General features: G+C 54.1%; 103 protein-coding genes, 1 tRNA gene and 1 pseudogene. 45 read left to right on the top strand and 60 right to left on the bottom strand.

The features are described from left to right. Nucleotides 1-765: 765 nt before the first annotated feature. A complete protein-coding gene (crtC, locus tag ACTF5M_RS02545) occupies nt 766-1,653 on the top strand; it encodes a carotenoid 1,2-hydratase (RefSeq protein ID WP_438959533.1) in 888 nt (295 codons plus the stop codon). Nucleotides 1,654-1,664: 11 nt separating this feature from the next. On the opposite strand, the gene tspO is transcribed toward crtC, so the two are convergent. From tspO to ACTF5M_RS02530, 3 genes are read right to left on the bottom strand one after another with little or no spacing between them, the layout of a single operon-like run. Continuing rightward, entirely contained in the window at nt 1,665-2,132 is a 468-nt protein-coding gene (gene tspO / locus ACTF5M_RS02540; protein WP_438959527.1) for a tryptophan-rich sensory protein TspO, read from the bottom strand. A gap of 30 nt (nt 2,133-2,162) precedes the next feature. Beyond that, the gene (gene crtB, locus ACTF5M_RS02535; RefSeq protein ID WP_438959526.1) at nt 2,163-3,188 is read right to left on the bottom strand and encodes a 15-cis-phytoene synthase; all 1,026 of its coding nucleotides are present in this window, start codon (nt 3,186-3,188) and stop codon (nt 2,163-2,165) included. Further along, entirely contained in the window at nt 3,185-4,750 is a 1,566-nt protein-coding gene (locus ACTF5M_RS02530; RefSeq protein WP_438959525.1) for a phytoene desaturase, read from the bottom strand. The genes crtB and ACTF5M_RS02530 overlap by 4 nt, the downstream gene beginning before the upstream one ends. 85 nt (nt 4,751-4,835) lie before the next feature. On the opposite strand from ACTF5M_RS02530, the gene crtA reads away from it, so the two are divergent. Genes crtA through bchO form a run of 4 tightly spaced genes read left to right on the top strand, consistent with a single transcriptional unit; the run spans nt 4,836 to nt 9,103 of the window. After that, nucleotides 4,836-5,546, top strand: coding sequence for a spheroidene monooxygenase (gene crtA / locus ACTF5M_RS02525; protein ID WP_438959524.1), 711 nt, complete (start codon nt 4,836-4,838; stop codon nt 5,544-5,546). Beyond that, nucleotides 5,543-6,568, top strand: a complete 1,026-nt coding sequence (bchI, locus tag ACTF5M_RS02520) for a magnesium chelatase ATPase subunit I (RefSeq protein ID WP_438959523.1) — start codon at nt 5,543-5,545, stop codon at nt 6,566-6,568. The genes crtA and bchI overlap by 4 nt, the downstream gene beginning before the upstream one ends. Further along, on the top strand, nt 6,565-8,214 hold the full coding sequence (locus ACTF5M_RS02515; protein WP_438959522.1) for a magnesium chelatase subunit D: 1,650 nt from the start codon (nt 6,565-6,567) through the stop codon (nt 8,212-8,214). The genes bchI and ACTF5M_RS02515 overlap by 4 nt, the downstream gene beginning before the upstream one ends. Nucleotides 8,215-8,218: 4 nt before the next feature. Next, nucleotides 8,219-9,103 carry an alpha/beta fold hydrolase BchO gene (gene bchO, locus ACTF5M_RS02510; RefSeq protein WP_438959521.1) on the top strand — a complete coding sequence of 295 codons (885 nt, stop codon included), beginning with the start codon at nt 8,219-8,221 and terminating at the stop codon, nt 9,101-9,103. On the opposite strand, the gene ACTF5M_RS02505 is transcribed toward bchO, so the two are convergent. Together ACTF5M_RS02505 and ACTF5M_RS02500 are read right to left on the bottom strand one after the other, a co-directional pair. Continuing rightward, on the bottom strand, nt 9,100-10,191 hold the full coding sequence (locus ACTF5M_RS02505; protein WP_438959520.1) for a ParB N-terminal domain-containing protein: 1,092 nt from the start codon (nt 10,189-10,191) through the stop codon (nt 9,100-9,102). The two genes, bchO and ACTF5M_RS02505, sit on opposite strands and share 4 nt — an antisense overlap. A gap of 4 nt (nt 10,192-10,195) precedes the next feature. Further along, complete coding sequence (locus ACTF5M_RS02500; protein ID WP_438959519.1) at nt 10,196-11,494, bottom strand: AAA family ATPase; 1,299 nt, start codon at nt 11,492-11,494, stop codon at nt 10,196-10,198. Between the two features lie 566 nt (nt 11,495-12,060). Here ACTF5M_RS02500 and ACTF5M_RS02495 point away from each other — a divergent pair. Further along, nucleotides 12,061-12,741, top strand: a complete 681-nt coding sequence (locus ACTF5M_RS02495) for a hypothetical protein (protein ID WP_438959518.1) — start codon at nt 12,061-12,063, stop codon at nt 12,739-12,741. 96 nt (nt 12,742-12,837) lie between these two features. Here the strand turns inward: ACTF5M_RS02495 and ACTF5M_RS02490 are convergent, their stop codons facing one another. From ACTF5M_RS02490 to bchF, 15 genes are all read right to left on the bottom strand, one after another. Continuing rightward, complete coding sequence (locus tag ACTF5M_RS02490) at nt 12,838-13,272, bottom strand: c-type cytochrome (protein ID WP_438959517.1); 435 nt, start codon at nt 13,270-13,272, stop codon at nt 12,838-12,840. A 75-nt stretch (nt 13,273-13,347) separates the two neighbouring features. Continuing rightward, nucleotides 13,348-14,562 (bottom strand): 5-aminolevulinate synthase, encoded by a 1,215-nt coding sequence (gene hemA / locus ACTF5M_RS02485; protein ID WP_048599925.1) that lies wholly within the window; start codon nt 14,560-14,562, stop codon nt 13,348-13,350. Next, nucleotides 14,559-15,359 carry a putative photosynthetic complex assembly protein PuhE gene (gene puhE / locus ACTF5M_RS02480; RefSeq protein ID WP_438959516.1) on the bottom strand — a complete coding sequence of 267 codons (801 nt, stop codon included), beginning with the start codon at nt 15,357-15,359 and terminating at the stop codon, nt 14,559-14,561. The genes hemA and puhE overlap by 4 nt, the downstream gene beginning before the upstream one ends. Next, complete coding sequence (gene acsF / locus ACTF5M_RS02475; protein ID WP_438959532.1) at nt 15,359-16,408, bottom strand: magnesium-protoporphyrin IX monomethyl ester (oxidative) cyclase; 1,050 nt, start codon at nt 16,406-16,408, stop codon at nt 15,359-15,361. The genes puhE and acsF overlap by 1 nt, the downstream gene beginning before the upstream one ends. A 68-nt stretch (nt 16,409-16,476) precedes the next feature. Next, nucleotides 16,477-16,773, bottom strand: coding sequence for a hypothetical protein (locus tag ACTF5M_RS02470; protein ID WP_438959515.1), 297 nt, complete (start codon nt 16,771-16,773; stop codon nt 16,477-16,479). 13 nt (nt 16,774-16,786) lie between these two features. Further along, entirely contained in the window at nt 16,787-17,257 is a 471-nt protein-coding gene (gene puhC / locus ACTF5M_RS02465) for a photosynthetic complex assembly protein PuhC (RefSeq protein WP_438959514.1), read from the bottom strand. Nucleotides 17,258-17,263: 6 nt separating this feature from the next. After that, nucleotides 17,264-17,893, bottom strand: coding sequence for a photosynthetic complex putative assembly protein PuhB (gene puhB / locus ACTF5M_RS02460; RefSeq protein ID WP_438959513.1), 630 nt, complete (start codon nt 17,891-17,893; stop codon nt 17,264-17,266). Between the two features lie 14 nt (nt 17,894-17,907). Next, a complete protein-coding gene (gene puhA / locus ACTF5M_RS02455; RefSeq protein WP_341246327.1) occupies nt 17,908-18,678 on the bottom strand; it encodes a photosynthetic reaction center subunit H in 771 nt (256 codons plus the stop codon). An 18-nt stretch (nt 18,679-18,696) separates the two neighbouring features. Beyond that, nucleotides 18,697-20,106 carry a PucC family protein gene (locus ACTF5M_RS02450; protein WP_438959512.1) on the bottom strand — a complete coding sequence of 470 codons (1,410 nt, stop codon included), beginning with the start codon at nt 20,104-20,106 and terminating at the stop codon, nt 18,697-18,699. Continuing rightward, on the bottom strand, nt 20,103-20,768 hold the full coding sequence (gene bchM, locus ACTF5M_RS02445) for a magnesium protoporphyrin IX methyltransferase (RefSeq protein ID WP_438959511.1): 666 nt from the start codon (nt 20,766-20,768) through the stop codon (nt 20,103-20,105). The genes ACTF5M_RS02450 and bchM overlap by 4 nt, the downstream gene beginning before the upstream one ends. 3 nt (nt 20,769-20,771) lie before the next feature. Beyond that, nucleotides 20,772-21,668 (bottom strand): ferredoxin:protochlorophyllide reductase (ATP-dependent) iron-sulfur ATP-binding protein, encoded by an 897-nt coding sequence (bchL, locus tag ACTF5M_RS02440; RefSeq protein WP_048599933.1) that lies wholly within the window; start codon nt 21,666-21,668, stop codon nt 20,772-20,774. 21 nt (nt 21,669-21,689) lie between these two features. After that, nucleotides 21,690-25,229: a magnesium chelatase subunit H gene (locus ACTF5M_RS02435; RefSeq protein WP_438959510.1), complete on the bottom strand. Its 3,540-nt coding sequence runs from the start codon at nt 25,227-25,229 to the stop codon at nt 21,690-21,692. Further along, nucleotides 25,219-26,754 carry a ferredoxin:protochlorophyllide reductase (ATP-dependent) subunit B gene (gene bchB / locus ACTF5M_RS02430; protein WP_438959509.1) on the bottom strand — a complete coding sequence of 512 codons (1,536 nt, stop codon included), beginning with the start codon at nt 26,752-26,754 and terminating at the stop codon, nt 25,219-25,221. Before bchB ends, ACTF5M_RS02435 begins: the two co-directional genes overlap by 11 nt. Then, on the bottom strand, nt 26,751-28,019 hold the full coding sequence (locus tag ACTF5M_RS02425; protein WP_438959508.1) for a ferredoxin:protochlorophyllide reductase (ATP-dependent) subunit N: 1,269 nt from the start codon (nt 28,017-28,019) through the stop codon (nt 26,751-26,753). The genes bchB and ACTF5M_RS02425 overlap by 4 nt, the downstream gene beginning before the upstream one ends. After that, nucleotides 28,016-28,516 carry a 2-vinyl bacteriochlorophyllide hydratase gene (gene bchF / locus ACTF5M_RS02420; protein ID WP_438959507.1) on the bottom strand — a complete coding sequence of 167 codons (501 nt, stop codon included), beginning with the start codon at nt 28,514-28,516 and terminating at the stop codon, nt 28,016-28,018. The genes ACTF5M_RS02425 and bchF overlap by 4 nt, the downstream gene beginning before the upstream one ends. 283 nt (nt 28,517-28,799) lie before the next feature. On the opposite strand from bchF, the gene ACTF5M_RS02415 reads away from it, so the two are divergent. From ACTF5M_RS02415 to idi, 6 genes are read left to right on the top strand one after another with little or no spacing between them, the layout of a single operon-like run. Further along, nucleotides 28,800-29,588, top strand: coding sequence for a cobalamin B12-binding domain-containing protein (locus ACTF5M_RS02415; RefSeq protein ID WP_438959506.1), 789 nt, complete (start codon nt 28,800-28,802; stop codon nt 29,586-29,588). A 32-nt stretch (nt 29,589-29,620) separates the two neighbouring features. Continuing rightward, nucleotides 29,621-31,036, top strand: a complete 1,416-nt coding sequence (gene ppsR, locus ACTF5M_RS02410) for a transcriptional regulator PpsR (RefSeq protein WP_438959505.1) — start codon at nt 29,621-29,623, stop codon at nt 31,034-31,036. Between the two features lie 54 nt (nt 31,037-31,090). After that, complete coding sequence (gene chlG / locus ACTF5M_RS02405) at nt 31,091-31,993, top strand: chlorophyll synthase ChlG (protein WP_438959504.1); 903 nt, start codon at nt 31,091-31,093, stop codon at nt 31,991-31,993. Further along, nucleotides 31,990-33,270 (top strand): BCD family MFS transporter, encoded by a 1,281-nt coding sequence (locus ACTF5M_RS02400; RefSeq protein ID WP_438959503.1) that lies wholly within the window; start codon nt 31,990-31,992, stop codon nt 33,268-33,270. Before chlG ends, ACTF5M_RS02400 begins: the two co-directional genes overlap by 4 nt. Before the next feature lie 3 nt (nt 33,271-33,273). After that, on the top strand, nt 33,274-34,449 hold the full coding sequence (locus ACTF5M_RS02395; protein WP_438959502.1) for a geranylgeranyl diphosphate reductase: 1,176 nt from the start codon (nt 33,274-33,276) through the stop codon (nt 34,447-34,449). A gap of 25 nt (nt 34,450-34,474) precedes the next feature. Beyond that, a complete protein-coding gene (idi, locus tag ACTF5M_RS02390) occupies nt 34,475-34,990 on the top strand; it encodes an isopentenyl-diphosphate Delta-isomerase (protein WP_438959531.1) in 516 nt (171 codons plus the stop codon). Between the two features lie 76 nt (nt 34,991-35,066). Here idi and ACTF5M_RS02385 read toward each other — a convergent pair whose 3' ends face one another. The 7 genes from ACTF5M_RS02385 to ACTF5M_RS02355 form a co-directional block, all read right to left on the bottom strand. Further along, nucleotides 35,067-36,557 carry a mannitol dehydrogenase family protein gene (locus ACTF5M_RS02385; protein WP_438959501.1) on the bottom strand — a complete coding sequence of 497 codons (1,491 nt, stop codon included), beginning with the start codon at nt 36,555-36,557 and terminating at the stop codon, nt 35,067-35,069. Next, nucleotides 36,545-37,315 (bottom strand): L-iditol 2-dehydrogenase, encoded by a 771-nt coding sequence (locus tag ACTF5M_RS02380; RefSeq protein WP_438959500.1) that lies wholly within the window; start codon nt 37,313-37,315, stop codon nt 36,545-36,547. Before ACTF5M_RS02380 ends, ACTF5M_RS02385 begins: the two co-directional genes overlap by 13 nt. Next, complete coding sequence (locus tag ACTF5M_RS02375) at nt 37,315-38,319, bottom strand: ABC transporter ATP-binding protein (RefSeq protein WP_438959499.1); 1,005 nt, start codon at nt 38,317-38,319, stop codon at nt 37,315-37,317. The genes ACTF5M_RS02380 and ACTF5M_RS02375 overlap by 1 nt, the downstream gene beginning before the upstream one ends. A gap of 21 nt (nt 38,320-38,340) precedes the next feature. Then, nucleotides 38,341-39,174 carry a carbohydrate ABC transporter permease gene (locus ACTF5M_RS02370; RefSeq protein WP_438959498.1) on the bottom strand — a complete coding sequence of 278 codons (834 nt, stop codon included), beginning with the start codon at nt 39,172-39,174 and terminating at the stop codon, nt 38,341-38,343. A gap of 5 nt (nt 39,175-39,179) precedes the next feature. After that, entirely contained in the window at nt 39,180-40,118 is a 939-nt protein-coding gene (locus ACTF5M_RS02365; RefSeq protein ID WP_334067598.1) for a carbohydrate ABC transporter permease, read from the bottom strand. A gap of 170 nt (nt 40,119-40,288) precedes the next feature. Continuing rightward, on the bottom strand, nt 40,289-41,581 hold the full coding sequence (locus ACTF5M_RS02360) for an ABC transporter substrate-binding protein (protein ID WP_438959497.1): 1,293 nt from the start codon (nt 41,579-41,581) through the stop codon (nt 40,289-40,291). Between the two features lie 114 nt (nt 41,582-41,695). Beyond that, a complete protein-coding gene (locus ACTF5M_RS02355; protein ID WP_438959496.1) occupies nt 41,696-42,727 on the bottom strand; it encodes a LacI family DNA-binding transcriptional regulator in 1,032 nt (343 codons plus the stop codon). A 269-nt stretch (nt 42,728-42,996) separates the two neighbouring features. Between ACTF5M_RS02355 and ACTF5M_RS02350 the strand changes: the two genes are divergently transcribed. Next, the gene (locus tag ACTF5M_RS02350) at nt 42,997-44,640 is read left to right on the top strand and encodes a sulfatase-like hydrolase/transferase (RefSeq protein WP_438959495.1); all 1,644 of its coding nucleotides are present in this window, start codon (nt 42,997-42,999) and stop codon (nt 44,638-44,640) included. Here ACTF5M_RS02350 and ACTF5M_RS02345 read toward each other — a convergent pair. From ACTF5M_RS02345 to ACTF5M_RS02320, 6 genes are all read right to left on the bottom strand, one after another. Then, on the bottom strand, nt 44,637-47,072 hold the full coding sequence (locus ACTF5M_RS02345) for a GcvT family protein (RefSeq protein WP_438959494.1): 2,436 nt from the start codon (nt 47,070-47,072) through the stop codon (nt 44,637-44,639). The genes ACTF5M_RS02350 and ACTF5M_RS02345 overlap by 4 nt on opposite strands. 367 nt (nt 47,073-47,439) lie before the next feature. Then, nucleotides 47,440-48,501 (bottom strand): YeeE/YedE family protein, encoded by a 1,062-nt coding sequence (locus ACTF5M_RS02340; protein ID WP_438959493.1) that lies wholly within the window; start codon nt 48,499-48,501, stop codon nt 47,440-47,442. 65 nt (nt 48,502-48,566) lie between these two features. Continuing rightward, on the bottom strand, nt 48,567-49,490 hold the full coding sequence (locus tag ACTF5M_RS02335) for a sulfurtransferase (RefSeq protein WP_438959492.1): 924 nt from the start codon (nt 49,488-49,490) through the stop codon (nt 48,567-48,569). Nucleotides 49,491-49,715: 225 nt separating this feature from the next. After that, nucleotides 49,716-50,648 carry a pirin family protein gene (locus ACTF5M_RS02330; RefSeq protein ID WP_438959491.1) on the bottom strand — a complete coding sequence of 311 codons (933 nt, stop codon included), beginning with the start codon at nt 50,646-50,648 and terminating at the stop codon, nt 49,716-49,718. A 110-nt stretch (nt 50,649-50,758) separates the two neighbouring features. After that, a complete protein-coding gene (locus ACTF5M_RS02325) occupies nt 50,759-51,769 on the bottom strand; it encodes a cytochrome d ubiquinol oxidase subunit II (protein ID WP_438959490.1) in 1,011 nt (336 codons plus the stop codon). Nucleotides 51,770-51,771: 2 nt separating this feature from the next. Beyond that, on the bottom strand, nt 51,772-53,163 hold the full coding sequence (locus ACTF5M_RS02320; protein ID WP_438959530.1) for a cytochrome ubiquinol oxidase subunit I: 1,392 nt from the start codon (nt 53,161-53,163) through the stop codon (nt 51,772-51,774). A 201-nt stretch (nt 53,164-53,364) separates the two neighbouring features. Between ACTF5M_RS02320 and yghX the strand changes: the two genes are divergently transcribed. Both yghX and ACTF5M_RS02310 read left to right on the top strand, forming a co-directional pair. After that, complete coding sequence (yghX, locus tag ACTF5M_RS02315) at nt 53,365-54,279, top strand: YghX family hydrolase (RefSeq protein WP_438959489.1); 915 nt, start codon at nt 53,365-53,367, stop codon at nt 54,277-54,279. Between the two features lie 13 nt (nt 54,280-54,292). Then, nucleotides 54,293-55,051, top strand: a complete 759-nt coding sequence (locus tag ACTF5M_RS02310) for an MBL fold metallo-hydrolase (RefSeq protein ID WP_438959488.1) — start codon at nt 54,293-54,295, stop codon at nt 55,049-55,051. 286 nt (nt 55,052-55,337) lie between these two features. Here ACTF5M_RS02310 and ACTF5M_RS02305 read toward each other — a convergent pair whose 3' ends face one another. From ACTF5M_RS02305 to ACTF5M_RS02295, 3 genes are read right to left on the bottom strand one after another with little or no spacing between them, the layout of a single operon-like run. Further along, nucleotides 55,338-56,387: a YeeE/YedE family protein gene (locus tag ACTF5M_RS02305; RefSeq protein WP_438959487.1), complete on the bottom strand. Its 1,050-nt coding sequence runs from the start codon at nt 56,385-56,387 to the stop codon at nt 55,338-55,340. A 42-nt stretch (nt 56,388-56,429) separates the two neighbouring features. Beyond that, a complete protein-coding gene (locus ACTF5M_RS02300) occupies nt 56,430-56,813 on the bottom strand; it encodes an ArsR/SmtB family transcription factor (protein WP_438959486.1) in 384 nt (127 codons plus the stop codon). Between the two features lie 5 nt (nt 56,814-56,818). Then, nucleotides 56,819-57,181 (bottom strand): hypothetical protein, encoded by a 363-nt coding sequence (locus ACTF5M_RS02295; protein WP_438959485.1) that lies wholly within the window; start codon nt 57,179-57,181, stop codon nt 56,819-56,821. A 50-nt stretch (nt 57,182-57,231) separates the two neighbouring features. On the opposite strand from ACTF5M_RS02295, the gene ACTF5M_RS02290 reads away from it, so the two are divergent. After that, on the top strand, nt 57,232-58,005 hold the full coding sequence (locus ACTF5M_RS02290) for a cytochrome c biogenesis CcdA family protein (RefSeq protein ID WP_438959484.1): 774 nt from the start codon (nt 57,232-57,234) through the stop codon (nt 58,003-58,005). Between the two features lie 254 nt (nt 58,006-58,259). On the opposite strand, the gene ACTF5M_RS02285 is transcribed toward ACTF5M_RS02290, so the two are convergent. Beyond that, a complete protein-coding gene (locus ACTF5M_RS02285) occupies nt 58,260-58,454 on the bottom strand; it encodes a hypothetical protein (RefSeq protein ID WP_438959483.1) in 195 nt (64 codons plus the stop codon). Between the two features lie 84 nt (nt 58,455-58,538). On the opposite strand from ACTF5M_RS02285, the gene soxY reads away from it, so the two are divergent. The 11 genes from soxY to ACTF5M_RS02230 all read left to right on the top strand — a co-directional run bounded on the left by soxY (nt 58,539) and on the right by ACTF5M_RS02230 (nt 68,940). After that, nucleotides 58,539-58,976, top strand: coding sequence for a thiosulfate oxidation carrier protein SoxY (gene soxY, locus ACTF5M_RS02280; RefSeq protein ID WP_438959482.1), 438 nt, complete (start codon nt 58,539-58,541; stop codon nt 58,974-58,976). 62 nt (nt 58,977-59,038) lie between these two features. Then, nucleotides 59,039-59,368 carry a thiosulfate oxidation carrier complex protein SoxZ gene (gene soxZ, locus ACTF5M_RS02275; protein WP_438959481.1) on the top strand — a complete coding sequence of 110 codons (330 nt, stop codon included), beginning with the start codon at nt 59,039-59,041 and terminating at the stop codon, nt 59,366-59,368. A gap of 231 nt (nt 59,369-59,599) precedes the next feature. Then, entirely contained in the window at nt 59,600-61,297 is a 1,698-nt protein-coding gene (soxB, locus tag ACTF5M_RS02270) for a thiosulfohydrolase SoxB (RefSeq protein WP_438959480.1), read from the top strand. A gap of 24 nt (nt 61,298-61,321) precedes the next feature. Beyond that, nucleotides 61,322-62,584, top strand: a complete 1,263-nt coding sequence (soxC, locus tag ACTF5M_RS02265; RefSeq protein WP_438959479.1) for a sulfite dehydrogenase — start codon at nt 61,322-61,324, stop codon at nt 62,582-62,584. Next, nucleotides 62,568-63,890, top strand: coding sequence for a c-type cytochrome (locus tag ACTF5M_RS02260; protein WP_438959478.1), 1,323 nt, complete (start codon nt 62,568-62,570; stop codon nt 63,888-63,890). Before soxC ends, ACTF5M_RS02260 begins: the two co-directional genes overlap by 17 nt. A 2-nt stretch (nt 63,891-63,892) precedes the next feature. Then, entirely contained in the window at nt 63,893-64,579 is a 687-nt protein-coding gene (locus ACTF5M_RS02255; RefSeq protein ID WP_438959477.1) for a c-type cytochrome, read from the top strand. Nucleotides 64,580-64,602: 23 nt separating this feature from the next. After that, the gene (locus ACTF5M_RS02250) at nt 64,603-65,868 is read left to right on the top strand and encodes an FCSD flavin-binding domain-containing protein (protein WP_438959476.1); all 1,266 of its coding nucleotides are present in this window, start codon (nt 64,603-64,605) and stop codon (nt 65,866-65,868) included. 140 nt (nt 65,869-66,008) lie between these two features. Then, nucleotides 66,009-66,602 carry a rhodanese-like domain-containing protein gene (locus tag ACTF5M_RS02245; protein ID WP_438959475.1) on the top strand — a complete coding sequence of 198 codons (594 nt, stop codon included), beginning with the start codon at nt 66,009-66,011 and terminating at the stop codon, nt 66,600-66,602. Between the two features lie 491 nt (nt 66,603-67,093). Continuing rightward, a complete protein-coding gene (locus ACTF5M_RS02240) occupies nt 67,094-67,525 on the top strand; it encodes a YeeE/YedE family protein (protein WP_391482894.1) in 432 nt (143 codons plus the stop codon). Nucleotides 67,526-67,528: 3 nt separating this feature from the next. Further along, a complete protein-coding gene (locus ACTF5M_RS02235; RefSeq protein ID WP_438959474.1) occupies nt 67,529-67,960 on the top strand; it encodes a DUF6691 family protein in 432 nt (143 codons plus the stop codon). Between the two features lie 98 nt (nt 67,961-68,058). Then, a complete protein-coding gene (locus ACTF5M_RS02230) occupies nt 68,059-68,940 on the top strand; it encodes an MBL fold metallo-hydrolase (protein WP_438959473.1) in 882 nt (293 codons plus the stop codon). A 275-nt stretch (nt 68,941-69,215) separates the two neighbouring features. Here ACTF5M_RS02230 and ACTF5M_RS02225 read toward each other — a convergent pair whose 3' ends face one another. From ACTF5M_RS02225 to ACTF5M_RS02190, 8 genes and pseudogenes are all read right to left on the bottom strand, one after another. Beyond that, nucleotides 69,216-70,184: an ABC transporter substrate-binding protein gene (locus ACTF5M_RS02225; protein ID WP_438959472.1), complete on the bottom strand. Its 969-nt coding sequence runs from the start codon at nt 70,182-70,184 to the stop codon at nt 69,216-69,218. A 190-nt stretch (nt 70,185-70,374) separates the two neighbouring features. Further along, the gene (locus ACTF5M_RS02220) at nt 70,375-70,650 is read right to left on the bottom strand and encodes a hypothetical protein (protein WP_438959471.1); all 276 of its coding nucleotides are present in this window, start codon (nt 70,648-70,650) and stop codon (nt 70,375-70,377) included. A gap of 591 nt (nt 70,651-71,241) precedes the next feature. Beyond that, nucleotides 71,242-72,141: pseudogene (gene gmd / locus ACTF5M_RS02215) on the bottom strand (GDP-mannose 4,6-dehydratase); the annotation flags it as partial. A gap of 228 nt (nt 72,142-72,369) precedes the next feature. Continuing rightward, entirely contained in the window at nt 72,370-73,869 is a 1,500-nt protein-coding gene (locus ACTF5M_RS02210; RefSeq protein ID WP_438959470.1) for a CoA-acylating methylmalonate-semialdehyde dehydrogenase, read from the bottom strand. A gap of 168 nt (nt 73,870-74,037) precedes the next feature. Beyond that, nucleotides 74,038-75,924: an acyl-CoA synthetase gene (locus ACTF5M_RS02205; protein ID WP_438959469.1), complete on the bottom strand. Its 1,887-nt coding sequence runs from the start codon at nt 75,922-75,924 to the stop codon at nt 74,038-74,040. A gap of 119 nt (nt 75,925-76,043) precedes the next feature. After that, nucleotides 76,044-77,843: an ABC transporter transmembrane domain-containing protein gene (locus ACTF5M_RS02200; protein ID WP_438959468.1), complete on the bottom strand. Its 1,800-nt coding sequence runs from the start codon at nt 77,841-77,843 to the stop codon at nt 76,044-76,046. A 110-nt stretch (nt 77,844-77,953) separates the two neighbouring features. Further along, nucleotides 77,954-78,027: transfer RNA gene (locus ACTF5M_RS02195), tRNA-Gly, on the bottom strand. A gap of 359 nt (nt 78,028-78,386) precedes the next feature. Then, nucleotides 78,387-79,964 (bottom strand): bifunctional metallophosphatase/5'-nucleotidase, encoded by a 1,578-nt coding sequence (locus tag ACTF5M_RS02190; RefSeq protein ID WP_438959467.1) that lies wholly within the window; start codon nt 79,962-79,964, stop codon nt 78,387-78,389. Between the two features lie 143 nt (nt 79,965-80,107). On the opposite strand from ACTF5M_RS02190, the gene ACTF5M_RS02185 reads away from it, so the two are divergent. Beyond that, on the top strand, nt 80,108-80,446 hold the full coding sequence (locus ACTF5M_RS02185; RefSeq protein WP_438959466.1) for a DUF952 domain-containing protein: 339 nt from the start codon (nt 80,108-80,110) through the stop codon (nt 80,444-80,446). After that, entirely contained in the window at nt 80,443-81,495 is a 1,053-nt protein-coding gene (locus ACTF5M_RS02180) for a quinone-dependent dihydroorotate dehydrogenase (protein ID WP_438959465.1), read from the top strand. Before ACTF5M_RS02185 ends, ACTF5M_RS02180 begins: the two co-directional genes overlap by 4 nt. Here the strand turns inward: ACTF5M_RS02180 and ACTF5M_RS02175 are convergent, their stop codons facing one another. Genes ACTF5M_RS02175 through ACTF5M_RS02165 form a run of 3 tightly spaced genes read right to left on the bottom strand, consistent with a single transcriptional unit; the run spans nt 81,496 to nt 83,845 of the window. After that, nucleotides 81,496-82,854, bottom strand: coding sequence for an MATE family efflux transporter (locus ACTF5M_RS02175; RefSeq protein WP_438959464.1), 1,359 nt, complete (start codon nt 82,852-82,854; stop codon nt 81,496-81,498). It lies immediately after the preceding gene. Continuing rightward, entirely contained in the window at nt 82,851-83,408 is a 558-nt protein-coding gene (locus ACTF5M_RS02170; RefSeq protein WP_438959463.1) for a PaaI family thioesterase, read from the bottom strand. The genes ACTF5M_RS02175 and ACTF5M_RS02170 overlap by 4 nt, the downstream gene beginning before the upstream one ends. Continuing rightward, nucleotides 83,405-83,845, bottom strand: coding sequence for a PaaI family thioesterase (locus tag ACTF5M_RS02165; RefSeq protein ID WP_438959462.1), 441 nt, complete (start codon nt 83,843-83,845; stop codon nt 83,405-83,407). Before ACTF5M_RS02165 ends, ACTF5M_RS02170 begins: the two co-directional genes overlap by 4 nt. Nucleotides 83,846-84,074: 229 nt before the next feature. Here ACTF5M_RS02165 and ACTF5M_RS02160 point away from each other — a divergent pair, with 229 nt between their 5' ends. The 5 genes from ACTF5M_RS02160 to ACTF5M_RS02140 all read left to right on the top strand — a co-directional run bounded on the left by ACTF5M_RS02160 (nt 84,075) and on the right by ACTF5M_RS02140 (nt 90,582). After that, the gene (locus ACTF5M_RS02160) at nt 84,075-84,416 is read left to right on the top strand and encodes a MerR family DNA-binding protein (RefSeq protein ID WP_438959529.1); all 342 of its coding nucleotides are present in this window, start codon (nt 84,075-84,077) and stop codon (nt 84,414-84,416) included. A 266-nt stretch (nt 84,417-84,682) separates the two neighbouring features. Continuing rightward, a complete protein-coding gene (locus tag ACTF5M_RS02155) occupies nt 84,683-85,066 on the top strand; it encodes a MerR family transcriptional regulator (protein WP_438959528.1) in 384 nt (127 codons plus the stop codon). Nucleotides 85,067-85,093: 27 nt separating this feature from the next. Continuing rightward, nucleotides 85,094-86,872 (top strand): acyl-CoA dehydrogenase C-terminal domain-containing protein, encoded by a 1,779-nt coding sequence (locus tag ACTF5M_RS02150; protein ID WP_438959461.1) that lies wholly within the window; start codon nt 85,094-85,096, stop codon nt 86,870-86,872. 299 nt (nt 86,873-87,171) lie between these two features. Beyond that, nucleotides 87,172-88,383 carry an acetyl-CoA C-acetyltransferase gene (locus tag ACTF5M_RS02145; RefSeq protein WP_438959460.1) on the top strand — a complete coding sequence of 404 codons (1,212 nt, stop codon included), beginning with the start codon at nt 87,172-87,174 and terminating at the stop codon, nt 88,381-88,383. A gap of 12 nt (nt 88,384-88,395) precedes the next feature. Next, nucleotides 88,396-90,582, top strand: coding sequence for a 3-hydroxyacyl-CoA dehydrogenase NAD-binding domain-containing protein (locus tag ACTF5M_RS02140; RefSeq protein WP_438959459.1), 2,187 nt, complete (start codon nt 88,396-88,398; stop codon nt 90,580-90,582). 322 nt (nt 90,583-90,904) lie between these two features. Here ACTF5M_RS02140 and ACTF5M_RS02135 read toward each other — a convergent pair whose 3' ends face one another. Continuing rightward, nucleotides 90,905-91,537 carry a sulfotransferase family 2 domain-containing protein gene (locus tag ACTF5M_RS02135; protein WP_438959458.1) on the bottom strand — a complete coding sequence of 211 codons (633 nt, stop codon included), beginning with the start codon at nt 91,535-91,537 and terminating at the stop codon, nt 90,905-90,907. Continuing rightward, nucleotides 91,534-92,487, bottom strand: a complete 954-nt coding sequence (locus ACTF5M_RS02130) for a DMT family transporter (RefSeq protein ID WP_438959457.1) — start codon at nt 92,485-92,487, stop codon at nt 91,534-91,536. Before ACTF5M_RS02130 ends, ACTF5M_RS02135 begins: the two co-directional genes overlap by 4 nt. 110 nt (nt 92,488-92,597) lie before the next feature. Here ACTF5M_RS02130 and ACTF5M_RS02125 point away from each other — a divergent pair, with 110 nt between their 5' ends. Then, nucleotides 92,598-94,220: an AMP-binding protein gene (locus ACTF5M_RS02125; RefSeq protein WP_438959456.1), complete on the top strand. Its 1,623-nt coding sequence runs from the start codon at nt 92,598-92,600 to the stop codon at nt 94,218-94,220. Between the two features lie 70 nt (nt 94,221-94,290). Beyond that, a complete protein-coding gene (locus ACTF5M_RS02120) occupies nt 94,291-95,322 on the top strand; it encodes a hypothetical protein (RefSeq protein WP_438959455.1) in 1,032 nt (343 codons plus the stop codon). A 1-nt stretch (nt 95,323) separates the two neighbouring features. On the opposite strand, the gene ACTF5M_RS02115 is transcribed toward ACTF5M_RS02120, so the two are convergent. The 6 genes from ACTF5M_RS02115 to ACTF5M_RS02090 all read right to left on the bottom strand — a co-directional run bounded on the left by ACTF5M_RS02115 (nt 95,324) and on the right by ACTF5M_RS02090 (nt 100,511). Then, complete coding sequence (locus ACTF5M_RS02115; protein ID WP_438959454.1) at nt 95,324-95,929, bottom strand: SPOR domain-containing protein; 606 nt, start codon at nt 95,927-95,929, stop codon at nt 95,324-95,326. Nucleotides 95,930-95,990: 61 nt separating this feature from the next. Then, nucleotides 95,991-96,623 (bottom strand): uracil phosphoribosyltransferase, encoded by a 633-nt coding sequence (upp, locus tag ACTF5M_RS02110; RefSeq protein ID WP_438959453.1) that lies wholly within the window; start codon nt 96,621-96,623, stop codon nt 95,991-95,993. Next, on the bottom strand, nt 96,620-97,594 hold the full coding sequence (locus tag ACTF5M_RS02105; RefSeq protein WP_438959452.1) for an adenosine deaminase: 975 nt from the start codon (nt 97,592-97,594) through the stop codon (nt 96,620-96,622). Before ACTF5M_RS02105 ends, upp begins: the two co-directional genes overlap by 4 nt. Continuing rightward, nucleotides 97,591-98,793, bottom strand: coding sequence for a phosphopentomutase (locus ACTF5M_RS02100; RefSeq protein ID WP_438959451.1), 1,203 nt, complete (start codon nt 98,791-98,793; stop codon nt 97,591-97,593). The genes ACTF5M_RS02105 and ACTF5M_RS02100 overlap by 4 nt, the downstream gene beginning before the upstream one ends. 3 nt (nt 98,794-98,796) lie before the next feature. Next, on the bottom strand, nt 98,797-100,116 hold the full coding sequence (locus tag ACTF5M_RS02095) for a thymidine phosphorylase (RefSeq protein ID WP_438959450.1): 1,320 nt from the start codon (nt 100,114-100,116) through the stop codon (nt 98,797-98,799). Continuing rightward, complete coding sequence (locus ACTF5M_RS02090) at nt 100,113-100,511, bottom strand: cytidine deaminase (protein ID WP_423804840.1); 399 nt, start codon at nt 100,509-100,511, stop codon at nt 100,113-100,115. Before ACTF5M_RS02090 ends, ACTF5M_RS02095 begins: the two co-directional genes overlap by 4 nt. Nucleotides 100,512-100,687: 176 nt before the next feature. On the opposite strand from ACTF5M_RS02090, the gene ACTF5M_RS02085 reads away from it, so the two are divergent. The 3 genes from ACTF5M_RS02085 (at nt 100,688) to ACTF5M_RS02075 (ending at nt 105,587) form a co-directional block, all read left to right on the top strand. After that, complete coding sequence (locus tag ACTF5M_RS02085) at nt 100,688-102,973, top strand: NADP-dependent malic enzyme (RefSeq protein WP_438959449.1); 2,286 nt, start codon at nt 100,688-100,690, stop codon at nt 102,971-102,973. A gap of 196 nt (nt 102,974-103,169) precedes the next feature. After that, nucleotides 103,170-105,059, top strand: coding sequence for a propionyl-CoA synthetase (locus ACTF5M_RS02080; protein WP_438959448.1), 1,890 nt, complete (start codon nt 103,170-103,172; stop codon nt 105,057-105,059). Nucleotides 105,060-105,089: 30 nt separating this feature from the next. Beyond that, nucleotides 105,090-105,587, top strand: a complete 498-nt coding sequence (locus ACTF5M_RS02075; protein ID WP_438959447.1) for a CIA30 family protein — start codon at nt 105,090-105,092, stop codon at nt 105,585-105,587. Nucleotides 105,588-105,595: 8 nt separating this feature from the next. Here ACTF5M_RS02075 and ACTF5M_RS02070 read toward each other — a convergent pair whose 3' ends face one another. Beyond that, entirely contained in the window at nt 105,596-106,159 is a 564-nt protein-coding gene (locus ACTF5M_RS02070) for a hypothetical protein (RefSeq protein ID WP_438959446.1), read from the bottom strand. Then, nucleotides 106,156-106,923, bottom strand: a complete 768-nt coding sequence (locus tag ACTF5M_RS02065; protein WP_438959445.1) for an NAD kinase — start codon at nt 106,921-106,923, stop codon at nt 106,156-106,158. The genes ACTF5M_RS02070 and ACTF5M_RS02065 overlap by 4 nt, the downstream gene beginning before the upstream one ends. A gap of 198 nt (nt 106,924-107,121) precedes the next feature. On the opposite strand from ACTF5M_RS02065, the gene glyA reads away from it, so the two are divergent. Beyond that, nucleotides 107,122-108,417, top strand: a complete 1,296-nt coding sequence (gene glyA, locus ACTF5M_RS02060) for a serine hydroxymethyltransferase (protein WP_438959444.1) — start codon at nt 107,122-107,124, stop codon at nt 108,415-108,417. A gap of 25 nt (nt 108,418-108,442) precedes the next feature. On the opposite strand, the gene ACTF5M_RS02055 is transcribed toward glyA, so the two are convergent. Beyond that, a complete protein-coding gene (locus ACTF5M_RS02055; protein WP_438959443.1) occupies nt 108,443-108,814 on the bottom strand; it encodes a hypothetical protein in 372 nt (123 codons plus the stop codon). A 16-nt stretch (nt 108,815-108,830) separates the two neighbouring features. Between ACTF5M_RS02055 and ACTF5M_RS02050 the strand changes: the two genes are divergently transcribed. Further along, nucleotides 108,831-109,571 carry an alpha/beta fold hydrolase gene (locus ACTF5M_RS02050; protein WP_438959442.1) on the top strand — a complete coding sequence of 247 codons (741 nt, stop codon included), beginning with the start codon at nt 108,831-108,833 and terminating at the stop codon, nt 109,569-109,571. Nucleotides 109,572-109,599: 28 nt separating this feature from the next. On the opposite strand, the gene ACTF5M_RS02045 is transcribed toward ACTF5M_RS02050, so the two are convergent. Beyond that, the gene (locus ACTF5M_RS02045) at nt 109,600-110,760 is read right to left on the bottom strand and encodes a DUF4147 domain-containing protein (RefSeq protein WP_438959441.1); all 1,161 of its coding nucleotides are present in this window, start codon (nt 110,758-110,760) and stop codon (nt 109,600-109,602) included. 356 nt (nt 110,761-111,116) lie between these two features. Here ACTF5M_RS02045 and ACTF5M_RS02040 point away from each other — a divergent pair, with 356 nt between their 5' ends. The 4 genes from ACTF5M_RS02040 (at nt 111,117) to ACTF5M_RS02025 (ending at nt 115,120) form a co-directional block, all read left to right on the top strand. Further along, entirely contained in the window at nt 111,117-111,296 is a 180-nt protein-coding gene (locus tag ACTF5M_RS02040) for a hypothetical protein (RefSeq protein ID WP_438959440.1), read from the top strand. A gap of 71 nt (nt 111,297-111,367) precedes the next feature. Then, entirely contained in the window at nt 111,368-111,994 is a 627-nt protein-coding gene (locus ACTF5M_RS02035; RefSeq protein ID WP_438959439.1) for a nucleoside/nucleotide kinase family protein, read from the top strand. A gap of 156 nt (nt 111,995-112,150) precedes the next feature. Then, nucleotides 112,151-114,340, top strand: coding sequence for an NADP-dependent isocitrate dehydrogenase (locus ACTF5M_RS02030; RefSeq protein WP_438959438.1), 2,190 nt, complete (start codon nt 112,151-112,153; stop codon nt 114,338-114,340). Nucleotides 114,341-114,544: 204 nt separating this feature from the next. After that, a complete protein-coding gene (locus ACTF5M_RS02025) occupies nt 114,545-115,120 on the top strand; it encodes a hypothetical protein (protein WP_438959437.1) in 576 nt (191 codons plus the stop codon). Nucleotides 115,121-115,343: the final 223 nt, after the last annotated feature.

Raw genomic sequence — 115,343 nt, 5'->3', positions numbered from 1 at the left:
AAACGTCCAAAACGGCAGTATCTGCGGACTAACCACGGACGACGGCACACACTACGACGCTGCCCGCGTTTTGTTCAACGGGGACCCAAAAGCGCTGCAAGACGGGTTGTTGGGCAAATCCAGCCGCACAGCCGTCCCCAATGAGCACGTCCAAACACGCAGCCTATCCGCACATGTCCACACATTTGCGGCCCAACCAACCGGACCTGACCTCAGCCATCACACCGTCTTTTTTGGAGATGACCCAAAAACAGAGTTTGGACCCATCCGGTCAAGCAATCTGCCCCAAGACCCCACCCTTTACATCTGCGCCCAAGACCGAGCCGGCGGCGCGCAGCCCAGTGGGTTGGAGCGCTTCGAAATTATCATGAACGCCCCGCCCACAACTAACACCACAGCGAGCCAACGGGAAATTACGCAATGTCAGACACTAGTTTTCAACACATTGGCCCGCTTCGGGCTCACCTTCACCCCAAAACCGACACCCCAAAGCCTGACGCCACCGGCAACATTCAACCGACTATTCCCCGCAAGCCACGGTTCCCTTTACGGGCAGAGCCCACATGGGCTGATGGCATCGTTCGCTCGGCCGACGGCACGCAGCCCATTGAACGGCCTGTATCTGGTGGGTGGGGGGACGCATCCGGGAGCGGGCATCCCGATGGCAACCCTGTCCGCACAGCACGCGGCCGAGGCGATATTGACGGACCTTGCTTCGACATCGACGTCCCGCCCAACGGCTATGCATGGTGGTACATCGACGGGATCAGCCACTGCGGCACCCGCGCCATCAGCATCATCGGCTTCATAGGCTCTGTCTTTTCACCTTGGTATCGCTGGTCAGGTCGCAAATCCCCGCGCAACCACTGCTGTATCAACGTGGCCACTTACGGGCCGGGCGGACGTTTCACCATGACCGATCGGGGTGAAAGCGCCCTGCGCACAAGTCAAAATATCTTTGAAGTTGGCCCCTCCAAAATGACATGGATGGGCGATAAACTGGTGATCAATATCAATGAAATGGGCGCACCGCCAATGGTTGGCCCTGTGCGCGGCAAAGTCACCCTCACGCCAAAATTTGTAACAAACCTTGAGGTACCGCTTACTCCGTCGGGGACCCATGTTTGGCGCCCGTTTGCACCATCTGCAGATATTGATGTGCAGCTTGAAGCAGATGGCTGGCAGTGGGATGGGCACGGCTATTTTGATGCTAACTTCGGGACCGCTGCGCTTGAGGACGACTTCAGTTATTGGACATGGGGCCGCTATCCGCACTCCAAAGGATCCGTGTGTTTTTACGACGCAGACCGCCGCGACGGCAGCACATTAGACGTCGGCTTACTATTTCAAAACGATGGTGAAGTGCAGCTTTTGAACTCTCCCCCCAAAGTTGCAATGAAACGCTCGCTTTGGCAGGTCCGCCGCGAAACGCGGGCTGATGCAGGATACAAACCGGTTCAAGTCAAAGGTATGCTGGATGCACCATTCTACTCACGCTCTGCGGTAAAGACGCAATTTGCGGGTGAGGAAGTTGTGGGCGTTCACGAGGCACTTGACCTCAACCGCTTCCGCTCAAAAATTGTCAAACCGATGCTGGCCTGTCGCGTGCCACGCCGCGCAAAATGGCGCTTTGACACACCACCAGCAGAATAAACCGAGCGGCGTTAAACCGTAGCGACCGCGTCGGGGTTGCGCCGCAAGATCGACCAGTTAAGCGCACCTGCGACGCTGACCCACGCAAGATATGGAACCATCATCCAACCCGCGATAGGCAGCATAAGCCAGAAACTTACCAACGTCCCAAAAACCGCAAGCCACAGCACCACGAGCGAAATCATCGCCGCACGAATGCGCTTTAGCCCGAAGAACACGGGGCTCCAAAGCGTGTTTGCTGCAATTTGAAACGCCCAAAACGCCAAAGCCAAGCCTACGCCTTCGCGACCAGCCACCAATGTCGCAGCGACAGAGCTGAGAATATAAAGCGTTACCCAAGCAACGGGAAACATCCAGTCCTTTGGCGTCCAGCTTGGCTTGTTAAGCGCGCGGTACCATCCATCCGGCGGGAACAAAGACCCCGTAGCCGCGGCCGTGCAGCTTGCCGCCATAAAGACGATGAAAATTGACCAATCCATGTGGGCTTCACCTTTCGCGTGAGTACCCTGTTACCTAGTGACGATATTCGTTTTGTCCATTTGTTCGCGCGCCTTTAAGTCAGACAGGATCGCCAAAACATCGTCACCCCAAAACGGTCGTGCAGGTGTTTTGCGCGCAGCCGCATCAACTAAGAAAGCCACTTCAGGCGAAGGCCGTGCGTATACAACAGCAGATTGTGGCATCATAACGCTCGCCCCTGTCCGCAAAGCAGCCTGTGCAATCCAGCCCAGCTTTTGCCCCTTTGAAGTGTGAGCACGGGTGTTAATCGTGTCATAGCCCGCTTTTTGCACCTCACGACCGATCCCACCATAAATCAAACGGGCCGCAAAAATACCGGTCCGCGCCTTGAGCGGTAGCGCCGAAATCCCCGCTTCCGACCGCATGTAGAGCCGGTTCGCATCCATCACCAAACGCCGCACCATCGCGCGGATTGCCTTGCTAGGGCGCGGATCAGCGAACACGTCTTCTGCATTCAGTCCAGCTGCGTCCAGCCATTCGGTTGGTAAGTACATCCGCCGCTCGCGGGCGTCTTCGCCAACGTCACGCGCAATATTGGTCAGCTGCATCGCAACGCCCAGATCACACGCGCGCGCCAAGGTATTTTCATCCCGAACACCCATCAAAACACACATCATTGCGCCAACAGCAGAAGCCACACGCGCGGAGTATCCATAAAGCTCCTCGAGCGTTTCATACCGCCGCTCAGTCGCGTCCCACGCCAAGCCCTCTAACAGCGCCTCAGGCAAAGCGCGCGGCATTTCGAATTGCTCGATTATGGCAGCAAATGCACGGTCCGCAGGTGCGTCAAATGGGCGGCCTTCATAGGCGCGATCAAGACGTTCTTGCAGCCGCAACACCGCCGCTGCTTTGTGGGCGTTCAAATCAACCGCATCATCGGCAAGTCGGCAGAAAGCATAAAGCGCAAGCGCAGGGTCGCGGACTTTTGCGGGCAATAATTTACTTGCCGCATGAAATGAAAGCGACCCATGGCGGATCGCTTCTTTGCAATGCTCAAGGTCTGCTGGTGCGATCATCGGACGGTCCTTTCCGAAAGAACAGGTTCAGCCCCGCTTGGAGCGACGTCAGGCACCATCTTGGCCAGCACCTCTGCACTGCTCACAACACCCGGTACACCGGCGCCGGGGTGCGTGCCGGCACCCGCCAAAAACAATCCCGACACTTCTTCTGAAACGTTATGAGGACGGAACCAAGCACTTTGCAGAATACGCGGCTCAAGACTAAAGCCCGACCCATTTGGCGAGAGATACCTGTCCCGAAAATCTTCAGGCGTAAACGTAACTTGCTCTGTGATCTTCTCAGCAAATCCCGGGATATGCTGTTCAAGAACGGCGCTCACTTTGGCGCGGTACGCTTCAACGTCACGCTCCCAATCAACACCATTTTTGTGACCCAGATGCGGCACCGGACTTAATACGTAAAACGTGTCATCCCCATCAGGCGCTACCGTTGGGTCGGTCAAGCTGGGCCGGTGAATGTATAAACTAAAGTCATCCGCAAGCTTACCCTTAACAAAGATATCCTTCAGCAGCGCCTCATAACGCGGACCATTCACAATGGTGTGGTGTCCGACATCTTTCCACTCGCCACGGGTGCCTTTGGTCCCGAAATACCAAACGAAAAGACCCATCGACCATCGGCGGCTTTCCATCTTTTTGTCGGTCCAGCGCGCCCGTTTATGACCGCGCAGAAGATGCGTGTAGGTATGACCGGCATCTGCATTACTGACCACAATATCAGCATGGATCATCTCGCCGCTCATCATCCGCACACCGCAACACCGCCCCTGTTCGACCATGATCTCATCGACCACGCTGCCCATTCGGAAAATACCGCCCTGTTCTTTCACCACATTGGCCATCGCATCGGCCAGCTTCTGAACTCCGCCAATCGCATAATGTACGCCAAAGCGTTTCTCCAAATATGCAACCAACGCGTACATACTTGTCACTTTGCGTGGATCACCACCGATAAAGAGCGGGTGGAACGACATAGCCATGCGTAGTCGCGCATCCTTGAACCGCGCCTTTGCAAGGTCCAAAATAGACCGGTCTGCACGAAGCGCCGCAAACAACGGCAACACCTTTATGGTTTCCCAAATGCGGTGCATCGGTTTGGCGACCATACCCTCAAAACCAACCACGTAGCGGCGTTCAGCATCTTTAAGAAAACGGCGGTAGCCCTTCACATCACCAGGGCTAAGACATGCAACTTCTGCTTCCATTTCGGCTGTATCTTGCATTGCCCGAAAGCGGCTACCGTCAGGCCAGCGCACTTCATAGAACGGATCAAGCGGGACCAACTCCACATCATCTTCAAACTCTCGGCCACACGCTGTCCACAAATCTTTGTAAACTTGCGGCACCGTCACGATGGTCGGCCCCAGATCAAACCGATGCCCGCCCTTTGTAATGGATGAGCCACGGCCGCCCACACGATCCAGCTTATCAAGGACCGTCACGCGGTACCCCTTCGCCCCAAGCCGCATCGCCGAGGCAAGCCCGCCAAGCCCCGCGCCAATGACAATCGCATGAGGTGCGGCATCACCGCTCGGGAATCGTGGATCAAGATCATTCATAACTGCTACTCTCGCACTGTCAGGTTTACTTGACAACACTTTCGTGTAAGCTTCGATTGACACTCCTAGCCAAAGTGACTCGTAAATGACCACCCAATGCGTCAGCATCAGCTTCTACAGGTTCGGCCCACTTAGGGCGCGACTATGGGCGCTCGCCATGATGGGCGCGGCACGGTTCAGCATTGGCAAAACGCCACACATCGACTTTTGGAAGCTCTGCGGCTCAGGAACCGGCGAAGGGTTCACCCCGCTTCCCAACACCCAAGTTTACGCCATCTTGGCCACATGGCCCAATATACAAATCGCTCAAGAACAGAGCCTATCTGCACCACTATTTTGCCGCTACAGCGCCCGCGCAGACGAAAGCTGGACAGTCTTTCTAACACCCACATCCGTTCGTGGTGCGTGGTCAGGCAAAGTACCCTTCGTTGAAAGCGCTGACACCGAAGGCCCCCTTGCCGCGCTTACGCGCGCGACGGTGAAAACCCGTAAAGCCCTACGGTTTTGGAAGCGGGTTCCCGCCATTTCATCAGTTATCGGCGCGGATCCGAATGTTGCGTTCAAAATCGGCATTGGGGAGGTACCGTTGCTGCATCAAATTACTTTTTCCATCTGGCCAAATGCTGACGCGATGGCAAATTTCGCCCGAAAAGACGGGCCTCACGCCCGCGCAATCAAGGCCGTCCGTAGGGACGACTGGTTTGCAGAAGAACTCTACGCCCGCTTCCGCGTTTGCGGTGAAGCCGGTACATGGGGCGGCGTTTCGCCCCTCGCACAACTGAAAGAAATCTCATGAAACAGCCCTTCCCCTTCTCCGCCATCGTCGGTCAGGACGAGATGAAACAGGCAATGATCCTCACCGCGATTGACCCCTCAATTGGTGGCGTGTTGGTCTTCGGTGACCGCGGGACAGGCAAATCGACAGCCGTGCGCGCGCTTGCCGCTTTGCTGCCACCGATTACAGCCATCAAAGGCTGCCCAACCAACGCCGAAACCTCTGCGGATTGCCCAGATTGGGCGGCAATCGACACGGACCAGACAGTAGAAATTCCGACCCCAGTCGTTGATCTACCCCTTGGCGCCACCGAAGACCGCGTTGTGGGGGCATTGGACATCGAAAAGGCTCTAACACGCGGCGAAAAAGCGTTTGAAGCAGGCCTACTGGCGCGTGCAAACCGTGGGTATCTCTACATCGACGAGGTCAATTTGCTCGAAGACCACATCGTGGACCTTCTCTTAGACGTGGCCCAAACTGGTGAAAACGTGGTTGAGCGTGAAGGTCTGTCTATTCGCCATGCCGCGCGCTTTGTTCTTGTCGGCTCAGGCAACCCAGAAGAGGGCGAGCTGCGCCCCCAACTTCTTGATCGCTTCGGCCTGTCGCTTGACGTTAGCTCTCCCAATGACGTTGAGACACGGGTCGAAGTGATCAAGCGCCGCGACGCCTACGAGCGGAACACGGCCACCTTCCTTGAAACATGGGCTGTCAAAGATGCGGAAATCCGCGATGACATCATCAAAGCCCGTTCGGTACTGCCTAAAATTAAGACGGATGATGCAATTTTGGCTGATTGTGGGGCGCTTTGTATTGCGCTTGGCTCCGATGGCCTGCGCGGAGAGCTTACCTTGCTTCGCACAGCGCGCGCATGGGCCGCTTATCAGGGCCGCAACAAAGTAATTCGTGCGGATTTACAAGCAGTTGCACCAATGGCCCTCCGCCATCGCCTTCGTCGCGATCCTCTTGATGAAGCCGGCAGCGGAGCGCGCGTCGCACGCATTGTGAACCAAGTCTTCAACACGCCAAGTGTTGCCACTGCATGACTAGTCCCGCACCAGCATGGTCTCTCGCTGAACGCGCGTTAACCTTGTTGGCGCTTAACCCACGTCTTGGTGGCATGTGGGTAAAAGCCCGTAACGGCCCCGTCCGTGACCGCTTCAACGCCGCCTGCGATGCGCTCCCCCTGCCCTGCCGCCGGGTACATCCACGCGTTTCTGACGAACAGCTTTTCGGCGGCGTAGACATCAGCGCTACGCTCCAAAAAGGCTCTGTTGTGACCGAAAAAGGGATGCTGCACGACCCTTCGACACTTGTTCTAACAATGGCTGAACGCACAGAAGGGCCATTGGCCGCGCGGCTTGCGCAAACATTGGACACAGGCGATCACACCCTGATCGCACTTGACGAAGGCTTGGACGAAGAGGGTGCTGAACAACTCGCTCCGACACTAGCGGAACGACTCGCTTTTCACTTAGATTTAGGCGGGATACGGCACACAGATGTCAGTGTCATCACGCTGCCAAGCAGCATTGATCTGACAACTGCTGAAACATCCAATGAGGTAATTAAATACCTCACATCGCTCTGTATTCAATTTGGCGTTGATGGCATTCGCGCGCCTATGTTTGCTGTTGAGGCCGCACGCACACATGCGGCTCTGTTTAACCGTCAAACACCTAATGCCGACGATCTGAAGACGGCCGCTGAACTGGTCATCGCGCCCCGCGCCACCTGCCTACCATCCGATCAAACAGATGCACAAGAAACGCCACCGCCGCCTGAAAACACCAGCGACACTTCAGCAGCCAATCAGTCCGCAGAGATTATACCGCAAGACATGGTGGTCGATGCCATTCGCGCGATGCTGCCACCGGACGTCCTCGCTCGGTTAGCCAAGGCAAAAGCACAGCGAAGCGCCAAAACAGCCAGCGGTTCAGGTGACAGCAAGAAAGGAAACCGCCGCGGTCGCCCCCTGCCATCAACCACTGGTAAGCTGGATGGCACCAACACAATTGATTTGGTCGCGACCCTGCGTGCCGCCGCACCTTGGCAACCATTGCGTCGCCGCGGGTCTAAACAAACCACGCTCGCCATTCGCCCGTCTGATATTCGGGTCAAGCGCTTTAAAGAAATGTCAGACCGACTAATGATTTTCACTGTAGACGCATCCGGAAGTGCCGCCATGGCACGACTCGGAGAGGCAAAAGGCGCAGTTGAGTTGCTGCTAGCGCAGGCCTACGCCCGTCGCGACCATGTGGCGCTGGTGGCGTTTCGCGGTGAAACGGCCGAAACGATTTTGCAACCGACGCGCAGCTTGGTGCAGACGAAACGACAACTGGCCAGCTTGGCAGGTGGTGGTGGTACGCCTCTTGCGGCCGGCCTGAGGGCAGCCCTTTATCTGGCACAACAGGCCCAAGGGCGCGGCCTGACACCCACAATCATCACGCTGACCGATGGACGTGCAAACATCGCTCTTGATGGAAAAGCTTCTCGTGTCCCCGCGGGGACAGATGCCGAGATGATGGCCCAACATATCGCCGCGCATAACATCGCGGGCATGGTCATTGATGTGTCTAACCGACCACATAAAGCCTTAGAAGCCCTCTCCAGCCGCATGATGGCATTCTATATCGCACTACCCAGAGCCAACGCACAAAAGCTCTCTCAGGCCATCTCAGGCGCTTTGTAGAGGCATGGACCTATTGCCCCGCCTGCCCGCCTACTGGCCCCACAAAGAGTACTCTCAGATCATTCCCTGCAGGCCACACAGGTGGCACGTACAAATTATGGGCAGCGGACCGCAATTATTGCTAATCCACGGCGCTGGTGGCGCAACGCATTCATGGCGAGACGTCATGCCGCTATTGGCACAAACGCACGAAGTCATCGCCGTTGACCTGCCGGGTCAGGGCTTTAGCCAACTTGGCTCGCGCGCGCGCTGCGGGCTGGATGCAATGGCTACAGACCTTGCGTCGTTGCTTGCCCAAGAAGGCTGGGAACCCACCGCAATCATCGGGCACTCCGCCGGTGCGGCCATTGCAATGCGGCTTGTAGAACTTGGCGTGTCCCCGCGGGGACAGATCATCGGCATCAATGCGGCTCTCGCAAATTTCAAAGGCATTGCAGGCTTTCTATTCCCTGCGTTCGCCAAGCTGCTGTCCCTGAACCCACTGACAGCACGTATCTTTACTGCTACCTCTGGCAACAGCGCAGCAGTTGAGCGCCTGATTACTGGGACAGGTTCAGAGCTGGATGAGAACGGCCTAAAGCTTTATGAGACGCTCCTCTCACGTCGCTCGCACGTTGATGGCACACTCGCTATGATGGCGCATTGGAAGCTGGATGGGTTGCTCGAACGGCTACCAAAGATCCGCAATCAAACACTCTTCATTACCGGCTCAAACGACCAGGCTGTTCCGCCGAATACAAGCAACGCAGCTGCCTTACATATGACAAACGCGCGAGTGCAAGAACTTAGTAAACTTGGGCACTTAGCCCATGAAGAAAGCCCGCAGCAGGTGGTCAACCTGATACGGGCCTTTATCGAAGAGCAACGTGTCCCCACGGGGACACGCTAGTTTGGATCAAGCGCTTCCCAAAACGCAGCTACTGCAGCCTCAAGCCGAGCGCGCTCAACGGTTGTGAAATCCATCTTCGATTGCATCGAAAAACTTCCTTCAGCGGCGACGCACTTCACCTGTCCCCGCGGGGACATCAAACGTAGGGTCGTCTTGGCCATCTCAGGAGGCGTTGTTTTCTGAGTATTCTTCTCAGCCACAAACGCCCGCAGCATCCGAAGTTCATCAGCCGCACTCTGCCCACTTGCGTCAAGCAAGCGCTGCTTCAGAACACTGACAAGCGCAGAGTTCTCATCAAGCTTTTTCCCTACCTCAAGGCCAAGCGCCCGTGGGATTACATCAACATGAACTAAGCTTGGTTCAAGCCGCTGATATAGCTTTGCAAAGTTCTTAATGTAGGCCCGCTTTTGCCGACCCGCACTTGCAAACAGATCATCAATGGCTTCGTTCACGTTCGAGAACGCTTTGTCAGACGACCGCAAGTAAGCCCAAGAAATCGCCGCCATTTCACCAAATCCGATACCTTTGCGAACGATATTCTCATCTACCATCCGACGATACAAAGACCGGTCTTCTTCAGTCTTAGCAATAATTCCTACTGGAATTTCAGCAAATCGCTTTTCACCAGTTTCTTTGTAAAGCTCACGAAACGCAGTCAGACGCCGATATCCCTGAACCAACTCATAACCATCACCTGCCTCCAGCACCTGAATAGGGTTTGAAAGCCCAATATCGCAGATCGAGGCCTTTAACTCATCAATTTCACTATCGCGGACCGCCTTGCGATCACGGGTCAGTAGTTCAGCTTTAACACTGTCAATATCGACTAAACGCGTAATCAAGCCAGCTTGTTTTAGGCCCACTAACTCATGGGCGAGCCGGTCATTTTCGGCGCGAATAGCGGCCTCTGCTGCTGCGCGCTCTGACAAAGCGCCAGCGTTCTCAGCAATGGCTGAAGCCATAGGGCCACGCCGGTCGTGGGGTGCTGACGGGGCAGGGGAACCAAACATCGACTTAGTCTCTAACTGAGGTGTTTGTGTATGTTCTGCTTCATCAAAATCAATATCGAATACACGACGTTTCTTCATAGCATTACTCCAATTCTTCCCACGCGCTTACAAGGTTAGTCCGAAATTCTTCATAGGCCTGATCAAAGGATGCCCGCGCACGGCGCCAAGTCTCACGCGTCATGTCCCTGTAGTCGATCTCGTAAATGGACGACAGGAAGCGACCTGATTGCTCAACAGCACGGGTCATCTCAATGGGATGTTCGGTAACTCTATCTTCAAACACTTTAACAAATGCCTGCTGCATCGCACGGTGCAGATCATTGTTTGGCTCAAAACGGGTCAGCAAGAAGCGGACATCAAGGAACTCCTTTGGAAGGGACATCGTCCCCGCGGGGACACCGCTGCGGAAGTGCGCCAAATCCTCAAGAGCCTCGGACAGCTGGCCGATAAATGAGGTCGTAGAATCATACTCCCAGTAACCCGGACCTGATGGGATATACAGAACATCCGCCGCAAAGACGGCATTCATCGATTGGTATCCAATCGCGGGCGGGCAATCGAAGATGATCATGTCATATGCGTCTGGCGGCAACTGATCGAGGTAGCGCGAGACGGCAGCAAAAAACGACCACTCTGGGTTCACATGGCGATACTGCGCAGAGGCGAACTCAACAAAGGCTGCATTGGCACAAGACGGCACGATATCAATTGTAGGCCATGACGTCGGCTTAATGAAATCCGTCACCCGCAAATCGGCCAATCCCATATCCGTAATTGAAGAGGGCAGGCTACGCTTGGGCAGAGCCGCACCGCTTTCAGCGCCCATACTTACATTGGCGTTCATCGCCTCTGTTTGGTGAATTAGGTCGCGCGCCATGACGCCCCAAACAGTGAATTCCTCATCCACATCCGACAGCCCCATCGAATGAGACAGTGTAGCTTGGGGATCAAAGTCCACGCAAAGAACGCGGTATCCGTCAAGCGCGGCCGCATGGGCAAAGTGCAGCGCAACCGTGGACTTTCCAGCACCGCCTTTGAAGTTAGCGATTGCTGCACGAATGGCCCGCTTACCCGACGGGCGCGGCGGCATAAGCGACTTTCGGTTCACCTTAAGGCGGCGGCGGATCTGGTTGATCTCCTCAAGGGAGTACCAGCGTTGGCGCCCATCTTCCTCAACCAACCCTTGGGGCAGGGAGGGGTCTGACGCCAACCGACCGCGCAAAGTGGACTGGTTTACCTTGAAGATAAGCTCGCCCACCTCCCAACTGGAAAAACGCCGCAGAGTTTTTTCCATCTCTGGGGAATAGGTTTGCTTCCTAATAACACCCTGCATTCGCAAGGACTGCGCTTGCATGCGAGCTAGATCTTCATGTGAAAACATTTGGAGCCTTTGACATAACTTGTCCCCGCGGGGACGCTTTTAGATGCTGTTGTCCTGATTTACGCCTAATTTGCGAAAAAAGCAAAAGGGGATAAAGATGAAATCGTAAAAAAAGCGAAAATAGCACGTAGCGGCTGTTTTTGTGAGAATCGCAAGGCGCTGCTGGACCCAACAAAGGCCTATTTTCTGACGAGTATCCCAAATTAAGGGGGGACACAACGATTGCCACCGCTACATATTGGGGGACAAAAAAGCCCTAATAGGTGTCATTCATGCCGTCCCCCTATACCATTAATACCAAACATATCTTTATTGATTAGTCGTTTTGAGGGGCTCAGGAAAACTGAACTTGACAGAATCGAGCCATTGGACGCAAATCAGACAAGAGATTTGATTTAGCGTTGAGTTACACCACGAATTTGTGTAGTTCTGCGCCATCACTCGAAAAATAATAAAAAGCAGAGGCAACCGAACATGGTGTCGCTGCATGAGGCTAAACATAACGCGACCCAAAGTATCCGCCAAAAGAGCGGAGGTTTATTCCAAAGGGCGCGAAAAGGGCGGATATGAACGTTACCCAAACTGTTGGGCGCAATGCGTCAGTGGTAAAATATGATGTGCTAACTGCCATGGGCGCCTATGCCCTGGCACACGGTAAACACGAGCAGCGGTTGATACTGCGATTTATTACACTTGTTGTGGCGCGCTATAATTGGCAGCGGGATGAGTTGGCCGTGGGGCAAATTGAAATTGCTCGGCTTTGGGCAGTGGAACCCCGCACCGTTAAACGTGAGATGGCTAAACTTAAAGCAATGGGGTGGCTTGTGGTTCACCGCCAAGGCGCGCGTGGGCGTGTAACCCAATACGGGCTTGATCTGGAGTGTATACGACGTGCGACGCGGCCACAGTGGGATGCTGTTGGCCCTGATTATGCGTTGCGTATGGAAGGTGTACCTGAAAGTGCAAAGGTGGTGCCGTTGAAGGCACGCGGGAAAATAGCTGCACCAGACCCGAGTAGTGGGACAGAATGGAGCTTGGCCCAATGTGTGCTTCATACTCAGGACGAAGGCGCATACGGCGCGTGGTTAAGCGCGCTGGTGCGTGTTGAGCGGGCAGGGGGGCGGTTGGTCCTTCGCGCGCCGAGTAAATTTCATGCTGCTTATGTTCAGACCCATTTAATTGAACAAGTGAATGCAGCGTGCCGAGCTGTCGACCAAGACGTAAGCGAAGTTGTCTTAGTGATCTAAGCTGCGAAGTATCTAGTTTAGTTAAAAAAATGGCCGCCCCCTAACGGGGACGGCCATTGCTTTTTACAAAGAAAAACAAATTTTTTATTTTGCAGATCAGTTAGCTGGGGCCAGCGACGCAAGGTACGCGTAAATGTTCACAGCATCTTCTTCTTTACGTACTTTATAGCTCATTTTGCTGCGGCCCTTCTCGCCTGTGGCTTCTTTCAGGTACCCTGTTGGGTCCTGAACATAAGCGACAAACGATACTTCGTCCCACACGAGACCAGCGTCTGTGCCAGCTTTCATGAGCTTGGAGTAGCGATAATCAGACTGAGCGATCGCGTTGCCGACGACGTTGTAAAGGTTTGGACCAGTTGGTTTTTTCTTACCAACAATGTCATTGCCGTCTGCGTCTTGAACCCAGTGGCATGTTGTACAGTTTTTGAATGCATCTTCACCTGCAGCAGCATCACCAGAAGCGTGGCCGTCTGCAAATGCAGCGCCACCGATAGCCATTGCGGCGGTCAGGGTAAGTAGTGTCGTTTTCATAAGTCTATCTCCAACGTTCATTCCAATAATCAACCTAGGGCCAAAGTGCCGCAGGTAAAGTTAAGCCTGCTATAATCACGCGACTGCGTGGGAAACCGCGCATTGCTTCCACAGAGTGCTAAGCGCATTTACCAAATGATCGATGTCCGCATCAGTATGGCAGGGGCCCGGTGTAAAGCGTAGCCGCTCGGTTCCTTTTGGCACTGTGGGGTAGTTAATGGGCTGCACATAAATGCCGTACTGCTCCATCAGGTAATCCGCGATCATCCGCGTTTTGACAGGATCTTTGATCATCACGGGGATAATATGGCTTTTGTTCATCAGGTGCGGGATGCCAGCGCGATCAAGTTTATGACGTAGCTGCGCGACTTGGGCTTGTTGGCCTTTACGCTCAACATCTGAGGTCTTGAGGTGCTTGATAGACGTTTGCGCCGCTGCTGCCACTGCGGGGGGCAGGGCGGTGGTGAAGATAAAGCCAGAGGCAAACGAACGGATGAAATCACACAGCGCCTCGGAGCCAGTGATATAGCCACCAACAACACCGTAGGCCTTGCCCAAAGTCCCTTCGATCAGTGTGATCCGATCGGCAAGCCCCTCACGCTCGGAAATACCGCCGCCACGTGGGCCGTACATGCCAACGGCGTGAACTTCATCAAGGTAAGTCATCGCGCCGTGCTTCTCAGCAACTTCAATGATTTCGCGCATCGGGCAGATGTCACCATCCATTGAGTAAACGCTTTCAAACGCGACAATCTTTGTGGTGTTGGCGGGCAGGGCAGCCAACTTACGATCAAGGTCCTCAACATCGTTGTGTTTCCAGATGACCTTTTGAGCCTTTGAGTGACGAATGCCTTCGATCATTGAGGCGTGGTTGCCTTCGTCTGACAAGATCACAGCATTGGGCAGTCGCGCGCCAAGGGTACTTAGAGCGGCCCAGTTCGATACGTACCCAGAGGTGAACAAAAGTGCACTTTCCTTGCCGTGCAGATCAGCCAGTTCGTTTTCAAGGGCGAGGTGGTGAATGGCGTTGCCAGAGATGTTGCGTGTTCCACCCGCACCAGTACCACAGCTCTCGGCGGTGCGTGTCATGGCGGCGATCACGTCAGGGTGGTGACCCATGCCAAGGTAATCGTTTGAGCACCAGATTGTGACATCCCGCGCCTCGTCTTGGCCATGCTCAGACGCCTGAGGGAACTTACCCGTGTGACGTTCAAGCTGTGCAAAAACGCGGTAATTGCCATCGTCTTTGAGTTTGTCCAACTGCTCATTGAAAAGAATATCAAACGTCATGACGTGGTCCCTTTTGTTTTTGTGGGCGCAGGGGCGGGGAGCATCCAGCGCCATAGTTTTTCGTCAGGCAATGGAATGACCATTAGCCAGTGTTCTAGTAATGCCAGCGCAGTGATGGCGGTGAGTAGGGTAAATCCGGCCACTTCTGCCTGTGATGAGGCGGAATATAGCCGTTCAAGCCAGCAGGCCGTCGCGAATGTGAGCGCGGTGACCGATATAGGAAACAGCCAATTGACCCGTGCGTGGCGAAAATGGCTCGGCAAATGTGCCAGTGGTTTTGGTAGAAATTCCGTGTTGATCTTGGGGACGCCCAGAAAGAGGTTCAGCTTGGCTGAGATGCGGGCGAAATAAAGAACCGCGTATGTCCAAAGACCAAAGATGTTTTCGGCGTCTTGGCTGACCCAAATCATTGCAACAAGGGCTGCGGTCAACAAAATCTCGTGGTGGGCAACGGTGCCCCACGCACGAACAAAGCGCTCAAATGGTGGGGTGTTAGGCGGCAATTCAGCGGTGTTTGGACCGGTGATAATGCCCGTCAAGAATGCCAGCTCAATCCATCCCCAAACGGCCAAGGCGGCCAAAAACCCGATATAGGGCCCCGCCACTCCGGTTTGAGAGAGCGAGACGTAAAATGCAGCAGCCCCCGTAAGCAGGAACGGCAAACCCCATAGAACAGCACATAGGCCAGCGGTGCCCTCGGCGCGGTCAGCACGGCGCACGATCACAAGGATCGCACCCGTGGAAAACCACCACAAGAACAGCGCGCCAAGCGCAGATATCCATGGGGTCGCCAACATTAGTAGGCCGGTTCCATCATGGTGCTTGCTGGACGTTCGTGATGCACAACGGGGATGGAGTAGAGGACAGCAAATGCGGCCGCCGCGCGGGCGGTTCCGATGAACTGTTTGATCTTACCAGCAACGCCGCGCTGACGTTTGCCAGCGGCAATCTGAACGTTGGCGTCTTGTAGTTTGTCGAGCCCTTTGCGGAAGCGCGGGTGATCAATATCAAGCGTGAAGGGATATATCTGTTTGCTGATTTCCGATGTTTTACGGAACACCTCCATGCCGTACCAGGTCACATCCACGCCCAAGGCCTCGTGGAAAACTGGGCGCTGGTGGTCACGGACCCACATCGTGCCGTAAACGGCCGTCAGGAAAAACTTGATCCAGAGGCGGTTCTGGCGCGATTCCGTCAATTTAGGGTCTGTTTTCATCAACAACGCAAAGGCTTCGCCGTGTGAAAACTCGTCGTTGCACCATTCCTCAAACCATTTGAAAATGGGGTGGAAGCGGTGCTCGGGATGCTTTTCGAGGTGGCGGAAGATCGTGATGTAGCGCGCGTAGCCGATCTTTTCTGACAGATACGTGGCGTAGTAAATGAACTTGGGGCGGAAGTACGTGTACTTCTTTTGTTGGGTTAAAAAGCCCAAGTTGACCGCAATGCCAGCTTCGCGCAGTGCATCATTGATAAAGCCAGCGTGACGGGCCTCGTCGCGGGCCATCAGTTGGAAAAGTTGCGTGATGTCTGGATTAGAACCGCGGCGTTTCATTTCCTTATAAAGCACACAGCCCGAGAATTCAGCGGTACAGCTGGAAATCAAAAAGTCGATAAATTCGGCACGCAGAGCAGGCTCCATGCCGTCCCAATCGACGGTGTCCCAATCAGCGTTTTTCTTGAAATGGCCCTTGTTTGGGTCTGCTTCCATTTGGCCGATCAGAGTGTCCCAGTCGTGGCGCACGTTTTCAACGTTGACGGCGTCCAGCTCATCGAAATCAGTTGTGTAAAAGCGCGGGGTAAGAAGCGTGTCCTGCATCGCAACATCGGTTGCTTTTTCCGACGTCATGGCTTCGTTGGTACCATGCAAAGCGGTGGGGGATGCGTGACCGTTCAGGTCCTTGGGGGTTTGGATGTTCATACTGTAACCTCCTCAGAGAATGAAAACTCGCAAAGCTCAATAAATTCCAGATCACCGGTCAGGCGCGTCCATGCGCGCTCAAGACCGCTGGCGCGGGTGATGACAGCGGTGCGGTTTTCTTCGACGATTTCGCCGAAAGGCGCCATGATCTCGGCCCCTTGGACCAAAACGCTATCACCGGGGTGAATGACTGCTCCGTTGTCAAATCGCACATGCGCGCTGAGCTCTTCAAAGCGGTGCGAGATGCTGACAGTGCAGGGCGCTGTTTCTTTTGATCGGGTGAATAATCCCATGGTTCCGGTTCCCTTATTGATCGAGCAGCGTGGCGAAGGCTGCCCAGTTTTCGGACCCAAACCCCATCAGGTCTGCGCTCCAGTTGGTTGCGTCATCGATGATGGCGACGCGGTTATTGGCAAATTGCACAAGGCGCACAGGCGCGCTCATGTCCATGTTATTTACGGTGCGGTTGCGTTCAACGACGCGTGACATCACGCCCATAAAACCACCTGCACCCGGGCCTGCATCAAGCAAAACTGTGCCGTCGATATCAGCGATATACGTGGCGCCTGAGATTTCGCTTTTCATCGTGATCGTACGTTCTTTCACGATTGGTGAAGCAGGCAGAGCACTGGCCGATGGGCGGTCTGACCAGACCGAGTAGGCTGACAAAGCCACTGTGCAAGCGATCATGAACAACACGCCACGGATCAGCGTGCGCGGGATCATTTCGCGGTCTTTGTTCAACATTTTACGGGTTTCAGAAGGGGCAAATTGCATGTCAGTTTACTCCGCTGGAACGGCGTTGGGGACGCGTGTGATAATGGGGGCTTCGGATACCCGCGTCTCCGCTGCGGCGGCCAAAATCTGTGCGACATTAGCGGCGTCAGGGATGCAACGGAGAGCGGGTTCCGTGTGGGCCATTCGCCAAGGGCGAACGTGGGGCCAACACATTAGGTAACTCATGCGGGTCTTGCCCGATGTTTGAAGCGCGATGGTGCCATGACCGCCAGAAAGCAGCGCGAGGTTTGCGTTCTTCACCCACTGGTATGGCAGGTTCAGGGTCATCGTCAGAGCCGCCCCGATGCGCATGGCAACGCGGCGGTTCGTAATTGTGTAGACCGTGTTACGGGCCTGTACGTATGAAATCAGTGCCAGCACAGCGACTGTTGCCGCTGCAAATATCGCAAACGGTAGTACAGACAGAAGTGCGTGGCCAAAAGGGGCAACCCCAAGCACAACGATGAAACGCCACAGCGCGAACAAAGCGAAATAGCCCATGAGCCATTTCAGGCCCCAGCTTTCTTTGGTCAGGCTCCACCAATTGGGGCGTCCTTGCCAGAGGATCTCTTCGCCCGTAGGCAATTCCTCTGGCAGACCTTCGATGGGTTCAACTGCGAAATCGTCGTGTGACATGGGGTCGACTTTCCTTAGGCTTGGGGTTCCAAACGGCTTGGGTCCGCATAGAGCGTGCCGCCGCCGTAGTAGGCTTGGATCTTCTCTTCCTCGAGCAACGTCACAGTAGTTGCCGATTTTTGGGTCGGAATACCTTTGACGTTGTGCGAATAGATTGAGCGGATCTTGAGGTGGTTTGATTTGATACGCGCCATTTCACGGGCTACCAGTTTGGTGCCGCCGCCAAATTCTGCATCAACTTCATAAGCGAAATAGCGCACCAGCTGTTCTGGTTCATCGATCCACATATCGGTGACGCGACCAACAACAACGTTATCGCCTGTCATAACCGGTAAACCACGTGGGTCACGGCCAGCAGACACGCGGAATGTGTCAACGCTCGACATGGGGATGATCTTGGGGTGACCTTTGCCATCCAGCTCTGGATGATCTTGACGCGCAGCCCACGCACCTGGACCAACGCCGTCCATCATTGGATCACCGGTTGGCTCGAACGGCAGGCCGTTTATGACGCCAGTTTGCTCAAGCGCCAAATCTGTACGGGCTTGGCGGTCAGGACCGGGAACGGTTACCTCGCCGCGGCCGTGTGGCAGCTTAAACGTTTTGGGGTTTGGCACAGGGAAGGGGCCTTGGTTGGCCGCTGTCTCACCGTTATCATTTTCAAGCGGATAGCCTTCACGCATGTTTTCGGTTTGCAGATAGTAAATCAGCAGCGCGAAAAAGCCGTAAAAGCCCCAAAGAGCGACGCTCGCCAAGTCGATGTTTCCAAAAATAGTTCCGTCCATTTTCTTTCTCCGAATGTGTCAGGTAGGGAAGTCAGCCAGACCGATCTGACGTCCTTGCTGAGTGGTCTGTGTCCCGCGTCGCACAAGGGGCCCCAAGGCGATGAGCGTGACAAAAATAAGAGCAATTTCAGTATGATAGACAACTGAATAGCCCGTTGATGGCGTGGCGAGCGCCGGTCCGAAGTTCCCGTTAAGTGCGGCAGTGTTGACCACATCGCGGATGGTACCCCCGATGAGGATCGACAGGCCCGTGGCGGTCGCTTGCGCGGCGCCCCAAGCCCCCAAAGCAAGGCCGCGGCCTGCGTTGGGCAAAGTCATTGCTGCGGTCAGCGTGGCGACTGCAAACAGCCCTCCACCCAAGCCGATCGCGGCGCTTCCAGTGTAGAAAAGGAATACTGAATTGAGTGGTGCGGCGAACACAACGCATGTGAAAGCACCCACTCCAACAAGCAGGCCACGGCCTGCCATGAGATGTGTGTTTAGCCCACCGCGCAGCCATCTAGCTGCAAGTGCAAAGCCCAGAAGTGAGCCAGACGCCCAAAGCGCTGTCAGTAAAGTGGTGGCCGATACAGATAGCCCCAAGACTTCGCCGCCGTAAGGCTCAAGCAATACATCCTGCATATTGAAAGCCATGGTTCCCAAAAAGACGACAACGATCAGGCGGCCAACTTGACCGCCAGCCATGAAATCTGACCATGTATCTTTGAAAGTGGGGCGTGGTGCTGCATCACGCTCTGCCTTAGATTTGGGCACCAGCTTTTCTTGTTTCCACAAAGCGACAATGTTCAAAACAAGGGTGATTACGGCGCAAGATTGAATGACGCGGACCAGCTGCAGATCACTAAAATCGCGCAGGAAATAGCCAACGATCACGGCGGACAGCCCCATACCAACCAGGAACATGACGTACAAAAGAGCCACAACGCGAGGACGTGTTTCATCATCTGCGCGGTCTGCGGCCAATGCCAGACCTGCGGTTTGGGTCATGTGCATACCAAGGCCGGTCATCAAGAATGCTGCTGCTGACAGAACCTCACCTGCCCATTCGGGACCGGCTGCTTGCTCAAATCCCAGTGACAGAATGGCGAAGGGCATTACCGCTAAGCCGCCGAACTGCCATAAGCTGCCAAACCATAAGTAGGGGATGCGTTTCCACCCGAGTGAGCTTTGCAAGTTGTCTGACTTGAAGCCCAAAAGTGCGCGGAACGGCGCAGATAAAACAGGCAATGCGATCATGACTGCGACAATTATCGCCGGTACTGACAACTCAACGATCATAACGCGGTTTAAAGTGCCCAACAGTAAGACAGACGCCATGCCGACGGACACTTGGAATAGCGACAACCGCAAAAGCTGTCCGAGGGGTAGACCCTCAGACGCGGCATCCGCAAATGGGAGCCATTTTGATATGCGCTGCGCTTGGCTCACTTAGTTACTTCCAAACATTCAGAGATATAAAAACCCGAGTTGATCCGCGCGACGCTGCGCAGATTACCGTCTACAAGGTGCGCCAATTTTTTGGGCGCATGTGGGATCATCACGGGGCTGCGGTCACGGCGTGGAAAGAGTTTCCCCATGCCGAAAAACGCCATCAAGAACGGTGTGCGTGGCGCAACAGTGAATACAATTTTACCACTTGTTCGCTTGAATAGGGTTGAGATTGAGCGATTGATGTCAGCGGCATCATAGTAGATCAAACTATCCATCGCGACCACGTGATCGAAGTCACCAAGCGCGGGGTCGAGCATATCGCCTGCGTGAAATGTTACTTGATGAGACAAGGCATCTGGCAACCGCTTGCGTGCGATTTCCACCAGTGATGGCGAGATATCCACGGCGACTACCTCTGCACCGCGCAAGGCCAGTTCATGCGTCATTTGACCCGCGCCACAGCCGGCGTCCAAAATTCGTTTGCCGCGCACATCACCAAGGGTGTTGAGCATTGTTTCACGCATCCGGTCCCGTCCCGCGCGCACGGTTTCGCGCACCCGCGACACGGGCGCGTCTGATGTCAGGCGCTCCCATGTTTTAGTCGCGGTTTGGTCGAAGTATGTTTCGACGCGGGAAAGGGTGCGGTCGTATGCGGTCATGGTTTAATCGAAGCCCAACAATTCAAAGATTTCGCGGTCAGGCAGAGGTGCAGGCGCAAGCGCCTCAGTGCCGTTCCAAAGTGTCTCTGCTAGGCGGATGTATTCTTTGCGAACCTGTACGATTTCTTCCTCATCGGGCATCTCAAAGAGGGTCTTCTTTTTGAGACGTGATCGGCGGATCGCATCAAGATCAGGCATGTGTGCGATGCGGTTAAAGCCAACGGTTTTACAGAACCGATCTACTTCATCTGTCTCGCGTGAGCGGTTGGCGACGCAGCCTGCGAGGCGGACTTTATAGTTGCTGGACTTCGCTTGAACGGCAGCGATAATCCGGTTCATCGCATAAATGCTGTCAAAGTCGTTTGCGGTGACGATCAATGCACGGTCAGCGTGTTGCAAGGGGGCAGCAAAGCCGCCGCACACCACGTCGCCCAAAACATCAAAAATGACTACGTCCGTGTCTTCAAGCAAATGGTGCTGCTTAAGCAATTTGACGGTCTGGCCAACCACATAGCCACCACAACCAGTACCCGCCGGAGGGCCACCTGCTTCAACACACTTAACGCCGTTGAAACCCTCAAAAACGAAGTCTTCAGGGCGTAGCTCTTCTGCGTGAAAATCCACATCCTTTAGGATGTCGATAACTGTCGGAACAAGTGAGCCTGTCAGAGTAAACGTGCTGTCATGCTTTGGGTCACACCCAATTTGCAAAACCCGTTTGCCCAGCATTGAAAATGCAGCAGACAAGTTGGACGAGGTGGTTGATTTACCAATGCCGCCTTTGCCGTAGACCGAAAACACCTTGGCGCCTTCGATTTTCATTCCGTCATCTTGATGGACCTGTACGGAGCCTTCGCCGTCTTGGCCTCTCAGGATGGGGGTGCTTCTGTCTAGTGCCATGTTATTTCTCCCTATGCGGCTCTATTGCGCCGCAATTCCTTCCATTTGATCCTCGAGCGCATCGGCCGCATCTTGCAGCGCGGCGAGTGTTTCCGCGTCGGGGGTCCAATAATTTCTGTCGCTTGCTTCAAGCAGGCGATTGGCCATGCGTACCGAAGCTTGCGGGTTCAGATCCGCCAGCCGCTGGCGCATCGCGTCGTCAAGAACGAAGGTTTCAGAGAGCCGTTCATAGACCCATTCATCCACTTGGCCGGTCGTTGCAGACCAGCCCATCGTGTTCGTTACGCACGCCTCAATTTGGCGCACGCCTTCGTGTCCGTGCTGCAGCATTCCTTCGAACCACTTTGGGTTGAGGCTGCGCGATCTAGTCTCAAGGGCGACTTGCTCAGACAAGGTGCGCACCTTTGCATCACCCATTGTTTGATCGCCGATGAATACAGCTGGCTCAGCGCCGCCTTTGGCGCGCTTTACCGCCCGGGCAATACCGCCGAGGGTGTCAAAATAGTGGTCAACGGTGGTGACACCCAGCTCAACACTTTCAAGGTTTTGATAGGCTACATCCACATCTTTAAGCTGCTTTTGGAGCAGTTCTGCTTGTGCCGCCGCCTTGCCGTCCATTCCGTAGGCGAATGACTTGCGTGCCTCGTAGGCGTCGGCCAGCTCGTCTTCGTCATCAAATGCGCTGGCATCCACCAGGGCGTTTACGTTTGAACCGTAAGCGCCGTTGGCATTGGAAAAGACCCGCAGTGCTGCGGTTTCCAGATCAACATCCATTTGTTCTGCGTAAGACAGGGCATGTGCACGCACAAAATTCTGGCTAGTTGGTTCATCTGCGGCTGCGCATTTATAGGCGGCCTCAGCCAACATCTTGGTTTGTAAAGGTAGCAGGTCGCGGAAAATACCAGACAGGGTCATAACCACATCAATGCGTGGGCGCCCCAGCTTCTCGAGGGGAATAAGATCAGCCCCTGACAATCGGCCATAGCTGTCAAAGCGTGGCTTTGCGCCCAGCAAAGCAAGGGCTTGTGCGATCGGGCCACCATCTGATTTGATATTGTCGCTGCCCCAAAGCACCAACGCGATGCTGCGCGGAAGTTCGGTTTGAGCGTCTAACAACACTTGGGCCTGCTTTTGGCCGTCGCGCAATGCAAATTCTGTTGGCATTCTAAACGGATCAAACGCGTGAATATTGCGGCCTGTGGGAAGGACATCGGGACTACGGATCAGATCACCACCCGCAACAGGGGCAATATAGCGCGCACTTAATGCACGCATTAGCGCAGGTAACTCAGTGTCGTCTTGCAGCAGTGCATCGACGCGCGCGCGAGCCTCAGAAGATTGATCAGCCATTGTGGAAACGTGATCATGACGCGCCGCATCAGACATGGGTTTGCCAACGATATGGAGCCCCTCGGGGATCAGCGCGTGTTCTGTTTCAAGCAGCTTAAGCCACAGGCTTTCAGGATCACGCCCGTTCATATCAACAGCGTTTGCTTGGTCGCGGATCAACTGCTCTAGGTCACTGCGTGACGGATCGTTCTTAGCAGTGCCACGGTACCGCGTTAACGTATCTTTCAGGGCGTTTAAGCCTTTATAGAGACCAGACTTGGCAAGTGGTGGCGTCAGATGCGTAATGGTTACGGCGTTACTACGACGTTTTGCTAACGTGGCTTCAGATGGATTATTCGATGCGTAGAGGTAGACGTTTGGCATCTCACCGATAAGCCTATCTGGCCAATCCTGCGCGCCGAGACCTGCTTGCTTGCCCGGCATGAATTCAAGTGCGCCGTGCATCCCAAAATGTAGCAAAGCATCAGCTTGATATGTGTTGCGGAGCCACAAGTAGAATTGGGCGAATGCATGGGTAGGGGCGAACCCTTTTTCAAAGAGTAACCGCATCGGGTCACCTTCGTACCCAAAAGTTGGCTGAACACCGACAAAGACGTTTCCGAAATGTGCGCCCAAGATGAATACGCCGCGCCCGTCTGATTGAACCTTGCCGGGGGCGGGCCCCCAAACGCTTTCAATGGCCGCTAGGGGTGGCGTGTTCTCAACGATATGATCGGCAGAAACGTGATCGGCAACGTTAGCTTCTTGACCGTATTGGCCGCTGTTGCCCTGCAAAACGATCGTGCGAAGGCTGTCCACATCTGCGGGCACCTCAACCTCATAGCCGCTGGCTTGCATTTTTGTCAGCGTATTGAAAAGGCTCTCAAATACGGACAGATACGCGGCGGTTCCAACGGCGCCGGCGTTTGGTGGAAAACCAAACAGCACAATGCCAATCTTTTTGTCAGCGTTTTCCTTACGGCGCAGATTAGCGAGCCGCGCCACTTTTTCTGCCAACACATCAATGCGTTCATGACACGGTGCCATAGCTTTGCTGATGGTACTGGCTTTGCACATATACGCGCAGCCCTGACAGCCCGTTTCACTGTGGCGACCTGCGTAGACTGTGGGGTTTGTGGCGCCGTCAATCTCGGGCAGGGCGATTAGCATTGTCGTTTCAACGGGGCCAAGGCCACCATCGCTAGACGACCATTGGCTCAGCGTTTGAAATTCAAGCGGATGAGCAGCGACATACGGAACATCAAGCTTTGTAAGTGTCTCGATTGCGGCATTGCTGTTGTTGTAGGCCGGGCCGCCAACAAGACTGAAACCGGTCAGCGATACCATCGTATCGACACCGTCGAAGTATTGCTCAATGGCGGGGCGGCCATCGAGGCCCCCCGCAAAGCCCGCAATAACGCGCATTCCTTTTGCTTCAAACGCGCGGATAACTGCATCATAATGAGCGCAATCCCCCGACAGGATGTAGCTGCGCAACATCAGAATTCCGACTGTTGCAGTTGCATCGCTTTGCGGCAATTCAGCAAGATCAGTGACGATTTTCGTGCCTGTAAGGTCTGGGTGGTACAGGCCAACTTCGGGGTAATCGATGGGGGCGGCGGCCTCAATCTCGTTCCAACCGCGATTTTCAGAGTACCGGCTTACCAGGAAGCGCAGCATGGCCTCAAGGTTGTCGTCCGATCCACCAAGCCAATACTGCATCGACAGAAAATACGCGCGGAGATCTTGAGCTTTGCCGGGGATGAACTTCAGAATTTTAGGCAGGCGGCGGAGCATTTTCATCTGGCCTTCGCCTGATGCCTGCTTACCTGTTTTTGGCTTGAGCTTTTTAAGGATGGCCATGGCGCCAGAGGTCGGCTTGGACATATCCAAGTCGCCCATCTTGGTCAGGCTCGTAATGCTTGGGTCCGCAATCACGCCAACAAATGCATCAAGCGAAGGTCTGCGCGCGATCATGTTCGGCAAAACCGCCTTCAGGTGATCTTCAAGAAACAGTAGATTGCCCACAATAATATCTGCATGGTCGATGTCGTGACGTGCGGTTGCAAGTGCTTCTGGGTTGTCCCCCCATTCAGCAGCTGCGTGAACGCTCACTTCAAGGCCTGGAAAGTCAGCGCGCAAGTTTGGCATGGCGCGCGCGATTGATCCGCCGGCATGGCGATCAAGCGTGACGATAGCCACGCGATAAGGGATGCTTACCTCATCGCGCATAATGGGCCTTCGCCTCGTAAAGTGTATCGACTGAAATTTCAGTCACGCCTTGATCCAGAGCGTATTTTTCAGTGTTCCGCTTGGCTTTGCCGCGTACAAAGAAAGGAATTTTCTTTAACTCGCGTTCTGCGTCTGCGAGCCAAACAGCAACATCAGTGCCTTCTTGAACTGTTGGCGCGACGGGCGCCTCAGCAGGACGATCAATTGGTTTTGGCGCATGTCCGCCGTGATGGCTTGGTCCCGCTTCATCGTGGAATTCAAAATCATCGCGGAACATGTGCAAAAGATGCTCTTCAAGGCCCATTACAAGTGGATGGATCCATGTATCAAACAGAACGTTCGCGCCTTCAAATCCCATAACGGGAGAGTAGCGCGCAGGGAAATCTTGTACGTGCACGGGTGCGGAGATAACGGCACAAGGAATGCCAAGGCGTTTGCCGATGTGTCGCTCCATTTGGGTGCCGAGGATCATCTCAGGTTGGAGCGCTTCAATGGTTTGCTCAACCTCAAGGTAGTCATCGCTGATCAGGGATTCGACGCCAATGTCTTTGGCAAGTGCACGGATGTCGCGTGCGAATTCGCGATTGTAGCAGCCTACGCCTACAACTTCGAAACCCATCTCGTCTTTTGCAACGCGGGCTGCGGCTTTCACGTGGGTGCCGTCGCCAAAGATAAAGACGCGTTTGCCAGTCAGATATGTGCTGTCGACAGATTTGCTCCACCATGGCAATCGCAAGCGGCTTTCGTCCACATTAGGCTCTATTCCGCAGATTTGGCATACCTCTGCGATGAAATCACGGGTTGCGCCAACGCCCATTGGAACCGTTTTTGTGTAAGGCTGCTCAAAGCTGCGCTCGCACCAGCGTGCTGCGGCCTCCCCGGTTTCAGGGTAAAGCAATACGTTGAAATGTGCAGCGCCCATGCGGGCAATGTCGCTTGGTGTTGCGTCAAGAGGGGCGCAAACATTCACATCGATGCCAAGCTCGTAGAGGAGCGCTGTGATTTCTTGGATGTCATCGCGGTGACGAAAGCCCAATGCGGTGGCTCCAAGGATATTGCAAGAAATCCGTGACGTGCGCTCGCATGGTTTGGCGAGAGATTTGACAATCTGGTAGAATGTTTCGTCGGCCCCAAAGTTTTCTTTGCGAGAGTAGCTGGGTAATTCCAACGGAATGACTGGCACATTAAGGCCCATAGTTTCCGCAAGGCCGGCGGGGTCATCTTGGATCAATTCAGCGGTACAAGAGGCGCCCACAATGATCGCTTCGGGCTGAAAGCGATCATACGCGTCTTGGCAGGCGTCTTTGAAGAGATGCGCCGTATCACTTCCCAAATCGCGGGCTTGAAATGTGGTGTATGTAACTGGCGGGCGATGATTGCGCCGCTCAATCATAGTGAACAGAAGGTCCGCGTAGGTATCGCCCTGTGGGGCATGCAAAACGTAGTGCAGCCCTTTCATTGCAGTTGCGACACGCATCGCACCAACGTGTGTTGGGCCCTCATATGTCCAAACGGTGAGCTTCATAGGTCAAGCACCTCGCGGCGGCGGATGGGACGCGAGAAAAGCCCAGCAAGATCACCGGCTTGCTCATAGAAGTGAACCGGTGTGAAAACCAACTCGATCGCCCATTTGGTTGTAAGGCCCTCGGCCTCAAGTGGGTTTGCCAATCCTAAGCCGCAAACTGTGATATCGGCGCGGGCCTCGCGTGCGCGGTCCAATTGCAGATCAACGTCTTGTCCTTCGGAAATAGTTGGACCTTCTGGGATGAGCGCGAGGTCAGGGCCAACAAGGCCTGCATGCAGGTACGGCGTTCCGATTTCGAGCGGGGTCATCCCGCATTCGGTTGTCAAGTAACGCGCTAACGGGACTTCGAGCTGGCTATCAGGAAAGAAGAAGATTGACTTGCCGCGCAACTCTTTCGCTTGTGCATCAATTGCCTTGCGGGCGCGGGCGCGCGGCGCTGCTGTGACGCGCTCAAAAGTGTCTTCATCGACACCAAACTCAAGAGCAATTGCACGCAACCATGCGGTGGTACCTTGTTCGCCAAACGGAAACGGCGCAGGAATATGGCGTGCGCCACGGCGCTCAAGCTCTGCGTGGGTATCACCCAAGAAAGGCTGTAGAAGCGCAAAAACTGTGTTTTCGCCAATGCCATATTGATCCGCTGCCCGGGATGCAGGCAAAGTTCTGATTGGACCAACGCCCATTTCAGTAAGTAGCGAGACAGCTTGATCCTCGACCACGTCAGGCAAAGCACCCACTAGGAGCAATTCGCGTTCATCGGTATTGGGCAGTACTGGCACCATTGAGGCCAGACACGCGTCCTCGCCTTGGGTGAATGTTGTTTCGATACCAGACCCACTGAAGTTTAGAACGCGGACGTTAGGCGCATATTCTTGGGTCATACGCTCCGCTGCGCGTGCAAGATCCAGCTTAATCACCTCTGAAGGGCATGATCCGACCAGAAATAATTGCTTAATGTCAGGCCGTCTTGACAGTAGGCGGGCAACTTCGCGGTCAAGTTCAGTGTGTGCGTCAGCAAGTCCTGCAAGATCCTTTTCCTCAAGAATCGCGGTGCCGAAACGGGGCTCTGCAAAGATCATGACGCCTGCTGCTGACTGCAAAAGGTGTGCGCAGGTACGGCTTCCGACGACTAAAAAGAATGCGTCTTGCATCTTGCGGTGTAGCCAGATGATGCCTGTGAGACCACAGAAGACTTCCCGCTGTCCACGTTGTTTCAAGACGGGGCTATTGGCGCAACCAGTTGAAATAGGGCTGTGATCATTCATGCTGTTAGGCCTTGATTTGGAGTTGCTTCAAGGCGGGCCATCCGGAGTTTCCAAACGAATTGCGCGGCGTTGAGTACATAGATTACATAGGCTGCGAGTGCGACTAGCATTTGTGCCTTGGGAGAGAGCGCGCCGCTCCATAAGGCCCATAAATAAAAGGTATGAATCGCAATCACGACGAAGCTTACAGCGTCTTCCCAGAAGAATGATTGCGCAAAAAGATAGCGGCCAAACACAACTTTTTCCCAAATCGCGCCTGTCACCATAATTGTGTAGAGCGCGAAGGTTTTTAATAGAATTGATGCGGTTGCCGCTGCGTAACCTTCGCCAGTCATTAGGTACCTAACAACAAGGACTACGGAGACGAGAAAAATGATGAATTGCACGGGTGCAAGAACACCCTGCACGAATGTCCAGATGGTCGCGTCTCGGCGGGCGCGTTGCTCTGGTGTATAGAGACTACGGCCCTGATTTTTGTGCGACGATTGCGCAGACATAAGACCGACTCCCTGACAAGTGGTGTGGGGTGAGGGTGGTCTGAAATGGGTAATGTGTCAACTAAAACTTACACCCAAGAGTTGACATATGCCAAAGTGAGCATTTGTAAGCTGGGCTTTGCATTCTGTGCGAAGTTTGGTGTTTGAGCCTTGGGAATACCCCGTGGTGTCTAATTCTTTTTACAATGGGTATAGAATCTAGGTTACATGTGTTAGTATGACTTCAAGCGGCTTGTTTGAGTCGTTGGATCGGCCCCGCCTTTTGGGGTCATTAGGAGCTAAAATGTCGGATCGAAAGATCAGCCAGCGCCGCCACGCCCCGAAAGTTGATAGTCTCGCCGAACGGGTTTTGATGAAGCTCGCGGACGAGCGCGCAAATGCCTTGAGCGATGCGCGGCCCGATGTTTTGTTTTCATTGTGCAGTGCTATCAGGGACTATGACCCGAGCGCCCGTGATGTTTGGCGCACAGAAGCCAAGATGCTTGGTCTGACAGACGAAGAAATTTGTGACGTCTACATTCCAGAGGCTGCTCGTGTGATGGGCGATCAGTGGTGCAAAGATGAGGCAAGCTTTGCAGATGTGACCATCGCGGTTGCGCGTCTTCAGGGTATGCTGCGCGATTTGATGCCGCCAGCCGCACAGGCGAACGCCAATAAAGTTGTTGTTGGACCAAGCGTCCTGATGGTCGTTTTAGAGCGGGATTATCACACTCTGGGTGCGGGAGTTGCTGCTGCACAATTGCGCCGGTCCGGCGTCTCGTGTCGATTGCTGATGGATAAGCCTGTGAAGGTGGTCGCAGAAGAAGTGTCTAAATCGTCATATGACGCAATTATGATATCCGCATCTGATGGTGAAAGACTTGAACATATTCGTGAATGTATCTTAAATATACGCAAGACGGCTAAGCAGCATGTGCCAATTATTGTAGGCGGCTCGCTCCTAAGTCAGAAGCTGGATATTAAGGCACTCACTGGAGCAGATCATGTGGAATCAGATCCGAAAAGAGCATTACAAAAATGCGGTCTGATAGTTTCAAACCAAGGCGCGCCACGCCCGAGAAAGAAAGTCTGAAGCAGAATGCATATGATTTTGAAGGCGCGCACATGACCTCGCGTGGACAAGAGTATTGGGCGGGTAGTTCGATGCCGTTGGTGAGCCCGGACATTTTGGGCCAGCTTATTGCTGCAACGTCTGATTTGGCATTTGTGATCTCGCTACATGGCGAGGTTCTCTCTGTCATGAGCAAGAAAGCAGGCGCAGACTTTGGCGCGGTGCATCGTTGGCAGGGGCGTAATATTCGCGATGTGCTGACATCTGAAAGTGTCGATAAACTTGATGCAAAGCTTGAGCTGTTTCTTGCTGGCACTGATTGCGAGCGTCCGATTGAGCTGAACCACGTTGAAGCGTCAGTGCAATTTCCTATCCAATACACGTTCCACAGGCTTGGACCTGATGGCAGCTTGTTGATCCTTGGCCGTGACTTGCGTCCGATTGCGGAAATGCAGCAGCAGCTGGTGAAAACGCAAATTGCTCTCGAACAAGATTACGAGCAGCGCCGCGATTTTGACACGCGCTATCGCGTCTTAATGGAGGCGAGCACCGATGCGTTGGTCTTCATTAACGCGACCTCTGGTCGGATCGCAGATCTGAACCGTAATGCGGCAAAGCTATTGGGTGCGTCCCGTGATGATTTGATGGGCGGTGCTGTTGCCCAGGTCTTTGATGGTCGTCGCAAAGGCGAGCTGCTGGAAACGCTGCATAACCTTGCAATTTCGGATAGTTTTGCTCCGATGGAGCTTATGGTGCGGGCGTCTAAACTTACGCTTTCTGTTCAGCCGAGCCTATTCCGCGCGGCGGGTGAAAAGCTTTTGTTATGTCGTTTGGAAAATACAGATACCGGTAGCCGTATCGGCGATGCCTTTGTTGAAGATTTGCAGTCCTTTTATGAGGAAGGCGTTGATGCAATTGTCTTTACGGATGCGTTAGGTGTTATTCGCTCCGCTAACGATAGTTTCCTAACTCTTGCGGATGCAGGTCATATTACGAACGTGAAAGGTCGCCAGATCAGCGATTTCTTGGTTCGTGGGGGCGTTGATCAAAAGGTGCTTCTTGAGAACGCTGCGCGTACAGGTCAAATGCGGATGTACGCGACTAAGTTGATCGGAGATTATGACGGTAGCCGTGCCGTTGAAATTTCTGCGACTTATTTGGCAGATACTACTAGCCCAAGCTTTGTTTTTGTCATCCGTGATACGAGCCGTGCTGAGCTAGGCCGCCCTACTGCTGGTCCTGTAAGTGATGATGCTGCTCAGTCTGTGATGGAGCTGGTTGGTAACGCAACTCTCAAAGATATCGTTGCGGACACCACTGATGTTGTTGAAAAAATGTGCATCGAAACGGCTGTTGAGTTAACGGGCAATAACCGTGTCGCAGCTGCAGAGATGCTGGGTCTGTCGCGACAGTCGCTTTATGTGAAGCTGCGTAAATTTGGCCTTTTGGCAAAAAGCACAGACGAATAGCGTCAATCAGCTTTTACACTTGTTGAATCGCAAAATGTAATGTTTAGTTGACACATGAGTGTCAGCGAAATTAGCCATTCCCGCACTTTGCCCGAACCCCGTGCAATGCTCCGCCTGATCAAGCCGATCACGTGGTTCCCACCTATGTGGGCATATCTTTGCGGTATTGTCAGTGCAGGTGTCTCTCCAAGCGGCCAATGGTGGCTGGTTATCTTGGGCGTTTTGCTTGCAGGCCCCATCGTGTGTGGGATGTCGCAAGCAGCTAATGATTGGTGCGACCGTCATGTAGATGCGATCAACGAGCCCGATCGCCCCATTCCTTCGGGGCGTATTCCTGGGCGTTGGGGTCTTTGGATTGCTCTGGGTATGTCCGTTCTGTCACTTGCCGTCGGATATCAGCTTGGTTCTTGGGGTTTTGGCGCCACAATTATTGGGGTGCTTGCTGCTTGGGCTTATTCTGCCGAGCCGGTCCGCTTGAAGCGATCTGGATGGTGGGGGCCTGGGCTTGTTGGGTTATCCTATGAGGGATTGCCATGGTTTACGGGCGCAGCAATTCTCAGTGCGACGGCGCCGTCCTTGGAAGTCTGCCTGCTTGCATTGCTCTACGCCGTTGGCGCGCATGGCATCATGACATTAAACGATTTTAAGGCCCTGGAAGGCGACCGCGTGATGGGCGTGAACTCTTTGCCTGTAACAATGGGTCCAGAGCGCGCAGCGAAACTCGCCTGTTGGGTTATGGCGGTTCCACAGGTCATTGTCGCTGGTCTTTTATTTACATGGGACCGCCCGCTTCATGGGCTTGCTGTGGCAGGTGTTCTTGCGTTTCAACTTTGGGCAATGCGCGTTTTGCTAAACGACCCAAAGGGTAACGCGCCGTGGTATAATGGAACAGGTGTCACTCTTTATGTCAGCGGTATGATGATAGCTGCGTTTGCAGTACGGACGGTTGGCCTATGACGCTTGGTTGGCTCTCAATTGTGCGGCTTGGTCTGGTCCAGACATGTTTGGGTGCGATTGTTGTACTCACAACTTCGACCCTAAACCGTTTGATGGTTATTGAACTGGCATTGCCCGCAGTCCTTCCAGGACTTCTTGTTGCGTTGCATTACGGTATTCAAATGACGCGCCCAAATTGGGGGTTCATAAGTGACCAAGGGGGCAATCGGACGCGCTGGATCATTCTGGGCATGATTGCATTGGCGCTTGGCGGATTTGGTGCAGCCCTCGGGGTTGTTCTTTTGCAAACCCTTTGGATTTCGGGGCTGTTGCTTTCAATAGTCAGTTACGCACTTATCGGGCTTGGGGTAGGTGCCTCTGGCACGTCACTTCTTGCGTTTCTGGCTACATCAACGGCCCCACATCGGCGCGCAGCAGCTGCCACAATAACATGGCTAATGATGATTTTCGGTATTGCAGTGACCGCTGGTACTGTAGGTGCGTTCCTTGATCCATATTCACCCGAACTTCTGCTGAAGATTGTTGCTATCGTATGTGTATCTGCAGTTGGTGTTACGATGCTGGCTACACTAGGTATTGAAAGAGGCATCACCTCACACCTTTCGACCGCTGATCCGATGGGGTTTGCCGAAGGTCTCCGCGAAGTGTGGTCAGAGCCTAAAGCACGCATATTCACCATCTTCGTTTTCCTTTCGATGACCGCGTATTTCATGCAGGAACTTATTCTTGAGCCTTACGCCGGCCTTGTTTTTGGATTTACGCCTGGTCAATCAACGTCCCTGTCGGGTGCGCAAAACGGTGGCGTGTTCATTGGAATGCTTACAGTAGGAATTGCCGCCACGGGCCTTCGTCTTGGCCAGTTACGCCATTGGGTTGTTGCGGGTTGTCTTGGCTCTGCTCTGACACTGATCTTTATCACGATCATCGGTCAACTGGGGCATATTCCGCTGACGCCGTTCGTTGTGGGTTTGGGCTTTTTCAACGGTATGTTCGCTGTTGCTGCAATTGGCTCGATGATGGCACTTGCGGGCGACGGTCGTGAGACACGTGAGGGGACCCGAATGGGTCTTTGGGGCGCTGCCCAAGCGATTGCCGCAGGTTTCGGTGGCCTTCTTGGTGCCGCGGCTGTTGATCTTATGCGCGGCCCTTTGCCAGACGCGACGGCTTTCGGTGCTGTCTTTTTGCTCGAAGCATCTCTCTTTTTAGCCGCGGCGCTTATGGCTAGCCGCACCATGGAAAACCGTGCGCCAGACGCGCGGCTGATCGCAGGAGAATAACTAATGTATGATGTTGTTGTTGTGGGGGGTGGACCTTCTGGTGCGACGGCTGCCGAAGACTTGGCACGCTCGGGAAAATCCGTGGCAATGCTTGATCGGGCAGGGCGGATTAAGCCTTGCGGTGGTGCAATTCCACCAGTTGCAATTACTGAATTCCGTATCCCTGATGAGCAACTCGTGGCTAAGATCACAACGGCTCGGATGATCAGTCCCACGGGCCGGAAAGTAGATATTCCGATTGAGAATGGTTACGTCGGAATGGTTGACCGTAAAGACTTTGATGAATTCTTGCGATGCCGCGCGGCTGATGCAGGGGTTGCGCGCTTTACGGGTACATTTCTACGTATTGAACGCGATGACGGCACAAAGGTGATCTACCGCGATAAAGAAACTCGTGAAGAAATGGCGCTGGAAACAAAGCTGATCATTGGTGCTGATGGCGCACGCTCGGACGTTGCCCGTGCCGAGGTCCCTGGCGGTGATACCATTCCTTACGTAATCGCGTACCACGAGATTATTGAGGCGCCGACGCTAAGCGAAGCTTACGACCCCCTGCGGTGTGACGTGATCTATGACGGTAAAATCTCGCCGGACTTTTACGGTTGGGTCTTCCCCCATGGTACCTCTGCAAGCGTTGGTATGGGGACTGGCATTGAAGGCGTTGACCTTAAGCAGGCAACGGCAGATCTGCGAATGGCGTCAGGTTTGAGTGGTTGCAAAACCCTGCGTAAAGAAGGTGCGCCTATCCCGCTTAAGCCGCTAAGTCGATGGGATAACGGCAAAGACGTTGTTCTTGCGGGCGACGCGGCTGGTGTTGTTGCCCCGTCATCTGGGGAAGGAATTTTCTACGCGATGGCCGGTGGCCGTGCAGCTGCAACTGCAGCGACGGCGTGCCTTACGTCTGGTCGTGTGAAAGATCTGCAGTTGGCACGCAAACTATTTATGCGCGAACATAAAGGCGTGTTCAAAATTTTAGGCGCAATGCAGGAGGCGTATTATAAAAGTGACGAGCGCCGCGAACGGTTTGTCAGCCTGTGCCATGATATTGACGTGCAACGGCTTACGTTCGAAGCGTATATGCATAAAAAGCTGGTGGCGAAACGGCCCTTGGCGCACATCAAGATCGGTATTAAGAACGTCGCGCATCTGATGGGGCTCGTGAACCCGCTTCGAACGTAAGGGTGCGCAGATGAAGGATATAGCTTTGGACGTGATGATCCCTGCGTGGGTTGATGGTGTTCTGACACCGGTCGAGAAACTCGAGGTGCATCAGCGTGGCCTGCGTCATAAGGCTGTATCTGTCTTCTTACTTGCGGGCGATAAAGTGCTGCTTCAGCAGCGTGCCATGTGCAAATATCATACACCGGCTCTGTGGGCGAATACCTGTTGTACGCATCCTGATTGGGACGAGGATGCAGCGGTATGTGCTGAACGCCGTTTGACCGAAGAACTGGGGATCGTTGGTGTTAAGCCTGTGTTTGCGGACACGGTTGAATACCGCGCGGATGTTTTCCAAGGCTTGATCGAGCACGAGGTCGTTGACGTTTTCGTGGGTCATGTTGATCAAAGCTTGGGTGTAGACCCTAATCCAGCGGAAGTTATGGACTGCCGCTGGATGTCTTTCGCTGAAATCGATCAAGCGATCGACACTGATCCGGCTCAATTTACGCCTTGGGTCAAAATTTACATGGATCAGTTCCGTCAGCAAATATTCGGCTGATCCACCGTCACGTTTAGCATTTCTTCGCTCGACGTGACGGTCTTACCTGACTGGGGAGTACAGTTGGATTAGCAGGTTACGCAGACTTTTTGTGATCAAAGGCGGTGTATTCATTCATTGCCGCAACGCATCCTTGATCCCAAATGATCGTCAGCCAACGGCAAAAAGCGTCATGAAATGGCTCTGCATCGCGCAAATCACCGTAGATATTGCTCTGGTCCAGCCATGCGGTAGGCTGCTCTTTCGCTTCCAATGCTGTGGCTTTCAGCTCACCCCAAATTGGATCGTTCGCTTCAATGATTGTGCCGTCTTCGCGTGTACCGGCGCACATTCGCGCCCAAAGAGCTTCGACCAAGGCAAGGCCGCTCACAGATCGACCTGCTGCGAGTTGATCATGCAGGACAGGTAACACGAAACCAGTGTGGCGCGCAGACCCATCAAAGGCAACGCGGCGGGTTGTGTCAACAATACGCGGGTTTGAGAAACGTGCTTCGATCAAATCAACATAAGCCGCGGGTGTCTTGCCGGGAACAGGTGCCACGGTTGGCGCAATCTCGTCGCGCTCAACCTTGCCAAAGAAAGTACGGATCGCCGAGTGCGTCATGCAGCCCGCAATCGTTTCGATACTTAGTGTTTCGCCAACGTTTGCGATAACTTGATGGCCGGCATTAAGGATGCGAATTTTCATGGTTTCAAACGCGTGGACATCGTCGGAGAAGGTTACTCCAACCGTGTCCCAAGCGGGGCGGCCTGCGCAGAATTTGTCTTCAATCACCCATTGGCGGAATGCTTCGTGCGTGACTACAGCGGCGTCTTTGATCCCGAAATCATGCGCAAGGGCAAGTTCTTTCGGACCCGTTACGGGCGCGATACAGTCGACCATAGAGTTTGGAAAAGTCGCATTGCCATCAATCCAATCCGCAAGGTCTGGATCAGAAAGACGCGCCAACGATACGACAGTCTGGCGCAAGATATCACCGTTGCCTTGCAAGTTGTCGCAGCTCAATCCTGTGAAAGGCGCGTGATCCGCCGCGCGGCGTAGCTTGAGGGCTGCAACCAGTGCGCCAAAGGCGGTGCGCGGCGTGTCGGGGTGGGCGGCATCGTGCAGCAAATCTGGATGCGCTGCGTCAAAACCTTTAGTAACGGGGTCGATGTAATAGCCGCTTTCAGTGACTGTCATTGCAACAATACGAATAGCAGGGTCAGCCATTTGCGCGATGAGGGGCGCATTCCCTTCCTCGATAGGCAGGTAATCAATCATGGAGCCAACGACTTCTGCAGAAACGGTTTCAGGGTCCAGTTCAACCAACGTCGTCAGGCAATCCTGTGCCAAGAGTTTTTCACGCATTGCCGCATCATAGGGCCGCACACCTGCGCCAATAATGGCCCAATCATGGGCTTCTCCTGCTTGCATCAAACGATGCAAATACCACGCCTGATGCGCGCGGTGAAAATTACCAACGCCAATATGCACGATACCAGGGGTGAGGGCGGTGCGATCGTATCGCGGGTGTTCAACGCTCAGTTGATCCAACGTCGCATTAGAAAGGGAGATCAGCTCATCCATTGTCCACCATCCACATTGTATGTTTGCGCCACGATGTAATTCGCCGCATCGCTGGCCAGAAAGATGGCCATGCCAGTGAGGTCTTGGGCTGTGCCCATGCGCCCATAGGGAACGGCGGCACCAACCTCTTTTTTCTTCTGTCCCGGTGCTTTGTTCTCATGCTTGACAAAGAACGCATCCACGCCGTCCCAATGCTCACCGTCCACCACGCCGGGTGAAATCGCGTTTACGTTGATCCCATGTTTAATCAAATCGAGACCAGCGGATTGGGTCAGGCTGATTACTGCGGCCTTGGTCGCACAATAGACCGCTACGAGTGGTTCACCGCGACGACCAGCTTGCGAGGCCATGTTGATGATCTTACCACCTTGGCTACGTTCGATCATGTGGCGTGCCACAGCTTGCATGGTGAACAGTGTGCCCGATACGTTGATGTCGAACACGCGTTGATAATCTGCGCGCTTAATTTCAACGATGGGTGCAGCCGTAAATACCGCCGCGTTGTTGATTAGAATGTCGATGTGACCGAACTGCTCAATCGTAGCGGCAACTGCGGTGTCAATGCTTGCTGGATCTCTGACATCAATATGCACAGCAATAGCACGGTCACCTAGCTCACCAGCAGTTGTTGCAGCACGTGTGCCGTCAATATCGGCAATCGCTACATGCGCGCCTTCAGCGATGTATGCCTCAGCAAAAGCGCGCCCGATACCTCGGGCGGCTCCTGTAATCAGTGCTGTCTTGCCAGCCAGTTGCATTACTCGATCCGCAATCCAGCTGTGTCGAACTTGTGAAGCTGCGTTTCGTCTGGTGTGAGGAAAATCTCTTCACCATGCTTGAATGTAGCATCTCCCGCTGCGCGGACTGTCATTGGGTCACAGTCTTCGATGCCATGGACGTGGACGAAGGTATCAGACCCCAGATGCTCGGCCACACCAACCGTGCCTTGCCAAAGGCCACTGGTTTTAGAGGCAGTCACATGCTCTGGACGAATGCCAATCGTTTCAGCGCCATATTTTTTAGCTACTGCACCTTCGATCAGATTCATCTTTGGGCTACCAATGAAACCAGCGACAAACTTGTTGCGCGGCTTGTGATATAGTTCCAGTGGCGAGCCGACTTGCTCAATTACGCCTGCTTGCAGCACGACGATTTTATTGGCCATCGTCATCGCTTCGACTTGGTCGTGCGTCACGTAAATCATCGTTGTCTGCATACGCTCATGCATCTCTGTGATCTCAAGACGCATCCCAACGCGCAATGCCGCGTCAAGGTTTGAGAGCGGCTCGTCAAAGAGGAATGCAGACGGATCTCGCACAATCGCTCGGCCAATGGCCACACGCTGACGCTGACCGCCAGATAATTGGCCCGGCTTGCGGTCCAGATAATCAGTGAGGTTCAAAGAGGCAGCCGCCGCCTCAATACGCTTGTTCTGCTCTTCCTCGCTCATGCCTGCCATACGCATCGGAAAGGCGATGTTCTTGCGCACTGTCATATGCGGGTAAAGTGCATAGGACTGAAACACCATCGCTAGGCCGCGTTTGGAAGGAGAGACTGAAGTTACGTCTTCGTCGTCGATCAAAACCTTGCCGGATGTTGTGTCCTCAAGCCCTGCGATTAAGCGCAGCAGAGTTGACTTCCCGCAGCCTGATGGCCCAACAAAGACTGCAAATTCACTGTCTTCAATTGTGAGATCCAATGGAGGGATGACTTGTGTTTCACCAAAGCTCTTGGTCACTTGTTCAAGTACGATACGTCCCATGATATTATCCTATTCTAGGTATTACTTGACGGCGCCAAAGCTGAGGCCTTGGACCAATTGTTTTTGACAGAACCAGCCCAAGACAATGATTGGGCCAACAGCAGCTGCGGAGACAGCGGAGAGACGTCCAAAAAATAGACCCTCTGGTGCGCGGTTCCCTTCGATGAGTTTTGACAGGGTCGCGGCGTCTGTTGTCGTTAAGCGAACCGTCCAATACGCTTCGTTCCAGCAAAAGATAAAGCAGAGCAATGCTGTTGATGCGATGCCGCCCCATGCGAGTGGGATGAGGATCTCTTTGATCTCTCCCCATGTGTTCACGCCGTCCATTTGGCCTGCTTCGATGATCTCTTTTGGGATCTCTTTGAAGTAGGTGAAAAGCATCCAGATCACGATCGGAACGTTAATCAGGCACAGAACCAGAATGACCATGAAGTGCGTATCAAACAGCCCCAGACTTTTGGTCAGGAAGGTCATCGGGTAAAGGACTGCCGCTGCGGGCAGCATCTTGGTTGAGAGCATCCACATCAGGACATCTTTAGTTGCGCGTGTTGGGTTGAACGCCATGGAGTAGGCACACGGAATACCAACTGCGAGCGCGAAGATCGTCGCGAACACCGAAGTGATGACTGAGTTGGTCGCAAAGCGCCAGTAGTCATAGTTGTCGGTCATGTTGGTATAATTCTCTAGCGTCGGCGTGAAGAAGAACAAGAATTCTGGCTTCACCGCATCCGCATCTGTCTTAAAACTTGTAAGAACAAGCCAGAAGATGGGGAAGAAGAACAATAATCCAACAATCCAGGCCAAAAGAGTGCGGCTGATTTGTCCGTATTTCGAAGACTGTGCAACAATCGCCATGTCCGTTACTCCATCAATGTCTTGCCAACCATGCGCAGCAAGAAAATTGCTACGATGTTGGCTAGGATGACGGCAAAGATTCCTGTCGCGGAAGCTGCACCGATGTTGTTGTTGGCAAATTCACCAATCAAATAAGGCAAGTTTTTATTCCCGTTGCCGCGGCTTACGATTTCGATTTCCGCATAAAGCGAGAGGTGGAAAATCGCTTGGATCATCACCACAATCGCAATGGGACGACCCAGATGCGGTAGCGTCAAAAAGCGGAACTGCGACCACGTGCTTGCCCCATCAAGGATGGCAGCTTCTTTTTGTTGCTGATCCTCAGACTGCAAGGACGTCATGAAGATCAAGATTGCAAAAGGAGTCCACTGCCATGTGACCATGATGATCACCGCATAAGCAGAAGTTTGCGTTGCGCGGAATGAAATCGGGGTCAATTCAGGCCAAAGCGAGAAGAACCAGCCAACACCGGGTGCGGCCCTCAGCCCATCGACTAGGTCGTTTATACTGCCGACGGCGATGCCCTGTAGGCCGAGAACTGGGTCAAGGATCATGTTAATCCACAAAACTGCGTTTACCGCTGGCATGACGAAGAAAGGAGAGATCAAGAGAACGCGAACGATGCCTTGTCCGGGGAATGACTTGTTGATCAACACGGCGATCAGAACGCCAAGGATCACGGTCAGGAAGAGAATGCTGCAAACAATCAGAAGGCTGTTCTGGATCGCAAAAATAAAATCTTTGGACTTCAGGACAAATTCGTAGTTGCCAAAACCACGCCAGTTACTGAGGGCGGGTGTCGTCCACTCTGGTTTGCGCAGGTTATTCAGCACATAGCGAATAAACGAAAAATAAAGCGTCATCGAAAGCGGCACAAGCATCCAGATCAACAGCAGGACAACTGCCGGAGACTGAAGCAAGCGTGGAAGCGTTCTGTTAGACATGACTAGAGATCTCCTGCGAAGCACGTTGCTCGCGATGTTCTAAGAGTAATTTAACTGAATGGTGATTGGTATGCTGTTGTGTGGCGGTCGATCTGGGCCGCGACGCCCACTGTTCGTCTAAAGTGGAAGGCCCGACCAGAGCCGGGCCTTCCGAAAACCTAAAGCAGAACTTAGTAGCCCGCTTCAGTCATGATTGATTCAGCTGCGGCTTGACCTGCTGCCAATGCATCTTCGACAGACTTTGCACCAGACAATGCTGCTGCAATCTCTTGAGAAACTGCGGAACCAACCTCTGGGAACTCAGGGATCGCTACAAATTGTACGCCAACATATGGCTTCAAATCTGTTGCTTCAGGAGCTGCTGAGTCGATTGCAGCCATTTCAGCTGCTGCGAACTTCGCAACGGCTTGGAATTCAGGGATCGCATACGTAGAGGCACGCTGTCCTGTTGGCACTGATCCCCAACCAAAGTCTGGGTGGTTACCTACAGCTTGAACGTACTCTTTAGATGTTGCCCACTCAATGAACTTCTGAGACTCGTCTGCATTTGGGGAACCAGCAGGGATCGCCATTGCCCATGCCCATAGCCAATTTGCACCTACTGGGTTACCAGCATTTGGAGACTGAGCATACGCAACGTTTTCGTTTTCAAGGAAGGAAGCGGCAATTGTTGCGTCAATCCAGAGGCCACATTTGTCTTCGTTATAAAGAGCAAGGATCTCGTTAAAAGAGTTGCCTTCAGAACCTGGAGGGCCGTAGTTGTTTAGCAGGTTCACATACATTGTAACCGCTGCATTCCATTCTGGTGTATTCAGCGTAGGATTGTAATCTTTGTCAAACCAGGCTGCTCCAAAAGAGTTTGCGACGGTTGTTACGAATGCCATGCCATCTCCCCAGCCTGGCTTCCCGCGCAAACAGGCACCATAGACGCCGTTGTCTGGATCGTGCATTGCTGCAGCCGCAGCTGTAATGTTTTCCCAGCTATCATTGTCAGCAATTGTCACGCCAGCTGCGTCTGTCAGGTCTTTGCGGTACATAACCATTGAACTTTCACCATAAAATGGTGCTGCATAAAGCGTGCCTTCGTGTGATAAGCCGGCGCGCATAGCCGGCAGGATGTCGTCAACGTCGTAGTCTGCGCCAAACTCTAGGGGTTCGATCCAGCCAGCTGCACCCCAAATCGGTGCTTCCTGCATGCCGATATTGATGATGTCGTATTGGCCACCACCGGTTGCTGTGTCGGACGTTACTTGCTCACGCAGAACACCTTCCTCCAGAGAAACCCAGTTCAGCTTAACGCCTGTTTCTTCTGTGTAAGCTTCTGCAACTTTCTGCATGTTGATCATGTGACCGTTGTTTACGATCGCAATCGTCAATTCTTTTGAGTGACCGTCTGCAATCGCGCCGCCGGCTGCAAAAAGTGACATCGCTGTAGCTGCGTATAATGCTTTCTTGATAGACATCCAAATTTCCTCCTCTTTGGGTCATGAGAATTATACTAGGTGATACGGCAACGCGAAGTCAATTATAAATTAGCGCGCGTAAATTTTATTTAAAGCGGGCGTTCAATCAAGGACTTAGGCGGACTCGCGCATAATAAGACGGCCGTCAAAAGTTGTCTCTGAGCGATCTTTTGTCCGATCTTCGGCCTTCAACGTGCTGAACAACTCACGCACCGCACGATTCGCGATTGCCTCATAGTCTTGAGCAATCGTAGTGAGCGGCGGGCAGGTGAATTTAGAGAACGGGTGATCGTCGTGTCCTGCAATGCGCAAGTCACACTCCGGACCATGCCCTACACGTAAACCTAGGTCATAGGCCGCCGACAACATCCCAATAGCAAGGCGATCATTACTGCAAAGAATAGTGTTGGTCTCAAAAGACTTAGCGGCCAGAAGGCGTCCACCTTCAACCTTGCCAATTTCCTCAAAGTTCCAGCCCTCACCGTCAGCTTGATAGATACGCGGCACATGGCCGTGACGTTCCATACTTTCGAGATAGGCCTGGCGGCGCTTGTTGGCATTGGGGTTTGTTGGTGACTTCATTTCAAAGAAGCAAGGCGCTTCGCCACTGCGACTAAGGTATTCCACCATTAAATCAACGCTTTGGGCATTGTCTGTTCCAACAAATGCGTGGCCGATACTGCTCATATTTGCGTCAAATAGTACGAGTGGGAAATCGGCGTCAAAGGTCTGTACGGCCTCAACATCCGACATGCGTCCGAACGGCGCAAGCAAGACACCAGCCGGTTTGAGCGCGCGTAAGGATGTGAGATTGTCCCGCTCCATCTCAGGGCTGCCGTGTGAGCTGAGCAAGATGGGGCTGTAGCCAGCATCAATACAGGCCAATTCGACGCGCCGCCCAATCTCCGAAAAGAAGGGGTCGGCGAGGTTTGGAACAACCACGCCAATGTTCTTGGTCGTGCGCCTATTTTGGTTCATCGCAAAAACGTTAGGCTGATAATCGTACCGCTTCAGGGCAGCTTCAATCTTTGTTCGGGTCGACGTGCGTACGCTTTCAGGGTTGTTGAAATATTTTGAGACAGTTGGGCGAGAAATTCCGCTTATGTTTGCGAATTCTTCCATATTGCGAATTTTTGGTTGTCCCATTTTATCACCTGATATTTTGATTTTTAGCGCGCGCTAATAATAGTAAGCTAAGGGGCAAATCTATACCTAGTCAAGGGAAGATGTCTTTTGCTTTTTCGCATTCTGGCTTTCGATCTTAAACTTTGATGAATTGGATCACGTAGTGCGGATCAGGTGCAAACCGCATAATTCCGTCGGTCCAGAAATGTACTATCAGTGGTGAATAGCCTGTCTTGGCGTGCTAAGCCTTGGTGGAAATCAAAGTCTACAAGACAGGGCAGCACCAAGAAATGAACATCCTTTTCATCATGTATGACCAACTACGGTTCGATTACTTGAGTTGCGCTGGCCACCCGTACCTGTCCACGCCAAATTTTGACCGAGTTGCGCAAATGGGAGTGCGGTTTACGAACGCATATGTTCAATCACCTATTTGCGGTGCCAGCCGGATGAGCTTTTACACAGGCCGCTATACGTCATCCCACGGGGCACAATGGAACGGTTTTCCGCTGCGTGTGGGTGAAATGACGATGGGGGATCATTTGCGCAAAGCAGGGATGGATTGCTACTTGATCGGCAAAACCCATATGCGCGTAGATTCAGAAGGCATGGCGCGTTTGGGCCTTGCGGCCGATAGCGTGATTGGTGCCCGCCAAGCGGAATGTGGTTTTGACGTTGTTATTCGTGATGATGGGCTTTGGGCACAAGGTCCTGATGGATTTTACGACGAGCAACGCTCGCCCTATAATGAGTACCTTAAGACCAAAGGATATGAGGCGGATAATCCGTGGGCCGCTCATGCGAATGCTGGTCTGCAAGACGGTGAGCAAGCCTCGGGTTGGATGTTTGATAATGCGGATAGGCCGGCAAACATTCGCGAAGAAGACAGTGAGACCGCGTGGCTGACCTCTGAGGCTATCAAATTTGTCGATACGGCTGAGGGGCCCTGGTGCGCTCATGTCAGTTATATCAAGCCCCATTGGCCCTATATTGTGCCCGCACCCTACCATAATATATTCGAGCCCGAGCACGTTCTGCCACCTAACCGTGATCCGGTTGAGCGTGAAAACGCACACCCCGTTTATGACGCATATATGGGCAATAAAATTGCAGCGGCTTTCCAACATGATGATGTGCGTGCCAAAGTGGTGCCGGCTTACATGGGCTTGATCAAGCAGTGTGATGATCACTTGGGTCGTCTTCTGGATCACCTTGAAGTGACAGGCAAGTTGGATGATACGATGATCGTTCTCACGTCAGATCATGGCGATTTTCTTGGGGATCATTGGCTTGGTGAGAAGGATCTTTTTCACGAGCCATCCGTTAAAGTGCCGATGATTATTTTTGATCCTCGGAGCAGTGCAGATGCAACGCGCGGCACGACGTGCGATGCGCTCGTCGAGGCTATTGATCTTGTTCCTACGTTTGTAGATGTGGCCGGTGGCACAATCGCTGCTCACATCCTTGAAGGCCAAAGCCTTGTACCGTTTCTGCATGGTCAGCCTACAAAAACCCGAGATTACGCAATCAGCGAATATGATTTTTCAACGACACCACAGGCAGTCAAGTTGGGCCTTGAACCCCGGGATGCGAGGCTATTCATGGTGTTTGATGGCCGTTTCAAAATGATGCATGCGGAAGGGGGCTTCCGTCCAATGTTGTTCGATTTGAAGATTGACCCAAACGAGGTGCACGACCTTGCAAAAGGGTCAACACATCAGGCTGAAATCGACCGGCTTTACGGTTATTTGGCAAAGTGGGGCCGACGCATGTCACAAAGGGTTACGCGGTCAGATGACGATATCGCTGCGATGCGCGGTAAGTCACTGCGCAAGGGAATTTTGCCGTTCTTGAAGGACGGCACCGAAGTAGACCCGGAAATGATAACAGCCTACCGCGGTCCCGTCGCGCAAAATTTCACACCCGAAACTTAGCTGCGAATGCGGCTATAATAGGGATCGTACGGTCCGCTTTCGATGACTTCGGCTGCGAATGCTTCGCCAATAATATCGACCGTCATTGTTGTGCCTACTTGAGAAAATTCAGGCTCTATAAATGCGTAGGCAAGGTTTTTATCTACGCGGTGGCCCCAGTCCCCGGAAGTTACGGTCCCGATAATCCGCCCATCCAGACGTACAGATGCGCCTCCGTGGGCGGGTGCGTGCTTTGCGTCAATTATGAGCGTCACCAGTTTATGCTGTTGGCCAGCGACCATACGTTTTTCAAGTGCATCTTTACCAATAAAGTCGCCTTTGTTGAGCCTGACAAAACGCTCTAGTCCAGTTTCAAAGGGATCAAATTCCGTCAGAATATCGGACTTCCAGTGCAAAAAGCCTTTCTCCATTCGCATGGATTCCACAGCCCGTGATCCAAATAGTGTCATGCCATGCGCCTCGCCAGCCTTACGCAGAGCAACGTAAGCCGCATGTAAACTTTCATTCGGAACATGGATCTCATAGGCCAGCTCTCCTGAAAAACTGACGCCAAGCACAGTCGCGGGCGCAATTCCGATGTGAGTTTCACGCACGGACAGCCATGGAAATGCCTCACGCGACCAGTCCCCGCGAGCAGCCATAGACAAAACATCGCGCGCGTTTGGTCCGGCAATCACAAGGATCGTTTGTGCGTTTGTAAGTGAGCGAATTTCGACGTCTTCGTCTGCTTTGATATGCGCTTTTAGCCAATCCATATCGTGGTATTCAGAGGCCGCAGCCGACCCGTACCAAACACGTTTTGGGCCACGATCAGACGCAGGGATATTCGCAATTGTTGCTTCGGCTTTGAGCAGGCCGTGATTGTTTAGAAGATAGCCTAGGCCCACACGGCCCTCGCGCTTGCTGACAGTGCCGCACATCATACGATCAAGAAAGCTGTGGACATCCGCGCCCGTCAGTTCAAAGCGGTTGAACCCCGAAACCTCTGTCATCCCAACGTTCGTTGAGATTGCAGCGACTTCTTTAGCCACAACGCCGTGGACTTCGTTAAACTTGAACCCAAGAATTTCTTTGAAATCTGGTGTCGGTTTGATGTAATCAACCCGCTCCCAACCGTTGATGGTGCCCATTTCCGCCCCTTCAGAGACAAGGACCTGTGTGAGTGGTGTTGTTTTCATGGGGCGTCCGGCGGGACGGTGTTCATGTGGGAAATGGAAGCGGAATTCGTTTTGATAGTCCTCGATCGCTTTGAGTGCCGTTAACTCGACAGTCGCATGACCGGTAAAGCGCCGCGGATCGATAACCCACGTGTCATATTGCGCTTCACCGTGAACGATCTGCTGCGCCAAGAGCCAGCCATGGCCGCCCCCTTCACCCAGACCTGCGCGCAGACCAATGATGCAGAATGCGTTTCGTTTTCTGGGGATCGGGCCAACAAGAGGCGCGCCATCAATGGTGTAGGTAATGGGGCCGTTTACCACTTCGCGAATGCCTGTTTCCATCAACACTGGCATCCGCTCAAACGCACCTTCAAGGACATCAGTGACGCGATCTAAATCATCTGGGCACAGCGCATTCGTAAATTTAGGATCAATGCCGTCCATCCCCCAAGTCCGGCAATCCTGTTCATAAAATCCAAGCAGCAACCCACCCTTTTCTTGGCGTGAGTAATAGTCGCTGATCGGGCAACGCAGCAGTGGCATCCGGTGACCTGCCTCAGCAATCGCAGGGATGTCTTCGGTTAGAAAATACTGGTGTTCCATTGATGCAACTGGGTGCTGGACGCCCATCATCGCGCCAATCTCATTGCACCTGTAGCCGCCTGCGTTCACGATAATTTCGCACTTTACGTCACCCTTCTCAGTGTGGACGGTCCATGTGCTGTCCGCATGTTGAGTGAGCCCTGTGACTGGCGTGTGGCGGTTAACTTCAGCGCCGGCAAGACGCGCACGACGAGCCAGTGCTTGGCACAACTGTGCGGGATCAATATGGCCGTCAGTTGGATCCCATAGACCTCCGAGCAGATTATCTGTCGAAATAAGTGGGTGCCGCCGCGCGCATTCATCAGCATCAAGTACCTCAAATTCAACATCCATGCCCGCTGCCATTGATGTGAACTGCCGGTATCCATCCATTTGCGCTTCTGTATTGGCAAGGCGGATGCCCCCGTCGCCATAATTATAGCCGACGGGGTATTCGGGGTCGTCGCGCAGCTCTTTGTATAGATTGATCGAGTGTGTCTTCAGGCCGACCATCGTTTGGGTCGTACCAAAGTTGGTGACCTGGGCGGCTGAGTGCCAAGTGGTGCCAGATGTCAACTCGTCACGCTCAATCAGCATAACGTCGGTCCAGCCTTCTTGCGTAAGGTGGTAGAGCGCTGAACATCCAGCGATACCGCCACCAATAACCACTACGCGCGCCTGATCTCTCATCGGTTTGTCATCCGTTTTTGAAGTGCTGTTAACTTCATGAATGCATAACGATGAAACCGGTCAAGCGATAAGCCCGAGTTTCAAGAATATCGAATGCTACTTTTATAATTTCTGGTGGCGGCGACGGGGAAAGGGAGTTTGCCTAGCTCACTGTGAACTCTGCTCACTGCCTCAAAAATGCAAAGTCTTCATTTGTTCGTCGTAACTGGTAAATCTCCGCAAAACCCGCCTACTGCTACCTCACCTGATCCAAGGCTTATGGCACTCGGCGCAACGTATGGGTTCGGCGGTATCATGATTAGGTCAAAGACCAGAAAGCTGGCGACAAGTGTTATCGCGAGTGACGCAGTGAGATATCTTGTCAAAGTCATACCTCTAGCCCTAATCGTGGGCGCAAATAAATTCCTAAGTATGATCCCATAAAGGCAAAAGCAAACCAGACCCACCCGTGAAGGCTGCCCGTGGATATGCCAGAAAAGAACGCCCCAACGTTACACCCAAATGCCAATCTAGCAGCGTACCCCATTAGAAACCCTGCGACTGCTGCGTAGACCCACGCTGACATTGGCACCTTTGGGAGTGGTTGTGACAAGCCCTTTCGCCAAAAAGCCACCAAGAACGCGCCTGCGATCAAACCGATATTTGTGAGTGACGTATAATCTGTCAGTACGCTCGCCTGGATGCGTTCTAGCGATCCTGCTGCGGTCCAAAAAACTGATCCGGATAGGTCCACACCAGAAAAATATGCACCCTTAGCGACCCAAAGCCCCAGACCATAAACTACGCCCCACGGTTGTCCCGATACGACCAAGTTAAGAAGCGCTAATACAGCAACTAGCACTGCTGCTAGTATCAATCTCTTGGGAAGTCGGCGTAGCTGTGGCTCTGCCTTCCACCACAAAAACGCAGCAACGCATGACAAAACGAGCAAAGTCGTGAAGGTACCTTCCCAACCAGTTAGATTTTGTGCTGGAAGCGCGCCAAGACCCGTCCACCAAGATAGGTGAAATGCCCCTGCAAAACTGCCAACGGCAAAGAAGGGCAAGGCTATCAGAGAAACAAGATTGCCTGATCCAGCGTTTACCAAAGTGCCAGACCCACATCCCAACACAATTTGCATTGCGACACCAAAAACAAAGGCGCCCAAAACCATAGCGTATCCAATGGGTGCGGCTGCGGCGTTAACTTCACCAGAGTTACTATTGATGAGTGGTATCGCAAATAACGCTACAATTCCGATTGCAAGGAGCTGAGCCCAGATACCCGAAGGGTCACGTCGTAAAATCATCGCCCGCCATGGCCCTGCAAAGCCAAAGCGCAGTCCTTCTAAAGTGGCTCCAAATCCAAGGCCGATCGCAATCATTAAACCATATCGAAGACCGGCAATTGCAGACACAGACAAGCATATGAATACAGCAAAGAATAACATTGCCGCAGACGTGAAAAATTTGCGGGGGTTGCCCCCCGCAATTGGTTGCGCAAGATCAGACAAAGCTAGAACCCAATTTGACGAAGCAGGTTCTTAAAGACGCCTGGTGTGTTTTCCATCGGCAAGTCCGCGTTGGAATACTCAACCATCGATCCAGCGTAGAGCTTTGCGTTTTCAACATCCGCAAGCTCGGACAGAGCGAACCAATGTGTCGCGGCCCAGTGCCCAGTGTTGCAAAACGAGATTACCTCTTCGTCACCCTTAATGCCGAGTGATGCTTTCAAAGCGGAGATATCTGTCGGGGTTGAGATGGCTGCGGCACCATTTTCGAAAAATGTTGTGTAGGACTGATTAATAGCACCGGGCAACGTTCCTGGACGCTTCGCAGCACCGTGTGCTTTGTCGCCGGCAAAGAACTCGGGCAGCCGTGCATCAACCAACAGCCCTGAATTCTCACCTTTCACCACCGAAGACACGTGCTGAGTATCCGCCAACCAAGTGGTATCAAACTCAAGGTTCAGCTGGCTTGGTACTGCGGTTTCAAGCGTGTTGTTTAGGGGCAGGTTTGCATTTCTCCATGCAATCCGACCACCGTTCAGGATGCTCAGGTCAGTGAAGCCTGTTGATTTAAGTGTCCAATAGACACGCGCTGCTGCACCAAAATCTGTATCAGTGTTACCTTCTGAAATAATGACAATTGGTTCATCTTGTTCGAGGCCTAGCTTCTCAAGGTGCTCTTCCAAAACCGCCAAATCCATAAGGCCACCGGGATTGTCTTTGGTGCCACGGAACAATTTGTACGGTGCCCAAAGTGCGCCGTCCACGTGGGAGTCCGCATAGCCGTCGTTGCGGATATCAAGAAGAACAGGTTGTTTCGCATCTAGAGCGTTGGCAAGATCATTAGCTTCGACAAGCGGTCCAAATGTTGCCGCGAGCGGCGCTGTAGCAATGCCAACGATTGCGACGAGTGTGGTAAGAATAAGTCTCATGACGCGGTCCCTAAATTTGTTTCAAAGCGGCATTAAGGGAAAATTTAATTTTGGTAAATGGGGCCAAAGAGCCCTCATGAAGGACAATATTCTGCATAATTACACACGGTGGAAAATTGTTTCGCTAAAGTGAGTTGCCTAGATTATTTTAACCTTTACGCCTAACCAATTGAGACAAATGATCTTACTTAGCCGATTTTTGCTTTTTCCACTTAAATTGGCAAACTAGGGCAGGGGGATGAATTCATCATTATCGTCAGGTGGCAATTGGAACCGACCATGCGCCCAATCACCGGTCGCCCAAGCAACCTTGGCGGCTTCAATCTTGTCACGCGAAGACGCTACAAAGTTCCACCAAATATGACGGGGACCATTGAGGGTTTCACCGCCCAAGGCCATTAGACGCGCGCCTGAAGAACTGGCCTTTACGGTAATCTTGTCACCTGGGCGGAACACCATCATTTGACCAGCTTCAAAAGTATCCCCAGCCACTTCAATGGACCCTGAGGTTACATAAAGCCCACGGTCCTCATGATCATCGGGCAGGGGAAGCATCGCACCGCGTTCAAGCAGCACGTCTCCATAAAACATCTCAGAGAATGTTTTGGTGGGTGCGCGTTCACCCCAAGCATACCCCAAGATCAAGCGGACCTGTTTACCTTCGCCTTCCAAAAACGGCAGCTCGGCTTCTTTATGGTGTTCGAAGCCCGCATTTGTTTCTTCATGCTCTTCAGGCAATGCAACCCAAGTCTGAATGCCAAACAATTTGCCACCACTTGCTCTTGTTTGTGCGCTGGTTCGCTCGGAATGCGTTACTCCGTTACCCGCGATCATCCAATTTACCTCACCGGGGTAAATCATTTGATTTGTGCCAAGGCTGTCACGGTGCTGGAATTCGCCTTGATATAAATAGGTCACTGTTGCGAGACCAATATGCGGGTGCGGCCGCACATCAATGCCTTGATCGGTCAAAAATTCTGCGGGGCCCATCTGATCAAAAAATACAAACGGGCCGACCATCTTGCGTTCAACCGAAGGCAACGCACGACGAACTTCAAAATCACCAATATCACGAGCACGCGGAACGATTAATGTCTCAATAGAGTCCATCGACCCTGCATCAGGACAATGTGGTTCAATGCTTGGGTTCCAACTCATGGTTTGCTCCTATCTAAGCGTCGTTTGACCAAAGGCTATGTGCTAGATGGTTCAATGAGAAGGCAAAGCGCCGAACAGCTTATGTTCATTGTTGCGAAGGCTTACACGCATCAGTCGTATCGAAGCGCCGTCGCTTTACCGCGGAAAATGTAATATGACAGGACCGTATACGCCAAGATCGCAGGCACAACGAAAAGCGTTCCAATCAAAATAATGAAAAGGCTTTCCGGTGCTGATGCGGCCTCGTAAATCGTGATTTTTTCTGGTACTACATAGGGGTAGAATGAGTACGCCATCCCAGCAAAAGCTAACGTAAACAACCCAATTGCTGCGGCAAACGGCGTCCATGCCCATCTGTCATTAGTGAGGGGCATCCGCCCTAATTGCCACCACAAGAACACAACTAGCGCTGCAGACAAGATTGGCATTGGCGAAAGATAAAGCGCTTCTGGCCAACTAAACCACTTATCGAAAATACGGGTGCTGACAAAAGGAGTGGCCAATGAAATCGACCCTATCCCAAGGATGAGGCCCCAAATGCCCCCCTTTGCCCACCGGATCGCATGTCGTTGTAATTGCCCATCCGTTTTTGAGATAAGCCATGCCGCACCAATAAAGCTGTAGCCAACAGTTAAGAAAACTGCCGTGAGAAGCGCGAAAATCACATTGGGCAGGGTCCAAGTCAGGCCCATGATATACATGCCTAGCATGAAACCTTGGCTGAGTGAGGCCATAAGCGAGCCCGCAAAAAAAGCGCCGTTCCACATTGGTTTTTGGGTACTGGGTGCCTTGGCGCGCATTTCAAATGAAATGCCCCGCAAGATGAGCCCGATAAGCATCACAAAAACTGGTAGATAAAGTGCCGTCAAAATAGTTCCGTGGGCCGTGGGGAAGGCCACCAGCAAAAGACCGACCGCAAGTACTAGCCACGTTTCATTGGCATCCCAAAAAGGGCCGATGGACGCCACGAGTTGGTCTTTTTCATCGTCATTGGAGAGCGGCATCAGCAACCCAACCCCAAGGTCAAATCCATCCAACACCACGTAGATCAGAATGGATAGACCCATCAGGGCCGCAAAAGTCCATGGCAGCCAGACCGCGGGATCACCGAAATAATCCATCATTATTCTCCTGGTTGCAGGTTGGATGCTACCGCTTCGCCACGACGCGGGTAAGTACGCGATGAGAATGGCTCGCCACGGGTCGCCTTGCGCGCGAGATACGTGATGACACCAATATAAGCCACGACTAGCACCGCATAGACCACAAGGTACCCAATCAGTGTACTTAGAACCATTGCGCTTGGTACGTCGCTTACGGCGTCTTTGGTGGTGAGCACGCCTTGGACAAGCCATGGCTGCCGTCCGATTTCAGTAGTGTACCAACCGGCTAATGTCGCGATCCAGCCGCTAAAGCTCATGGCACAGAATGCATAGAGAGCCGTCTTTGGCATCGCCTCGGCGCCGTATTTGCGCAGCATCACAACACCACCCCATGACAGTAACAGCATCGCCATGCCTGTGCCCACCATGATACGGAAGCTGAAAAACACAGGCGCCACGCGTGGGTGCAACACCTCACCGTCCTCAGTGACAAAGTCATTCAGACCTGGCACGACACCGTCCGCTTTGTGGGTCAAGATGAGTGAGGCACCGTTAGGAACAGCAATCTCAAAGCGGTTTTCACGCGCCTCCTGGTCGGGCAGAGCAAAAAGCACCAACGGCACATTCGGGCCCATCTCCCAGTTGCCTTCCATCGCAGCTACTTTTGCTGGCTGATATTCGAGAGTATTTAGTCCGTGAAAATCACCAGCCAGGATTTGTAGGGGGATAAGTCCAGCACCAGCGATGACACCAACGCGAAGCGCAGTCTTTACGTCCTCGCCGTGGTCGCCCCACAACATCCGCAGGGCCGAAATACCCGCCACCAAAAAGGCAACCGTCAGTCCAGACGCCAGCATCATGTGAATAAAGCGATAAGGCATTGACGGGTTGAAGATGATCTCAAGCCAGTTGGTTGCGTGCACAACGCCGTCGATCACCTCATAGCCTTGGGGGGTGTGCATCCATGAATTCAAAACGATGATCCAGAACGTCGACATTGTTGTCCCGAAGGCGACTAAAAACGTGGCCAAGGTGTGCACCCAAGGTTTCACCCGTGAGGCCCCAAACAGCATAATTCCAAGAAATACCGCCTCAAGGAAAAAGGCAGTCATGATTTCATAGGCCAGTAGAGGGCCCGCCACATTGCCAACGGTTTCCATGAAGCCTGGCCAGTTTGTGCCGAATTGGAACGACATCGTGATACCGGACACGACACCCATGGCGAAAGATAATGCAAATACCTTCACCCAGAACATATAGCCGTCCATCCACTTTTGCTCTGCGGTCGCGGTGAAGCGCACCTTAAAGAACAACAATACCCATCCTAATGCGATGGTGATTGTTGGAAACAGAATGTGAAACGAGATATTCGCACCAAACTGAATACGAGAAAGAAGAAGTGTGTCCACCAGAAGCTCCAGAACGAAAATACGGTAATTTCTGGTGCTAAAGTATGCTGCACTGCCCTACAGGGGAAGATCATGCGACAATAGGCGCACATGTTTGACAGCACCGCGAACCCGCAAAAATTCACACAGACATGTGATCTGCTGCGGTAGTCATCGCCCAATAGCGAGATACTTCTGCTTAATTGGTACCTTGGAGTAAATGAGATGACTGTTCAAACAAGCGCGCGCCGCTTGACGGCTGATGATTTCGATCAAGACCTTTTGGATCTCTATGACTATTATGCCCACGGCAAAATCTCGAAACGTGAGTTTTTGGATCGTGCGGGCAAATGGGCTGTTGGCGGCATTACTGCTGCCGCGATTTTAGGAACGCTATCCCCAAATTATGCGCTGGCCGAGCAGGTTGCCTCAGACGATCCGTATATCGTGGGTGAAGACATCACTTACGCAAGCCCCGATGGAACCGGCGACATCAATGCGTATCTTGTGTGTCCTGCTAATAATAACCCAGAGCGTCCACCGGCGGCTATTTTGGTTGTTCATGAAAACCGCGGTTTGAACCCGTATATTCGTGACGTGGTCCGTCGTCTTGCCAAGGCAGGTTTTATCGCAATGGGCCCAGACGGACTGTCATCCCTTGGGGGGTATCCAGGTACGGATGATGAAGGCCGAACAATGCAGCGGACCTTGGATCAGGGCGCGCTTTTGAATGACTTTTTTGCGGGCTTTGAATATTTGCAGAACCTTGAAGGTACTAACGGCAAAGTCGGCGCGACTGGTTTTTGTTACGGAGGCGGCGTCGTGACACGGCTTGCAGCTGCGTATCCCGAAATGGCAGCGGGTGTGCCTTTTTATGGCTCATTCCCAGATGCAGAACAGGTTGCACGGATCAATGCGCCGCTCATGGTTCAACTTGCAGCATTGGATCAGCGCATCAACGCGATGTGGCCCGCTTTCCAAGTTGCGATGGAAGAGAACGACAACCCTTACGAAGCTCATATTTATCCCGGCGTGAACCACGGATTTCACAATGATACGACACCACGCTATGATGAGGCTGCTGCCAAGCTTGCCGAGCAACGTATGGTAGCGTGGTTCCGCACGTATCTCGCTGGTTAAGGGACACACCGTCATGCCGTTGTTCAATATGCTTTCTAAGCTTGGCCTAGCATTCGTTGTGTTCATGCTCACGACACTTGCGGGCACAGCAGAACAACGAGCCATTGAACACGGCACAAGCGTCTCACACATCTATCAAGCGCAGCAGACTTCTGTGCTTGATAGGCTTCTACAGATTGTCACGACATCGGGTGCAAACGTCACAATTGTTTGGGCCAACACCACCATTTTGATCGACCCTACTGGTTCCCAAATTCAATACGCTGCCTATGGCTCACCGGATGTTGTGGTGCTGACACGGGCACACCCGGACCACCTCAGTGTGCGAACCATGATCGGGATGCTACGCCGCAATATAGTCGTACTTGCGCCGCAAGCCGTAATCAATGAACTACCGTTAATGATTTCAAACAATGTCATCACGTCGTCCGAATTTGGAGCTAGTCAGCCAGTTGATGGGCTGGAGTTCACCGCAACCGCTGGCGTGTCTAAAAGTAGTGACCAAACAGACATCAGGGTGATAATTGAAAACGATAACGCCCGCATTTACATGTCCGGATATACTGAGGCGACCAGTCAGATGGCGGGGCTACGCAACATAAACGCTGCTGTTATCTCACAGGCCGAAGTCACAGATTTACGCGAGATGGCCAGAGCGACTGCTGAAATGAGCCCCTACCTACTCGACATCAATGCATACGGAAACGATGAGAAAAAATTACGTGATTTCCGGACAGAGATGAAAAAGTTGAATAGAGCTATCAAGGTTTAAGCCAGCGAAAGCTTCTGATGAATGGATCCCTCCATGGGTAATGGTTTTCAAATAACGGTCATACTTGAGTATTAAATACACAGCTTAAGCGTGTATGGCGCTCATATTGGTCACTAATACTGCTTGTCAAATGGTGCCCGGGGGGGCGAACCACAGATACAATATTGATTATGAAAGTTTCATAAATTAACCACCCACAATCAATAATTTGCGCGGCGATAGTTTTGTTGTGCGTGTTAGGCGCTAGCCGCAGGTTTGAAGTAGTTGTGAAGAAAAATGGAAGCGCCTAGAGAGCGACTTTAAAGCCTGTGATTAGTTGCCTCAGACCAAATGCCGCGCCACAAAAGATTGCGATAAGTGTAACCGGTGCACTGTATGCTAAGACTGAAAACGCAGCGATACCCTGACCCACGCTACACCCTACCGCCAATATTGCGCCGACACCCATTAGCGCGGCTCCAAAAATCTGTCGTTTCAGCTCTCGCGGATCTTCGCACGCCTCCCAGCGGAATTGCTTTTTGAACATTGAACCAAATGCGGCTCCAATAATGACGCCCATGACGGAACCTACGCTAAACGAAACAGTATTTCCGGATGCTGTCATGCTATAGAAGATTGTATCTCCAACGGGTGCCGCAAAAGTATGTGTGCGGATAGGTTCGCCGTCAAAGCCGACTGTCGCCACCCAATGTGTGCCCACCCAGCCGGATGTGATGGCAAGGCCCACGAGCACTCCCCATAACGCGTAGCTTTGAAAAGGTTTGCCTCGTGCAGTTCGAAGCGATGCTAGAACAATAACCGTCCCTGCTACGATACCAACCACCCAAGGTTCTACGCCAAAACCATTCAACAACTGGGCCAACCCTTGGCTTGTGTCTGAGCTTTGTACCACGGGAAACAACATTACTCGCAAATGGGCGAGAGGACCTGACATGACGAAATATGCGGAAAGCCCCATAACCAGCACAATGACAAATGCCCGTAGGTCACCACCACCTAGTCGTGCGAGCGCTCCATAGCCGCAGTTGCCCGTCAGGGCCATGCCGTATCCAAAAAGCAGCCCACCTATGACTGTGCTGAGCGGGTTCCAGGCGCGTGATAGATATGCGACGTAGCTGCCTTCGACAAAAGCGGCACCTAACAACACCTGTGTTCCGATAATTGCTACTCCAACAGAGACACCCCACATTCCCATACGCCTGGGGTCAGCTCCATAGAGATAATCCTCAATTGCACCTAAAGTGCAAAAGCGGCCCAGCCTTGCGGCTAACCCAAGGGCTATTCCGCCCAGTAGGCCTATCAAAGCTATTGTGTTTGCTTCTCCAAGAACTTCCATAGACATCTAATCCTCCCGACCAAACTTGGGCGAGAAGTTTGGCTAGCTGTTTTTGCAAAACAGATCATATACTACTTCTATGATTTGCCGAGGGCGGTCATCTGTCAAGCTATAGTAAATAGCCTTGCCATCTCTACGAGGCTTTACCAGGCCTTCAAAGCGGAGCCGAGTTAGCTGTTGTGAAACGCTTGCCTGCCGAGCAGATAAAAGCTCTTCAAGCTCTGTTACAGACCTTTCGCCCAATGCCAGATGACACAAAATCATCAATCTACCTTCGTGACTGATCGCCTTTAGGAAGCTTGATGCCTGTTCGGCGTTAGCAACCATTTTCTCCATGTCCTCGGGGCACATATTTATGTCAAACACAGGCAGTTTACTCTTTGCTTCATCAGTGCGGATGTTGGATGTGACAGTTTGACTATCCATAGGGATCAACTCGCTTGTTCAAAAGGTATATCAGCATCTTTGAGCATCATCGAAAGCATTGCCCAAAAGAAGTCTTCACCGGGATAGCCTTCGATACGGCCAACTTCCTTACCGTCATTAACAAGAATAAAAGTGGGTGTAAAACGGACAGACTTCTCAAGTTCTACGTCTCGCGCTCCCGTTTTGATATCAAAGCGTTCAAGGCGAGCAGTTTTTCCTTCAGAAGTTTTTGGATAAATTTCTGCTATCTCAGCATCCCATCGATCACACCAATAACATCCGTCCCTCTCAGCCATAAGTAACAATGTCTCTGCAAATGCGGTGCAGGGAATACAAAGTAACGTCGCTGTAAAAATCGCTCTGAACATGCTGGAGCGCCCTTTCGTTGACGTCTCTCATGCCTCCAATATATGCCTTTATGCAAATTGCTCAAGTGAGTGACGGAGTTAAAATGTTCGAGGTGACTACAGTTGGCGCCCTTACAGCGGGCCTTTTGTCTTTTTTGTCCCCCTGCGTTTTGCCGATAGTGCCATTTTATGTGAGTTATTTTGCCGGCTCACGTCTTAACGAAGCTCAAGCCAGCGAGAACACGATTATCTCTGGACGGGCGCGGGCAGTAACTTCTTCTATCTTTTTCGGTCTTGGTATCATTACAGTATTTGTCGCTTTGGGGGCGAGTGCCAGCACTCTGGGTGTGCTGGTGCAAGATTGGTTTGATGTAATTCGATTGGTGGCTTCGTGCCTATTAATTGTAATGGGTCTGCATTTTTTGGGTACCGTTCAAATCGCTGCGTTCCACCGCCAGGTCAGAATTGAAACCCGTTTGATTGATCCTTCAAGATTTGTAGGCGCTTATGTTGTGGGGTTGGCATTTGCTTTTGGTTGGACCCCATGTGTGGGGCCAGTCCTTGCCGCAATTTTATTTACGGCTGCCGCGCAAGATACTGCTGCAGAGGGAGCATGGTTATTATTTGTTTACGGAGCGGGCATGACCATGCCATTTGTTCTCGTATCGCTATTTGTGGATCAGTTCACATCATGGATCTTGCGGTTTAGGGCATATCTTGGGGTAGTCGAAAAGGTCACTGGTTTATGCCTGATTACATTCGGAATTCTTGTGGGGACCGATCAGATTGGGGCTATTGCGCAAATGATGCTCGATTATGTGCCCTGGTTTAGCACGCTCGGCTAGTGAGCGTAGGGTGAATGCGTGTAACAAAAACGTCGGAGTTTTGGCTGCCTGGCTTATTACATGTAAGATGGTTTGCGGCCCTGTAAGCCAACCTACGCGATTGCTGAATGACTTTGGACTGGGGCTTTTGAAGCTCATTTTACCCGATTTATATCCTTACAGCTGACTGCTGCGCTGCGGCATTGTGGCTAAGTGTTGTATAGTCCAGTAGTCTGTTTGGCCTTTCCAGATTGGCATTATGCGCAAAATATTACTTATTTTTCTGCACCTGCTAACAAATATAACAATTCTTTTAATTGAATTTGTTGTTGCGTGAATGTGTTGGTGTCCATTAGCATACCATAAATCGGCAACTGAATCGGCTTGGGAGGGGCGACTAATAATGCTGCAATATGCGTCATCGACTGTTTGTATCTCCACTGGCCATAGAAGGCATCCGGTTGTAACACCCGCCCAACGCCTCTTTGATCAAGCGCGCTGTTGCGAATTCACCGTCTCTCACTTTTTAACTACAGGAAGGGAAACCTACCGACATGACTACCCATACTAGACAGTTTAACAGGCGCTCGATCCTTTCTTTGGGTGGTTGCGCATTGGCGATGACCGCTGTTGTAGGTACGCCGGCCCTTGCAAGCCTGACAGATGATGCAATTGCAGCTCTTACAGGCGGCGCAGGTGCTGTCGAAGGTGGCATTTCCATAACGGCCCCTGAAATTGCTGAGAATGGCAACACTGTTCCCGTAGAAATAGATGCTCCGGGTGCTGTTGCGATCACTTTGTTCGCTGATGGGAACCCAACTCCAAGCGTTGCCACCTTCAAGTTTGGTGCGCTGAGTGCGTCGCGCACAGCGTCTACACGAATCCGACTATCCACAACGCAGAACGTCGTGGCTGTTGCAGAGATGGAAGACGGTTCATTCCAGATGGCTAAGGCAAATGTCAAAGTGACCATCGGTGGTTGTGGCGGCTAATTAGCTGCACTTCAAATATTCATACTGTCAGCGGTGCTGACAATATACCTAGGAGATACAATATGGCATCTGGTGTGAAACCACGGGTGAAAGTACCCAAAACAGCTGAAGCTGGTGAGGCAATTACAATCAAGACACTGATCAGCCACAAAATGGAAAGCGGTCAGCGTAAGGATGATGACGGTAACCTTATTCCGAGGTCGATTATCAACCGCTTTACGGCCGAATTTAACGGCGAAAATGTGATTGATGTCGCACTTGAGCCGGCCATTTCTACGAACCCGTATTTTCAGTTTGAAGCGATTGTCCCAGAAAGTGGTGAGTTCACTTTCAAATGGTACGACGACGATGGCGATATCTATGAGGCGAAAAAGAAGGTCAGCGTTTCTTAGTGAGATTTGCGCCAGAGGGTGCCTGAATTAATTTTCAGCACTTAGTTACGGTTTAAGGCCGCGACACCTTTGGTTCTCACATTTGTTTTTAAGACCAGCCGGTAAAACCAGACGGTCTTCCGAAACCGCTTTAGCCAATTGCTCCAATTGATCCGCAACCAACCCTGAATATGGAAATGTGCACGAAATGACATTCCAATATTCATATAGCTTATAGAAAGAATTCATCGAATGATTTCACGTCGAGATTTTTTGCAAGTTGGTATGGCGGCCTCAGCCATCGTTGGTGGCTCTGGCTTTGGGAACTGGGCACGTTTGGCTGCCCAACAGCGGCTCAGTCAGGATCAGCTACTCGAGTTTGATACCTACGGGAACGTTTCACTCATCCACATCACAGATATTCATGGACAACTGAAACCAATCTATTTTCGCGAGCCTTCGGTGAATATCGGGGTTGGGGCCAATGCCGGTGCGGTTCCGCACGTCACAGGTGCTGATTTCCGTAGAATGTACGGCATCGAGGACGGCAGTCCCAGCCACTATGCCCTGAGTTCAGGCGATTTTTCGTCTCTGGCACAAGGGTACGGACGTGTTGGCGGCTTGGACCGTGTGGCGACGGTTGTGAAAGCTATTCGTGCTGATCGTCCCGATGCTATCTTGTTGGACGGTGGCGATACTTGGCACGGCTCCTACACAACGCACATGACACAGGCGCAAGACATGGTGAATGTCATGAACGCGCTAGAGCCTGACGCGATGACGTTCCACTGGGAATTTACTTTGGGCACTGAGCGCGTGACCGAGCTTGTCGAAAGTCTTCCTTTTGCGGCGCTCGGGCAGAACATCTTTGATTCTGAATGGGACGAGCCATCTAATCTGTTTCCACCCTATAAAATTTTTGAGCGTGGTGGAACGAAGATTGCTGTAATCGGTCAAGCATTCCCATACATGCCAATTGCCAATCCAGGCTGGATGTTCCCAGAGTTCTCGTTTGGTATTCGCGATGAAAACATGGCGAAGATGGTTGAGAAGGTACGCGCCGAAGGTGCGGAATGCGTTGTTGTTCTAAGCCACAACGGTTTTGATGTGGACAAGAAGATGGCCAGCGTAGTTCCTGGCATCGACGTTATTCTATCTGGTCACACACATGATGCGCTACCTGAACCTGTAGTCGTTGGTGGTACGATCGTATTGCCATCAGGCTCTAATGGTAAGTTTGTGAGCCGTGTCGATCTTGATATTCGAGATGGCCGGATGATGGGGTACCGCACCAAACTGATACCAATTTTTTCTGATGTAATTGCCCCAGATGCTGAAGTGGCTGCGATCATTGATGCCGAGCGCGCTCCCTATTTGCCTGAGCTGACTGAAGTTTTAGGACGTACTGATAGCCTTTTGTATCGTCGTGGGAACTTCAATGGAACTTGGGATGATTTGATTTGTGACGCATTGCTCAGCGAACGTGATGCGCAGATTGCGCTAAGTCCGGGCGTGCGGTGGGGGCCATCGCTTGTGCCTGGTCAGGATATCACGCGCGAAGATTTGTTTGGCGTCACTTCGATGTCTTACGGTCAGGCGTATCGTAGTGAAATGACAGGTGAATTTCTAAAAGTGATTTTGGAAGACGTCGCCGACAACATCTTTAATCCGGACCCTTATTATCAACAGGGTGGCGATATGGTGCGTACCGGTGGCCTCGGTTACCGGATTGACGTTAGCAAGCCCCAGGGTGAGCGCATTTCCGAAATGACATTACTCGCTACCGGCGAGCGTATTGATCCGTCTCATTCTTACGTTGTTGCCGGTTGGGCTAGCGTGAACGAGGGAACCGAAGGACCCCAAATCTGGGATGTGGTCGAGAACCATATCCGCAAGCTCGGTACTGTAACAGTGTCAGAAAACAACAGCGTCGACGTCGTTGGCCTTTGAATAGAAAATTGGAGAACTCAATAAATGGATGAGATGTCTAAAACCTCCCGTCGCGCCTTCTTGCGAGGAAGTGCTGCAGTAGCAGCAGGCACAGCTGCTGGTACTGTTAGTGCCCAAACACCTGATCCAGCCATTACCGAGCTGCAGGACTGGGCCTCATATCTGGGCGCGGGGGTAGATGAGACACCTTACGGCCTTCCGATTAGCTTCGAGTCCGACGTTATTCGTCGCAATGTTGAATGGCTGACAGCCTCACCTATTTCGTCTATCAATTTCACCCCAATTCATGCGCTTGAAGGCACAATCACACCCCAAGGGTGTGCGTTTGAACGCCATCACTCAGGCGCGATTGAACTTCACAAAGATGACTACCGCTTGATGATCAATGGTCTTGTGGATCGGCCTTTGGTGTTTACCTATGAAGATCTTGAGCGGTTGCCACGCGAAAACCATGTGTATTTCTGTGAATGTGCTGCCAACACGGGTATGGAGTGGGCCGGTGCGCAGCTGAACGGCGTACAATTTACACATGGGATGATCCACAACATGGAATACACCGGTGTTCCTTTGCGGACGCTTCTAAAAGAAGCGGGAGCTGACATCTCTTTGGATAAATGGGTTTATGTTGAAGGCGCCGATGCATCATCGAACGGACGCTCCATACCTATGGAAAAAGCGCTGGATGACGTTTTGGTAGCTTTCAAAGCAAACGGTGAAGCCTTGCGGATGGAGCACGGATATCCAGTGCGTTTGGTAGTACCTGGTTGGGAGGGTAACCTTTGGGTTAAGTGGTTGCGCCGTATTGAAATCACTGATCGCGCAGTTGAGAGCCGCGAAGAAACATCAAAATATACCGACGTTTACGAGGATGGCGTAGCACGCAAGTGGACGTGGGTCATGGACGCAAAGTCTGTCATTACATCTCCGAGCCCGCAAATGCCCGTTACACATGGTGCAGGGCCGATGGTTATTTCCGGTCTGGCTTGGTCAGGTCACGGTCAGATCACGCGCGTAGACGTGTCCAAAGATGGCGGTATTACTTGGGAAACTGCGCGGCTTGGCAAGCAGGGTGACACAAAAGCGCTGACGCGGTTCTACTTAGATACAGAGTGGGACGGTACGCCGATGCTTTTGCAAGCACGAGCTATGGATGACACCGGCTACGTTCAACCAACTAAAGAACAACTGAGAGAACAACGTGGCGAGAACGCTGTGTATCACAACAACTGTATCCAAACTTGGTACGTAGACGTAGAAGGGAAAGCCGAGAATGTCGAAGTTTCTTAATATCTTCCTGCCGGCAGCCAGTGGCACAGCATTAGCACTTGGGCTCGCATTTGGACTAGCGGGGCGTGATTACAACAAGAGCACTATCGAGTCCCTCGAAATTCAGCTTGATCAAGCCAACGCTCGGACATCAGCGGCACAGAATGCAAGCGATGCACAGAATGAAGTTGTCCAAGCTCTTCAAGATCGTTTGACAACTGTCGAAACTAATCTGGCAGCAGCTGCCTCCCAGGTTGGCTCCGTTGCAGAGCCTGCACCGCTCAAAGCCGACACATATCAAATTGGTCGTTTAGCGCTGTCCGAGGAAATCGCAGCATGGGACGTGGATGTCCTACCAGATGGACGCGGGTTACCCGTGGGATCTGGCGATGTGTTCACAGGTGAAGAGGTCTTTGCGGATCAATGTGCCGCCTGTCACGGTGACTTCGCTGAAGGTGTTGACAATTGGCCGGTGCTGGCGGGAGGTTTTGACACGCTGGCAGATGAGGACCCAATCAAAACAGTAGGCTCCTACTGGCCTCATCTTTCTACTGTGTGGGACTACATCAATCGCTCAATGCCGTTCGGTGCAGCAGGGACTCTGACTGCGGATGAAACGTACGCGATCGTTGCTTATATTCTTTATTCCAATGACATGGTTGATGACGATTTTGTGCTATCACAAGAAAATTTTGCTGACTTCGAAATGCACAACGAAGACGGTTTTGTTTTGGATGACCGCGCTGAAACTGAGTACGCGGCTTGGCGCACTGAACCATGCATGAAAAACTGTAAAGAAGAAGTCGAAGTCACGATGCGGTCTGTCTTCTTGGTTGAGACACCGCCAGAAGGTGGTTCCAATTCGGTCATGAACAATGCCACGATTGATGGTCTGCCGTCATTCACGGCCACTGGCCCAGCATTTATCCCTGCAGCCACTGTTGCGCCAAAAGCACCTGCCGCCACAAAGGCGATTGTTGAAGAGGTGTCCGCAGAGGATCAGGAAGCACAGTTGATTGATGATGGCAAAAAAGTATTTAAGAAATGCCGAGCATGCCATGGGGTTGGAGAGGGAGCAAAGAATGGTTCTGGCCCGCATTTGAACGGCATTGTTGGTCGGACCATGGGGTCGGTCGACGGCTTCAAATATTCAAAGGTGTTTACAGCAGCGCTTGAGGATGGTTTGGTTTGGGATGATGAAGCCTTGGCCGGTTTTTTGGAAAAACCAAAATCGTATATGAAGGGTACGAAGATGGCTTTTCCCGGCCTGAAGAAAGCATCTGACCAGCAGGCAGTTATCGAATACTTGCGAACATTTGGCGAATAATCATGCTTTTGGATCTTTCTAGAATAGGATTATGTGTTGGGCTGACGGTCTCTACATTTTCCGCTCACGCGGAAAGTGTAGGGGACCCTGATGCGGGCAAAAAAGTCTATAGGAAATGCGCCAGCTGCCACATGGTGGGTGATGATGCGCGTAATCGCGTCGGCCCCAACCTCAACAATATCATTGGCGCACCTGCTGCAAATATTGATGGTGTGAAATACTCTAAGGCTTTGAAAAATGCCGCTGCTGACGGTCTGGTTTGGGATGAAGCGGCTCTTAATGCTTTCCTAGAGGCTCCGAAAAAATACCTGCCAGGAACACGGATGAGTTTTAGGGGCTTAACAAAACCTGAGGAGCGCGCAGATGTGATAGCGTACCTCACAACATATTCTGATAGCTCGATCGCTACCGAAGCCGGTTTTTCTGTATCACAAGAAATATTGGCTATGGATGGTGACGTCGCTTATGGTGAGTACCTCGGGTCCGAGTGTACCACATGTCATTTATCCAGTGGTGCCAATGATGGCATCCCCGGCATTACAGGCTGGGACGAGGCAGATTTCGTTACAGCAATGCACGCTTACAAAGAAAAGTATCGCGATAATTCCGTGATGCAAATGGTCACTGGTCGTTTGGCCAATGATGAGATCGCTGCGCTTGCAGCGTATTTCAAAAGCCTCGGAAACTGAGGCAATAAAGGGAGGAATAAGAAATGACTATAAACAGAAGAAAGTTTTTGGGTGCCACAGCGGCGGCGTCTGCTGCTTTATCGGCTCCTATGGCGTTGGCTGCAGGAAACGGCAAGCCGCGCGTCGTTGTAATTGGTGGTGGTGCAGGCGGTGCGACTGCGGCTCGTTATATCGCTAAAGATAGTAAAGGCGAAATTGATGTAACACTCATTGAGCCCACCCGTACCTACTACACCTGCTTCTTCTCAAACCTGTACCTCGGTGGTTTTAAGGAGATGGATGAACTCGGTCACAGCTACGGTGGTTTGGCTGCCGCTGGCGTGAATGTTATTCACGATTGGGCCATTGGTGTTGACCGCGATAGTAAGCAAGTAACGTTGGCCGGTGGAGCAACGCTTACATACGACAAATTGGTGTTAAGCCCCGGTATCGATTTTGTTGATAACGCAGTAGCCGGATGGGATGTGACGGCACAAAACGCGATGCCTCATGCTTATAAGGGAGGCTCTCAAACCGAGCTTTTGAAAGCTCAGTTGGCTGCGATGCCTGAGGGTGGTGTATTCGCGATGGTAGCTCCACCAAACCCATATCGCTGCCCTCCAGGCCCATATGAGCGGGTCTCGATGGTTGCGCATTACCTCAAAGCAAATAACCCAACTGCAAAAATTATTGTTGCAGACCCTAAGCCGAAATTCTCAAAAATGGCTCTATTCCAAGAGGGTTGGGCAAATAATTATGGCGGTATGATCGATTGGGTCGGTGAAGAATTTGGCGGCGGTAACGTCGAAGTTGATCCGAATGGTATGACGCTCAGCATTGATGGAGAGGTTGTCAATGTTGACGTGTGCAACGTCATCCCAGCCATGAAGGCCGGTAAAATTGCTGAAATTGCAGGCGTTACTCAAGGCAATTGGGCGCCGGTGAATGCTGCTGACATGTCAAGCAAAGCAGATGCAGACGTATATGTTCTTGGCGACGCTTCACAGCAAGGCGATATGCCAAAGTCAGGGTTCTCTGCAAATAGCCAAGCCAAGGTATGTGCAAACGCAATTCGTGGAGCGCTGACGGGTTCACGTGTGTTCCCTGCCAAGTTCTCTAACACATGCTGGTCGCTGATCGACACTGACAACGGTGTTAAAGTTGGCGCAACATATGAAGCCACCGATGAAAAGATCGCCAAAGTTGATGGCTTCATCTCATCTACCGGTGAGAGTTCTGAAGTACGTAAGGCAACCTACCTCGAATCTGAAGGTTGGTACTCTGGTATTACTGCGGACATGTTCGGGTAATAGATTTTAAAAACACTCTCGGGCGCAATCTGCCGTCCGAGAGTTTTCTGGCCCGTGTGTTGAGCCAAGCTGTGCCGGTCTTTCGCGTAAGTTTATTTCCGATTTATATTATAAAACCAGTAGTTAAGGTGGCTAACTTCATGCGTTTAAAAGAACTAATTGTTTGTTGTGTGATGATGGCGGGCTCGGCGCAAGCTGGCGACGTCGGCATTGCCAAAGACCTATTGAGCGTAACAGTTCAGACCGCTAATGGCATAGTTGATATCAAGCGCAACCAGGATCCGAATGCACGGTTGCAAGAACCTTGGACACAAACGTCACGGCCATGTCCAAACTTTTGCATCCAACCAATGATACCTGCTCCTGGTGTTGCGCCAGTTGGCGAATTGGAAGTTCTTGAGTTTTTACAACGAGAAGATGCTGTATTGGTCGATGGGCGAATACGCACTGACTACGATAAATCTACGATACCGGGCGCAATCTCTATCCCGTATACACAAGCTGCGGACAGATTGGATGAGCTTGGGTGCGAGATTGATTTCGATGGATGGATCTGCAGTGATGCGGCTCCGATTGTTGTTCTATTTTGTAACGGTCCGTGGTGCGGCCAATCACCCACTGCTGCTCGGCGTATGATTGCTGCGGGATATCCAGCCGAAAAAATTCGGTACTATCGTGGCGGCATGCAAAGCTGGAACATATTGGGTCTGACGGTTCGCCCTGGAAGTGGCTAAACTCATTATTTAGTAGGCGTCATCAATTTGAGCTTCGCTAGCGGATCGACAGGTACGGCACACTGATCTGACAACGCAAAATCAAAGTTGCAAACCTGTTCAAACGTTTACGGTTTGGGGCTAGGCTATCTAGAGCCAGTCTGTTCAGAAGTGGCATAACCTTACCGTACAACCAAGGTGATACCCATTTGGCTCAATCGCTGGGATTAGTCTGCTGATTGAGTGTTTAGCCGCGCAGAGTACATTCAGAGCCTCTGAGAAAATGTCTGCGAGGACGCGCAGGCTGATCCTATCTACTGAAAATGAAACACTGTTCCAGCATGTTTTCAGCTTCTTATTCCTTAAGTGACAATGTCACTGAAGGCGCAGCTGTTGGGGTGTATTCTTCGGCTATGTTATCGTCCCGAGGAGGCATTCATGATCATTAATTCAAGCAGCACGGCGCGACGTTTTACGACGGCGGCTGGCATCAAGACAGGATGGACATAATCATGGAAACAGCTTTCACTCCTTTTGCCTCCCTTGGCGGTGGCCTCGCGATTGGTCTTGGCGCCGTTATGTTGATGCTTGGCCTTGGCCGCATTCTGGGGGCCACCGGTATCATGTCCGGTCTGGTTTTTGCACAAAACCGTGCAGAGGCATCGTGGCGCGCTGCCATGATCCTTGGCATGATCGCTGCACCCGGTGTGATCTTTTTGGTCAGTGGCACAATGCCCGCTGTCGATGTGCCAGTAAGCCCCACCATGATTGTGATCGGCGGCATCATCGTGGGGTTTGGCGCAAGCTTAGGATCTGGGTGCACATCGGGTCACGGGGTCTGCGGATTGTCGCGCTTTTCCATTCGGTCGCTTGTTGCAGTGCCTACCTTTATGGCCACCGCCGGCATCACCGTCTTTATCATTCGTCACATATTTGGAGCCTGATCCATGAAACTGATTTTTGCTGGCCTCACAGGTCTTGTCTTTGGTATCGGGATCGCTCTGTCGGGTATGATGAACCCAGCCAAAGTGCTGAACTTCTTTGACATTGCAGGCACATGGGACCCCAGCCTCGCCTTTGTGATGGGTGGTGCACTGGTTGTCACAGGGATTGGGTACCGCGCTGTGTGGCGCCGCGCGCATCCCTTGTTTGGCGGTACGTTCCAAGTACCAAACGCAACCAATATTGATCCCAACCTTGTCGGTGGCTCTGCGTTATTTGGCATCGGCTGGGGCATTGCCGGGTTTTGCCCCGGAGCAGCTATTCCCGCCCTTGGAACGGGGCGTTGGGAAGTGGTTCTGTTTATAGCTGCGGTGGTTGTTGGACTTGCCCTGCGACGCCTGATGACACGGATGACGACGGCGGCTGTGCCTCAATAAAACACTGCGCTCACATTGGTGGCATACTGCCCGCCCACACACTGAGGATGACGCAAAGCTGCGGCCACCACCTGCACCTGAGACCAAGGAGATTGACAATGACGTACCCCGTAAACATGGACATCACCCCTGACGTTCAGGCCTTTTTTGATGATGCAACAAACACGATCAGCTACATCGTCAAAGACCCCACATCTGATGCCTGCGCGATCATCGACAGCGTTATGGACATCGACTACGCAGCCGGTCGCATCACCTTTGATCACGCCGATGAGCTGATCCGCCAGATTGAGGCGCGCAGGCTGAAGCTGGAATGGATCATCGAGACCCATGTCCACGCGGATCACCTAAGCGCGGCCCCCTATATTCAACAAAGACTGGGCGGCAAAATTGGGGTTGGTCACAAGATCACGGTTGTGCAGGAAGTGTTTGGCAAGGTCTTCAACGAGGGGACCGAGTTCCAACGGGACGGCAGTCAGTTTGACGCGCTGTTTGAGGACGGCGACACCTATATGATCGGCAATATGCAGGGCTTTGCCATGTATACGCCCGGCCATACGCCCGCTTGTATGGTGCACGTCATGGGCAACGCGGCCTTTACGGGCGACACCCTGTTTATGCCCGACGGTGGGTCAGCGCGCTGTGATTTCCCGGGCGGCTCTGCTGAGGAGCTTTACGACAGCATCATGAAGGTTCTGGCCCTGCCGGACGACATGCGTTTGTTCATGTGCCACGACTACGGCCCCAACGGGCGCGACATTCAGTGGGAAACGACAGTGGCCGATGAGAAGGCCAACAACATCCACGTGGGCGGCGACAAAACACGTGAGGACTTTATCAAGTTCCGTACGGAACGCGACGCACAGCTCGCTATGCCGAAGCTGATCATCCCGTCACTCCAAGTAAACATGCGCGCAGGCGAGGTCCCAACCGACAAAGACGGCAACCCAATGCTCAAAGTCCCCGTCAACGGACTCTAACTGGAAAACGATAGCGCCCAATAACTGAGAGCCTAGATCATGACGGCTAAGGACTTTGATGCGAATTGTGCCACATTTGGCCCGCGGTCAGCATGGTGTGATTATGCAAGCCCAAATAACGCACCTCAGCAGCAGGTTTTCCAGCGCACAAAGAATAGTAATCAGAACTCTAGGATCTATCGAGTTCGATCAAAACGACTATGCGCAGAAGTGTGCCCCAAACAGAAAACGCCCACTCAAGAGAGCGGGCGTTTCTATATTTTATCCAGACAGCCTTACTGAAGCAGTGCGGACAGCTTTTCTTTTGCTTCTGCGTTCAGCCAGTTACCCCAGACGTCTTTGTTGTTCGTCAGGAAGTAAACTGCAGCCTCATCATAACTTGCATTGTTATCTTGCTGCCAAGCCAGAAGTTCGCCCATCTGGGCGTTTGTAAAGCTTACGTTACTCATCAACTCAACTATCTCTGGCTCGCGGTCGGCGAACATTCCGGATACCGCCGTCGTAACTTTTGATTTCGGGTACGCCGATAGTCGAGGTGCGGCACAGTTAACATCGCTATTACATGCATGCGCTTCTGGATCATGCTCTCCTACATCAACACGTACCATTGGGTATTTGCCAAGCACAGATGTTGGTGCCCAGTAGTAACCAAACCATGGCGCTTTGTCAGAATACGCAGAAGCAATCGCAGTGGCGAGTGTCTCACCTGAACCATGCTGGAAGCGCTCGATACCGTTAGCTTCCAAATTAGCGGCTTTGACGTTGTTATTATTGATGATTTCACATGCCCAACCCGATGGACAATCGTGGAAACGTCCACCAACAAGATCAGGATTTGCTACCACGCCTTCAATTGTCAGCAACTCAGGGTGCGCATCTGCAAGGTACTGTGGGATCCACCAACCCTCAACGCCACCGTCTGACAGAACATCAGCGACAACAATAAGCTTACCAGAAGCGATCAGTTCCTCATAAACCGGAAGATTGTTGACCCAAGTCTCGGTCACGATGTCCGGCTCACCTGTTTCAGCAACAGATGTCAGCGCAGGTACTGTTGAGGACGGAACAACAGTCACGTTGCAGCCGTAACCCTGCTCCATCAGGAACTTTGATACAGATGTCACAACCGCCGAAGACGCCCAATCCATCTCGGTAATGGATACATCGCCGCAGTCCGCCATCGCTGTGGTCCCCATAAGGCCCATCGAAGTCGCGGCAACAACGCCAAGTAATGTCTTTTTCATTTCAGTCTCCCGTTTGAACTTCAGCACGTTCGCTTCGGTGAAAGGCTTATTCACGCGCACTGTTGCACATAACCTCCCCCAACAGACACCGAGCCACAAGAGCTTTTGTCCAAAAACGTCAGAAATGTCGCTTTTGTGCAATGATCTATCCTCGGCATACGATCAGAACATGCCGCGCCTGCACAATGGCCTACTCCGCAGCAACCAAATCTGAACACTTTCGCTGCGCCAGCCTTGCTTGCGTTTCTCTCACAATGCGCAAAAATCTTGGGTGGATAAAATCTGCCTCGTAGCCCGCAAGCGCACACACTTCGGAGAACTCTCTGGAGGGATAAGTGCCGATCCAACGCGATGCGGAGATGAAATGCGAGTAGCCGTCAACGCCGCGGTTTACGTCGCGGATGTCTTGCAGCACACGCATTAAAACGGCCTGCCACAGAAGTTGGTTTCCGCTGGTATCAATCATCGGCGCACCCCAGTTTGCAACGCAACCCGATGAAAACCCCACCATTTAATGCACTATCAGTCCTGCCAATATTACCCATTTTTTCAGACCATTATCCCACCCTCGTAAATTGCTAGCACAGCGAAATTTGGCTTATAATACGAGCGGGCGGAAATGGAACTGAAACCGAAAAATACCTGTAGTCCATTGTTTTTAATTCATTAAACATGAGAGATCACAGCGAGTTGACTTTAGGTTGCCGCAAAGTATTACCTTGACACTAATTTGGTAAATCTATGGCGAATAGTTTGTTACCCCTACCGCTGGAACGGCGCTAAATTAACAATGTATGAGCCGACGCATGAGCAAAGACATCCCGGGCATCGCTGACTTCGATTTTGAGGCTCAAAATGCCAAGCCCGATAAGCTGATCCAAGCGAGGATGCCTGAAATTGAAGCCGCCGCCCAAGAACATGTACCAGATGATCGCTTCATCGCATTTTTGATCGCAGCACTTCGCCTTGGCGCGCGATCGAAAAGCTTGCGCAGCTTAAACGTCATGCAAGTGGTTCAAGACGCAGGCTATTCGCGATCAACAGTCTTCCGGCTGTTCACGCTCAGACCTGGGGCGCTATCACCCTCAATGGCATCCACTATCGCGATTTCATCAACGTCAGAACTACTAAACGCCAACGTAATCCCCAACTCCTGCGCTGCCCATATAATGACCTCACGAACGGAATATTGCTTGCCAGTCGCGATCACAAAGTCCTCTGCCGCGTCCTGCTGCAACATCATCCATTGCATCCGCACATAGTCCAGCGCATGCCCCCAATCGCGAAGGCTGTCGATGTTGCCCATATAAAGACATTCTTCCAACCCTTGTGCGATATTAGCCAGCCCACGAGTAATTTTACGGGTCACGAAAGTCTCACCCCGACGCGGACTTTCGTGGTTAAAAAGTATCCCGTTACAGGCATACATCCCATACGCCTCGCGGTAATTCACAGTCATCCAATAGCTATAAAGCTTGGCCACAGCATACGGAGAGCGTGGGTAAAAAGGCGTCGTCTCGCGCTGAGGGGTCTCTTGAACAAGGCCGTACAACTCGGACGTGGACGCTTGGTAGAAGCGGGTCTTTTGCTCAAGGCCCAAAAGCCGAATTGCCTCAAGCATCCGCAACGTCCCAAGCGCGTCCACATCGGCCGTGTACTCAGGCGCCTCAAAACTTACCGCGACATGGGACTGCGCACCCAGATTATAAACCTCATCAGGCTCTACTTCGCGCATGATCCGTGTCAAATTCGAACTGTCAGTCAGGTCGCCGTAGTGAAGTTTTAACTGCGCATTTGGCACATGTGGGTCTTGGTAGATGTGGTCAATGCGATCAGTATTGAAAAACGAAGACCGCCGCTTGATCCCGTGCACCTCATACCCTTTAGCTAACAAAAAATCGGCCAAATAAGACCCGTCTTGCCCCTCAATGCCGGTGATCAGCGCTTTTTCATTCATTATACCAACACTCGTTACCGACACTATTCAATACGGTCGCAAAAAAACGCCCAAAAACAATCATAGGCTGTCTTACTGAGAGTTATCAATATTACGCGATGTTAAGAATACCGCTATTGAAGACCAGACGTCTCTGAACCGAACTAACTCCCTCATAAAAAAGCCCCACAATCATGCAGGGCTTTTTCAAGTTAGTGTCGGTCAGCTCGTCGACTAAACCAAAGCCGCTTATTCCATAACAGGAATAGAAAACTCGCCACCCTCTTTGATGCCTGACGGCCAGCGTGAGGTGACTGTTTTGGTGCGGGTGTAGAATTTAAACGCATCTGGTCCGTGCTGGTTCAAATCGCCAAAGACAGATTTCTTCCAGCCGCCAAATGTGTGGTAGGCTAGCGGCACTGGAATTGGTACGTTGATCCCCACCATGCCCACGTTCACGCGGTTGGCAAAGTCACGCGCGGCATCGCCGTCACGGGTGAAGATCGCTGTGCCGTTGCCGTATTCATGGTCCATCGCAAGGCCAAGGGCTTCCTCGTAGGACTGCGCGCGCACCGTTGACAGGACTGGCCCGAAAATCTCGTGCTTATAAATATCCATGTCTCTTGTGACGTCATCAAACAGGTGCGGACCCACGAAAAATCCGTCTTCGTAACCTTGCAAGTTAAAGTTACGTCCATCCACAACCAGCTTTGCACCTTGGTCGATGCCGGTTTGTACGAGACGCTCAATGTTGGCTTTTGCGGCGGCTGTCACGACGGGGCCGTAATCCACATCAGTGCCCGCAGTGTACGGCCCGACTTTCAACGCCTCAATGCGTGGCACCAGCTTTTCGATCAACCGGTCAGCCGTCTCATCGCCTACGGGCACGGCCACAGAAATGGCCATGCAACGCTCGCCAGCAGCACCGTAGCCCGCACCAACTAAAGCATCTGCAGCTTGGTCCATATCCGCGTCAGGCATGATGATCATGTGGTTTTTCGCCCCACCAAAACACTGGACGCGTTTGCCGTTCGCACATCCCGTCGCATAGATATATTCCGCAATCGGTGTAGAGCCCACGAAGCCAACGGACTGAATGGTGTCATTGTGCAGGATTGCATCGACGGACACTTTATCGCCGTTCACAACCTGCAAAATACCTTTAGGCAAACCGGCCTCTTCCATCAACTCCGCAAGCATAAGTGGCACAGATGGGTCACGCTCGGACGGCTTGAGGATAAACGCGTTACCGCAGGCAATCGCGGGCGCAAACATCCACATCGGGATCATCGCAGGAAAGTTAAACGGCGTAATGCCCGCCGTCACCCCAAGCGCTTGGCGCATAGAATACATATCAATGCCGGGGCCCGCGCTGTCGGTGTATTCGCCCTTCAAAAGATGCGGCGCACCAATGCAATACTCAACCACCTCAAGACCGCGCTGTACGTCCCCTTTGGCATCTGGAACGGTTTTGCCGTGCTCGCGGCTCAGGGCCTCTGCAAGCTTTTGCATATCGCGGTTAAGCAGATCAACAAACTTCATCAACACCCGTGCGCGGCGCTGCGGGTTTACGGCTGCCCACGCAGGCTGTGCCTGTGCTGCAACCTCAACGGCATGGGCCATTTCGGCCTCAGAGGCCAAAGGCACCTGCGCCTGAACTTCGCCTGTAGCGGGGTTGAACACATCCGCAAAACGGCCCGAGGTTCCTTTGACGTGGGCACCATTAATGTAATGAGTTAGCTCTTGCATATGTTGGCTCCTGAAGAGGCGGTGTTTATCACCGCGCGTTAACAAAAAGCACCCGCAAGACGATGTATCACCGCCCTCCCTGCGCGTACCTTAAGGGGTCACCGCAATGTATGGCGCGGCGCGCGGGCGCATTGCAAGCCCGATCACGCCGCTATGGTGTGAAGCGCTTTAGTCAGCCCACTGCCAAGGCCGTGTGAAGCTGCCCAATACGTCAGTGACTTGCGCGTCACTCACGCCTTCAACGGGGGTCAGCATAGCCAGCAAACCCTGCTTCTTGTTGTCTTGAACTTCGGCCACGCGCACCGCCAAACCAGCATCCGAAAGCGCCTTGTCGTAAATACGCGTGATCGCAGATTTTCGCAGATCAGGTTTAAAGACTTTGCCAACCGCGGTCTTGGGAAGCTCGTCCAAAATCTCAATATACTTGAGGAAAGCCGCCCGTTCATGGATGTTGGCCTTGGCGTATTCCATCAACTCATCGACGCTAACGGACGCACCTTGCACAAGTTCCACATAGGCACATGGCAACTCGCCTGAGTGCGCATCTGGTTGACCAATCGCACCCACCATCGCAACCGCATCGTGACCCGCAAGTGCCTCTTCGATTTCAGCAGGGTCAATGTTGTGACCACCGCGAATGATCAAATCTTTCGCCCGTCCGGTAATCCAAAGATAGCCGTCTTCATCAATTCGACCCAGATCGCCCGTGCGCAAATATGTGTCAAAATGATAGAGGTTTTGGTTCTTCTCGGCCTCTGTATAGGTATTGCCCGCATAGACACCGTGGTTATCAACACAAACCTCACCGATCTCATCAACGCCCATTTCTTTGGGACCATCAGCGGTGTCCATCAGGATTTTCACATCCGTGTACGGCAAGGGCAATCCAACTGAACCAACCTTCTTAAGGCCACCAACCGGATTACAGCTGACCAGACATGTGGCCTCGGTAAGACCGTAGCCTTCAACGACGTTCACACCGGTCGCGCCTTCAAACTTTTTAAACAGCTCCAAAGGCAGCGGGCTTGAGCCTGAAAACGCCGTTTTGATCGATGAAATATCCGCATCTACCGGACGCTGCATCAGCGCAGAAATTGCCGTCGGAACAGTAATGACAAACGTGATCTGCCAGCGCTCGATCAGCTTCCAGAAGTTATCAAACACCCCGTCACCGCGGTAACCTTGTGGCGTCGGGAACACCACATGCGCGCCGGAACTGATCATCGCCATCATGATCACATGGACCGCAAAAACGTGGAACATCGGTAGCGGACAGATCACATTATCTTCTTCCGTAAACAGCAGCGTGTCACCGATCCAGCCGTTGTAAATCATCCCCGAATAGCGGTGCTGCGCCACTTTTGGCATGCCCGTGGTACCGCCCGTGTGGAAGTAAGCCGCCACGCGGTCACCTTCACTGTCAGCAAAATCAAGCGTCGTGTTCTGTGCACCCACCGCAGTATCCCATTGGTGCACTTTGGCGTTGTGGCTGACAGGGTTTTTGGGACGGATCAGCGGGATGATCATCTTCTTGACGCCGGTCACATACCGCAGCAGATCAACCTCAATCACATGCTTAACATTCGGCGCAAGTGCCACCGCTTCGGCAGTTTTTTGTGCCACGTCAGTTTTTGGAAACGCCTTCAGCGTGACAACAACTTTGGCTTTTGTCTCGCGCAGAATGGCCCCGATTTGTGTGGCGTCCAAAAGCGGGTTCACAGGGTTCACGATGCCCGCGATCATACCGCCAATGACTGTCGCCGCCGTCTCATTACAGTTGGGCAACACAAATGCCACTGTGTCTTTTTCACCAACACCAAGACTGCGGAACAAGTTAGCAGCCTGAACACTGCGCACGAAAAACTCATCCCAAGTCAGCGTCTCAGCTGCATCTTTCGGACCAGAGAAAATCTGATACGAAATCGCAGGGCGCGACCCGAAACGGTCTTTAACATCCTTCATAAACGCATACATCGTCGCTGGCCTGTCGCGGTCCTCATAGGGCATCGCGTTATTGATCGCAGTGATGTCATCTTTCGATGCGAAAATGGACATAGTGGTCTCCTCCCAAAGAGAACGCGCCGCACCAAAGCCCACGCGTTTTAGCATCGTGTGGCCAAACGCAAATCACAGCAAGTGTGACGCCACGAAAAACTACAGCAACTTTCGAAAATTTACGCGATTTCTGCAGTAAACTGCAATCGTGCAAGCCGCGCATAAAGTCCGTCTTGCGCAACCAGTTCATCATGGGTGCCGGTAGCTACGATCTTGCCTTGATCAAAAACCACGATCCGGTCCGCCTGTTTGATGGTCGCCAAACGGTGCGCCACGATCAACGTTGTGCGGTCCGCCGACAGGGTTTGCACCGCCTGCTGCACCGCGCGCTCAGACGCCGCATCAAGCGCGGAAGTGGCCTCATCAAGCAACAAAACAGGGGCATCGCGCAAAATTGCACGGGCAATCGCAATGCGCTGTTTTTGCCCGCCAGACAGCATCACACCGCGCTCACCCACATAGGTGTCATACCCTTCGGGCAGCGCGCTTAAGAACTCATCGGCGGCGGCGGCTTTGGCAGCCGCAACAACCTCGGCGTCCGTGGCAGCGGGCATGCCGAAGCGAATATTATCTGCCGCAGAGGCTGCAAAGATGACCGGCTCTTGGGGAACCAAAGCGATTGCACGACGAAATGCCGCACGCTCCATATCGCGCAGGTCGACACCGTTCAGCATAATGCACCCCGCTTGGGGGTCGTAAAAACGCTGCAGCAGCTGAATGATTGTCGACTTACCCGCACCGGACGGGCCAACAAGTGCTACCGTTTCACCAGGCTTCACGCTGAACGAAATACCGTCAAGCGCGGCCGCATTGGGCCGCGCGGGATAGCGGAAAGTGACATCCTCAAAGCTGACTGTGCCGTGCTTTGCATCGGGCAACGCAACAGGCAACGCGGGATCCAGCACGGTATCTTCGGCATGTAATAACTCAACCAGTCTTTCGGTCGCGCCCGCCGCGCGTTGCAACTCGGACCAGATCTCGGACAAGGCAGCAACAGCCCCCGCAACCATGACCGCGTAGATGACGAACTGCACCAATTCACCCGCGGTCATCGCACCGGCGCTTACGTCATTCGCCCCGATCCACAGCACGCCAACAATGCCCGTAAAGACAAGAAAGATTACAATCACGGTCATCAGTGCGCGGGTCAGCACCCGCTTTTTCGCAGCGACAAAACTCTTTTCCGTCACATCCGCAAATTGCGCCCGTGTGTGCCCTTCGGACGTAAAAGCCTGAACGGTTTGAACGGCCAAAAGTGTCTCGGACGCAGTGCCTGAGGACGCCGCGATCCAGTCTTGGTTCTCGCGGCTGAGCACGCGCAAACGGCGGCCCAACACAATGATCGGCACAATTACAGCGGGCACGATCAACAGCACCAGTGACGTAAGTTTGGCCGAGGTCAACAACATCAACACCATCCCGCCCAGCAAAATCAACGCGTTACGTGCCGCGATCGATATGGACGAACCGATGACCGACTGGATCAACGTAGTGTCGGTCGTGATCCGGCTGAGCACCTCACCGGTCATGATCTTTTCAAAAAATGCAGGCGACAGACCGATAACTCGGTCAAATACGGCCATGCGGATATCTGTCACGACCCGCTCGCCGAGACGGGTGACAAGATAAAACCGCAGCCCCGTGCCCAACGCCAAAAGTCCCGCCACGACCAATGCCGCCAAGAAATACTGATCAAGGATTTCCGCGTCACCAGTGTTGAAGTTATCCACCACCCGGCGCACCGCCAGCGGCAACACCAAACTGATCACCGCCGTCGAGATCAGCGCAAAAACCGCCGCCACCAAAAGCGCCGTGTAAGGTTTTATGAAGGGTACCAAACCCCGAAGGGCCCCAAAGTCCTTCGACTTGGCGCGTTCTTCGTCAGTTGTGATGGGCGGGGTAGTTTTGGAACGCGCCATGGGGCCTCGATTATCAGTGCGAGATCGCTATAGCCCTCCCCCCGCATAGGAGCAAGCCAAGCAACAGCCGTGCCCTGCGACACACAGTCCGAAATCTAAGAGGGGTAGATTGGAGCGGGTGACGGGAATCGAACCCGTATCATCAGCTTGGAAGGCTGAGGTCTTACCATTACACAACACCCGCGCTGCTGTCCGAATAAGTTAGTGCGCGACCATCGTCAAGCGGTTGTAGGTGATGTGTTCATACAGACCCGATACCCGCTAATCACCACACCTGCACGCGTCCAATCGATTGAATGTGCAAATATTTCACAATTCGTCCGCTAGATTCATCGTATTTTTACTTGGTCGCAACTAGATACTAAAAATGGACTGACTTCCTACATAGTTTATTAACTAATTAGTGCCGGTCACGTTCATAACGGGGGCATACGAACGCCGTGTGTCCCCCACCTAATTACCCCAACAAATCACCATCAAATTCAAACAAAAACGGCGCGCAGGGAGCCCTACGCGCCGTGATTAGACATTGATGCAACAGGCCTACTTTACCGCAATACGGCCATCTGTGTATGGCGCATAAGGACCTGATTTTGCGAGGTATTCCGCAACAACATCGGCAAGGTCCGGCCCAAAGTCGTAGGCATTTTTATCGTCGCCTGCGAACATTTTGTAGCCGTCACCACCGTTGCGGACATAGTTATTCGTCACAACTGAATATGTTGCCGCTGGATCAATCGCCACAAAACCAGATGCGGTCTGCACCATCACATCTTGGATGCGACCCTCGTTTGGTGCCACCGTGGGATCAAGTGTGAACTTCAAGCCCGCAACCTGTGGAAAGCGGCCTTTTACTTCTTCAAGCTGGCTCACACCGTTTTCAAGTGCCGCAATGACACCCGCGCCATCAATCTGGAACGTCGATAATGTGTTTTGGAACGGCAGCACAGTGAAAACTTCGCCCATTGTCACTTCGCCTGCGTCGATGCTGGCCCGCAAACCGCCAGAGTTCGCAATCGCGATTGTCACACCTTGGTCTGCAACGCGCTCAAGCATGGCGTCCGCCACCAAGTTACCCATGGCGCATTCCATCACGCGACACACTGCTCGGTCGCCTTCAATCGGGGCTGCAGCACTGGCCACAACTTTCTGGCGGATCTCATCAAGGGGTGCGGCCAACTCGGCAATGCGTGCCACAGTGCCCGCGTCTTCACCCACTTCAGACGATGTGATGATCGGCTCGCCCACCGCTTGGGTGATCACGCCCGCATCGTCGAAAGTCACGTTCAATTCGCCTAAAAACTTGCCGTATGCATAGGCCTGCACAATGGCTGTGTCGCCAACCATCACGGGATAAACGTCGACCGCGCGCTCTTGGGTGTTTGACAGCAACGTGTTTGAGTGACCGCCCACGATCACATCAACACCCGTCACATTTGCAGCAACGCGCTTGTCCACATCAAAGCCAGAGTGTGACAGCACAACAATCTTGTTGATGCCTTGCGCGCTTAGACGGTCCACTTCGCCCTGCACGGCGGTGACAGGGTCACTGAAGCTGATGTTCGGACCTGGTGAGGCGAGCTCATCTGTGTCTTCTGGGGTCAGACCGATAATGCCAATCTTCTCACCGTCGCGCTCGATCACTGTAGATTTCAGCAATTTATCCGCCAAAGCAGGCTCTGCCGAAAAGTCCGCATTTGACATCAAGACCGGGAAATCCACCGCATCCATGAAACCGCGCAACACTTCTGGGCCGTCGTCAAACTCGTGGTTACCCACGGTCATCCCGTCATAGCCCATTTTGTTCATCATCTCGGCGGCAACTTTGCCTTTATAATACGTATAAAAGAGTGACCCCTGAAACTGATCGCCGCCATCCACAAGAATAAAGTTGTTGCTGCGCGCACGTGCGTCTTCAACAGCTGTTACCAAACGGGCAGAGCCGCCAAAACACTTGCCTTCGGTGTTATCTTCCGCCGAGCACGGACCATCATATTTACTGATCGGCTCAAAGCGGGCGTGAAAGTCGTTTGTGTGCAAAATGGTCAGTGAATAGTCAGCGGCAGCAGCCCCAGCACTCACTGCCAAAGCAGCGACAGAAGTAAGCAGACGATTAATCATGTGGAATCCCCTTTGTCAGATAGCGCAAGCGTGGCGCACCCTTTGAATTGTGTCCAGTAGACATCGCCTACCATGGCCACTTCATGGGCCAATAACGTAACAGATGCTTGACGGCTGCACATTTCGCCGGCACTTGAAGCCCCATGTTGATCTATAAAATCATGCGGTCAGATGAATGGGCCGCCCTCCAAGACGCGGGCCAGACCCAAGGCGCGCCGATTGATGTCGCCGATGGCTATGTCCACTTCTCAACAGCAGCACAGGCAGGCGAAACCGCGTCCAAATGGTTTGCAGCTGTCGAAGACCTGTGGCTACTGGCCTATGACACCGACAACTTGGGCGACGCGCTGAAGTGGGAACCCTCACGCGGCGGTGATTTTTTCCCCCACCTTTACCGCGACCTTCGTCTGGACGAGGCAAAATGGGCCGTGCCCCTGCCATGGGATGGCGCGCAACATCGTTTTCCGGCGGATATGACATGAGCATAATCGAAACCATTGGCATGCGCGTTCTGCGCAGCTTTGATCCTGAAACCGCCCACGGATTGTCGCTGAAAGCGCTCAACGCAGGCCTCGCCCCAACGCCCGGCCCTGTCACGAACGCGCGGCTGGCAACTCAAATTGCGGGCATCAACATTGCCAACCCCATCGGCCTTGCCGCGGGCTTTGACAAAAACGCACAAGCCATTGGCAAGCTTCAGCAGGCGGGTTTCGGCTTTTTGGAAGTGGGTGCCGCGACGCCCCGCCCCCAGCCGGGCAACCCCAAACCCCGCCTTTTCCGGCTGGCCGAAGATGCTGCGGTGATCAACCGTTTTGGCTTTAACAATGACGGTATGGACGCCATCGCAACCCGTCTGGCGGCGCGCAAAACCACAACAGATGGCGCGATCCCCGTGGGCTTAAACCTTGGCGCCAACAAAAACAGCACAGACCGCGCAGCAGATTTCGCTACCGTGATGGAGCGGGTCCGCGACGTGGTTGATTTTGCCACCGTGAACGTTTCAAGCCCTAACACCGAAAAGCTGCGTGACCTGCAAGGCAAAGCGGCCCTCGCCGAATTGCTGGCGGGCGTAATGGCGGTGCGCGGCACAACGCCCGTGTTCCTCAAAATCGCGCCGGATCTCAGCGATGCAGACATTGCGGATGTGGCAGAAGTCGCAAACGACGCGGGCCTTGATGCGATCATCGCCACCAACACTACCCTGCGCCGCGACGGGTTAAATTCTGCACACGCACATGAAGCTGGCGGGCTGTCGGGCCAACCACTCTTCGAGATGTCCACGCGGGTTCTGGCGCGGCTCTTTGGTCTGACGGATATCCCGCTTATTGGTGTGGGCGGCGTGGCCACACCAGCACAGGCCTATGCCAAAATCAAAGCGGGCGCCTCTGCGGTGCAGCTTTATTCCGGTTTGGTTTACGGCGGCCTTTCGTTGGTCCGTGATCTCGCAAACGGGGTGGATACGCTTTTGCGCCAAGACGGGTTCGACAACGTCAAAGACGCTGTTGGCACAGACCGCGACCGCTGGCTTTGATCAGCGCGCCGCGGCCCGCTCAAGGGCCGGATACCGCAGACCCAACGTAATGCCGCGCGCCACAAAACTCAGCAGTAAACACAGCCACAGGCCGTGATTTCCAAGGATCGGCAACAGCACCACCGCACCGGCAAAATAAATCAGCGCCGAGACCAGCATCATGTTGCGCATATCGCGGCTGCGGGTGGCCCCAATGAAAATGCCATCCAGCATCCATGACGCGGTGCCAAGCAGGGGTGCGGCAACCATATATGGCAGATACTCTCGCGCCGCTGCGCGCACATCGGGCGCCGTGGTCATCACATCAATCACAGCCCCACCAGCCAGCGCAAAAGCCAGCGCCAACACCGCGCAAATGCCCAAACCCCATCCACTTGTCAAAATAGCCCCACGCCGCAACCGAGCCGGATCGCGTGCGCCCATCGCGCGGCCCACGATCGCCTCGGCGGCAAACGCAAACCCGTCCATGGCGTAGGCCGTCACGTATAAAAACTGCAAAAGGATCTGGTTTGCGGCCAAATCCACATTGCCCATCCCCGATCCGAAAAACAGAAAAGATACGAAAATCGCCTGTAACAACACGGACCGGATCATAATGTCTGTGTTGACGGACATCATATTGACCAAACGCGCTTTATCAAAAACCCGCGCCACACTGCGCCAATAGGGACCCCAAAACACCCCGCGGCACAGCCACAGCCCAAAAGCCAAACCGGACCACTCGGCAAGCACTGTAGCCCACGCCACGCCGCTTACACCCCAGCCAAGTTTCAGCCCCAACAGCACGCTTAACCCCATGTTAGCAAGGTTTACCAACAGCTGAATGGCAAACACGCCCATGGTGTTTTCGCGCCCCACCAACCAACCGGTAATGCCGTAAAGCGCAATGGCCGCAGGCGCGGACCAGACACGGATGCTCATGTATTCGCGGGCCAGCCCCTCAACCTGCGGACTGGCAGGCGAAATCATGAACGCCCCTGCAAAAAAGGCCACTTGGGCAGCAATGATCACAATGCCAGCCCCAATCCCGATCAACATCGCCCGCGAGAGTAACGCCGCCATCTCGCCTTCGTCGCGTGCACCGGCGGCCTGTGCCGTCAGACCCGCTGTGCCCATGCGCAAGAACCCGAAAACCCAATAAATCGCACTTAGAATTATCGCACCGATCCCCACAGCCCCGATAGGCACAGGATCGCCAATTTGCCCCACAACGCCCGTATCAACAGCGCCCAAAATCGGCACCGTAGCGTTAGACAGCACAATCGGAAGCGCGATGTGCAGCACACGTTTATGGGTCAAAGGACCAGCGGCTGCATCCTCGGGGGGCTGCGCTTTGGGATCAGGCGCTTGGGCACTCACCCGCGATCACGTGCGGCTGCATCTGCGCCATCATTTCGCTCTGGCATCACGAAGTGGCCTGTCCCTTGGGCGAAAAGCTTGCTGCGATTGTCTTGCCACGCCTCAACATGCACAGAGGCAAACCGCCGCCCCGATCGGTTGATCCGCGCCCGTGCATACGCATCGCGGGGCAAGCCCGACCGCAGGTAATCTACAGTAAAATCTATCGTCTTGGGCAAGCGCGGCAGGCTCTCAGGTGTCATCGCCTCAACGTCCAGCGCACCGCTTTCCACGTCGCTCCAGACACGCGCCCAGCCCAGTTCAATAATCGCCGCTGTTTCCAGAAAAGCCGCCGTTGCCCCGCCGTGTATCGCGGGCAAAAGCGGATTGCCGATCAACTTGGGATCATAGCGCAGCGTTGCCGTCAGCTCATCTCCGCGTCGGTCAAATTCAATGCCCAAAAACTGCACATAAGGAATGCCCGACACCAACGCCTGAAGCGCGCGGTCACGACGCTGTTTGACCACCTGAACTGGTTCGGGCGCGGGGCGGGTGTTTTTGTCAGACGCGCTCATTTCGCAAACTCCACCGTAAAGGCACCGGTTGCCGTGGCCACGGGCCGCCCCGTGTCTTCATCCACCGCCGTGGCCCGCACGAACGCGACAGACCGCGTGACGTGATAGCATTCCGCGCGCGCTGTAATGGTCTGACCTGGCGTGGCCGCGCGCATGTAATCGATACGCAAATCAATGGTCGCTGTCCCGATGGGCCCCGCGTCATGGCACAGCACCGCAGCCCCGCCGCACGTATCCATCAACGCCGATACGGCCCCCCCGTGGATCACCCCTGTGGCAGGGTCTCCCACCAGTTTTTTGTCATACGGCATGGTGATTTCAGCCACCCCTCCGGACACGCTTTGTACCTGCATACCCAAGGCAGTCGAATGTGGAATCGCCGCGATAAATTGCGCAGCAATCCGCGCTTGGCGGTCAGCATTTTCAGGGGTGGTCATCTCAGCGGCTCTCCGTCAGTGCGCATCACAAAGCGCGGTGCAGCGGGCACAAAATTATGCAGACCCGCGCATACGCAACATTCACCTGCCAAACACCTTGTGCAAGTCTATTTAGTGATGCGCCACTGGCGAAGCGGTTGCAAGCTGCCCCCGACTTGCCGTAATGTCAGAATAGATTTTCAGGAGTATTTGCCCCGTGAACACGACCGAAGACCTCAACTTCAAAGAGATGTGTACCCGGTTTAACGTCACGCCGCGCACCCTGCGCTATTACGAGTACATTGATCTTCTGACCCCCCGCAAAGAAGGCCGCGCGCGCTTTTACAGCACCCGTGAATGTGCCCGCATGACGCTTATTTTGCGCGGTCGCCGCTTTGGTTTCCCGCTTGAAGATATCCGTCAGTGGCTATTGATCTATGATCACGAGGGCACAGAGACTCAGATGCGCGCATGGGTTGAGCTGGCTGATGTGCAACTGGCCGAACTGGAAGAACAGCAGCGCCAATTGGTTGAAACCACCGAAGAGTTGCGCCGCCTGCGGAATCTTACAGCAGATGAGATTTCGTCCTAAGCGCACCTGAGTAGCCGGTACAAAATCCCAATAAACACAGCGATTTTTGCTAATTTCAGGGCGCTTTAGGCCATGGAAACTGGTTAATTATTCATGTTTGATTCACGAGTTGTTTACCTTGCGAAAAGTGACGCGGCGTTACATTTACGTTAACGTCAACTGTTTGCTAGCACTTGGGCATGACACATGTAGACACCCCCCAAATCACGTCGGCGCACACCTCTGTTGGCGCCACCACGCCGGATGATCTTTTCGTCACGGACCGCATGATGAGCATCCGTGAAATGTGCGAGGCATTTGACGTCACCGCCCGCACGTTGCGCTTTTATGAGGCCAAGGAACTGCTGTTCCCGATCCGCGAAGGCCAACGCCGCCTTTTCACCAAACGTGACCGCGCGCGGCTCAAGCTGATTTTGCGCGGCAAACGCTTTGGGTTCAGCCTAGAGGACATCCGCCAGTTGCTGGATCTGTATGACATGGGCGACCAGCAGCAGACCCAGCTAAAGCGCACCTACCAGATTGCTCAAGACCGCCTAAACGCGATGATCGCCCAGCGCGATGAACTGACCGAGGCAATCGAAGACCTCAAAGAACAACTTGCGTGGGGGGCTGTAATTATCGCCAGCAACGCAAACGAAACACCTAACTAAAAAGTACCGATCAGGGAGAGATCCGTTATGCCCCATTACACCGCCCCCACCAAAGACATGGCGTTTGTGCTGCACGAGACACTGCGCATTTCCGAGCTTAGCACACGCGGCTACGCCGACCTTGATGCAGATTTCACCAGCGCCGTTCTGGAAGAAGCCGGCAAGTTGGCGATGGACGTCACAGCCCCACTGAACCCCATTGGCGATGAGCAAGGCTGCACCCTTGAAAACGGCGTTGTGCGCACCCCTGACGGGTTCAAAGAGGCGTTCGAAACCGTAGCCGAAGGGGGCTGGATGGGCCTTGATATGCCCGAGGAATACGGCGGCCAAGGGATGCCTTACATTGTGCAAACCGCCGTGGGTGAAATGTTCAGCTCTGCCAACATGGCGTTCAACATGTACCAAGGCTTGGCCCACGGGGCGATGTCGGCGATCGTGGCGCACGGCACGGATGCGCAAAAACAAACCTATCTGCCCAACATGATCGCGGGCAAATGGGGCGGGACCATGAACCTGACCGAACCCCACTGCGGCACGGACCTTGGCCTAATGCGCACCAAAGCCGCCCCCCAAGAGGACGGCAGCTATAAAATTAGCGGTCAAAAGATTTGGATCTCAGCCGGTGAGCACGACATGGTCGACAACATCGTGCATCTGGTTCTGGCCAAAATTCCGGGTGAGCCGGATGATATCAAAGGCGTGTCTTTGTTTATTGTGCCAACGTTTCTGGTCAATGAGGATGGCAGCCTGGGCGCGCGCAATGATCTGTCTTGCGGTGGGCTGGAAAAGAAAATGGGCATCCACGGCAATGCCACCTGCGTGATGAACTATGACGGGGCGACCGGCTACCTGATTGGTGAGAAAAACAAAGGCATGCGTGCAATGTTCACCATGATGAACGAAGCGCGCATCGGTGTCGGCCTGCAAGGCTATGCCCAGGGTGTTGTGGCCTATCAAAACGCTGCTGCTTTTGCCCAAGACCGTCTTCAGGGCCGCGATTTCACAGGTGCCAAAGCGCCTGAAAAGCCCGCAGACCCGATCATTGTGCACCCTGATGTGCGCCGCAACTTGATGGAACAAAAAGCCTTTGTTGAGGGCGCGCGCGCGTTCACGTTCTGGGGCGCTACTATGATTGACCAAGCCGTGCGCGAAAATGATGCCGAGGCCGAAGCGATGATCTCGCTGTTGACCCCCATCATCAAAGGGTTCCTGACCGACAAAGGGTTTGAAACCGCCGTTAACGCGCAACAAACGCTTGGCGGCAGCGGTTTCACCCGCGAATGGGGCCTTGAGCAGTTTGTACGCGATGCGCGTATTACCATGATCTATGAGGGCACCAACGGCGTGCAATCCCTTGATCTGGTGGGACGCAAGCTTGGGCTGAATGGTGGTAAAACGGTTATGGCGTTCTTCGAGTTGGTAAAGTCTTTCATCAAAGACAACGCCGAACACGAGGCGCTGAACACCCACTTCCTGATACCCCTGAAAGCCGCATCAAAAGACCTGCAGGCGGCGGGGATGTATTTCATGCAAAACGGGATGAAAAACCCCAATAATGCTCTGTCAGGAAGCTATGACTTCATGCACTTATTCGGTCAGGTCTGCATGGGGCTGGTCTGGGCCAAGATGGGCAAAGCGGCCTATGCGGCTCTGGATGCTGGCGCCTCAGACACAAGTTTTTACGAGGCCAAAATCGCCACTGGTAAATATTACATGGCGCGATGCTTGCCGATCACAGCAACCCACTTGGCACGTATCGAAAGCGGTGCGGACACTGTTATGGCCCTTGAAGCCGAACAGTTCTGAACCACCCCTTGCCGGAGCAGCAGATGTCAGGATTTGAGTATTTCAACCAAAGCGAAGTGGAAGCCCCAATGCGCGCTGCAGCGCACGTTGGGGGCTTCGCTTCGGACGGTCATCGGCTCTCCAGCCTGTACCGCGCCGCAAGCATTAGCACCTCTTGGTTAAGCCCAAATTACAGCCAAGCAGATTATGCTTCGCTTTGGGCCAAATACTCATATCCCGCTGGCATCCCCTGCCCCACCTTCACGATTTGACGCGGCGCAATTTGTCCGCTGACCCCGCCCAACAAGGAGACTACCCTCATGTCTGAAGCCTATATTTATGACGCTGTTCGCACCCCGCGCGGAAAGGGCCGCAAAGACGGCTCGCTGCACGAAGTCACATCCGTGCGCCTGTCTGCCCAAATCCTCAATGCGCTGAAATCGCGCAACGATCTAAACGGTCACGCCGTTGAAGACGTGATCTGGGGCAACGTGACCCAAGTCATGGAACAAGGTGGCTGTCTTGCGCGCACAGCAGTGCTGGCTTCTGACCTTGATCAGTCAATCCCCGGCCTTGCGATCAACCGGTTTTGCGCCTCAGGCATGGAAGCGGTGAACCTTGCTGCCAACCAGATCAAAGGCGGGGCTGGTGACGCGTATATCGCGGGCGGCGTTGAAATGATGGGCCGCGTTGCCATGGGCAGTGACGGGGCGGCTATCGCCGTTGATCCATCAGTTGCGATGGACACGTATTTTGTCCCCCAAGGTATCTCTGCCGATATCATCGCCACTGAGTACGGATTCAGCCGCACAGATGCAGATGAGCTGGCCGTGAAATCCCAACAACGCGCCAAAGCCGCGTGGGATGACAACCGTTTCGCCAATTCGATGATCACTGTGCGCGATCAAAATGGTCTCGATATTCTGGCCCATGATGAATACATGCGCCCCCAAACGGACATGCAGTCACTGGGCGGTTTGAACCCCGCGTTTCAGGCCATGGGCGAGGTCATGCCCGGCTTTGATAAAGTTGCGTTGCTGAAATATCCGCACCTCGAAAAGATTAACCACATCCACCACGCGGGCAACTCGTCGGGCATCGTTGATGGTGCGGCGGGCGTTCTGATCGGTTCAAAAGCATTTGGCGAAAAGCACGGGCTGAAGCCCCGCGCACGCATCCGTCAGACGGCCAAGATTGGGACCGACCCCACCATCATGCTGACCGGCCCTGTGCCCGTTACTGAAAAGATCCTTGCGGATGCGGGGATGTCGATAAAAGACATCGATCTGTTTGAGGTAAACGAAGCATTCGCCTCGGTCGTGCTGCGCTTTATGCAGGCCTTTGACATGGACGATAGCGTGGTCAACGTGAACGGCGGGTCTATCGCCATGGGCCACCCCCTTGGAGCGACCGGCGCAATCATCATCGGCACTTTGCTTGATGAGATGGAGCGCGCGGACAAAGAAGTTGGCTTGGCCACTTTGTGCATCGCCTCTGGCATGGGTGCCGCAACAATCATCGAACGCGTGTAAGGAGCCATTGATATGTCTGACTTTTCTATGAACATCGACGCAGACGGCGTGGCCACAATCGTGTGGGACACCGTTGGCAAATCCATGAACGTGATGAACCAGCAGGGTTTTGACGACCTTGACGCACTCATTGACCAAGTGCTGGCCGATGATGCCATCAAAGGCGCTGTGCTGACCTCTGGCAAACCCGGCTCGTTTGCGGGCGGTATGGATTTGAACATCATCTCCAAGATGAAAGAGATGGCCGGTGAAGCACCTGCGCGCGGCCTTATGGACGGCCTCATGGCCACCCATGCTATTTTGCGCAAGATTGAGCGCGCAGGCATGGACCCCAAAACCAACAAAGGCGGCAAACCAATCGCGGCGGCCCTGCCCGGCACGGCCCTTGGCATCGGGTTTGAACTGCCCCTTGCGTGCCACCGCATTTTTGCAGCCCCCAACCCCAAGGCCAAAATTGGCCTGCCTGAAATCATGGTTGGTATCTTCCCGGGCATGGGCGGCACCACGCGGCTTGTGCGCAAGATGGGCGCCATGGGTGCCTCGCCATTCCTGCTGGAAGGGAAGCTAAGCGACCCTGCGCGCGCCAAAGCGGCCGGCCTCATCGACGAGATCGCGGATGATCCCGTTGCAGCGGCCAGAGAGTGGGTCCTCTCCGAGCCAAAGATCGTCAAACCATGGGACGAAAAGGGCTACAAAATGCCAGGCGGCGCGCCCTACCACCCTGCGGGTTTCATGACCTATGTGGGTGCCTCGGCTATGGTGAACGGCAAAACCCAAGGCGCGTTTCCTGCGGCCAAGGCGCTTTTGTCGGCGGTCTATGAAGGCGCGTTGGTGCCTTTTGATGCGGCCATCAAAATTGAGGCGCGCTGGTTCACCAATGTGCTGATGAACCCATCGTCTTCTGCCATGATCCGTTCGCTGTTCATCAACAAAGAGGCACTTGAAAAAGGTGCTGTGCGTCCGGCAGAGGTCAGTGACCAATCCGTGGGCAAAGTGGGCGTTTTGGGGGCTGGCATGATGGGCGCGGGCATCGCACTTGTCTCCGCCCTTGCAGGCATCGAGGTTGTTTTGCTGGATCAAAGCCAAGAGGCCGCGGACAAAGGCAAAGACTACACCGCCACCTACATGGACAAAGGCATCGCGCGCAAAAAAGCCACGCCCGAAAAGAAAGAGGCCGTGCTGGCGCAGATTACCGCAACCACAGATTACAACGCCCTTGCGGGTTGTGATCTGATCGTTGAGGCGGTCTTTGAGGACGTGGCTATCAAAGCAGAAGTCACCAAGAAAGTCGAAGCGGTGGTGGATGCAGAGTGCATCTTTGCCACCAACACCTCGACCTTGCCTATTTCTGAGTTGGCCAAAGCCAGTGCACGCCCAGAGCAATTCATCGGCATCCACTTTTTCTCACCAGTCGACAAAATGTTGTTGGTGGAAATCATCAAAGGCGCGCAAACCGGTGATCGCGCCACGGCCAAGGCGCTCGACTTTGTGCGTCAGATCAAAAAGACCCCGATCGTGGTTAATGATGCGCGCTTTTTCTACGCGAACCGCTGTATCATTCCCTACATCAACGAAGGCATCCGCATGGTCGCGGAAGGGGTGCAGCCTGCCCTGATCGAAAATGCAGCCAAACAATTGGGCATGCCCCTTGGCCCGCTTCAATTGGTCGATGAAACATCTGTAGATCTGGGTGTGAAAATTGCCAAAGCAACCAAAGCCGCCATGGGCGACGCCTACCCAGACGGCGCCGTGGACGAAGTGCTGTTCTGGATGGCCGATGAGGGCCGTTTGGGCCGCAAAGCCAACGCGGGCTTTTACGCCTATGACGACAAAGGTAAGCGCGGATTGCTGTGGGACGGTCTTGCAGCCAAATACCCCACAAGTGACGCACAGCCTGACATCATCGAGGTCCAGCACCGCCTGATGTTTGCCCAAACCCTTGAGGCCGTACGCGCCCTTGAGGACGGTGTTCTGATGGACATCCGCGAAGGTGACGTGGGCGCGATCCTTGGCTGGGGCTTTGCGCCGTGGTCTGGCGGGCCGCTGTCGTGGCTTGATATCATCGGCGCGCCCTATGCGGCAGAACGCTGTGATGCGCTTAACGAAAAGTTCGGGGCACGCTTTGCGACCCCTGCGCTTTTGCGTGATATGGCCGACAAGGGACAAAGCTTTTACGGCCGCTTTGCCCCTGCTGCTTAGAACGCCATTCGCACTGTAACTTATTAGCGGGGGCGTGCACCGCACGGTGGTCTAAGACACCGTTAACGCCCCCGCTCTAGACTGCGCTCAGGACGTCCTAAATTGTTGCGGTTTGACACACCGCATATCGACCCTGATACCGCGCGGGCCTTACACCCCCAACCGGATCATACCAACGGCAGCGCTGCCTCTTTTACGGCCTCGTTTTACCGCAAAACCCAACAAATATGCCCGAGCCCCCTCTGGCGACATACGGACCGAGGTGCCCTGCACTGCTGTCCCCCTCGCGGCCTTTCATTGGGCCAGCGGGGATATTTGTGCATCAAAATACGTAGCCAAACCGCGCAATATCTTGGGCACAGACGTCTGCAATCACATCGCGGGTCGTGTCGCTGGAATAGCCGCGGTAGTCTGCATCGCGCTGTGATACATTGGCACGCCCGACCTCAAGCTTGAACCCTAGATGCGTCTCAAACGGGGCAAGATCATCGGTCAGATGCTCAAGGCGGATGAACGCATCGCACTGCTCCACACCGTTCTCATCCGTGACGTAATGGGCATAGGGATGCGCGCGCAGGCTGTCTTGCAACCACAGCGCCAAAACAAACGCCTCGAGGGTTTCATCTTTGGCAAGAGCCACGGCGCGGTGGGTGAATTTTTGGGCGCGCAGCCAGTGATAATAACTCACCACGCGGCCCCACGGATTGCGCACCAAACTTACCGCAAATGGCGCGCCTTCCACCAACCCAGCCAAATCTGCGCGGGTCGCGTGTTTCCAAAGCCGCCCCGCCGTCTGAAGGCTCTTTTGCCGCTTTGCCCGCGCTTTGCCTTTTGGGGTATCACCCACAATAATATCATCCGCCATCGCCCGCGCCTCAAGCGCCAGCATTAGGGCCGTGCCCCCCGTTTTGGGCGCATGGGTCAGCAGGTAGTTGCGGCCCTTGCTATAGATCATGGGGCAAGCTGCTCGGGTAACTCAGACTGCTTAGGTCGCTCATTGCGATCAAGCCGCTCGGCGCGTTGCACCCGCCACGCCACGACCGCACCAGAGCCGATGATGACCACCATCCCCAGCAACCCAATCGGGCTGACCACCGTGCCAAACAGGATATATGCCGTGATCGAGGCAAAGATCAGCAGCGTGTATTCAAAGACCGAAACGATCGGCGCGTCCCCCGTCAAATACGCCTTCATCAGGCACGCAATCGCCCCAACGGAGACCACTGCCTGCACCAGAATGATCCGCCATGACAGCGCCGTGGGCCAAACCCACGCGCGGCCCAAGAACCCCTCACCCGGGTTGGCCTGCAGGTATAGTGATACCAATGCAGCGATCAACAAAACCCACGCCATATAGCTCCATGTCAGCACCCACGGGGTTTCGCCTTCGCACCATTTGCGGGTGGTCACGTTGCCCGTGGCGTAAAACACGCCTGCCAAAATAGGCACCAGATTGGGCCAGCCAAGCCCGCCCACATCCGGCTTCAGCACCATCAGCGCCCCGCACAACCCCACAAAAGCCGTTACCAACCGCACAGGACCGATGGGCGTGCGTGACCAGACAGCCTCGATAAACACCACCAAAACGGGCGCAGTGAACAGCCCCGCCGCGGCAGCTGAAATCGGGAAAAAGCCAAGGCAGCCGAAATACAAAATCATCGCAATCGCCAAAAACAGTGAACGTCCCAGCACGGCCCAAAGCCGCTTTGGGCGTAAGTTCAGCCCGAAAACCACCCCCAAAAGCACCACTGTCGCCACTGCAACAATGCTGCGCAGGGTATGGAACTGCCAAAGGCTGATGTCGTCCACAATGTAGGGCACAAGGTTATCGACGATGCCCAAAATGACCATCGCCGTCATCATCCAGCCGATCGCTGCGGTGTTATTGGAAGGTGTGCTGCTCATTTGCGCATCATTGACTGCTTGCCTCTCGCCGCGCAAGCGCCATAGTGAACGATACACGGGGCCCCGACGACAAGGCGCGCGTCGGGAGATAAACTGCTTGGGAGGGCGCAATGGGCTGGATGAAAGATGAGACGGGTTTAGACAAAACACCCGCCAATTACGTACCCCTAACGCCGCTGTCCCATTTGCGCCGTGCAGCTGATGTGTTCGCCCAAACCATCGCGGTGATCTATGGTGATCATAAAATCACCTATGCGCAGTACCACGCCCGCTGCTCACAATTGGCCAGCGCGCTAAACGGGATCGGTGTGCAAAGCGGCGACGTGGTGGCGACGCTGCTGCCAAACACACCAGCCCAATGCGAAGCAGCGTTTGGCGTGCCCGCGTGCGGCGCGGTTTTGAATACCATCAACACCCGCCTTGATCCCGATACCGTGGCCTACATCTTTGATCACGGCGAGGCCAAGGCCGCTTTGGTCGACACCCAATTCATGCCACTGGCGTTGCAAGCGATTGAACGGATGGACGGCCCCGCGCCCCTGTTGATCGAAGTGCCGGACGCTGTTGCGGGCATCACAGCCACCGGCGCGCACCAAACATACGAAGATTTTCTGGCCACAGGCGATGCATCGTTTACTTGGATGATGCCCGAAGACGAATGGGAAAGCCTTGCGCTGAATTACACCTCTGGCACCACAGGGCGGCCCAAAGGCGTGGTCTATCATCACCGCGGCGCATATCTAATGACCATGGGCACACCGGCTGCGTGGCAAATGCCGCTGCGCCCACAGTATCTGACGATCGTGCCAATGTTTCACTGTAATGGCTGGAACCACGCGTGGATGATGCCAATGCTGGGCGGTACGATCCACTGCTGCCGCGATGTGACACCCCACGCCATTTATGACGCCGTTGCCGCCGGTGTGACCCATTTTGGCGGCGCACCGATTGTGTTGAACATGATCATCAACGCCCCAGATGAGGCGCGGCGCAGTTTTGATCACACGGTCAAAGTCTTTACCGCCGGCGCGCCGCCCGCCCCCGCCACGTTGGCGGCCATCACCAAACTGGGCTTTGATGTGCAACAAGTCTACGGGCTGACCGAAACATATGGCCACGTCACCGAATGCCTTTGGGACCCCGCATGGGACGCGCTGCCCCAAGATGAGGCGGCTAGCATCGCTGCGCGCCAAGGGGTTGCTTTTCCCATGATGGAGCCCGTCGCCGTGTGGGACGACAGCGGCAACGACATTCCGCGCGACGGCACCACAACCGGCGAGATCATGTTGCGCGGCAACTGCGTGATGAAGGGGTATCTGAAAAATCCGGACGCCACCGCCGAGGCCTTTGCGGGCGGGTATTTCCACAGCGGCGACATTGCCCTGCACCACCCCGACGGGTTCATTCAAATCGCTGACCGCGCCAAGGACATCATCATTTCAGGCGGCGAAAACATCAGCTCTGTTGAGGTCGAAGGCGCGTTGATGAACCACGCGGCCGTAAACCTATGCGCCGTGGTCGCCAAGCCCGATGACAAATGGGGCGAGGTTCCCTGCGCCTTTGTTGAATTGAAAGACGGCGCCACCCCGACCGAGGCCGAGATCATCGCCTTTTGCCGCACGCATTTGGCGGGCTTCAAAACGCCCAAGCGCGTGATTTTCCAAGAGCTGCCAAAAACCTCAACAGGCAAAATCCAGAAGTTTGAATTGCGCACAGTGGCGAAATCCCTCTGAGCGCAATTGCGGCGGTGCGGCGTCTGACCTATATGTTGTTCAGAGCAAGTTGACGGAGATAAAGCGTCAGATGACCGCCCTTTCACAGTACGCATTGCTCGAAAGCACGGGCCTTTGGCGCGCGGATGCCGATGCGCAGCGCCGCGAGGTGATCGTGTCTTTTGGCAACGCCACCCTTGTGATTACCGATAACGCCGAACGGGTTTTGTCCCATTGGTCATTGGCCGCTGTGCGCAAAGTGTCCGACAAAGATGGCGTGGTCACCTACAGCCCCGATACAGACGGCGCCGAGCTTGTTGAGATCGACGACAAAACCATGGTCGAGGCCATCGACAAAGTACGCAAAGCGATCGACCGGACCCGTCCGCACCGTGGGCGGCTCCGCGCCGGCGTGTTGGCGGGCAGCTTGGCATTGGTGGGCTGGATTGGCTTTTTCTGGATGCCTCCCGCCATGGTGGATCACACGCTTGGGGTTTTGCCCCAAGTCAAACGTGACGAGATTGGCCGCGAACTGAGCCGTGAGATTAACCGCCTTGCAGGACCTGCGTGTACCCGCCGCGAAGGCACCCGTGCGCTGCAAATGGTCACGGACCGCGTTCGGGGCACGGCGGATAATGCGGAGCTTGTGACACCTGTTGGTCTGCCGCAAATTCACCGCTCTGGCCTGCCGGATAGTCTGTGGTTGCCCGGTGGAAAACTATTGCTGAGTGCGACCCTGGTTGAAGATCATGATGACCCAGAAGTGCTGGCTGGGTTTATGCTGGCGGCGGGTCTGCGCCAAGCGGGCCAAGACCCCGTGCGCCCGCTGCTTGAGTTTGCCGGACTGCGCCACACCTTCACATTGCTGACCACTGCGCAGCTGCCCCAAGACGTGCTGCGCGGCTATGCCCAAGCGTTGGTTCAGACGCCGTTAAAAGATGTTGAGATGAGCGCGCTAGCTGACCAAATGCGGTTGCGCGGCCTTGAAACGATCACCCTAGCGGCAGCGATTGATCCAAGCGGAGAGCGGACAAAACCACTGCTTGATGCGGCACAGCTAAGCGATCCACCGTTGCTGAGCGACCGTAATTGGCTGGCCCTACAAGGGATCTGTGATCAGTAAATTACTTGCGAAGAAAAGCGTCGCGAAAGCCCGCAGATCGCGCGCTTTGAAGGGCTGCGCGTATGGCCGATTGATCCCTAAACGGTCCTGCTAGCACCACTTCATATTTTTTGTCTGCTATCGTCACTAACGTAATCTTCGTCGGCAAACCTAATTCATCAAGTTTTTTAGCGGCTTGAATAGCGTTGCGTTCCACACCAAAAGTCCCAACCTGAACAAATTGTACAGACCTTACCGCTTCTCGGACCAGGTCATCACCTGTTTCTATAGTCTCAGTTGTGGTTAACCGATAGGTGTCGCGCTGAACATTGGGTAGACTGTCAGGGTCAGGGGCAGGCTGTAAAACTGTTAGTATTGATGCTTCGTAATTCTTCTCCTCCAGAGCTTGAATTTCGGCTAAACTTAAGTGTTCGTCTAACTGTGGTACCATCGCCGTATCGTTATGTCGCCAAGCTGCTTTCGCCCGCATCGCTATATGTGCACTACTTGTTTCTTTCTTGAACGACGGTAGCGTTTCAAACGAGCCTGTCATCGGCTCTGCGCGAGCTATGCTAGTGAAAAATACGCAAAAAATCAGGTCAATAAGAAAAAAGCGTGAAACGATCATAGTTTTTGTGTCCTTTTATTATTTATCCCCCACTTCGCCTAATTAATAAAGGGCAAAGGTTTTACTTAGTACCGAACATTCGGTCTCCTGCGTCCCCCAAACCGGGCACAATGTAGCCATGCTCATTGAGTTTTTCATCCACAGCAGCGGTCACGATATGCACGTCTGGATGCGCTTTTCTCATGCGGACAATGCCCTCAGGTGCGGCCAGCAGGCACATGAAGCGAATGTTCGTAGCGCCCGCTTCTTTCAGACGGTCAATCGCGGCGACAGATGAGTTGCCTGTAGCCAGCATCGGGTCCACTGCAATCACCAGACGTTCCCCAAGCGCATCAGGCACTTTGAAATAATATTCAACGGGTTCAAGGGTTTGCTCATCGCGGTAAAGCCCCACAAAACCCACCCGTGCAGAGGGAACAAGTTCAAGCACACCGTCCAAAAGGCCGTTTCCTGCCCGCAAAATCGAGATCAGCGCTAGCTTTTTGCCGCGCAACATTGGCGCATCCATCGGCCCCATAGGCGTTTCGATCGCTTGATTTTCCAAGGGCAATTCACGGGTGATTTCATAGGCCAAAAACTGACTTATCTCGCGCAGCAACTGACGAAATTGCCCCGTCGAGGTCTCTTTCTCGCGCATGATAGACAGTTTGTGCTGAACCAAAGGATGATCAACAAGGGTGACGTGTTCGTTCATGATTGAAGCCTTTTTGCAATGATGGCGCGGGTTTCAGCAGAGCAGAATGCCGCCTCAAGGGCGTTTTGCTCAACCTCGCGGAATATCTCGTCCTCCCAGCCAAAGTGGTGAGCCAGCCGGTCGTATTCATTCGTCATGGTGGTGTGAAAGAACGGCGGATCGTCTGTACTAACGGTCACTTTGACACCTCTGGCGCGCAGCTTTTCGATAGGATGTGCCGCCCAGTTCGGCACGACCCCAAGCGCCACATTTGAACCGGGGCAGACCTCGAGGGTGATGTCATTCTCAATCAGCCGGTCGCAAAGCGCCAGATCAGTGATGGCTTGCACCCCGTGACCGATGCGCGAAATGCCCGGCAATTGATCAAGGGTGTCGCGGACCATCGCCGCACCGCCCCACTCACCCGCATGCGCCGTCAGACCAAGCCCTGCTTCGCGCGCGCAGTCAAAAGCCCACGCAAAATCACGCGGTGCGCCAACGGTTTCGGCCCCTGCAATGCCAAACCCTGTGATGAAGCCAGCGGCAGTTTCAGCTGCACAAATGGCCGTTTCACGTGATCTTTCGGGTCCAAAATGGCGGATTGCAGTGACGCAGCCGCGCAAGGTGATGTGCGGCTCCATCGCGGCGGCGACTTCTTGGATTGCGGCGAGGTATTCGCGCCACGCGCCCACATCACGTCCCCCGCAGAAGTCTGGCGACAGGAACGTTTCGGCGTAAACAACCCCATGTTCGGCACAATCCTGCAGCACCGCTGTCGTGAGGCGCGCGTAATCTTCGGGCGTTTTGAGCGCTTGGGTCGCCGCCTCGTAGACATCCAGAAAGCCCGCAAAATCCGCATAGGCGTAATTGCCACGCTCGTCAAAAATGCCCGAGATATCGAGCTTTTTCTCAGCGGCGAGGCTCTTGATGAACGCAGGCGACGCGGCACCTTCCAAGTGCAAATGCAGCTCAAGCTTGGGGCGGTTCTTCATATGGCGGGTGTCCCTTTTCCGTACTGTTTCAAGCCAAGATGGGCCGCGATCGTGGCGCCTACATCGGCAAAGTTGATGGCGCCAAGCTCACCAGATTTGGCCAACGCGGGCCCCACGACAGGCACCCGTTCGCGAGTATGATCGGTGCCGCGCCACGTCGGGTCATTGCCGTGATCAGCAGTGATCAACAGCAGGTCATCGGATGCAAGATTTGCCAAAAGGCGCGGCAATTGCGCATCAAACCACTCAAGGTGACACGCGTATCCCGCAACATCACGGCGGTGACCGTATTCGCTGTCAAACTCGACGAAATTGGCAAAAACAAATGCGCCGTCTTGGGCTGTGCCCGCCAAATTAATAATATCTTCCATCAGTTTTGCATCAGGCCCTTTGGTGCAATCTGTGATCCCACGCATGCTGAAAATATCGCCGATTTTGCCCACGGCGTGAACCGCGCGGCCTTCGGCGGTGGCGAAATCCATCAAGACATCTTCGGGGGGCAGCGAAGCGAAATCGCGGCGGTGAGACGTGCGCCTAAATGCCCCCGCAGCCCCCAAAAAGGGCCGTGCAATAACGCGCCCGATACCCATTTTATGCAACATTGGTGCGAATTCGGCACACAAATCATAAAGCCGCCGAAGACCGAAAATTTCCTCGTGGGCGGCTATTTGGAAAACGCTATCAACGGAGGTGTAGCAGATGGGCCAGCCGGTCCTAAGGTGCTCTGGGCCAAAGTCATCCAGCACGCCTGTGCCGCTGGCGTGACAATTGGCAAGAGACCCTTCGGTGCCTGCGATACGCGCTACGGCCTCCAAGATTTCAGGCGGGAAAGCCACCGGAGTTTCAGGGAAATAATGCCACTCAAACGGGACCGGCAGGCCCGCCAACTCCCAGTGCCCTGAGGGGGTATCTTTGCCGATGCTATGTTCAGTCGCACTTCCCCACAGGCCATCAATTGGGCCAGAGGTCGCGTCAAGAAGGCGGCCGTGACCGCTGGCTTGGGCAACAGCGGCACCAAGGCCAAAAGATAGTAAATTGGGAATGTTGAGGGGACCGAACCGGCCCACGTCAGCTTGCCCGTTTGCACAGGCATCGGCTATATGGCCAAGGGTATTCGCCCCTTCGTCCCCAAAAGCCGCCGCATCAGGCGCGCCGCCACAGCCAACGGAATCCATCACAATCAAAAACGCGCGACCCATGGTTTAGCCCCCCTGCCCGACGCGTTTGTAAATGGTCGGCGGCAGGTCTGTCGGCGCATCGCCAAGGGTAATTGCTGCGTGGATGATCTTAGTCGCGGCGTCCGCGTCATGCTCGGAACGGGCATGCAACATACACAGCGGCACATCCGCATCGATCTGATCGCCCAAAGCCGCGATGTCCGACAGACCAACAGAGTGATCGACCCGCCCGCCGATCGTTTTGCGCCCGCCCCCAAGATGCACGACAAGCTGGCCCAATGCCTCGCCGTCGATGGCGGTGACAAAGCCTGCGCGCGGCGGCAGAACTTCTTCCATCACAGGTGCGCTTGGCAGGCGGTCTTCCCAACGATCGACAAAATCATGGGGCCCGCCCATGGCGCTGATCATGCGGCCAAAGACTTCGGCGGCGTTACCATTATAGAAGGTATCCGTGATCAGATCGGCCCCTTGGGTGGCGTCTTGGGCAAGGCCCGCGCTGGCCAACACGGAGCCCGCCAGATTTGCCGCCATGTCGGGCAAATCATGATCAACCCCGTCGCCCGTCAAGGCGTGCAGGGCCTCGGAAAGTTCCAGCGCGTTGCCCATAGATTTGGCCAGCGGTTGGTTCATATCCGTGATCAGGGCCGTGGTTTTGCAGCCCGCGCCGTTGGCCACACTGACCAAAGCGTTGGCCAGCACTTCGGCCTCGGCCACAGTTTTCATGAACGCGCCGCTGCCCATTTTGATATCAAGCACCAGCGCATCAAGACCGGCCGCAAGCTTTTTGGACAAGATCGACGCGGTGATCAGGGCCGTGCTTTTCACCGTGCCTGTCACGTCACGGACCGCGTAAAAGCGTTTGTCGGCGGGGGCCACATCTGTGCTTGCGGCGACGATGGCACAGCCTACCTCGCCGACTATTTTGCGAAACTTCGCGGGCGCGATATCGGCGGTGATGCCCGGGATGGATTCCAATTTATCAAGGGTGCCGCCCGTGTGACCCAGCCCGCGGCCTGAAATCATCGGGACGTATGCGCCACACGCCGCAAGCGCGGGCGCGATCAAAAACGATGTGCAATCCCCCACGCCGCCCGTTGAGTGTTTGTCGATCACCGGCCCATCAAGACCCCATTCAAGTACAGTGCCGCTGTCGCGCATTTGTGTTGTCAGGGCCAAAAGCCCATCGTCCCCCAGCCCGTGCAAACATACGGCCATGGCAAAAGCGCCCGCCTGCGCGTCAGTCATGGAGCCGTCAACAAGGCCGCGCACAATCTGGGCAATTTCATCCGGATCTGGCGGCGTGCCACCACGAAACTGATCAAGGAGGGGGGCGAAAGATGTCATTTGGCCATGTGATCGGCATTGAAGACACCGGGCAGCAATTCTTCGAGCGTCATGGAAAGCGTCGTGCCGCCGGTTGTGCCCATGGTGACCACCACATCGCCTGCGCCAAACTCGCGCAGCTTTTGACGGCACCCACCGCACGGGGGCACGGGGGTTGGCGAACCCGCGATCACGGCGACCTCCACGATGCGTCCCTGCCCTGCGGCCACCATGGCCGCCAGCGCACCCGCTTCGGCACAGGTTCCTTCGGGGTAGGCCACGTTTTCAACGTTACAGCCCACAAACACATCACCCGCATCCGTGCGCACTGCGGCCCCCACTTGGAAGTTGGAATAAGGGGCGTGCGCGTTTTTCATAACCGCGTGGGCGGCCTGCATGAGCGGTGATGTTGACATGTCTGGTTCCTCTCGGCTTAACGCCAGCATAACTCGGGTTGGGGGTGAGTAAAACGGAGATCAACGCCCATGTCACCGTGCAATCGAACGGCGCGTGCGGCCCCCGTGAAAATATTGTCATTGGCAGGTCATGAAAAAAGTAGTTTAACGTTAAACAAATACCTTGGGAGGGCATTATGACAGACAATTCCAACCGTGATCCACAGGCATTGCGTCAAGCAGCGTTGGACTATCACCGCCACCCCAAGCCCGGAAAGCTGGAAATTCGCGCCACCAAGCCGCTGGCCAACGGACGTGATTTGGCGCGCGCATATTCGCCCGGCGTGGCCGAAGCCTGCATCGAGATCACCAAAGACGCCGAGGCGGCACAAGAATACACATCACGCGGCAATCTTGTGGCGGTTGTCACAAATGGCTCTGCGGTTTTGGGCCTTGGTAACATCGGCGCACTTGCCTCAAAACCCGTGATGGAGGGCAAGGCGGTCCTGTTCAAAAAATTCGCCAACATCGATTGTTTTGACATTGAGTTGAACGAGCCAGACCCCGAAAAACTTGCGGATATTGTCTGCGCGCTTGAGCCGACGTTTGGCGCGATTAACCTTGAGGACATCAAGGCGCCTGATTGTTTTATCGTCGAAAAGCTGTGCCGCGAGCGGATGAACATCCCTGTTTTCCACGACGATCAGCACGGCACAGCCATTGTTGTGGGGGCCGCCGCGACAAACGCGCTGCACCTTGCCGGTAAGAAGTTTGAGGACATCAAGATCGTCTCTACCGGTGGCGGTGCTGCGGGCATTGCCTGTCTGAACATGCTGCTGAAACTGGGCGTGAAACGCGAAAACGTGTGGCTGTGCGACATCGAAGGACTGGTTTACGAAGGCCGCACCAGCGAGATGACCGATCAGAAGGCCGAGTACGCACAGGCCAGTGATCTGCGCACGCTTGATGAGGTGATCGACGGCGCGGATATGTTCCTTGGGCTGTCGGGCGCGGGCGTTTTGAAACCCGAGATGGTCGCCAAGATGAGTGATCAGCCGATTATTTTTGCGCTGGCCAACCCCAACCCCGAGATTGATCCAGAGGCCGCGCGCGCCGTGGCCCCGAACGCGTTGATTGCGACGGGCCGGTCGGATTTCCCCAACCAAGTCAACAACGTGCTGTGTTTCCCGTTCATCTTCCGCGGTGCGCTGGACGTGGGTGCGACCGAGATCAACGATGCGATGCAGCTGGCTTGTATCGACGGAATTGCCCAACTTGCCCGCGCCACCACAAGCGCCGAGGCCGCCGAGGCCTACCGCGGGGAGCAGCTGACGTTCGGGCCGGACTACCTTATTCCCAAGCCGTTTGATCCGCGCCTGATGGGTGTTGTGGCCTCGTCCGTGGCGCGTGCTGCCATGGAAAGCGGCGTGGCCAAGCGTCCGCTTGCGGATGTGGATCAGTACCACGCGGACCTTGATACATCTGTGTTCAAATCAGCGCTTATAATGCGCCCCGTTTTCCAAGCGGCCAGCACAGCGACACGCCGGATCGTATTTGCCGAAGGTGAGGACGAGCGCGTGTTGCGCACGGCACAAGCGCTGCTTGAGGAAACTACCGAGACACCCATTCTGATTGGCCGTCCTGATGTGATTGGACGGCGGTGCGAGCGTGCGGGTCTGAAAATTCGCCCCGAAGATTTGGAGATCGTGAACCCGAACCGCGACGATCGTTACCGCGATTACGTGCAGACCTATCACGAGTTGATGGCACGTTCTGGTGTAACCCCTGATTTGGCCCGCGCGATTATGCGTACCAACACCACTGCCATTGGATCCGTGATGGTGCATCGCGGCGAGGCTGACAGTATGATTTGCGGCACGTTTGGTCAGTATTTGTGGCACCTGAACTATGTGGAGCAGGTGCTTGGCTCGGACGATTTGAAGCCTGCGGGCGCGCTGTCACTGATGATTTTGGAGGATGGCCCGCTCTTTATTGCGGATACGCACATCCACGCGATGCCCACGCCCGATCAAGTTGCCCAAACCGTGATCAGTGCTGCGCGCCACGTGCGCCGCTTTGGGATTGAGCCAAAAATTGCGCTGTGTTCAGGTTCAGAATTTGGCAACCTTGATAGCCAATCTGGACGCACGATGCGCGATGCGCTTCAGGTTCTTGACGGGTTTGGACTTGATTTCCAATACGAAGGCGAAATGCACACGGACAGTGCTCTCGACCCTGATTTACGCGGTCGCGTCTTTCCGCAATCGCGTTTGCAGGGGCAGGCCAATGTGTTGATCTACGCCAACACTGATGCGGCCGGTGCCACCCGAAACATCCTGAAATCCAAAGCCGGCGGGCTTGAAGTTGGGCCAATTCTGATGGGCATGGGCAACCGTGCGCACATCGTCACGCCGTCAATCACGGCGCGCGGATTGCTCAACATCTCTGCTTTGGCAGGCACCCCTGTGACCCACTACGGCTAGGGGCGGCAGGCGCTTCATCCCCTAAGGCTGAGGGCTAAATCTGCGCAGTAGCATGATTATTTCGTGCTGTTTGCGCAAACGGTCTCTTGCCAGCACCGCGGTGCATACGCTTAATGCGCGCGACCAATTCTGCGCGGTCTCGTTTCGGTGAGACTACTGCGCGGGAACGATGGTGCATCTGAGAGGACCCTGACCGATGAGCTATGCCAACACTTACGCCGCGTGGCGCAATGACCCCGAAGCATTCTGGATGGGCGCTGCCCAACAGATCGCATGGGACCGCGCCCCAACCAAAGCGCTGTTTGCCGAAAACGCGCCGATGTATGAGTGGTTCAGCGACGGTTTAGTGAACACCTGCTACAACGCCGTTGACCGCCACGTGGACGCAGGGCGCGGCGATCAGGCGGCAATCATTTACGACAGCCCCGTCACAGGCAGCCAGCGTACTTTGACGTATTCCCAGTTGCGCGACGAAGTTGCCGGTTTTGCAGGCGGTCTGGCAGCCCAAGGCGTGGGCAAAGGCGACCGCGTTTTGATTTACATGCCCATGGTCGCCGAAGCGATTGTGGCGATGTTGGCATGTGGACGCATTGGGGCGATCCACTCGGTGGTGTTTGGCGGTTTTGCAGCCCACGAGCTGGCCGTGCGCATTGATGACGCCCAGCCCAAATGCATCGTGGCGGCGTCATGTGGCATCGAAGGCAGCAAGACAATCGCTTATAAGCCATTGCTTGATACGGCCATCGACAGTGCCACCCACAAGCCAGAAACCTGCGTGATTTTGCAGCGCGAGCAGCTGAGCTGCGATCTGGGGCCACGCGATCTGGATTGGCATGCGTTTCAACAAGGCACCCAGCCTGCCGCGTGTCTTCCCGTTGAAGGCAACCACCCCGCCTATATCCTGTACACCAGCGGCACGACCGGCGCGCCCAAAGGCGTTGTGCGTCACACAGGCGGGCATTTGGTGGCAATGAACTGGACCATGAAAAACGTCTATGACGTTGAGCCAGGCGATGTGTTTTGGGCCGCTTCAGATGTGGGTTGGGTCGTGGGACACAGCTATATTTGCTACGCGCCATTGATCCACGGCAACACCACCATCGTGTTTGAAGGCAAGCCCGTTGGCACCCCTGATGCGGGCACTTTCTGGCGCGTGATGTCAGAGCACAACGTCAAGGTGTTCTTTACCGCCCCGACCGCGTTCCGTGCCGTAAAACGCGAGGACCCAGAAGGTAAGCTTTTTGCAAATTACGACCTGCCCCATCTGAAATCGATTTTCTTGGCAGGTGAGCGCGCAGACCCCGACACGATCAAATGGCTTGGTAACATGACCGGCCTGCCGGTGATCGACCACTGGTGGCAAACCGAAACCGGCTACGCCATTGCGGGCAACCCGATGGGTATTGAGCCGCTCCCTGTCAAAATCGGTTCTCCCACCGTACCGATGCCCGGCTATGACGTGCAAATCCTTGATGACAGCGGCCACCCGCTGCCTGCCGGTGAGTTGGGTGCGATCACCATCAAACTGCCCCTGCCGCCTGGCTGTCTGCCAACCCTTTGGAACGCCGAAGACCGGTTCAAAAGCAGCTATCTTGAGGCCTTCCCGGGGTATTACGAGACAGGCGATTCGGGCATGATTGATGAGGACGGCTATGTCTACATCATGGCGCGCACGGATGACGTGATTAACGTGGCAGGTCACCGCCTAAGCACAGGTGCGATGGAAGAAGTCTTAGCCGCCCAAAAAGACGTTGCCGAATGCGCCGTGATCGGCGTGAACGACGCACTAAAAGGTCAGTTGCCGTTGGGCTTTTTGTGCCTGAACGCAGGCGTGGACCGTGACCCGAGCGAGATTGTCGCCGACGTGATCGCAGATGTCCGCGGCCAAATCGGGCCTGTTGCGGCGTTTAAACTGGCGGTGGTAGTTGACCGATTGCCCAAGACACGGTCAGGCAAAATCCTGCGCGGCGTCATGGCCAAAATTGCGGATAGCGCGCCCTATAAAGAGCCCGCGACCATCGATGATCCGGCGATCCTTGATGAAATTAAGGCGGCACTTCAGACACTTGGCTACGCGAAAAGCTAAGCGGTTGCGCAAGGCCGCACTGGACTTCTGATGCCAAGCACCCACTTTAAGGGCATGGTAATTGATGACTTTTCGAGCTTGGATTTATGGCGCTTTGTCACCGACGGGGTGATGGGTGGTGTCTCAGATGGCACCATGACACGCGGTCGCGAGGGGGGCGTTGATTACGTTCGCCTGCGTGGTGACGTCAGCACAGAAAACAACGGCGGGTTCATTCAAATCCGCCGTGATATGCCGCCCTTGCCGCCCGAAGCGCAGGTGCTGACCCTGCGGGTCCGGGGCAACCGCACGTCCTATTTCGCCAACCTGCGTACGACGGATGCAAAACGCCCGTGGCACAGTTACCGCGCGGAATTTCAGACTACGAACGAATGGCGTGATATCAGTTTGCCTCTGGCCGATTTCACCCCTGCGGGACGGGGCTTTGATGTCCCACTCAATACCCAAAATATCCGCGCCATTGGCATCATCGCCTATGGCCGCGATTACACAGCAGATGTCAGCGTGTCACAGATCGGCTGGCGGTAGCGCAGCAGCTACCGCGCGGTTAGACCATGCAGAGATTTGGGTTCCGCAAAATAGCTAAGGACGAACGCAGGTTGGCCACGAATGATTTCTCCGTCTGGTGTTACAGACAGGCCAACCAGCACCCCGCCCCGTTCAAAAAACGCAATGCAGCTTGGGCCAAAGGCGCGGGCCGTTTGCAAAAACAACTCTGCCAAATTTGCGTTATCCTGCGCGGTCAATTGATCGCCCGTGACTTTTGCGGTGGTGCTTTTGCCGTCCGTGCACAGCCGCGCGCCCTCAGGCCGAAGGGTGTCGGTAACGGTCATCACCGCCCCAAGGTCCGCATCAAGAATAAAGGTGGATCGCGCTTGAACCGTGCCGTCACCGCGCGGTTGATACCTTGAAATCATCTCGCAGCTATCGGTCTCAAGGTCGTAGTTTGCACACTCAAACGGGGTGGCAGCGGTGCGCGTCAACAGCTCTTGAAAGCCGATCCGGTCTTGCGGGCCAACGCGCAAACTGCACGCTGTCAGCAGCGCAGATGCAAACAGCAAACCCGCAACAACAGCCGCGCGGCGCAGCGGCTGGATCATACGAATTGTTCCTGAATGAGCCGTTCTTCCAAGCCGTGTCCGGGATCAAACAGAATGCGGTGCGCAATCGAAGGGTCTGAGTAGATTTCCACGCTGGCCACATTGTTCACACTTCGGCTGTCTGCATCGGCCATCACGGGGCGCTTGGCAGGGTCGACCACCTCAAAGCGGACCTTGGCCGTCTTCGGCAAAAGCGCACCGCGCCAGCGCCGCGGCCGGAACGCCGCCATCGCCGTCAGGGCCAAAACATCCGAACCGATTGGCAAAATCGGACCGTGAGCCGAGTAGTTGTACGCCGTTGAGCCCGCAGGCGTCGAGACAAGCGCCCCGTCACACACCAGTTCTTTCATGCGCAGTTTGTCGTCCACATAAATCCGAAGTTTGGCCGCTTGCGGACCTGCACGCAGCAGGGATACCTCGTTGATTGCCAATGCCTCGTGGACCGTGCCGTCAACGGTTTTTGCAATCATCGACAGCGGGTTGATGACCTCTTCTTCGGCCGCAGCAAGGCGAAACGGCAAATCATCCGCGTGATATTCGTTCATCAAAAAGCCAACAGTGCCGCGGTTCATGCCGTAAACGGGCGTATCGAGGTGCTGGGTCGCGTGCAAAGTTTGCAGCATAAAACCGTCGCCGCCCAAGGCCACAATCACTTCGGCCTGTCCCAGATCCGCATTGCCATACCGCGCGCTTAACACCTCCAACGCGCTCTGCGCGGTCTGCGTATCGCTTGCCGCAAAGGCGATTTTGGGAAGCTGCCCCATGGGAGTTTTCCTTTAGGTTCATGCACGTTGCGTAAAGACATCGCCTGTGCCGATGTGAAACGCAAGCCGCCTATGGCGACCTTTCGTCACCGCTTTCATTACCATTATGACGGAAACGGGCCTTTTTCCGATAGGAAACATACGCTAACTTAGCGCCAAACCGCCCGCGCGCGGTGCTTAACCCAAAAGGATGCTGCCATGAACGCCCCACACCGTGATGATGGATTTTTCACAGAAACCCTCGAGACACGCGATCCGGCTCTCTATGCTGCGATGCAGGCCGAGCTTGGCCGCCAGCGCAACGAGATCGAGCTGATCGCCTCTGAAAACATCGTGTCTGCAGCGGTGATGGAAGCTCAAGGCGGCGTGATGACCAACAAATACGCCGAAGGCTATTCAGGCCGCCGCTACTACGGTGGGTGCCAGCACGTGGACGTGGCAGAAAACTTGGCAATTGAGCGCGCCAAAGAGCTGTTCGGCTGCGGATTTGCAAACGTCCAGCCCAACTCAGGCTCACAGGCGAACCAAGGTGTGTTTCAGGCGTTGCTTGCACCGGGTGCGACTATTTTAGGGATGTCGCTGGACGCTGGTGGTCACTTGACCCACGGCGCGCGCCCGAACCAATCAGGCAAGTGGTTCAACGCCGTTCAGTACGGTGTGCGCAAAGAAGACAATCTGCTGGACTACGATGAAGTCCAGCGCCTTGCGACCGAGCATAACCCCGACATGATCATCGCTGGTGGCTCTGCCATTCCACGGGTCATTGATTTTGCCCGCATGCGTGAAATCGCGGACAGCGTCGGCGCGTATCTGTTGGTGGACATGGCGCACTTTGCAGGACTGGTTGCGACGGGTCTGTACCCCTCGCCGTTCCCACACGCGCACGCCGCCACAACGACCACACACAAAACATTGCGCGGCCCACGCGGCGGCATGATCCTGACCAACGACGAGGCTTTGGCCAAAAAGTTCAACTCTGCGATCTTTCCCGGCATCCAAGGCGGCCCACTGATGCACGTCATCGCTGGTAAAGCCGTGGCATTTGGCGAGGCCCTGCGCCCCGAATTCCAAAGCTACCAATCCCAAGTGATCAAGAACGCCCAAGCGTTGGCAGATCAACTCATCAAAGGTGGGTTGGACATTATCACCGGTGGCACCGACACGCACCTGATGCTGGTCGACCTGCGTCCCAAAGGCGTTAAAGGCAACACCACAGAAGAGGCACTTGAGCGCGCTCATATCACCTGCAACAAAAATGGCATTCCGTTTGACCCAGAAAAGCCGATGGTCACATCCGGTCTGCGTTTGGGCACACCTGCGGGCACAACGCGCGGCTTTACCGAAATTGAATTCCGCCAAGTGGGTGACCTGATTGTTGAGGTCGTGAACGGTCTAGCAGCAAACGGACCAGACGGAAACGGGGGCGTGGAAAAAGCAGTTGCGGCAAAAGTCGAAGCACTTTGCGCACAGTTCCCGATTTACCCGAACCTGTGATCAAAGCCTGTGGCGCGGAGCCAATCTAAACATTGCCGCGCCACACCAGCAGCCCCACAAAGGCAGCACCGGTGATCAAAAGCGCAAACGTTACGCGCCCCAAAATAACAAGAACAAAACCCATGCGCCGGTCGCGTGGGTTTATTTCGCTTAGATAAAAACACACCTCGGAATGCGCGCGCAGCACTGCCGCGGGATCGATTTTTTTTGCCAGTTGCGGGTGCTCTGCCACCGTCGCCGCGTGAGCCAGCAACCGCCCTTTTGCGCGGACCCGCCGGGGAAGCACCGCCCCGCTGCGTCCAAGCTGATCGCCTAGAGTTTTGCCGCGCACAGACAGTTTCTCGCGCAGCAAGGATGCGACTTCGTCTGCTTTGTGCTGGATATCTTGGGGGGTCATGGGGTATCCGAATACTATGTTACACCACCTCGTATACGGCGACGAAACCGCCCTTCCAACGCTTTTCATCGGGCACGGCTTGTTCGGCTCTGCGCGCAACTGGAACGTCATTGCCAAGCGTCTGTCAGACAGCCGCCGCGTTGTTGTGATTGATCAGCGCAACCACGGTGAAAGTGCGCACACAGCAACACACAGCTATCCGGAAATGGCCGCTGATTTGGCTGAAGTGATTACCGAGTTTGGTGGCAAGGGCGACGTGGTCGGCCACTCCATGGGCGGAAAGGCTGCGATGGTTATGGCCTTGCAGTATCCTGCCCTAGTGAACCGCCTTTTGGTCGCCGACATCGCGCCCGTGACATACACGCACACGCAGATGGATGTGCTGAACGCCGCACGGGCCACAGACTTGAACGTGGATAGCCGCTCGGCGCTAAATATTCCGATCGACGACAAAGCCGTTGCCGCATTTCTTGCGCAAAGCGTTGATGTAAAGGCGCAAAAATGGCTGCTGAACCTTGATACGCTGGCGGTTGAGATGGACAAGATCATCGGGTTTCCGCAAACAGAAGGGACGTTCACCGGACCCACATTGTTCTTAAGCGGCGCCAATAGTGACTATGTCACGCCAGCCCATCGCCCCGCCATCAAAGAGCTTTTTTCAGACGCAAAATTCGCCAAACTACCGGATGCAGGGCATTGGCTACACGCCGAAAAGCCGCGCGAGTTTGAGGCAACCGTCCGCTATTTCATGGACTGACAGGATGGATATCGCGCTCTAACGCTCCCTAGCCTACGTCTGTAGTTTTACGGTGCACGATCACAAGATCCATCACATTTGTCCCCGTGGGACCCGTGACCAATTGATCACCAGTGGTGCGGAAAAACGCGCCTGAGTTCGCCAAGCAGATCGCCTCTTCCGCTCCATCAGCCGCGCCAAAACTGTGACCATCCACAATCGCGCCAGCACCGGCACTTACCCCGTCCGAACCATCAGTGCCCGCGACCAGAATACTCAGGTCACTTCGTCCAGAAATGCGGCGCGCAAGTTCAAGCGCAAGGCCTTGGTTCCGCCCGCCCTCGCCTGGGTTATCGGGCAGTTGGACCGTAGGCTCGCCGCCAAAGATGTAAACCCCCGCAGGGACTGCACCGCTGTCCACGGTCGCCAGAATATCGCCTGCGACATCATTGATATCACCATAAAGCGTTTCCGCATTGTGGTGCACTTGCATCCCCAAAGTCGTGGCCTGTGCCGCAGCAGCATCCCGCGCCACTGCGTTTGACCCAACTATATGGCAGCCATAACGCAGCGTGCCGCCACCATACGCACCAATGCCTGAGCCAATCACATCAATCCCGTCACCTTGCACATCGGAAATGGCCAGCACGTCCGCCCACCGTCCGGCAAATGCCGCCAAAAGTTTACCGCCTTTGATGCGCGAATGGGCGATACGTTCTGCGTTAATTTGGCCGATGGTGCTGCCGTTTGAGAGCGCAATTTTCGTCCGCTCCATGAGGCTTTCCAAACTCATCCCGCTTGGCAACGCTTCGACCAACGCAGACGCGCCGCCGGACACCAGCATCAACAAACGGCTATCAGGGGCGCAGTCTTGGACAAAAGTCAAAGCCGCCTGCCCCGCAGCGATTGACCGCGCGCAGGGCATCGGATGCGAGGCTTCGCGTATCTCAACATGCGGCAGATTAGGTGCACCGTCCGCGTGGCCATCCTTTGTAATAATCAAAGCGGGTGTAGAGGCGCGCACATTCTCAGGCAGGCCCATATACATCGCATAGGCGGCCTTGCCCACGGCAAGAATGCGGTCTGGCGCCTGCGTAAAACGCTGCGCAAAAGCACGCGCAACCGCGGGCTCACCCTTCACTGCATCTACGCCTGCTTCAAAAAGGCGGCGCAGTGCATCGCGTGTGTTTGTGCTATCAAAACTGTTCATCTCCAAAGCTTACCGAGCGTGTAAAGCGCGCGCAATTCGCATCGCAAAATATATACTTGATGGGCGTGACCTTCGCCAGAAACGCGGCCCCGACGTACAAAGATGTGTTGACCTTTCGCCCCACAGCACCAAACCGTACCGCAGGCCCCCGATTTGAGATGACGCCCATCCTTAGCACACAAAATGCCACGCCCATTTCGCCGCTTTGTTTTGGCTGCATGCAGTTTGGTGGCACCGCCGATGAAGCCAACAGACGAGCGTTATGCAGCCCGCTACAGTCAGGAATGGATGTATCAAACCGCTGCTGATCTTGCGGCCCTTGCAGAAGAAATGGGGCATGCCCAGCCAGTCTGGCCGTGGCATGGGGCGCACATCACCGCGGCGTCACAGCACCCATCATCAGCGCCCGAAACGCCGAACAAATCGCACCTTCGCTTGCCGCCCTTGAGATTTCTCTAAGCGGCGAAGACTACGTACGCATTGCCGCCCTGTCGCCCACACCAGCGCCAGCGACCGACAGGCTTGAAGAAGCTTAGACTGGCTTCTCAACAGCTACTGCACGCGCTAAACTGCTGATGCAAAACGCAGACACTAGGCAAATCAAACAGTGGACAAAACCGCAGATTATTTCACTAAAATCGTAGCTAAGCGGGCAATTGGGCTGAGCGACTCTCGAAATATTATCGCAATTTCTGGCCCTCCTGCTTCGGGAAAATCGACCGTTGCGGAGGCTCTGGTTGCATCGCTGACCACCATGGGAAAAACGGCGACTTTGGTGCCGATGGATGGTTTTCATTTGGATAACCCGGTACTTGAAAAGGCGGGTACTTTGGCGCGCAAAGGGGCCCCTGAGACGTTCGATGCGGATGGCTTTGTGCATCTCATTTCGCAGATCGCAAACCGCACAGAAACAGTTTACGCGCCAGTTTTTGATCGGTCCCGCGATATCGCCGTTGCGGGTGCTCAACTGATCCCGAAGCATGCCGAGTTTGTGATTGTTGAGGGCAATTATCTGATGCTGAACGCAGCACCTTGGGACCAATTGCGGCAGTTCTGGACTCTAAGCGTAACGATTTCAGCCCCGATGGACGTACTTGAAAAGCGGCTGATGGAGCGGTGGGCGAATTATGACATCGCCCCCGATGAGGCCCGCGCCAAAGTGCAGGACAACGACATGAGGAACGCCAAAATGGTTATGCAAAATAGTGCGCCAAGCGATCTGATACTGGGCTGACACGCTGATACGGCGCGCGCTTGCGCAGGATTAGGGCTTAATTTCGCAAAAACTTGTCAAAACACTCGATTATTTTGACCGTATACAACGGCATACTGTCGACGCGCGCTGATTCATCCGCTAAGGAAATGACAAATCACACTCGCGAGGTTTCTCATGTCAGACATTATCTACACAACAGTGGACGAAGCGCCCGAACTTGCGTCCGCATCTTTCCTGCCGATCATCCAGAAATTTGCAAAGGCCGCAGGCGTATCTGTCGGCACAAAGGATATCAGCCTCGCAGGTCGTATTTTGGCAACGTTCCCAGAGCACCTCAGCGAAGAGCAACGCCAGTCAGACGATTTGGCTGAACTTGGCCGTTTGGTAAAAACCCCCGATGCCAACGTAATCAAGCTGCCAAACATCTCGGCATCCGTGCCGCAACTGGTCGCGGCGGTGAAAGAGTTGCAATCCCAGGGCTATGCCCTGCCCGATTATCCAGAAACACCAAGCACGCCCGAAGAAATTGCGGTTCGCGCAAAATATGACGGTATCAAAGGGTCTGCGGTGAACCCCGTTTTGCGCGAAGGCAACTCAGATCGTCGTGCGGCCAAAGCGGTTAAAGCATTCGCCCAAAACAACCCCCACCGGATGGGCGAGTGGACCGCAGACAGCAAAACGCGCGTCGCTGCGATGAGCGGTGGTGACTTCTTCTCAAACGAAGTTTCAACAACCCTAAGCGCTGATGCGGATGTGAAGATTGTGCTTGAGACTGCGTCTGGTGAAACGGTCCTGAAAGACGGCCTGTCCTTTCCTAAAGGCACCGTGGTTGATGCAACCTTCATGAGTGCGCGCGCGCTTGATGCGTTTCTTGCGGATGAGATCGCAAAGACAAAAGCCGAAGGCACATTGTTCTCGTTGCACATGAAAGCAACGATGATGAAGGTGTCTGACCCGATCATCTTTGGTCACGCGGTGAAGGCGTTCTTGGCGCCCGTTTTTGAAAAGCACGGGTCCGCAATGGCCGAGCTTGGCGTGAACCCAAACTCTGGCTTGGGTGACTTGTTGGCCTGCGTCAAAGACCAGCCGGCCATTATGGCTGACATTGATGCGTGCATGGCTGACCGTCCCCCAATGTATATGGTCGATTCCGATAAAGGCATCACGAACTTGCACGTGCCTTCTGATGTCATCATCGATGCATCCATGCCCGCCTTGATCCGCGCTGGCGGCAAAGGCTGGGGTCCTGATGGCGCTGAAAGCGACGCAAACTGCGTGATCCCCGATAACTCGTATGCGCCAGTTTACGACGAAACGATCAAGTTCTTTAAGGCCAACGGCAAGCTGAACCCAGCTACGGCTGGCACAGTGCAAAACATTGGCCTAATGGCTCAAAAAGCCGAGGAATACGGCTCACACCCCACCACTTTTGAAATTCCTGAAGCGGGCACGGTAAAAATGGTACTGGCCGACGGCACTGTGCTGCACAGCCACGCGGTTGAAGCGGGTGACATCTGGCGTTCTGCATCTGCGCGCCAAGCGCCAATCGAGGATTGGGTGAACCTGGCCATCGACCGTCAAAAGGCCGAAGGCTGTGAGGCGATTTTCTGGTTGGACGAAAGCCGCGCACACGACGCTGAGCTGATCGCTTATGTGAAACTAATCCTTGAGGCCCGCGGCCTCAGCGACATGTTCAAAATCATGGCACCACGCGAAGCAACACGCGCATCGCTCGAAACCATCACCGCAGGCCGTAACAGCATCGCCATCACCGGCAACGTGCTGCGCGACTACCTGACGGACTTGTTCCCGATCCTTGAATTAGCAACCTCTGCCAAAATGCTGTCGATCGTGAAACTGATGAACGGTGGCGGCCTGTTTGAAACCGGTGCGGGCGGCTCTGCTCCCAAGCACGTTCAACAGCTGATGGAGCAAAACCATCTACGTTGGGATAGCCTTGGGGAATTCTGCGCATTGGGTGAAAGCCTGCAGTTCCTTGCGGATGCAAAGGGCAACGAAAAGGCCCGCGTTTTGGGTCAAGCCGTTGATGCAGCGACCCAAGGCATCTTGGATAACGACCGCTCACCTTCGCGCAAAGTAGGCGAGCCGGATAACCGCGATAGCCATTACTGGTTTGCCCGTTACTGGGCCGAAGCACTGGCAGCACAAGACGCAGACGCGGATCTTGCAGCACATTTTGCACCAATTGCAGAAGCCCTGCGTGAGAACGAAGCACAGATCGTTGCAGAAATCGCAGCAGCCCAAGGAAGCCCTGCGGACCTTGGTGGTTACTTCCACACGGACCCTGCAAAAACAGCAACTGTCATGCGCGCTTCAGCGGCCCTGAACAGCATCATCGGCTAATAAGGCAAATTAAGTATGCAGAACCGCGCGCTCCGCATTGGGGCGCGCGGTTTTTTTACGCCTATCCAGCATGTATCCCACCCTCAACTTTCCGTGCAGACCACTGTATTCGTACCTGCGACACTTACGTCAGTACGTAAAGTTTTAATTTGACATCACTCCGCTCAAACCTCTATCGGGCCAAAACGCGATAGGAGAAATGTCATGCGCAGTATCGGTCTAAAGGCTGAAATTGAGGCCGTGTTCGTTGTTACCCTTGCCTATGTCACATTGTTTGCTGTAACCTTTTTGTTCGTTATGCCCGTCCAAGGTGCGTATTTTCATTGGTTGCCAATGAACATCAGCCTTTTGTTTTTGCCCCATGGCGTCCGGCTGTTGTCCATCTATCTTTTCGGATGGAAGGCGTTGTTCTACCTGCTGCCTGGCCACATAATTACGTGGGCATATCAATCGTTTGTGCTGGGAAGTGAGCAGGATATTTTCTCTTCTATTGTCTCAATTACGGCTAGCTTTTTCGCCGTTTGTCTGGTGTTCCGCTCATGGACACGTCACAGCGAGAGTGAGCTGCGTTCTCATTGGCAACTGATTTTGATTGCCGGCGCACTTGCGTCAATTGGTAACGGGTTGGGGCACGCCTTCATCTATGGCGGCCAGCTTGATGTGGCATGGCTGACCTTGGCGGGGGGCTATCTTGTTGGGGATGTCACGGGGCTATTTATCTTGCTCATGGCCCTGATTTTCGTCTCGCGGTGGTACCGTATATGGTCAACTAAAGTTTGACGGTGTGAAAACCGAATCTTGCGTGTGTAAAAAACAGTGTCATAGTTCTCCGCACTCACAGACCAGAATACTTGCAAAAAAGTCTGGCGCTTAACAACGGGAACAAAGACATGAAAAAAACACTACTTGCGACAGCATTTGTAGGACTTGGCCTGCCTACGGCCGCTATGGCCGATTGCGGCGAAGTCTCCATTGCTGAAATGAACTGGGCCTCTGGCCAGAT

Origin of the sequence: Nereida sp. (assembly GCF_965655635.1) — a bacterium.
Lineage (GTDB): Bacteria > Pseudomonadota > Alphaproteobacteria > Rhodobacterales > Rhodobacteraceae > Nereida.
The sequence above is the reverse complement of the archived record's forward strand: the minus strand, read 5'-3'. Positions and strand labels throughout refer to the sequence as shown.

Excerpts from the sequence above, each read along its gene's own strand:
- puhB (WP_438959513.1), bottom strand. The coding sequence starts at position 17,893 with ATGTCACACGACGATTTCGCAGTTGAACCCATCGAAGGTCTGCCAGAG.
- ppsR (WP_438959505.1), top strand. The coding sequence starts at position 29,621 with ATGACCTCGCGTGGACAAGAGTATTGGGCGGGTAGTTCGATGCCGTTG.
- yghX (WP_438959489.1), top strand. The coding sequence starts at position 53,365 with ATGACTGTTCAAACAAGCGCGCGCCGCTTGACGGCTGATGATTTCGAT.
- ACTF5M_RS02045 (WP_438959441.1), bottom strand. The coding sequence starts at position 110,760 with ATGAACAGTTTTGATAGCACAAACACACGCGATGCACTGCGCCGCCTT.
- soxB (WP_438959480.1), top strand. The coding sequence starts at position 59,600 with ATGATTTCACGTCGAGATTTTTTGCAAGTTGGTATGGCGGCCTCAGCC.
- tspO (WP_438959527.1), bottom strand. The coding sequence starts at position 2,132 with ATGGATTGGTCAATTTTCATCGTCTTTATGGCGGCAAGCTGCACGGCC.
- ACTF5M_RS02240 (WP_391482894.1), top strand. The coding sequence starts at position 67,094 with ATGGAAACAGCTTTCACTCCTTTTGCCTCCCTTGGCGGTGGCCTCGCG.
- glyA (WP_438959444.1), top strand. The coding sequence starts at position 107,122 with ATGAACGCCCCACACCGTGATGATGGATTTTTCACAGAAACCCTCGAG.
- ACTF5M_RS02330 (WP_438959491.1), bottom strand. The coding sequence starts at position 50,648 with ATGAGTTGGAACCCAAGCATTGAACCACATTGTCCTGATGCAGGGTCG.
- ACTF5M_RS02220 (WP_438959471.1), bottom strand. The coding sequence starts at position 70,650 with ATGATTGATACCAGCGGAAACCAACTTCTGTGGCAGGCCGTTTTAATG.
- ACTF5M_RS02130 (WP_438959457.1), bottom strand. The coding sequence starts at position 92,487 with ATGAGCAGCACACCTTCCAATAACACCGCAGCGATCGGCTGGATGATG.
- ACTF5M_RS02250 (WP_438959476.1), top strand. The coding sequence starts at position 64,603 with ATGACTATAAACAGAAGAAAGTTTTTGGGTGCCACAGCGGCGGCGTCT.
- ACTF5M_RS02375 (WP_438959499.1), bottom strand. The coding sequence starts at position 38,319 with ATGGGACGTATCGTACTTGAACAAGTGACCAAGAGCTTTGGTGAAACA.
- ACTF5M_RS02350 (WP_438959495.1), top strand. The coding sequence starts at position 42,997 with ATGAACATCCTTTTCATCATGTATGACCAACTACGGTTCGATTACTTG.
- ACTF5M_RS02190 (WP_438959467.1), bottom strand. The coding sequence starts at position 79,964 with ATGATTAATCGTCTGCTTACTTCTGTCGCTGCTTTGGCAGTGAGTGCT.
- soxY (WP_438959482.1), top strand. The coding sequence starts at position 58,539 with ATGACTACCCATACTAGACAGTTTAACAGGCGCTCGATCCTTTCTTTG.
- bchL (WP_048599933.1), bottom strand. The coding sequence starts at position 21,668 with ATGGCACTAGACAGAAGCACCCCCATCCTGAGAGGCCAAGACGGCGAA.
- chlG (WP_438959504.1), top strand. The coding sequence starts at position 31,091 with ATGAGTGTCAGCGAAATTAGCCATTCCCGCACTTTGCCCGAACCCCGT.
- upp (WP_438959453.1), bottom strand. The coding sequence starts at position 96,623 with ATGAACGAACACGTCACCCTTGTTGATCATCCTTTGGTTCAGCACAAA.
- puhC (WP_438959514.1), bottom strand. The coding sequence starts at position 17,257 with ATGCAATTTGCCCCTTCTGAAACCCGTAAAATGTTGAACAAAGACCGC.
- ACTF5M_RS02490 (WP_438959517.1), bottom strand. The coding sequence starts at position 13,272 with ATGAAAACGACACTACTTACCCTGACCGCCGCAATGGCTATCGGTGGC.
- puhA (WP_341246327.1), bottom strand. The coding sequence starts at position 18,678 with ATGGACGGAACTATTTTTGGAAACATCGACTTGGCGAGCGTCGCTCTT.
- ACTF5M_RS02085 (WP_438959449.1), top strand. The coding sequence starts at position 100,688 with ATGACAGACAATTCCAACCGTGATCCACAGGCATTGCGTCAAGCAGCG.
- ACTF5M_RS02345 (WP_438959494.1), bottom strand. The coding sequence starts at position 47,072 with ATGAGAGATCAGGCGCGCGTAGTGGTTATTGGTGGCGGTATCGCTGGA.
- bchI (WP_438959523.1), top strand. The coding sequence starts at position 5,543 with ATGAAACAGCCCTTCCCCTTCTCCGCCATCGTCGGTCAGGACGAGATG.
- hemA (WP_048599925.1), bottom strand. The coding sequence starts at position 14,562 with ATGACGTTTGATATTCTTTTCAATGAGCAGTTGGACAAACTCAAAGAC.
- crtA (WP_438959524.1), top strand. The coding sequence starts at position 4,836 with ATGACCACCCAATGCGTCAGCATCAGCTTCTACAGGTTCGGCCCACTT.
- ACTF5M_RS02210 (WP_438959470.1), bottom strand. The coding sequence starts at position 73,869 with ATGCAAGAGCTAACTCATTACATTAATGGTGCCCACGTCAAAGGAACC.
- crtB (WP_438959526.1), bottom strand. The coding sequence starts at position 3,188 with ATGATCGCACCAGCAGACCTTGAGCATTGCAAAGAAGCGATCCGCCAT.
- ACTF5M_RS02205 (WP_438959469.1), bottom strand. The coding sequence starts at position 75,924 with ATGTCCATTTTCGCATCGAAAGATGACATCACTGCGATCAATAACGCG.
- ACTF5M_RS02385 (WP_438959501.1), bottom strand. The coding sequence starts at position 36,557 with ATGGATGAGCTGATCTCCCTTTCTAATGCGACGTTGGATCAACTGAGC.
- ACTF5M_RS02095 (WP_438959450.1), bottom strand. The coding sequence starts at position 100,116 with ATGACATCTTTCGCCCCCCTCCTTGATCAGTTTCGTGGTGGCACGCCG.
- ACTF5M_RS02500 (WP_438959519.1), bottom strand. The coding sequence starts at position 11,494 with ATGTTTTCACATGAAGATCTAGCTCGCATGCAAGCGCAGTCCTTGCGA.
- ACTF5M_RS02310 (WP_438959488.1), top strand. The coding sequence starts at position 54,293 with ATGCCGTTGTTCAATATGCTTTCTAAGCTTGGCCTAGCATTCGTTGTG.
- ACTF5M_RS02225 (WP_438959472.1), bottom strand. The coding sequence starts at position 70,184 with ATGAAAAAGACATTACTTGGCGTTGTTGCCGCGACTTCGATGGGCCTT.
- ACTF5M_RS02495 (WP_438959518.1), top strand. The coding sequence starts at position 12,061 with ATGAACGTTACCCAAACTGTTGGGCGCAATGCGTCAGTGGTAAAATAT.
- ACTF5M_RS02025 (WP_438959437.1), top strand. The coding sequence starts at position 114,545 with ATGCGCAGTATCGGTCTAAAGGCTGAAATTGAGGCCGTGTTCGTTGTT.
- ACTF5M_RS02380 (WP_438959500.1), bottom strand. The coding sequence starts at position 37,315 with ATGCAACTGGCTGGCAAGACAGCACTGATTACAGGAGCCGCCCGAGGT.
- ACTF5M_RS02470 (WP_438959515.1), bottom strand. The coding sequence starts at position 16,773 with ATGGGATTATTCACCCGATCAAAAGAAACAGCGCCCTGCACTGTCAGC.
- ACTF5M_RS02065 (WP_438959445.1), bottom strand. The coding sequence starts at position 106,923 with ATGGGGCAGCTTCCCAAAATCGCCTTTGCGGCAAGCGATACGCAGACC.
- ACTF5M_RS02360 (WP_438959497.1), bottom strand. The coding sequence starts at position 41,581 with ATGTCTATCAAGAAAGCATTATACGCAGCTACAGCGATGTCACTTTTT.
- ACTF5M_RS02340 (WP_438959493.1), bottom strand. The coding sequence starts at position 48,501 with ATGTTATTCTTTGCTGTATTCATATGCTTGTCTGTGTCTGCAATTGCC.
- ACTF5M_RS02305 (WP_438959487.1), bottom strand. The coding sequence starts at position 56,387 with ATGGAAGTTCTTGGAGAAGCAAACACAATAGCTTTGATAGGCCTACTG.
- ACTF5M_RS02120 (WP_438959455.1), top strand. The coding sequence starts at position 94,291 with ATGACCGCCCTTTCACAGTACGCATTGCTCGAAAGCACGGGCCTTTGG.
- ACTF5M_RS02140 (WP_438959459.1), top strand. The coding sequence starts at position 88,396 with ATGTCTGACTTTTCTATGAACATCGACGCAGACGGCGTGGCCACAATC.
- ACTF5M_RS02080 (WP_438959448.1), top strand. The coding sequence starts at position 103,170 with ATGAGCTATGCCAACACTTACGCCGCGTGGCGCAATGACCCCGAAGCA.
- ACTF5M_RS02290 (WP_438959484.1), top strand. The coding sequence starts at position 57,232 with ATGCAAATTGCTCAAGTGAGTGACGGAGTTAAAATGTTCGAGGTGACT.
- ACTF5M_RS02370 (WP_438959498.1), bottom strand. The coding sequence starts at position 39,174 with ATGGCGATTGTTGCACAGTCTTCGAAATACGGACAAATCAGCCGCACT.
- ACTF5M_RS02070 (WP_438959446.1), bottom strand. The coding sequence starts at position 106,159 with ATGATCCAGCCGCTGCGCCGCGCGGCTGTTGTTGCGGGTTTGCTGTTT.
- ACTF5M_RS02230 (WP_438959473.1), top strand. The coding sequence starts at position 68,059 with ATGACGTACCCCGTAAACATGGACATCACCCCTGACGTTCAGGCCTTT.
- puhE (WP_438959516.1), bottom strand. The coding sequence starts at position 15,359 with ATGTTGGCGACCCCATGGATATCTGCGCTTGGCGCGCTGTTCTTGTGG.
- soxZ (WP_438959481.1), top strand. The coding sequence starts at position 59,039 with ATGGCATCTGGTGTGAAACCACGGGTGAAAGTACCCAAAACAGCTGAA.
- ACTF5M_RS02395 (WP_438959502.1), top strand. The coding sequence starts at position 33,274 with ATGTATGATGTTGTTGTTGTGGGGGGTGGACCTTCTGGTGCGACGGCT.
- ACTF5M_RS02105 (WP_438959452.1), bottom strand. The coding sequence starts at position 97,594 with ATGAAGAACCGCCCCAAGCTTGAGCTGCATTTGCACTTGGAAGGTGCC.
- bchO (WP_438959521.1), top strand. The coding sequence starts at position 8,219 with ATGGACCTATTGCCCCGCCTGCCCGCCTACTGGCCCCACAAAGAGTAC.
- ACTF5M_RS02055 (WP_438959443.1), bottom strand. The coding sequence starts at position 108,814 with ATGACCCCCCAAGATATCCAGCACAAAGCAGACGAAGTCGCATCCTTG.
- ACTF5M_RS02335 (WP_438959492.1), bottom strand. The coding sequence starts at position 49,490 with ATGAGACTTATTCTTACCACACTCGTCGCAATCGTTGGCATTGCTACA.
- bchF (WP_438959507.1), bottom strand. The coding sequence starts at position 28,516 with ATGTCTGCGCAATCGTCGCACAAAAATCAGGGCCGTAGTCTCTATACA.
- ACTF5M_RS02160 (WP_438959529.1), top strand. The coding sequence starts at position 84,075 with ATGTGTACCCGGTTTAACGTCACGCCGCGCACCCTGCGCTATTACGAG.
- ACTF5M_RS02325 (WP_438959490.1), bottom strand. The coding sequence starts at position 51,769 with ATGGATTATTTCGGTGATCCCGCGGTCTGGCTGCCATGGACTTTTGCG.
- ACTF5M_RS02075 (WP_438959447.1), top strand. The coding sequence starts at position 105,090 with ATGCCAAGCACCCACTTTAAGGGCATGGTAATTGATGACTTTTCGAGC.
- ACTF5M_RS02125 (WP_438959456.1), top strand. The coding sequence starts at position 92,598 with ATGGGCTGGATGAAAGATGAGACGGGTTTAGACAAAACACCCGCCAAT.
- ACTF5M_RS02090 (WP_423804840.1), bottom strand. The coding sequence starts at position 100,511 with ATGTCAACATCACCGCTCATGCAGGCCGCCCACGCGGTTATGAAAAAC.
- ACTF5M_RS02030 (WP_438959438.1), top strand. The coding sequence starts at position 112,151 with ATGTCAGACATTATCTACACAACAGTGGACGAAGCGCCCGAACTTGCG.
- ACTF5M_RS02425 (WP_438959508.1), bottom strand. The coding sequence starts at position 28,019 with ATGAATGATCACAGCCCTATTTCAACTGGTTGCGCCAATAGCCCCGTC.
- ACTF5M_RS02155 (WP_438959528.1), top strand. The coding sequence starts at position 84,683 with ATGATGAGCATCCGTGAAATGTGCGAGGCATTTGACGTCACCGCCCGC.
- ACTF5M_RS02255 (WP_438959477.1), top strand. The coding sequence starts at position 63,893 with ATGCTTTTGGATCTTTCTAGAATAGGATTATGTGTTGGGCTGACGGTC.
- ACTF5M_RS02530 (WP_438959525.1), bottom strand. The coding sequence starts at position 4,750 with ATGAATGATCTTGATCCACGATTCCCGAGCGGTGATGCCGCACCTCAT.
- ACTF5M_RS02505 (WP_438959520.1), bottom strand. The coding sequence starts at position 10,191 with ATGAAGAAACGTCGTGTATTCGATATTGATTTTGATGAAGCAGAACAT.
- ACTF5M_RS02365 (WP_334067598.1), bottom strand. The coding sequence starts at position 40,118 with ATGTCTAACAGAACGCTTCCACGCTTGCTTCAGTCTCCGGCAGTTGTC.
- ACTF5M_RS02400 (WP_438959503.1), top strand. The coding sequence starts at position 31,990 with ATGACGCTTGGTTGGCTCTCAATTGTGCGGCTTGGTCTGGTCCAGACA.
- ACTF5M_RS02135 (WP_438959458.1), bottom strand. The coding sequence starts at position 91,537 with ATGATCTATAGCAAGGGCCGCAACTACCTGCTGACCCATGCGCCCAAA.
- ACTF5M_RS02415 (WP_438959506.1), top strand. The coding sequence starts at position 28,800 with ATGTCGGATCGAAAGATCAGCCAGCGCCGCCACGCCCCGAAAGTTGAT.
- acsF (WP_438959532.1), bottom strand. The coding sequence starts at position 16,408 with ATGACGTCGGAAAAAGCAACCGATGTTGCGATGCAGGACACGCTTCTT.
- ACTF5M_RS02515 (WP_438959522.1), top strand. The coding sequence starts at position 6,565 with ATGACTAGTCCCGCACCAGCATGGTCTCTCGCTGAACGCGCGTTAACC.
- ACTF5M_RS02150 (WP_438959461.1), top strand. The coding sequence starts at position 85,094 with ATGCCCCATTACACCGCCCCCACCAAAGACATGGCGTTTGTGCTGCAC.
- ACTF5M_RS02300 (WP_438959486.1), bottom strand. The coding sequence starts at position 56,813 with ATGGATAGTCAAACTGTCACATCCAACATCCGCACTGATGAAGCAAAG.
- ACTF5M_RS02145 (WP_438959460.1), top strand. The coding sequence starts at position 87,172 with ATGTCTGAAGCCTATATTTATGACGCTGTTCGCACCCCGCGCGGAAAG.
- ACTF5M_RS02185 (WP_438959466.1), top strand. The coding sequence starts at position 80,108 with ATGTTGATCTATAAAATCATGCGGTCAGATGAATGGGCCGCCCTCCAA.
- ACTF5M_RS02170 (WP_438959463.1), bottom strand. The coding sequence starts at position 83,408 with ATGAGCGCGTCTGACAAAAACACCCGCCCCGCGCCCGAACCAGTTCAG.
- ACTF5M_RS02245 (WP_438959475.1), top strand. The coding sequence starts at position 66,009 with ATGCGTTTAAAAGAACTAATTGTTTGTTGTGTGATGATGGCGGGCTCG.
- ACTF5M_RS02200 (WP_438959468.1), bottom strand. The coding sequence starts at position 77,843 with ATGGCGCGTTCCAAAACTACCCCGCCCATCACAACTGACGAAGAACGC.
- ACTF5M_RS02435 (WP_438959510.1), bottom strand. The coding sequence starts at position 25,229 with ATGCGCGATGAGGTAAGCATCCCTTATCGCGTGGCTATCGTCACGCTT.
- soxC (WP_438959479.1), top strand. The coding sequence starts at position 61,322 with ATGGATGAGATGTCTAAAACCTCCCGTCGCGCCTTCTTGCGAGGAAGT.
- ACTF5M_RS02355 (WP_438959496.1), bottom strand. The coding sequence starts at position 42,727 with ATGGGACAACCAAAAATTCGCAATATGGAAGAATTCGCAAACATAAGC.
- ACTF5M_RS02235 (WP_438959474.1), top strand. The coding sequence starts at position 67,529 with ATGAAACTGATTTTTGCTGGCCTCACAGGTCTTGTCTTTGGTATCGGG.
- ACTF5M_RS02100 (WP_438959451.1), bottom strand. The coding sequence starts at position 98,793 with ATGGGTCGCGCGTTTTTGATTGTGATGGATTCCGTTGGCTGTGGCGGC.
- ACTF5M_RS02050 (WP_438959442.1), top strand. The coding sequence starts at position 108,831 with ATGTTACACCACCTCGTATACGGCGACGAAACCGCCCTTCCAACGCTT.
- ACTF5M_RS02260 (WP_438959478.1), top strand. The coding sequence starts at position 62,568 with ATGTCGAAGTTTCTTAATATCTTCCTGCCGGCAGCCAGTGGCACAGCA.
- ACTF5M_RS02115 (WP_438959454.1), bottom strand. The coding sequence starts at position 95,929 with ATGATCGTTTCACGCTTTTTTCTTATTGACCTGATTTTTTGCGTATTT.
- ACTF5M_RS02165 (WP_438959462.1), bottom strand. The coding sequence starts at position 83,845 with ATGACCACCCCTGAAAATGCTGACCGCCAAGCGCGGATTGCTGCGCAA.
- ACTF5M_RS02180 (WP_438959465.1), top strand. The coding sequence starts at position 80,443 with ATGAGCATAATCGAAACCATTGGCATGCGCGTTCTGCGCAGCTTTGAT.
- bchM (WP_438959511.1), bottom strand. The coding sequence starts at position 20,768 with ATGACCGCATACGACCGCACCCTTTCCCGCGTCGAAACATACTTCGAC.
- bchB (WP_438959509.1), bottom strand. The coding sequence starts at position 26,754 with ATGAAGCTCACCGTTTGGACATATGAGGGCCCAACACACGTTGGTGCG.
- ACTF5M_RS02295 (WP_438959485.1), bottom strand. The coding sequence starts at position 57,181 with ATGTTCAGAGCGATTTTTACAGCGACGTTACTTTGTATTCCCTGCACC.